The following is a 114,567-nucleotide window of genomic DNA, read 5'->3' as shown; positions in this document are numbered from 1 at the left end:
TTCTGGTCCGGTGCCTGAAGAACGGTCACCGCGGTGATCCTGCCCCTGGAGAGCGTGGTGGCGACCTGCACGGTTCCGTACCGTGTGTCGACGGGATCTCCGGTGAAGGTGCCCGTAGCCGTGGCCGAACCCGGCGAGGTGCCCGGGGGAGTGTGGGGGGAGGACGAAGCCGAGGGCGTTCGCGGCGCGCCGCCGTGAAGCTGCCGTAGGGACCCTCGGCCCACACCCGGGTACCGGGCGCCAGACGGGCGAGCGCGGCACTGTGTCCGCCGGCCGCCTTCACCGTGATACGCAGATGGCGAGGGTGCGCGGGGGCGGAGAGGGAGTCCCCGAAGAGCTCCGGCCGGAGGTCTTCGGCCGCTTCGTCCGCGCCGATCACGCCCGTTCCCGGGCCACGGGCAGCACCGGCCTCGGTCTTGCCATCGTGCAGGCCGTGATCACCGCCCACCACGGAACTGTCACCGTCGCCGGCGGGCCCGGGCGGACCACCTTCCAGGTGTCGCTCCCCGGCCGGCACCGTCCGGCCCGGTAAAGGTGATCGCGGCAGCTCTCCCACCACCGTGGGCCGGCCTGTACGTCACTCCTGCCCATGGGGCCGGTCGGTCCGCCTTCGGGACCTGCGGCCCCTGCACCGGACGCCACTGCCGTCCCCATGCTGGAACCGGATCCGGACGGATCCGGATTCAGGAGGTGGACCAATGTCCCGCAACGTCACCGTGGGCCTCGACGGCTCCCCGGAGAGCCGTGCCGCCGCCGAATGGGCGGCCCGTGAAGGGAAGCTGCGCGGCTTGCCGGTCAAGCTGCTGCAGGTCTGGGAGCCCCTCCCGGTGCCGATGGCTCAGGCCCCGCTCCTCGGAGCCGAGACCCAGGCGCGTTGGCGCGAGCCGGACGAGACGGGAGCGCCCCTGGCCGCGGACTGGGGCGGGATCTCGCAGGAGGAGGTCGCGGGACTCCGGCTGCGCCACCCCGGAGTGGACGTGACCCTGGAACAGGTGAGCGGCACACCCACCGAGGTGCTGACGGCCGCGGGGAAGGATGCCGAACTGCTGGTCCTCGGGTCCCGCGGGCTCGGCGGACTCGGAGGGTTCCTCCTCGGATCCGTGGGCCAGGCCGTGACCGCGCGCACCGAGGTGCCTGTGATCATGGTCCGGGCCGGGGAGCAGGCCGCCGAGGAGCACGAGACGGACCCGGTAGGCATCCCGTCCGCCGCGACCCCGTACCGACCCGTCGTCCTGGGCCTGGACACCTACGGCCCCGACGACGCGGTGATCACCTTCGCCTTCGAGGAGGCCGCCCGGCGAGCCACCACCCTGCATGTCGTGCACGGCTGGAGCCTGCCCGGCTACTACGCGTACGCGCTGTCCACGGATCCCGAGCTCGGTCCCCAACTGCAGCGGCAGGACACCGCTGCCCTGACCGAGGCACTGCGGCCCTGGCGCACGAAGTACCCGGCTGTCGAGACCGTCGAGGAGTCCTGCCTCGGCAGCCCCGCCCGCCACCTCGTGGACGCGGCACGGAAGGCGTCCCTGATCGTGGTGGGCCGCCGGATCCGCCGCAGCCCGATCGGCTCGCACATCGGTCCCGTCACACACGCCGTCCTGCACCATTCCACCGCTCCCGTCGCCGTCGTCGCGCACGGCTGACCCACCCTCACGGGGAGAACACCTGATGTGAGTCACAGACCCGCCGCGTGATCGGGAACGTAGATCTGCAGATCGCGCGGCGGGCGTACGTAACCCGCCGACGACGGCCGCACCGGCAGACGCAGTACCGGTGGTGGCACCTCGTGGTAGGGGACGGAGCCGAGCAGGTGGGCGATCATGTTCAGCCGGGCCCGGCGCTTGTCGTCGCTCTCCACGATGTACCACGGCGCCTCGGAGACGTCGGTGTGCACCAGCATCTCGTCCTTGGCCCGGGAGTAGGCCTCCCAGCGGCTGATCGACTCCAGGTCCATCGGTGAGAGTTTCCAGCGCCGCAGAGGATCCTCCAGCCGGCGCCGGAAACGCTCCTGCTGCTCGGTGTCGCTCACCGAGAACCAGTACTTGCGCAGCAGGACGCCGTCCTCGACCAGCATCCGCTCGAAGATCGGGCACTGACGGAGGAAGAGCTGGTGCTCCTCCTTCGTGCAGAAGCCCATCACGTGCTCGACCCCCGCCCGGTTGTACCAGGAACGGTCGAAGAGCACGATCTCACCGGCGGCCGGCAGGTGCTCGACGTACCGCTGGAAGTACCACTGGGTGCGCTCGCGCTCGGTCGGCCTGGGCAGCGCGGCGATGCGGGCCACACGAGGGTTGAGGTGCTCCGCGACCCGCTTGATGGTGCCGCCCTTGCCCGCGGCGTCCCGCCCCTCGAAGACCACGACCAGTCGGGCACCCTCCGCACGCACCCACTCCTGCAGCTTCACCAACTCGGTCTGCAGCCGCAGCAGTTCCCTCTCGTACGGTTTGCGTGGCAGCGTCGCCGTCTTCTTGTCGGTCATGCCGCCTCCCGGCTCGATGACGTACACGGGCGGGCCGACCGGTCAGGGCCGGTGCGGTTCGGCCGCCAGCGTATGGGCCACGGTCGTCGCCCATACGGTGATCTGCTCGAAGTCGCGGAAGTCGCCGCCTTTCCCGGATTCCACGATCATCCGGGCCATGCGTCCCCTGACATCTCCCTCCAGGCGCCCGCCGAACGTGATGTGTCCGCGTGCCGCGATCCGGTGCGAGACGCGCCGGACGCCGGGCGGCGGCGGGATCTCGCGCTCGGAGGCGGAGGCGTCCAGCGGTCCGCTGCTGAACAGCCACACGGGCAGCCGCGTGAGGGCCTTGCGATGACGGCGTGCGAAGCGGCGTGCGTCGCGCTGCCAGCGGCCCGCGTACAGTCCGCCGCCGAGCACGACCGCGTCGTAGGAGCCGAGTTCATCCACCTCGGCCGCCGGGCGCACCCGGACCGTCAGCCCTTCCTTGGTGAGCACCTCGCCGATGTGCTCGGCGATCTGCGCCGTCGAGCCGTTCTTCGACCCGTAGGCGACGAGAACTGTTCCTGTCATGATCGATGCACCTCCTCACCTTCCGCGCAGCCAGTCGTCGGCCACGCCGTGCATGGAGTTTTCGTCCTGCCGGAGCCGGGAGTCGTCGAAGCGGTAGGTCAGCTGGTCGACGACGGCGACCACACCGTCCGTGGCACGGCACATGTGTACGACCATGGCGACCGCGCTGCGGCGGTCCAGCTGCCCTGTGAGGGTCACCACGCCCTGGTGGACGTCCACACCGATCGCGTCGGGCGACAGCCACAGCGCCTTCACCAGCGCCTCGTCGACGACGGCCGCACGGATCTCCGTGTCGGGGCGCAGGAACACCTGGAGCACGTCGCGCCGGGTGACGATGCCGACCAGCCGCTCCTCCTCGTCCACGACGGGCAGCCGTTCCACGCGCCGGTGCGCCATGACACGGGCCGCCTCGACGACGGTTCCGTCGCTGCGGATCGTGACGGCGGGTTCGGACATCAGCTGTCCGGCGGTCCGGGCCCGTGCTTTGGTCCGGCGTGCACGCACGCCAGGCGTCAACTTCCGCCAGTCGAAGCGGCGTTCGGGCTTCAGCGGGTCGGGCGTCTGTGCCTGCCGGGCCATGAGGTCCGTCTCGGAGATCACCCCGATCACCTTTCCGTCGTCGCCGACCACCGGCAGACCGCTGATCCGGTGTTCCGCGAGGAGCCGGGCCACTTCCTTGAACGGCGTGCCGTACGTGGCGCGTACGACCTCGCTCGTCATCACCGAGCCGACCTTGCTGTGCTTCATGGTCTGCCGCCTTTCTCAGGAGTGCGCGGTCGCGCGCCGGCTCAGCGGAGCCTGCGCAGGTAGGGATCGTGGGCCCGGCGCGGCAACAGCCGGATCCGGGCGTCGAGCGCGGTCACCAGGTCGGGCCGCGCGAGGACCGGGTTGAGGTCGGCCTCCGCCAGCTGGGGCAGGTCGCCGGCCATCCGGGACAGGCGCAGCAGCAGCTGTTCCACCTTTTCCAGGTCGACCGGGCCGGTGCCGTCGCGCCCGAACAGCAGGGGCGCGCAGCGCGGTGCGGTGACGAGGTCGTGCACGTCGAGGTCGGTGAGCGGGGCCAGCCGTGCCGCGTGGTCGTCCAGTACGTCGGTCGCGGTGCCACCGAGGCCGAACAGCACCAGCGGCCCGAACACCTCGTCCTGGACCACTCCGGCGAACAGCTCGATGCCGCGCGGCGCGAGCGGCTGCACCACCGCACCGGCCAGCATGGGACTGAATCGGACGTGGAAGTCCTGGTAGGCGGCGCGCACTTGCGCATCGCCGCGCAGGTCGAGATGGACGGCGTGCTGGACGGTCTTGTGCACGAGCCCCGGCCAGTGCGCCTTGAGGACGACGAGCCCGTCCGGTCCCTTGAGCCGGTCGGCGGCCAGTACGGCCTCGTCCTCGGACTCCGCCCAGGCCCACGGCGACTGGGGTATGCCGTAGCAGCCGAGGAGTTCGGCGCAGGCGCGCGGGTCCAGCCAGCCGCCGTCCGGGTTGTCCGCGAGGAAGGCGGCGACGACCTGATGGGCGCGTTGTGTGTCGATGCCGTCGAGTGCGGGAACGGTGCCGGGCGGCCGGGCCAGCCAGCGGGCGCGCTCCGCGGCATGGGCGAGGGCGCGTGCGGCGGCCTGCGGGTCGGCGTACGCGGGCACGTGGCCGGTGTCGGAGGGCAGCAGCCGTACGGTCGTCTCCTGGTCGAGGAGGACCGCGGCGACCGTTCGGGAGCGGCGGTCCGGGGCGTGGGTCAGGGACCGCACGAGGTCGTCGCCGGTCGCCGTGGCGACCGCGGTCGGCACCAGTGCCACCAGGACCGCGTCGACGCCGTCATGATCGGCGAGCCGGTCCACACAGGAACGCAGCTGCTCCTCCGTGACGGCGGCGCCGGCGTCGACGGGATTGCCGGCGGTGGCGCCCCGCGGCAGGATGCCGAGCAGGTCGTCGATCAGAGCCGGGGACAGCGGCGGCAGGCTCAGGCCGGCCTCCGCGCACGCGTCGGCGGCGAGCACTCCGGCGCCGCCCGCGTTCGTGACCACCACGACCCGGCTGCCCGTGGGCAGCGGCTGCGAGTGCAGGAGGGCCGCCGTTTCCAGCAGTTCGGGGACAGTACGGGTGGCGGTGATCCCGGCCTGCGTGAACAGTGCGCGCCGGGTCATCGTCGTGGTGGCGGCACCCGCGGTGTGGGAGGCGGCGGCGCGCCGTCCGGCCTCGGTCCGGCCCGCGTCGACGGTCAGGATCGGCAGGCGCCTGGTGACGCGGCGCGCGGTACGGGAGAAGGCACGCGGATTACCGAAGGACTCCAAATGCAGCAGCGCCAGATCGGTGCGCCCGTCCGACTCCCACCACTGCAACAGGTCGTTGCCGCTGACGTCGTACTTGTCGCCGAGCGAGACGAAGTCGGACACCCCGATGCCGAGCCGTTCCAGCCCGCTCAGCAGAGCGATGCCGACTCCGCCGGACTGCACCGCGACTCCGGCGGTGCCCGGCTGCGGGTGCGTGGCGGCGAAGGTGGCGTCGAGGCGCACCGTCTCCTCCGTACTGGCGAGACCGAGGCAGTTGGGGCCGACGAGCCGCATGCCGTGGTGCCGGCCGGCGGCGAGGAGCGCCTCGGCCTGGTCGGCGTCGAGCCCGGCGGAAACCACCAGTAGTGCCCGCACACCGAACTTTCCGCACTCCTCGGCGGCAGCGGGCACGTCCGGGGCCGGCACGGCGATCACTGCGAGGTCCGGCACCAGCGGCAACGCGCCGACGGACGGATACGCGTGCACGCCCAGGACCACGGAGGCCGTCGGATTGACCGCGAGGAGCCGGCCCGTGAAACCTCCGGTGCTCAGGTTGTGCAACACGGCCCGGCCCACCGAACCCGGTTTGCGGCCCGCTCCGACGACCACCACCGACTTCGGGCGCAGCAGCGGCGTCAGGCTGGCCACGTCCGCGGTCTGTCCGCGTCCCTCGACGCGCACCCGGTAGTGCTCCGTGTCGGCGAGGGGGATCAGGCAGCGGATCTCCGGTCCTGAGAACTGCCGCACGGTTCGCAGCCCCAGGTCGGTGAACACCTTGAGCATCTCGCGGTTCTCGGCGAGCGCGTCGGCGGAGAACGACGTGACTCCCTGGGCGCGCGCGGCGGACACCAGGTGTTCCAGCAGCAGCGTGCCGACCCCGCGATGGTGCCAGGCGTCGCCCACGGCGAGCGCCATGTCGGCGCTGCCGGCACGTTCCTCTCCCTCGACCTGGTACTCGGCGATCCCGATGACCTGACCGTCGTACTCGGCGACGAAGGCGCGGTAGCCGGCGTCCGTCGAGTTGCCGACCCGCGCGGCGGCCTGCTCGGCGGAGCGACGGCTGACGGAGAAGAACCGAAGCCGCAGGTTCTCGTCAGACATGTCGGAGTACAGGCGCAGCACGGCGTCGTGGTCGTCGGACCCGGCGGCCCGTACGCACACGGTCGTACCGTCGGTGAGCAGGGCGTGCATGCGGTCGCCGGATGCGGGGACGGTGGTCATCGCGTGCCTCTCGTCGGTCGGTCGGACATTCTCAGAGTCCACCTCGACGGACCGTGGGCCGATGGGTCGGTCGGGCACGAAGGAGGGCCGGACGGTCCCGGGTCCCGGGACCCGGGCTGTCACGGCAGCGGCTCGCCCAGCTCCGTCTCCACGGCGTCCGCCATCGCCCGCAGCACATCGAGCGTGCGCCGCGCCTCCGCCTCGTCGACCTCCGTGATCGCGAAGCCGACGTGCACGATGACGTACGTTCCGACAGCCGCGCCGGGCGTGTAGTCGAGACAGACCTCGCGTCGTACGCCGCCGGAGTCGACGGTGGCCATCTGCAGCCCCGCGTCGTCGTGGGCCTCCAGAACGCGGCCCGGAATACCGAGGCACATGCCCCTCACCTCTCCCTCGAGAGCCGGGCGGCGGCAATCGCGGCCTGGCCGTAGCTGATGCCGCCGTCGCCGACCGGGACCTCGCCGCCGACCAGTACCTTCAGCCCCTGTGCGCGCAGGCGCCGCCGCACCTGGGTCAGCAGCCGGCGGTTGACGAAGCAGCCGCCGCCCAGGCACACGATGCGCGGCGCCCCCTCCTTGACGGCCCGCCCTGCCATCTCTGCGGTGACGAGGGCGAGCGTGAGGTGGAAGGCCGCCGCCAGAGTGGCGACGCACTCGCCGTTCGCCTGCCGGGCCAGCAGGTCGGCGAGGGTCGGCGCGGAGTCGTACACCCACAGGCCGTTCGACCGCACCACACGGTGCGCGAGCGGCACGGCCTGCACGGTGCCCGCCGCGGCCTCCAGGCGCACGGCCGCCTCACCCTCGTACCGCACGGTGTCCACCAGCCCGAGCAACGAGGCGACCGTGTCGAACAGGCGTCCCGCGCTGGACGCGCGCGGACAGTTCACGCCCCGGGCGACCATGGTGCGTACGGCAGCCACCTCGGCCGGATCTAGCCGGTCGGTGAAGGGCCGCGTGAGCCACGGGTAGGGCCGCGGAGATCCCAGTGGTTCGCCGCCCAGCAGGTGACCGAGAGCGGTCCGTGAAGGATGGCGTACGGCCGAGTCACCGCCGGGCAGGGGAGCGGTGGCGAACCTGCCCACGCGCCGGTAGCCGCTCAGGTCGGCGACGAGGAACTCGCCGCCCCACAGAGTGCCGTCGTCACCGAGGCCCAGCCCGTCGTAGGCGATCCCGAGGAACCTGCCACGGACTCCGTGCTCGGCGGCGACGGCCGCCACGTGGGCGTGGTGGTGCTGCACGGCGATGCGGCGCAGCGGCTGCGCCTGGGCCCACCGCGTGGACAGATAACCGGGGTGCAAGTCGTGTGCGACGGCCACCGGTTCGATGCCGAGGAGCCGTCCGAGGTCGTCGTACGACTGGCGGAACGCGTCGTACGTCGCCACATCCGCCAGGACGCCCGTATGCGCCGCGAGATGGGCCCGGCCGTCGGCGGCGAGCGTGAAGGTGTGCTTGAGCTGGGCGCCGGCGCCCACGATCGGTGGTGCCACGGTCACGGGCAGGGGAGCGGGGGCGAGCCCACGCGCCCGGCGGATCGTGATCCGTGTCCGGCCGGTGATCTGCACCACCGAGTCGTCGTAGCGTGCCCGGACCGGCCGGTCGTGCGCGAGGAAGCCGTCGGCCACGGCGGCGAGCGCGGTGCGGGCCTCGGCGTCGTCGACGATGAGGGGCTCGTCGCCGAGGTTGCCGCTGGTGACCACCAGGGGCGGGGCCGGCTCGTCGAGAAGAAGGCGGTGCAGGCCGGTGGCGGGCAGGAAGAGCCCGAGACGTGGCACGCCGGCACAGACCGCCGGTGCGATGCCGTGCTGTCGGCGCGGCGACAGGAGCACGATCGGACGGGCCGGCGAGATCAGCGCGGCGCGCTCGGTACCGCTGACACCGGCCAGCCGTGTCGCGGCCCCGACGTCCCGCACCATGACCGCGAACGGCTTCGCCGGGCGGTCCTTGCGGCGCCGCAGTTCGGCGACGGCCGCGGAGTCGCGGGCGTCGCACACCAGTTGATAGCCGCCGAGCCCTTTCAGCGCGACGATGCCGCCGTCGGCGATCGTCCTGACCGCCGCCCGTAGTGCGTCCTCGCCGTGCAGATCGTCCCAGGCGAGCTGCGGCCCGCAGGCGGGGCAGGCGACGGGTTCGGCGTGGAAGCGGCGGTTGCCCGGGTCGCCGTACTCGGCCGCGCACGCCGCGCAGAGCGGGAAGCGCCGCATGGTGGTGCGGACGCGGTCGTAGGGCAGGTCCTCGATGATGGTGGCGCGGGGACCGCAGTCGGTGCAGTTGATGAACGGGTAGCGGTACCGGCGGTCGGCGCAGTCGTACAGCTCCGCGAGACAGGCGTCGCAGATGCCCGCGTCCGGAGGTATCTCGCACGACGCTGTTCCGGCGTGACCGGGCGAACTGCCGCGCACCTGGAAACCCTTGCCAGGACTGCCCTGCCCGGCCAGCAGATCGACCCGCCGGACGCGGGCCAGGGCGGGGGCGTGCGTACTGAGACGGGTGGCGAACTCCCCGATGACACCCGGTTCTCCCACCACCTCGCCCTCCACATGCCCGTCGATGTTGGCGACCCAGCCGTCCAGGCCGAGGGCCTCGGCGGTGCGGTACACGAAGGGACGGAAGCCGACGCCCTGCACGGTCCCGTGCACCTCGAAGCGCCGCACGCTCATCGCTCGCCCCCGGACGGCGTCTGCGAGTACCGGACGAGTTCCGCCTCGACCGAGTCGGCCAGTGGCCCCACGGCGGCCGCGACGGCGGGGGAGCGACCGGCGCCCATGGAGTCGTCGGCACCTTCCACCGCGTAGACGACGAGCCGTCCGGGCAACCGCCCCAGGACGCGGGCGAGTTCGCAGGCCTCTCCCAGCCCGGGCCGTGGGAGCTGGTCGTTCGCGACCGGTCCAGGCGCTGGGCGTCGAGCGCGATGCGGTGGACCCGGCCCGGGGTGCCGGGGTGAGCGTGGGCCGCGTCCACGACCACGGCGAGATCGGCACCCTCCCACAGCCCGATCAGCCGTGCCGGGTCGCCGTCGCAGGTGGCCAGCACGGTGCCGGGAGGCAGCGGGACGTTCTCGGCCCGCTCACGCACCCGGGCCAGGACCGCCCAGCCCACGCCGTCGTCCCCCCGGAAGTCGTTGCCGACACCGATGACGGCTATCCGCGGGCGTGTCCTCATGCCCTCACCGTGCGCCCGGCCGGGTGCCGGCCCCCAGGGCCGAACGGCCCTTTACCGGGGCCCGGTGCGCCTCTGGAAGGGACAGAGTGTGCCCCTGGAAGGGAACAGGAGAGGACAGTAGGAGGACAGGAGGAGGACAGGACAGGTATCCGGGTCAGCCGGTCAGCCGGCTCGCTGGTTCCACTGCGGGCTGACCAGCTCCCACTCCCGATCCCACTGGTCGAAGCGCCGCTGGTCCAGGTGCCCCCGTGCGAGGGCGCCGGCGCCGAAGGCGATGCCGGCCAGGGCAAGCACGGCGAGGACACCCAGGAAACCAGCCTCGACGGCGCCTTCGGAGGCGCTCGCCGGCTCGGGGGTGAGTGCGCCGCGGTCGTCCTGCCAGAGCGTGGTCGTCGACCCGGCCCGCACGCCTGCGCTCACGAGCGCCCGCCCGGTCCGGACGGTGCTGTCGGGGATCGTCCAGCGGACCTTGGCCGACGCCCGGTATGAGTCCGATTCCGAGGTCGTGCTCCGCGGAACGTCGAAGAGCACGACAGCCGTGACGGCGTGCCGTTCGGTGCGCTCCTGTGCGAACGCCTGGTCGGCAGCGCTCGCCGTCACCAGGCCGGCGAGCGTTCCCCCGACAAGAACGACCGTCCACACCACAAGCATGACCCAGCCCTCGACTACATCGTCGTGGCGTCGCAGCGGATTGCTCCGCCACCGCCACAGCCGCGTGCTCGCCCCCATACCCGTACCCGTACCCGTACTTTCGCGCATCGTCGACACCTCCTCGTCCGTCCGCGTGCCCCTTCGACGGTTGCAGCGCGGAGCAGCGAACGGCAGGGGCCTATGAGACGGAGTCCGAGGGCCGACCGGGCCCGCCTTGGCCGTGGGAGAGGGGCCCATCGGCCCCCGCGTCCCAGGAGACGCCGTTCTCCGGAACGTCACGGTCGGCCGTTTTCGGTGGGCCGACCGGCCCAAGCGGATTCCCGCGCTCTCGAACAAGCTGGACCTGTGGGGCGCGGTCCCGGCGTCATGCCGGCCCCGGCTCCGCCCATCGGGGCGGTCCACGGGACAGGCCCCCGCTGCGAAGCGAGAAGGTGAGCAGCACATGAAGGGCTATGTTTTCCACGGACCCGGACAGGCCGCCTGGGAGCAGGTGCCGGATCCGGTCATCAAGGAAGCCACCGATGCGATCGTGCGCGTCGACGCCGTCACCATCTGCGGCACCGACCTGCACATCCTCAAGGGCGACGTGCCCGAGGTCCGCCCCGGCACGATCCTGGGGCACGAGGCGGTCGGCGAGATCGTCGAGGTCGGCGGTGACGTGCGCACCGTGCGGCCGGGGGACCGGGTCCTGGTCTCCTGCATCAGCGCCTGCGGGCGGTGTCGTTTCTGCCGGGAGAGCATGTATGGCCAGTGCCGCGGCGGCGGGGGCTGGATCCTGGGCCACCTGATCGACGGCACCCAGGCCGAATACGTCCGCGTCCCGTACGCCGACCTCTCCGTGCACCCGTTGCCCGGCACGGTCACCAGCAAGGACGCCGTGCTGCTGGCCGACATCTTCCCGACCTCCTACGAGGTGGGCGTGCTGAACGGCCGGGTCCGTCCCGGAGACACCGTCGCCGTCGTCGGGGCGGGCCCCATCGGACTGGCGGCCATAGCCACCGCTCAGCTGTTCGCGCCCGAACGGATCGTCGCCGTGGACGTGGCCGGCACTCGGCTGGAGGCCGCCCGGAAGCTCGGCGCCGACGCCGTGGTCAACGCCCGGGAGGCACCCGAACAGATGATCGCCGACCTGACCGATGGGCTGGGCGCGGACGTCGTCATAGAGGCGGTCGGCGTGCCTGAGACCTTCGAACTCTGCACTCGTATGGTGCGGCCCGGCGGTCACGTCGCCAACGTGGGCGTGCACGGGAAACCCGCGACCCTGCACCTGGAAGACCTCTGGATCAAGAACGTGACCATCACCACGGGCCTGGTGGACACCCACTCCACCCCCACCCTGCTGCGGATGGCGGCAGCGGGCCGGCTGCCCACCTCACAGCTGATCACCCACACCTTCCCCCTCGATGGAATGCAGGAGGCGTACGACGTCTTCGGCAACGCCGCTGAGACAGGCGCGCTCAAGGTCGTGCTCGGAGGGTGGGGGAAAGGAGCATAGGAACAATTCCAGGGGCGCACATGGCCGCATCGGCGCGGTGGCCGACAGCGGCTCGCGCAACTGTTCGGCGCCATCGAGCACTTCATCCGCTCGGTCCACGGTACGCGCTACCGATCGCGGGCGTAATCTGACCGCAGGCCGCAGGCCGCAGGCCGCAGGGTGCATAGCGGTGCTCGGTGCTTGCTCCGGATTGCTGTCCTGTCGGTCCCGCGTCCGGCCGAGGCTTGGAGGCGTCGCTCGTGCCCGTGACAGTGACAACGACCAGCATGTACCGGGCACCTCAGCCGCCGTCTCCTGACCCAGACCGGACCGGTCGATGAACGAGGCGGACTCCGTGTTCGTCGACGTGACCAATGCCGCTCTGCCCGGAGCGCCGGCTCCGGAGGGGCCGAGCCGGGCCGCAGGCGGCTCGATCATGGATCCGGTCGCCGACGGGATCGAGGTCGCGCCGTTCACTCGCGCGGGTCTACGAGCACGGCTGCTGCCGTTCGTTGTGGTGTCCGTGGTGGCGATGGTGAGTGTGCTGCTGCCGAGTGGCGGGCTGGCGTCGTGGCACCACATGGGCGTCGCCGCGGTGCTGCTCACGGTCGTGGTCCTCGCCGCGTTCGCGGTGCCGTGGGCCCGACTGCCGGTCTGGGTGGCTGTGGCAATACCGCTGCTCTACGCGGCCTCCATGCTGGAGCTGGTCCTCTCCTCGGGAACGGCCTCCGGCGTGGGCACCGTGCTGCTGCTCCCGCTGGTGTGGTCGGTGCTGTTTCACCACCGATGGGAATCGGTGTGCGTCCTGGTGACGATCGTGCTGGCGGAAGTGATCATCTCAGTGGTGCAGTCGGCGCCGCCTACGACTCTGGCACGCCGCGTGGTGCTCTGGACCGCGCTCGGCGCCGTGATTCTGCTCGCCGCCCACGGCCTGCGCGAACGGATCCGCCGTGCCCACGAACACACCACCGCCCTGCAGAACCAGCTCCACCAGATGACCGACCGGGACCGGATCGCCGCGCGACTCACCGACACCGTGATCCGTCAGCTTTTCGCCGCAGGCCTGGACCTGCACGGCGCCGCCTCGTGTGTGACCGACGAGGCGGCCCGCCGTCGCCTGCTCAACGGAGTCGCCGAACTCGACCGGGCCATCGCTCAACTGCGGATCACCGTCTACGACCTGCGCCCCGACGACAGCAGGTCGCAATCCGCCGGGGAGCCAAGCAGCACCACCGCAGGAGATCAGCTTTCACCTCGACGCTCCGGCCCGACGTGACGTACTCGTGCCCGTACCGGCGGCGAGCTCGGCCAGGAACGACCCACCCGGTATTTACAGGAGCCGGAGAGCGCGTCACAGTCACAACGGAGTCCCAGGGCTCCGCCGACTTGCCCGATCGGTCCGGGAGGGGCGCGCGACCTGCTCGCACGCTCCAGGTAGGGACGGCCGGTGACCCACCGGCCGTCCCTACCTGGAGTGCCCTCGCGCTACGTGTTCGCCGCTTTCACTGCGCCACATCTCTCCGTAAGCCGCTCGAAAGATTGCACTCGACGTCGACGACACCCTCGACCGCGCGCACCAGACGGGCCGCGACGGGTACCAGCGAGGTGTCGCGGATCCGTCCGGTCAGAGTCACCACGCCGTCCAGAACCTCGATGTCTATGGGTTCGATCGGCGCGGGAAAGAGGCTCCACACGGCCTCCGCACGGACTTCCGCGGCGATGTCCTCGTCCGTGCGCAGAAAGACCTTCAGCAGATCTGCTCGGCTGACCACGCCGTCGAGCATGCCCTCGTCGTTGACGACGGGCAGCCGCTTGACCTTGCGCTGTGCCATGATGCGGGCGGCCTGCGCCAGAGTGGCGTCGGCGTGGACGGTGACGGCCGGCGTGCTCATCAGCTCCTCGGCGGTCAGACCTCCCGCCTTGGCCAGGTCGGAGAGGCGACGCAGCTGGGTGTACCGGTCCGGGTCGCTGTCCCGGAACTCCTCCTTGGGCAGCAGGTCGGCCTCGGAGACGACGCCGATGACGCGCCCCTCGCCCTCCAGTACGGGAAGGGCGCTGACCTTCCACTGCTGCATGAGTTGGACGATGTCCTTGAAGGGGGCGTCGCGGCCCACGGCCACGACGGTGTGCGTCATGACATCACTGACGATGTGCGGGCTGACAGGCATGGTGTCTCCTGCCTTTCTCCTGGGATCTCGGATGCCGCCGACGGTCAGGTCGGGTGGTCGGTCCGGGTGACCGGCCGGCTCTCTCAGATGTTTCTGCTCCCGCTGCCGTACGGGGCGTAGAGGTCGAGCAGCCGGATCCGGGCGGCGTGCAGCCGGTGGGCGACCACGCGGCCGACCCATGCCGCGACCGCGCGACCGAACTCCGGATCGTCGGCGCACATCGCCCGTACGGCGCTCGCGTCGAACTCGTAGGCGCGCACCGGAGTGGTGGTCTCGGCGCCGAGTTGCCACGTAAAGGGAGCGAAATGCCAGGACCAGCCGACCAGTTCGCCGTGGCCCAGCGACTCGATGACGGCGGCGCGCCGTCCGGGAACGTGCAGGTCGAGAGCGACGGACCCGGTCCGGACGATCCAGAACCGGTCGGCACGCCGACCCTCCTCGAACAGGCGAGCACCCACCTCGAAGGATACTTCGCGGGCTGTTCGCATCAGCCGCTCGCGGTGTTCGACCGGGAGGCCCGCGGCCAGGGTGAGGTTGGTCATGGTTCCGGTTCCTTTCATACATGCGGCCACGGTCGGCCGACGCGTGGTGGAGCGGCACCGTCGTCGCCGGCCTGCGCCGATGCGGGGCCGGGACTCCGGTGGCCGTGTGCACGGTTCTGCCGACGGCTTGGGTCGAGCGCCGTCCGCTGATTCCAGACTGGGCCCGCCGGAGTGCGGAGGCGACAGGCCGCTCGACCCCATCTGGGGCTCTTCGGCCCAACGCGGGTCGCTGTACGGCCCACGTCGGTCGGCCGACGCATCGCTGTCCCGGCCGAGGACCCCGGCCACCGGCGCAGGCCGCGAGTTCAGCCGTAGTACGCGGTGCGCATGATCTCCCGCATGTCGTCCAGCATGGGCATGCGAGGGTTGGCAGGGGCGCACTGGTCCTCGTAGGCGTTGAGCGCCTGCTGGGGGAGGGCCTCCAGGAAGGTCTTCTCGTCGATGCCCAGTGACTGGAACGACGGCTCGATGCCGATCGCGTCCCGCAGGCGCTCCACGGCGACGGCGAGGGATTCCACGCCCTCGTCCGGACTGGCGGCGGACAGGCCGAGGGTGCGGGCGATGTCCTGGAAGCGTTCCGGGGCTCGGTAGCTCTCGTACTTGGGCCAGCCGGTGAGCTTGGTCGGGACGGCGCCGTTGTAGCGGATGACGTGCGGCAGCAGGACGGCGTTGGTGCGGCCGTGAGCGACGTGGAAGGTGGCGCCGAGGGTGTGCGACATGGCGTGGACGATGCCGAGGAAGGCGTTGCCGAACGCCATGCCGGCGATGGTGCCGGCGTTGTGCATCTTCTCCCGCGCCTCGGGCGACCCGGCGCGGTCGTTGACGGCCGCCTCGAGATGATCGAAGACCAGCCGGATGGCGTGCAGGGCGAGGCCGTCGGTGAAGTCGTTGGCGTAGACGGACACATACGACTCGATGGCGTGGGTCAGTGCGTCGAAGCCGCTGTCGGCGGCCAGGGCCGGAGGCAGAGCGGTGGTCAGGAGAGGATCGATGATGGCCACGCTGGGGGTGAGCGCGTAGTCGGCCAGCGGGTACTTCTTGCCGGTGGCCGGGTCCGAGATGACGGCGAAGGGGGTGACCTCGGCGCCGGTGCCGGAGGTGGTGGGCACACACACCAGGCGGGCGAGTTTCCCCAGGGTCGGGAACCGGAAAGCCCGCTTGCGGATGTCGGAGAACTTCTGCCGCATGTCCGCGAAGTCGATCTCGTTGCCCAGCGCGTGCTGCTCGTACAACAGCCACATGACCTTCGCCGCGTCCATGGGGGAGCCGCCGCCGAGCGCGATGATCGTGTCGGGGCGGAAGTCCCGCATGAGGCGGGCGCCGCGCTGCACCGAGTCGATGCTGGGCTCGGGTTCGACGTTGTCGATGATCTGCAGGGTGACTGAGTCACGGCGCTGCTGCAGGACACGGGTGATCCGGTCGACGAAGCCGAGCCGGGTCATGGTCGCGTCGGTGACGATGGTGACGCGGTGCACGTCCGGCATCGAGGTCAGATAGCGAATGGCCTGCGGCTCGAAGTAGATCTTCGGCGGAACCTTGAACCACTGCAGGTTGTTGCGGCGGGTGGAGACCCGTTTGACGTTGAGCAGCTGCGCGGCGGAGACGTTGTTCGACACGGACGTGCTGCCCCAGGAGCCGCAGCCGAGGGTCAGCGACGGCAGCAGGCCGTTGTAGATGCCGCCGATGGCGCCTTGCGACGAGGGGGCGTTGACGATGATCCGTACGGTCTTCATGCGCATGCCGTACGCCTCCGCCAAGGCGGGATCCTCGGTGTGGATGACGGCGCTGTGGCCCTGGCCGTGGAAGGCGACCATGTCGGCTGCCAGGTCGAAGCCGTGGCGCTCGTCCTTCGCCCGCAGCACGGCCAGGACGGGGCACAGCTTCTCCCGGGTCAACGGCTCGTCCGGGCCGACCCGTTCGACACGCACCAGGATGACCGAGGTGTCCTCCGGTACGGAGAACCCGGCGTGCTCGGCGATCCACACCGGGCTCTGGCCGACAGCCGCGGCGTTGACCTTGGGTTCGCAGCCGGCGTTCGAGCCGCCGGCGGAGGGGAACAGGAACGTCTCCAGCTTCGCCTTCTCCTGCGGGGTGGCCAGGTGGGCGTGCAGGGTACGGAACTCGGCGAGTGCCGCGTCGTGGATCTCGGTGTCGAGGATGACGGCCTGCTCGGAGGCGCAGATCATGCCGTTGTCGAACGCCTTCGACAGCACCAGGTCGTTGACGGCCCGGCGCAGCTTCGCGCTCCTGTGCACGTAGGCGGGGACGTTGCCCGCGCCGACGCCCAGGGCGGGCTTGCCCGCCGAGTAGGCGGCCTTCACCATGGAGTTGCCGCCGGTGGCGAGGATCAGCGAGACGCCCGGGTGCCGCATCAGCGTGCTGGTCGCCTCGACCGACGGCGCCTCGATCCACTGGACGCAGTGCTCCGGCGCGCCGGCTGCGACGGCCGCGTCGCGTACGATCCGGGCCGCCTCGGCGCTGCACCGCTGCGCGGAGGGGTGGAAGGCGAACACGACCGGATTACGGGTCTTCAGCGCCATCAGCGCTTTGAAGATCGTGGTGGAGGTCGGGTTGGTGACGGGTGTGACGGCGCAGACGACGCCCACCGGCTCCGCGATCTCGACCATGTCCTCGATGTCGTCGCGGGCTATGACACCGACGGTCTTCATGGGGCCCATGCTGTGCGTGACGTGCTCGCACGCGAACATGTTCTTGGCCGCCTTGTCCTCGAAGACGCCCCGCCCGGTCTCCTCGACGGCCAGAAGGGCCAGCGCGGTGTGCTGGTCCAGGGCGGCGACCGAGGCCTTCTTCACGATGTGGTCGACCTGCTCCTGGGTGAGGGACTCGTAGTCGGCGAGTGCCTTGAGGCCGGCCGTGACCAGCCGGTCCACAGCGACCGTGGTGTCGGAGGGGGCCTCGGCGCCGACCGTGGCTTCGGTGCCGGAGTCGTGTCGGGTCATGAGGGGTGCCTCCGGAGTCGGGTTCGCCGTGGGAACGCGGCGGTGGGCAGCCGTGCGTGTACGGCGGCGTAGGGACGGGAGCGGCGCCTGGGGCGGCACCGCTCCTTGCCTCCAACTGTCCTGGGGGCCACGCTCCTGCCGTAGGCGCCGAAGGTCCTCTTCCAAGGCCGTCCGGCCCGGACCGGTAGGGCCTGTCAGCCCGCGCCACCACGGGATGCGCCCGCGCCACCAGGGGATGCGGGTGTCCTTCAGAGGAGTCACAGGGCCCCGGGCTCCCCGGTAGCGGCGCTCGGCGAGCAGTCGTCGAAGCGGAACGTCAGACCGTTCACCACGCCGACGACACCCTCCAGCCGCCACGCCGCGTGGACGGCCTCCGGGACCTGACTGCGCAGGTTCACGCGGCCGTCGAGGGTGACGACACCGGCGCGGACGGAGACGAGGACGGCTTCGTCCCGCAGCCCCAGGGAGCCGACGACGATCTCCTCGGTCACCTGGCGGCGGATGTCGGCGTCGGTACGCAGGAAGACCCGCAGGAGATCACGGCGGGTGGCGATACCGATGAGACGGTCCTCCTCGTCGACCACGGGCAGCCGCTCGACGCCACGGCGTTCCATCAGCCGGGCCGCGTCCGGGACGGTCTGTTCCGGGTGCACGGTGATCGCCGGACTCGTCATCAGGTCCGCCGCCGTGACGGCGCGGGCCGAGCAGTGGTCGGCCCGAGATGCCTGGGTGCGTATCAGATCCGTGCCGGAGACCACGCCGAGCACCTTGTCGTCCCCGTCGACCACCGGCAGTCCGCTGATCCGGTGCACGTCGAGCAGCCGGACGACCTCCTTGAAGGGCGTCGTCCGGCGGACCTGCACGACGTCCTCGGTCATCACTTCGGCGACGGTGTGGGATGTCATGGTGCTCTCTCCTTCACGGACACGGCGTAAGGGGTGTGTGGCCGGACCGGTCCGCTCTCCCTGCCGGACCGGTCGCGGCACGCCCCTACTGCTCCGGACCGCCACGCCACGGGGGTGGCGGGGCCGTCCTGCGGCTCACGGCGCCGCGGTGGGCGACGCGTTCGGTGTTCTCGCGCAGCCGGTCGTGCAACCGGTCGGCGAGTTCCCGGGCGCTCGCCTCCCGGGCGTGGACGACGACCAAGTCGCTCCCGATCCGGATCTCGGCGCCCGCGGACCAGGGCAGCCCGACGTGGTGGGCCGCGTCCCTGACGACGCGCACCTCGCCCCTGGCGGGCGGGAGACCGGGACGGCCCACAACGGCCACGACCTTCTCCCTGAGGTAGGCGAGGGACTCCTCGTCCACGTCGCCCTCGGCCCGCACCCGGACGGTGGCGGTGGTGTCGCGGCCGTCGATTTCGTTGGCAGTCATGTGTTCCACTCCTTGCGATTGTTCCGGCAGCGCCTCAAGACTGCTGCCTGCCTCGGCGTTGCCCACAGGGCCGTCCGGCCCTGTGGGCAACGGCAAGGGACCCCGGTTATCTGCTGTCACTCACGTCGGCCCCGTCGAGCGCCGCCCGCCCGGCCTCCAGGCGGGCCACCGGCACCCGGAACGGCGAGCAGGAGACGTAGTCCAGGCCGGCGGTGTGGAAGAAGTGCACGGAGTCGGGATCGCCCCCGTGCTCCCCGCACACGCCGATCTTCAGCTCCGGCCGGGCGGCACGGCCCTCGGCCACGGCGATCTCGACCAGCCGGCCGACACCGGCCAGGTCGAGCGTCTCGAACGGGGAGACGGGGAACACGCCCTGGTCGAGGTAGGCGGAGAAGAACTCCGCCTCGACGTCGTCGCGTGAGAAACCCCAGGTGGTCTGGGTCAGGTCGTTGGTGCCGAAGGAGAAGAACTCGGCCTCCTCGGCGATCCGCCCCGCCGTCAGCGCGGCCCTGGGAAGTTCGATCATCGTCCCGACGGGGCAGCTGACGGGGACGCCGGCCTTCTCGGAGACGTCGGCCAGTACCCGCTGAACCTCCTCTCGGACGATCCGCAGTTCGCGGACGTCCCCCACGAGCGGAACCATGATCTCCGCCCGCGGAGTGCCCCCTGCCCGCAGGCGTTCGGCGACGGCTTCACCGATCGCCCGGACCTGCATGGCGACCAGGCCCGGAATCACCAGTCCGAGGCGTACGCCGCGCAGGCCGAGCATCGGGTTCTCCTCGTGCATGCGGGTCACCGCGGTCAACAACTCGACCTCGTGCGCCGACGGCAGGTCCCCGTGCGCCTCGGCGGTGGCTATCCGCACCGCCAGCTCCGTACGGTCGGGGAGGAACTCGTGCAGCGGGGGGTCCAGGAGGCGGATGGTGACCGGCAGGCCGTCCATGGCTTCGAGAATGCCGATGAAGTCCTCCCGCTGGAGCGGCAGGAGAGCATCGAGCGTCCGATCGCGCTCGGCGTCCGTGCGGGCGAGGATCATCTCCTCCACCAGCTTGCGACGCGCGCCGAGGAACATGTGCTCCGTGCGGCACAGTCCGATGCCCTGCGCCCCGAAGCGACGTGCCCGAGCGGCGTCCTCGGGGGTGTCGGCGTTGGCCCGCACCTCCAGGCGCCGGACCGCGTCGGCCCGGGCCAGGGCGCGAGCCACCGCGTCGACCACATCGTCCTCGTCCGCGTCCCGGTGGCCGTCCTCCAGGAACCGGATGACTGCCGAGTCCACGAGCGGCACCGATCCAAGGAACACCGCGCCGGCCGAGCCGTCGACGGAGAGGACCGTGCCCTCCTCGACGACGGTGCCGTCAGGGGCTGTGAAGCGGCGGGCCGCGGTGTCCACGGTGAGTTCCTCGGCGCCGCACACGCACACCTTGCCCATGCCGCGGGCGACGACGGCCGCGTGACTCGTCTTGCCACCACGGCTGGTGAGCACCGCCTGGGCGGCGATCATGCCGGGCAGGTCGTCGGGGGTGGTCTCCTGGCGGACGAGGACGACCCGCTCGCCGGCCGCGGCACGCCGCACGGCCTCGGCGGAGTCGAAGACCGCCACGCCGACGGCGGCACCGGGCGAGGCCGGGATACCGTGGGCGAGCGCGGTGCCGGTCGCGGAGGCGTCGAACCGCGGGAACATCAACCGCGCCAGACCTTCCCCGCTCACCCGGGCGAGGCCCTCGTCCGGTGTGATGAGCTCCTCGTCGGCGAGCGCCGTGGCGATGGCGAAAGCCGCCTCGGCGGTGCGCTTGCCGACCCGGGTCTGGAGCATCCACAAGGTGCCGCGTTCGATGGTGAACTCGATGTCGCACAGGTCGCGGTAGTGCCGCTCCAGGGTCCGCATGTGCGTGCGCAGTTGTGCGTACGATGTGGCGTCCAACCGCTCCAGCTCGGACAGGGGCACGGTGTTGCGGATGCCGGCGACGACGTCCTCGCCCTGTGCGTTGGGCAGGTAGTCGCCGTACAGTCCGAGGTGCCCGGTGGCCGGATCGCGGGTGAAGGCGACACCGCTGCCGGAGTCCGGCCCGAGGTTGCCGAACACCATGCACTGCACGTTGACGGCGGTGCCCAGGTCGTCGGGGATGTGTTCGCGCCGCCGGTACAGACGGGCGCGTTCACCGTTCCAGGACTCGAAGACGGCCAGGACCGCCCGGCTCAACTGCTCGGCGGGGGACTGCGGGAAGTACTCGCCGGTCTCCAGACGGATCAGGTTCTTGTACGTCTCCACGAGGCGGGCGAGGTCGTCGGCCTCCAGGTGCACGTCGTCGGGAACGCCGCGCTCCTCCTTGAGCTGGGCGATGGCCTGCTCGAAGCGGGAGGAGTCGACACCCATGACCGTGCTGCCGAACATCTGCAGGAGGCGGCGGTAGGAGTCCCAGGCGAAGCGCTCACTGCCGGAGACCTTGGCCAGGCCCACTACGGACTCGTCGTTCAGGCCGATGTCGAGGATCGTCTCCATCATGCCGGGCATGGAGAACCTCGCGCCGGAGCGGACGGACAGCAGCAGCGGGTCGTCCGGGCCGCCCAGCAGCCGGCCCGCCGCGGTCTCGACCGCCGACAGGTGCTCGGAGATCTCAGCCGACATGCCGGCGGGCTCGCCGCCGGAGACCAGGTAGGCCCGGCAGGCCTCCGTGGTGATGGTGAACCCGGGGGGCACCGGCAGACCGAGCCGGGTCATCTCGGCCAGGTTCGAGCCCTTGCCGCCGAGCAGGTCGGCCATGTCACGGCCGCCCTCCGTGAAGTCGTACACGTAACGAGCCATGACAGTGCGCTCCTCAGCTTGGGGCGTGGTGATCCCAGCGTCGGGCCGCGGGCTGCCCGCGGCGAGGTGCCGGCAGTCCCGGTTCCTGGGCCGGTAGGCCCCCGCGCGGATGCTCCGCCACTCCACCGCGCCCAACCTCTGGGCCCAAGGGGCCCGAACGAGGGCCGTACGACCCTTGGCCGTCCGTCACCACCGGAGGAGCCTGAAGCCGACAGCAGGTCCGCAGATCCGCAGGTTCGGGAGGATGCGTCATGCTTCGCAACATCGCAGTGGGCGTCGACGGAACGCCCGCGAGTCTCGCAGCCGCGCACTGGGCAGCCGAGGAGGCGGAGCGCCGGGAAACCGGGCTCAGCATCGTGCACGCCTGGCGCGGTCATCCCCGCCCCGGGCCGAACATCCCCCTCGGCCGCACCGAGCGCGAATGGGCCGAACAGACCCTGTTGGAGGCCGTCGGCAGTGTCCGCGCGGCCCATCCCGGTCTCCGGATCGACGAGCACCTCGTCTGTGAGGCGACGGTCGCCGCCCTGGTCGCGCCCGCTCTGAAGGCGGACGTCCTGGTTCTCGGCTCCCTCGGCCTGGGCGCCCTGGGGGGCTTCGTGACGGGGTCCGTGTCCCAGCGGGTGGTGGCCCGGTCCGAGCGGCCCGTGGTCCTGGTGCGGGCACGGCGGAGCGCGGCCGACGAACACCTGCCGGCTGTGGACGGCGTCGCACCTGAGGAGATTCCCCGGACGCCCTACCGCGCCGTCGTGCTCGGACTGGACGTGGGGCATCCATGCGACGAACTGATCGCGTTCGCGTTCGACGCCGCCCGGCGGCGCGAAACCGGCCTGCGAGTGGTCCACACCTTCACGATGCCGTCCCGACCCGTGTCCGATCCGTCAGAGACCGCGGGACCCGTCGCCTCGCCACCTCCGGCGCCCGGACCGGAGACACAGGCGGCCGAGGAACGAGCGGTGGCCGCGGCGCTGCGCCCCTGGCGGGACAAGTACCCGACCGTGTCCGTGACCGAGGCGGTGACCGAAGGCCGGGCCGCGCCCGCACTGGTGCACGCCACGAAGGACGCCGGACTCCTCGTGGTGGGCCGCCGCACGAGCGGGAACCGACCCGGCGCCCACACGGGTCCGGTCACGCACGCCGTGCTGCATCACGTCGGCTGTCCCGTCGTCGTGGTGCCGCACGACTGAGCGGCGCAGCCGCGCCCGCGCAGGTCGATCACCCGGGGACGCCGACCGCGGGCACCCGGGAAGGCAGGCTGTGACTGCCGCCCTGGCGCGGCGGACTCTCCTTCGGCTGAGCGTCCGCCGCGGCCCCGCCTTCGTGCTTAGCGGGAGAACACCTGGCACGGAACGCAGCGGGACCGAAGGTCCCGGCGGACGGGGGCTGGACGGGACCCGCGCATGCACTGTCCGGCACTCCCCGCGATCACCCCGGCCGACGAGCATCGACTGTGAGACGAAGGCCCATCGAGAGGACCTGTGATGACCGCGACGGTGACTGTCGGCCCCCGTACCGCCAATGCCTGGCGGCGGTACGCCGGAAGCGGATGGCGTGAGCGCATCGACGTGCGCGACTTCATCCAGGCCAACTACACGCCCTGCGAGGACGACGCGTCGTTCCTGTCGGGTCCCACCGACCGCACACGCGCGGTCTGGCACAAGGTCAGCGCGCTCTTCCCCGAAGAACGCCGCAAGGGCGTCCTCGATGTCGACACCGCCACCCCCTCCACGATCACCTCGCACGCACCCGGGTACATCGACCGTGAACGCGAGCTGATCGTCGGCCTGCAGACCGACGCCCCGCTCAAGCGCGCGATCATGCCGAACGGCGGTCTGCGCATGGTGGAGAACAGCCTGAAGGCGTACGGCTACGAGGCCGACCCCTTCGTGACGAAGGTCTTCGGGACCTACCGCAAGACCCACAACGACGGCGTCTTCGACGCCTACACCCCCGTGATGAGGGCCGCCCGCAAGGCCGGGATCATCACCGGGCTGCCCGACGCCTACGGCCGCGGACGGATTATCGGTGACTACCGGCGCGTCGCCCTGTACGGCACCACACGGCTGATCGAGGCAAAGCGGGCCGAACGAGCCCTGCTGGACGCCCAACCGTCCTCCTCGGACGTCATCCGCGACCGTGAGGAACTCGCCGAACAACTCAGGGCGTTGAGCGAACTGGCCCTGATGGCGGCGACGTACGGCTGTGACGTCTCCCGGCCCGCGGCCACCGCGCGTGAGGCCGTGCAGTGGCTCTACCTGGGCTACCTGGCCGCGGTGAAGGAGCAGAACGGGGCGGCCATGTCACTCGGCCGCACGTCGACCTTCCTGGACGTCTACCTCCAGCGGGACCTGGAAGAGGGAACCCTCGACGAGTCCCGTGCCCAGGAGCTGATCGACGACTTCGTGATCAAACTGCGGATCGTACGGTTCCTGCGGACCCCCGAGTACGACGCGCTGTTCTCCGGCGACCCGACCTGGGTGACGGAGTCCATCGGCGGCGTCGGAGACGACGGACGCCCTCTGGTCACCCGTACGTCCTTCCGCTTCCTGCAGACCCTGTACAACCTCGGCCCCGCCCCCGAGCCCAACCTGACCGTGCTGTGGTCGCCCCGACTGCCCTTCGGCTTCCGCATGTTCTGCGCCCAGGTGTCCATCGACACCAGCGCCGTCCAGTACGAGTCGGACGACCTGATGCGACCGTGCACCGGCGACGACACGGCGATCGCCTGCTGTGTCTCCGCGATGGCGGTCGGCAAGCAGATGCAGTTCTTCGGCGCCCGCGTCAACCTCGCCAAGGCGCTGCTGTACGCGATCAACGGCGGCCGGGACGAGATGAACGGCGAGCAGATCGCACCCGCGACGCCCGCACTGACCGGCGAGTACCTGGAGTACGAGCAGCTGTCGGCGGCGTACGACCGCATGCTGGACTGGCTGGCGGGCACGTACGTCAACACGCTCAACGTCATCCACTTCATGCACGACAAGTACGCCTACGAACGCATCGAGATGGCCCTGCACGACCACCCCGTGCACCGCTTCATGGCCTGCGGCATCGCCGGCCTGTCCGTCGCCGCCGACAGCCTCTCGGCCGTCAAGCATGCCCGCGTCAAGGTGATCCGGGACGCGACCGGGCTGGCCGTCGACTACGAGGTGGAAGGCGAGTTCCCGGCGTACGGCAACAACGACGACCGCGCGGACGCACTCGCCGTCGGTCTGGTGGAGTCGTTCATGGCCAAGGTGCGCGAGCACGCGACCTACCGGAACGCCGAGCACACGCAGTCGGTGCTGACCATCACCTCGAACGTCGTCTACGGCAAGCACACCGGCAACACCCCCGACGGCCGCCGCGCCGGAGAGCCCTTCGCGCCCGGCGCCAACCCCATGAACGGCCGCGACCGCCACGGGGTGGCCGCCTCCGCGCTGTCGGTGGCCAAGCTGCCCTACGAGCAGGCCCGCGACGGCATCTCCCTGACCACGACCATCACCCCGGAAGGGCTCGGCCACGTCCCCGAGGAGCGCGCGGGCCATCTGGTCGGCATCCTCGACGCCTACACGTCGGCGGGCGGCTTCCACATGAACGTCAACGTGCTGGACCGGGCCACGCTGGAAGACGCCATGGAACACCCGGAGAAGTACCCCGAACTGACGATCCGGGTCTCCGGGTACGCCGTCAACTTCGTCCGCCTGACGCGCGAGCAGCAGCTCGACGTGATCAGCCGTACCTTCCACGGATCGCTGTGAACACCGCCACCGACCGCGTGACCGGCCGGATCCACTCCTGGGACCTGTCCACCGGCGTGGACGGCCCCGGGACCCGGTTCGTCCTCTTCGTCAGCGGCTGCCCGCTGCGCTGCCTGTACTGCGCCAACCCCGACACCTGGCACATGCGCGACGGGCGGCCGGCCACGGTCGACGAGGTGATGGAGGAGATCGACAAGTACCGGGCGTTCATCACGACGGCCGGCGGCGGAGTCACCCTCACCGGCGGCGAGCCCCTGCTCCAACCCGCCTTCACCGCCGCTGTGCTGCGCCGCTGCAAGGAGGCCGGTCTGCACACCGCACTCGACACCTCCGGCTTCCTCGGCGCCCGTGCCACCGACGAACTCCTCGCCGACACCGACCTGGTGCTGCTGGACATCAAGTCCTTCGACATCGCCACGTATCGCAAGCTGACCGGCGGCGAACTCGTCCCCACCCTCAATTTCGCCACACGCCTGGACCGGCTCGGCTCACGCATGTGGATCCGCTACGTCCTGGTGCCGGGCTGGACCGACGATCCCGAGGCCGTCGACGGGCTCGCCCGCTTCCTGTCGGGTCTCGCGGGCGTGGAACGGATCGACGTCCTGCCGTTCCACAAGCTCGGTGCCGCCAAGTACGACGCCCTGAACATCCCCTTCCCACTGCAGGACACCCCGGTTCCCGACGCGGCACTGGTCGACCGCGTCCGCGACCAGTTCCGAAGCCACGGTCTGGCGGCCCAGTGACCCGGGGGCGGTCTCCCCGGCCTCGACCACGAGGCCTCCGGGATCCACCACGGGACACCAGGCGCGTGATCCTTGGCCGAACGGCCCCCGCAATGAGGCCTGTTCGGCAGGGATCGAGGGACCTGGGAGCCCGCGGCGCGGAGCAGTCCCCGACGGCACAGTGGGTGGCGAGCCGGGTGGATCACCAGCCGGCTGGAGCACGAGGAGGCCGCGCCATGTTCGGGACCGCGTCGTCGCGACACGAGCTCCACCCGGTGGTGCCCCCTTCGCGCCAGGTCCCTGCCCATGTCCTGCGACGGGGGCCCGACAGGTCGCCGCTGGTGCGTCTGTACCGCCGTGTCCTGCCGGCCCGGGTCCGGCGGGTCGTGGTGACCGGTACGTCCGCCGGGGCGCGGAGCCGGGTGAAGCGGTGCCTCACCGCCGTACCCGGCCCACGGCACGTCCTGGGCATCGTGCGCGCGGCCCGTGCGGCTCGCCGGACGGCCCGTGCCGGCGCGGGGCAGGACCAGGCCGTCCGCCTGGTGCGTGACGTACCGAAGATCGTGACCGTACGGGACGACGTGTCGCCGCTGTGGGTTCGCAACGCCAACTCGGCTGCCGTGCGGGCGGCTTTGCGGAGCGCGGGCATCGACTACTTCTGCGTCCGCGGACGCAGCCACAGCGCCGCGGTGGTGGCCGTCGCCGCCGACGACAGGCAGGCGGCCCTGAACGCGCTGGAGGAGGCATGCCGTACCCGGCCCGGATACGTCTGCGCGACGGACCGTCAGTGGCGTACCCGGCCGGGTTTCCGGCACGCGACCTGGCGCCGGCTCGCGTCGGCCGACGTCATCCGGGTGACCTGGTACTACAGCGACCGGCGAGGGCTGTTGACACTGGGCCCGACGTACGGCTGCGACGTGGAGTTCTGGACGTCCGAGGCGGACCTGCTGGTTGCCCCGCGCCGGAACCGAAAGGCCGAGGAAGTGCCGCGTCACGGCACGGAGGTGCGCGCGTCCGACTCCTTCTTCACCTGGCTCGCACCCGCAGCCGCCCCTCTGCCCACCGTGCGCACCCGCGACGAGTTCGCCCACCCCGCTCCCGATGACATCAGGTTTCCGGTGGATGTCGTGTACACCTGGGTCGACGGCAGCGATCCCGAGTGGCTACGGAGCCGAGCGGCCTGCGCCGGGCCGGGGTACCACGAGGAGGCCGCGAACTCCGCCCGGTTCCTCGACCGCGACGAACTGCGTTACTCACTGCGCTCCCTGCGCCAGTACGCCCCCTGGGTGCGGACCATCTACCTGGTCACCGACGAACAGGTGCCCTCCTGGCTGGACACGAGCGTGCCCGGGCTGCGCGTGATCGGCCACAAGGAGATCTTCAGCGATCCGAGCCTGCTTCCGACGTTCAACTCCCAGGCGATCGAGAGCCAGCTCCACCACATCGACGGACTGTCGGAGCACTTCCTGTACTTCAACGACGACGTGTTGCTCGGGCGTCTCACCACGGCGCAGGACTTCTTCCTCGCCAACGGCCTGACCAAGTTCTTCCCCTCGACGGTGCTCATCCCGCCGGGTCCGCCGTGCGCGGGCGACGTGCCGGTCGCGGCTGCGGGCAAGAACAACCGCGCCCTCCTGGAAGCTGCTTTCGGCACGGTGATCAGCCACAAGATGAAGCACACCCCGCACGCGCTGCGACGCAGCGTGCTGTACGAGATCGAGGCGCGCTTCCCGCTGGAACACCGAGCCACCGCCGGCCACCGGCTGCGCAGCCCCGAGGACCTGTCGATCGTCTCGGCCCTGCACCACTACTACGCCTTCCTCACCGCGCGCGCCGTCCCCGGCCGGCTGCGCTACGCCTACCTCGACCTCTCCCATCCCGCGCTCACGGCCCGCCTGGACAGCCTGCTGGCCCGGCGCGACCGACATGTGTTCTGCCTCAACGACACGGTCTCCGGTGAGGAGGAGGCGGCTTCGCAACAGGCCGCTCTCAGCGGCTTCCTGGAGGCCTACTATCCGGTGCGCGGCCCTTATGAGCTCACCCCGTGAAGCAGCCTGACAGGCAGGGGAGGGCGGGAGGGTGAGAGTCGCGCCCGTCGGCGCGCGGGACCTGGCTTCTCCGGTCCCGCACACAGGCACGTGTGGTCGCCACCGACTTCTCTCAGGCCCCTCTCCGTCAGCCCGCGGTGACACGGGCGTTGACTCTCCGCATCCAGTCCCGGTCGGTGTGCCACATGGGGTGGTGCGGGGCCGCGTTGGAGGTCAGGACGACGCCGTGGAAGCCGGACGTGAGGCGCCGAGCAGCGCGGCGAGGGCTTCGGCCACGGTCTCGGCGCGGTGCCAGGTGTCGGTGTCGGCGAAGCTGGGGGACTGCTGGTACTCCCACGAGGACACGATGACCTCGCAGTCGTGGCGGGCCGCTGCCTCGAACAGCTCGACGAGCCGTCGGCGGCCGACCTCGCTTTCGACCTCGCGGACGTGATCGGGTTCAACGAGTACTTCGGCTACCGGCGGTACGACACGCCGCCGAGACCGGACACTGCTGGCGCAACCCCATATGGCGGGGCGCCGACGGTGCGTTCACCGAGTGGTGACCACCGTTAGGCCGACCCCGAACCCCGCGCACAAGGAAAGCTTGCTCCCATGAACCTGGTGAACCTGGTGGAATCGCTTCGAGCCCACCGCCTGTTGGCGATCGTCCGCGGCAAGGATCCCGCCGCGGCCCTGCGTACCGTACGCACCCTTGCCGAGGAGGGCATCGCGGCCGTCGAGGTCTCGCTGACCAGCGCCGACGCCCTGACCGTGATCAGGCAGGCGCGCGCCGAACTGGGCCCCGACGCACTCCTCGGCGCCGGCACCGTGCGCTCGGCCGTGGACGCGGCCCGCGCCGTGGACGCCGGCGCGTCCTACCTCGTCACCCCGGCACTGGTCGACGGACTGGAGGCCTTCGGCATCCCCGTACTCATGGGCGCCCTGACACCGACCGAGATCGAAGCCGCCCTCGCGCGGGGCGCCGACGCGATCAAACTCTTCCCCGGCTCGCTCGGCGGCCCCGGCTATCTGCGGGCCCTGCGCGACCCCTTCCCCGAGGTGCCCTTCGTGCCCGTCGGCGGTGTGGACGCACAGGCCGCCCGCGACTACCTGGACCGGGGTGCCATCGCCGTCGGCGTCGGCTCCCCCCTCGTGGGGGACGCGGCCGACGGCGGCGACCTGGACCGGCTCCGCGCCCGCGCGGCCGCGTTCCGCAGGGTGGCCGCAGGGGAGACGCCGTGACGACACCCGATCACCAGGCCCCGCCCGAAGTGGTGACCTTCGGCGAGACGATGGCGGCGCTGCGCGCCCATGCCGCCCTGCGGCTCGGCGGCAGCCTCGGCCTGTCCGTGGCGGGAGCCGAGTCCAACGTCGCGATCGGTCTCGCCCGGCTCGGGCACCGGGTGCGCTGGGCCGGCCGGGTCGGCGCGGACGAACTCGGCGCGCTGGTACTGCGCACCCTGCGGGCCGAGGGCATCGACACCGCCCACGCGGTCACCGACGACACCGGCCGTCCCACGGGACTGCTGCTGACGGAGCCCCGCCTGGGCACACTCACGCGCGTCAGTTACTACCGTGCCGATTCAGCCGGTTCGGCCCTCTCACCGGCCGACGTACTGCCCGCGCTGGATCCGGGACCCCGCATCCTGCATCTGACCGGCATCACACCGGCGCTCAGCGCCTCGGCGGCCGAGACCGCCCTGGCCGCCGTCACGGCCGCCCGCGACGCCGGCATCACCGTGTGCCTCGACGTCAACTACCGCTCCCGGCTGTGGACTTCGGACCGCGCCCGCACAGCGCTGCGGCCACTGCTGGCCCGCACCGACCTGCTCATCGCCTCGGAGGACGAGCTGCCGCTGGTGCTGGAACGGCCCGGGGCTGGCGAATCCGAGGGTGTGCACAGCGTTCTGGCCGCCGGCGTCACCGAGGTGGTCATCAAGCGGGGTGCCCGCGGAGCGACCACGTTCACCGCCGAGGGCGCGACCGACTGCGCGGCACGACAGGTCGACGCGGTCGATCTGGTCGGCGCGGGCGACGCGTTCGTGGCCGGATACCTGTCCGGACACCTCCACGGCGCGGACATCCCCGCCCGGCTGCACCGGGCCGTCACCACCGCGGCGTTCGCCGTCGCCACCCGGGGCGACTGGGAGGGCCTTCCTACGCAGGACGAACTCGGCCTGTTCGACCAGCCCGAGGGCACGACCATTCGCTGACCAGGAGGACTGATCATGGCATCCACGTCAGTACCGGCGGCGGTCGTCGTCGACGGCGCGTACGAACTCACGACGACACCGACCCGTCGGCTCCGCGTCAACTGGCGCGGACGACATGCCGTTGGGTGCCGTCGCACCGGTCGGCGACCGGCCGGGCACATGGATCGCCGCCGCGGGCACCGGCATCGCGCTGCTCACCGCCGACGGCACACTCGAATGGCTGGACCGGCCCGAGGACCGTACCCCGGTCCCCAGCCAGCCGGATGAACGACGCCGTCGCCGACCCCGCCGGCCGCTTCTGGGCGGGCAGCATGGCCTACGACGGCACCCACGGCGCGGGCTCGCTCTACCGGACCGACCCCGACGGCACGGTCGTACGCGTCCTCATCACTGTTCGAGGCCGACTACCTCACCGTCGAACGCGCGGAAATCTGTGTTTGCCGGAGTAGACATTGCCTCTGGGGCGTGGTTATAGTTTTCTCGTAGCCCAGAGAGACAGCAGGGCCTGGCAGACACGAACTGCCGGGCAGAGCAGTATCCGCAGGTGCAGTTCGCAGGACGGTGCGGTGGCGGAGTTCCGAAGCCAGAGCGGTTGCAGGACGGCGACGGGACTGGCGACCGGACCGGGTGGCCCGCAGTGATCAGGGGCCGCCGTGGCAGTACCCGTAAGTGCAGTTCGCGGTACCCAGCAGTGGAGTCAGTGAGCAGCACCTCGGTGAAGGCGTCGGCTGCGGACGCGCGCACCGGGAGGTTCGGCAGTGGGGTTCCAAGCCAGAGCAGACGCAGGACGGGCGACGGGGCTGGCTGCCGAAGAGCGGTGCCGTCACAGGCCGCTGAGCAGTTCGCATCACCAGCAGTACGCAGTTCCCACTTGTAAGCAGTTGATCCCAGAGGGAAGAACGGAGGAGCCGAGCGCCATCAGGATCGCCCGGGCCGACATCTTGAACCCGGGTACCGCAGGACATCGATAGTGAGGTGGTCTCCGGTCAAGCAACCGCGATCCCAGCACCCCCGACAGCATCACGGTCGGGGCTGCGGAAACAGAAGGCCGGCGCAGTAACAGGGCCGGCAGATGGTGTAGCAGTTCCTTCGGGGCCTTGGTGCCATTGGCACCAAGGCCCCTCCACGCGTTCCACAGAGAGGTGCAGATGACAGCAGACGACTCGTTCGGCCGTATCGACGACGAGGACTACCCCGCCTACACGATGGGCCGGGCCGCCGAACTCCTCGGCACCACCCAGGGCTTCCTCCGCGCCATCGGCGAAGCACGCCTGATCACCCCGCTCCGCTCCGAGGGCGGACACCGCCGCTACTCCCGCTACCAGCTGCGCATCGCGGCCCGCGCGCGGGAACTCGTCGACCACGGGACCCCCGTCGAGGCCGCCTGCCGCATCATCGTCCTCGAAGACCAGCTCGAAGAAGCCCAGCGCATCAACGCCGAACACCACCGCACCGCCCAATCGGCGGACCCGACGGCCCCGGCCTGAAACGGCTATGCCCTGGGCTCCCATGAGCTTAGCGGTTGCCGCCCACGCATGCTGCCCGGAACGTAGGCGTTCCGGGCAACTTCGTCCTGTGTGGACACCAAGCGGCTACCGTCGCGTCGGCTGCGGGACGTCGCCGCGGCATGCCGGATCACCGAACGCATCGCCCTGGCCATCGTGACCGACTTTGAACAAACCGCCCACCTGCATCAGGAACGGATCGGGCGACGCAATCAGTACACCCTCCACCTGGACGAATAGTTCCGGCACCCAGCGGAAGCCGACATGCACGTCCGCGCCCCAGTGCGGCGGTCACCGCCCACTCCCACGACAGTGGCAGCGGGGCTCTCACCGAGGCACGGGGCCGGTCAGGGGTGACTGGGGGCCGAATGGGCCAAGCCGCCACCGACACAGGGCTGTTCAGCCCCGGTGGGTACCGGTTCCGGGTCCGCCCGGATCCGTATCGCGGTCGGCGCGGGCCCGAACGTCCCCCCTGGAAAGGGACGTTCGGCGGACAGACGGTTACCGGCGGCCCCTGCCCCGCACGTCGGCTCGGGACGAGCATCGTCCGTGGAGCCGCCGCCGTACGCACCGTGAGCCGCAGGACCGGGCACGCACCTGGTCGCCGGTGGCCCCTTCTCACCGGAGTGGACGAGCACGGCACAGAGGACAGACAGAGCACAGGAGGGAATCAGACCATGGGTCTCCATGATGTGGTCGTAGGAGTGGACGGTTCGGTCATCGCCGTAAGGGCCCTCGACCGGGCCGCCGAAGACGCGGTGCGGCGCGACACGGTACTGCGCGTCGTGTACGCCGTGTCCGATCCCGACGAGGCCGGACCGGTCCTGGAGTCGGCCGCCGCACGGGTGCGCGCACGGCACCCGGGTCTGCGGGTCGTGACCAAGGCCGTCCGGGGCGGCGTCGTACAGGCGCTCACCCGTGAGAGCCAGGACGCGGCTCTGACCGTGGTGGGGACCCGGGGCCTCAACAGCATCGCAGGCCTGATGTTCGGGTCGGTGAGTCTGCGGCTGGCCGTGCACGCGCGCGGTCCGCTGCTGGTCGTACGCGACGACCACCCGTGCGACCGCGGTGGCCCGGCACCCGGGCACAGCCGAGAACTCGGCGACACTCGCCCGGTGTTGCTCGGAGTCGAGAGCGACGCCGACACCGACGCGGCCGGTTACGCGTTCCAGGAAGCGGAGCGACGTGGTGTACGGCTGGACGTTCTGCACGCCTCGACCCATCGGCACACCACTCCCGAGCTGCCGTCGCTGGTTCCGGCCACGAGTCCAGGACAGAAACGTCAGATCCGCGACGAACGGGCTGAGGAAGCCGTATCCCGCTTCGCCCTCGCCCGGTTGGAGGAGCAGCACCCCGAAGTCGCGGTGAACGCGCGCACGGTACACACCGCCCCGACGCAGGCTCTGTTGGAGGCCACGCGGGACGCCTCGGTGGTCGTGCTCGGCGCGCATCGGCGTACCACAGGGTTCGGTCCTCATCTGGGCCAGGTCGCGCACACGTTGCTGCACGGCTCGCACTGCCCTGTCCTGCTGGTGCCGATCGTCACGTGAGCGACTCGTTTTGTGAGCGAGGGCGCCGCGTCGCACAGGGACTCGGAGGAAGTGCCGTTCGGACCATCGGCAGGGCCCTGCAGCCCCGTGGTGGGCGTCACGACGGCCCGGAGCGGTGGAGCGAGGCGATCGGGTACGGGCACTGTCACCACCGGGACCGGCGCGTGCCGCAGGCAGGTGCGGTCCACCGAGCCGAGCGTCGGCGGCTCGTACTCCTGCCCGTGTGCCCTGCGCCCGAGAGCAAGCAACCGGGCGCCCCGCGCCTGCTGGAGCAGTACTCGCTCAGGCCGCCCTTCGAGCAGTAAGGCGCGTACGGAATCTCCGGTCCGTGGACCGAAGACCTCTCGTACCGCCGAGGCGAGAACACCGGCGGCCTGCTCGCGCTGCTCCGCGATGGTGGGACGGGCGGAGGCCGGGGCGTAGGGAGCGAAGAGATCCGCGGTCGGCTCCCACGCGTGTACGGCGACGACCTGTGTGTGCAGACAGCGTGCCTGCTCCGCGGCCCAGCGCAGGGCGGACACGGCCGCCTCGGAGCCGTCGACGCCCACCACGATGCCGTTGTCGTCGGTCGGTTGGGTCATGGCTGCCTCCCAAGGGTGCTGCTCCTGCGCTCACAGTGCTCCTCTGAGGGCAGGTGATGCGCGGACCGGGTGGCACCCGGCTCAGGACGGACGCCCTCTTGCGTGACCCGCCTGGTGCAGTGCCGCCGGCCGGCTCACCAGTGTGACCGCCCTCCGAGGTTCGTCCCGCGCTCGGTCAGGTGGAACGGCGGCCACATGTCGCTGAGAGGCCAACAGCGCGATGGGCACAGGCCAGGGCCGAACGTCCCTCCCCCGGGGCCGGATCGCCCCTGGGGCCGATCAGCAGCACATGTCACGGTGAGGGTGTGCTCCCGTACGGCACGACTCCACAACTCGACGAAAGGCGGTGGGGACGATGGAGCTGCCCCTGGTCGTGGGTGTCGACGGATCAGAAGCGAGCCTTCTGGCAGTCGACTGGGCGGTGGACGAGGCAGCCAGGCACGGTCTGCCGCTGAGGCTGGTGTACGCCTCCCTGTGGGACCGCTACGAAGGTGATCTCCCGTCCGCGACCGGTGATCGTGAGCGGGGACGGAGGCCGGAGGACGACATCGTCGATTCCGCCGCCGCGCGGGCCCGACTGCGCAAGCCCGAGGTGAAGATCTTTACAGAGGTGGTCCCCGAGGAGCCGGAGGCCGTACTGGTGCGTGAGGGGCGCAACGCCTCCGCCCTGGTGACGGGGTCGCGCGGCCGGGGAGAGCTGACAGGCCTGCTCCTCGGTTCGGTCGGTCTTGCCGTGGCGGCCCGCGCCCACTGCCCGGTGACAGTGGTCCGTGGCGACAGGACCAGCCTGGACGGCACGCACGAGCGCATCCTGCTGGGCGCGGGCCTCGCCAAGACCTCTGGCGAGGCGGTGCGGTTCGCCTTCCGCGAGGCCGAGGCGCGCTCGTGCACCCTTGATGTCGTACGCGCCTGGCGCTGCCCGGCGCACGAACCGGCCGATCACCACCTTCTGGCCGAGGACCCCGCGCACCAGCACGAGCGGCAGGCGTCCGGCCAACTCGACGAGCTGCTCCGCGAGGCGATCGCAGAGCATCCCGGCGTCCGGGTACGCCGTAACACCGTGGAGGGAGCGGCCCGAAAGGTGCTCCTGCAACGGTCGGCCGCCGCTGACCTCGTGATCATCGGAGCACAGCGCCGCCACGGCCACCTGGGCCTCCAGCTCGGCCGCGTGGCGCACACCTTGCTGCATCACGCGGACTGCCCGGTGACCGTCGTACCGCAGCGGGCATGAGCGTCCACCGGTCCGTGGCCTCCCCGGACGCGCTCGCCCCGGCGCTGCGCGACGTGCGCGCCGTCGTCTTCGACACCGACGGAGTGATCACCGACTCGGCGCGTGTGCACGCTGCGGCCTGGCAGCAGGCGTTCGACGCGTTCCTGCGCGAGCACCCGCCTGCCGATCCCGCCATGCGGCGGCCCTTCGACCCTCAGGACGACTACCTGCGGCACGTGGACGGCAAGTCCCGGCTCGACGGCGCCGCGGCCTTCTTGGCCTCGCGAGGTGTCGAGGCGTCCCAGGAATCGGTGCGAGCCGTCGCCGAGGACAAGGAACTCCTGTTCACCCGGCGGCTCAGCGAGCACGGCATCGACGCGTATCCGGGAACGGTGGCGCTGGTACGTGCCCTGCGCCGGGCCGGAGTGGCCCGGGCGGCGGCTTCCGCGTCCCGTCACGCGGGGGAACTCCTCGCCCACGCGGGAGTGCTCGACCTGTTCGACGTACTCGTGGACGGTGGCGAGGCGGCCCGGCTGCGTCTGCCGGGCAAGCCGCGGCCCGACCTCTTCCTGGAGGCCGCCCGCCGGCTCGGCGTCCCCGCCGGCCGCGCCGCCGTCGTGGAGGACGCGCTGGCGGGTGTCGAGGCCGGCCGCGCCGGCGGCTTCGCCCTCGTCGTCGGCGTGGACCGCACAGGCGGTGACGACACGAGGGAGAGACTGCTGCGGCACGGCGCCGACATCGTTGTGCGTGATCTCGGAGAACTGCTCGGCGAGCGGCGAGGAGCACAGAAGTGACGGGCTGGAGCTGGGAGTACGAAGGATACGATCCGGCGGAGGAGCGGCTGAGGGAGTCGCTGTGCACGCTGGGAAACGGCTACTTCGCCACCCGGGGGGCGCTTCCGGAGTGTGCCGCGGACGAGGTGCACTACCCCGGCACGTACGTCGCGGGCTGCTACAACCGGCTCACCTCGGAGGTGGCGGGCCGTCAGGTCGACAACGAGGACATGGCGAACGTCCCCAACTGGCTGCCACTGCGCTACCGCGTCGATGACGGGCCGTGGCTGACCCCCGACACCGCGACAGTGCTCGACCACCGGCTGGACCTGCACCTGTCCTCGGGACTGCTGGAGCGCCGGACGCGCTACGACCTCGGTGCGGAACGGTCTCTGACGATCCGTCAGCAGAGGCTGGTGCACATGGCCGACCCCCATCTGGCCGCGCTGCGGACCGAGTTCACCGCCGAGGGTTTCACCGGCACGATCGAGATCGAGGCGGCGCTCGACGGGGGCGTCACCAACTCCGGTGTCCCGCGCTACCGGGATCTGGACGGCCGGCACCTCGCCCACGTGCACACCGGTACCGCCGATCCCCGGACCGTGTGGCTGCGCTGTTGCACCCGCACCTCCGACATCCGGATCGGAATGGCCTCCCGGCTGACCGCCGACGCGGCGGCCACGATCCGGCACGAACCTCCGCGTGCCGTCCAGTCCGTGGTCCTGGACCTCGTCCCGGGCCGGGGCGTCACCGTCGACAAGACCGTGGCCCTGCACACCTCGCGCGACCCGGCGATCAGCGATCCCGTGTACGCCGCGATCGACCGGGTCGGCCGGGCACCCGGCTTCGACGAACTGCTGGAGACCCACCTCACGGCCTGGGACCAGCTCTGGCGCCGGGCCGAACTCGACGTGCCGGGGGAGTCGGGCCGGATTCTGCGGCTGCACCTGTTCCACGTCCTGCAGACCCTCTCTCCGCACACCGCCGACCTCGACGTCGGCGTGCCCGCCCGAGGACTGCACGGCGAGGCGTACCGCGGACACGTCTTCTGGGACGAACTGTTCGTCCTGCCCTACCTCAACCTGCACTTCCCCGAGGTCTCCCGGGCCCTGCTGCGCTACCGCCACCGGCGCCTGGAGCAGGCGTGCACCGCCGCCCGGGCCGTGGGCCGCAAAGGTGCCCTGTATCCCTGGCAGAGCGGCAGCGACGGACGCGAGGAGACCCAGCAGCTGCACCTCAACCCGCGCTCGGGCCGCTGGCTGCCCGACCACTCCCATCTCCAGCACCACGTGGGTTCGGCGATCGCCTACAACGTGTGGCAGTACTGCGAGGCCAGCGGGGACACCGAGTTCCTGCACACCAAGGGGGCCGAGATGCTGCTGCAGATCGCCCGCTTCTGGGCGGACTCGGCCGTCTACGACGAGAGCCTCGGCAGGCACCGCATCAAGGGCGTGGTCGGCCCCGACGAATACCACGAGGCGTATCCCGGCGCGACCGCCCCCGGGCTCGACGACAACGCGTACACGAACGTCACAGCGGCCTGGGTACTCACCCGCACGCTGGAACTGCTGGACGCCCTGCCCGAGCCACGCCGGCGCGAACTCGTCGAACGCACGGGACTGGACGGCGGCGAACTCGAACTGTGGGAGGACGTCTCCCGCACCCTGTACGTGCCCTTCCACGACGGGGTCATCAGTCAGTTCGAGGGCTACGGCGACCTCGCCGAACTCGACTGGGACGGCTACCGGAAACGGTACGGCGACATCCGCCGCCTGGATCGCATCCTGGAGGCCGAGGGCGACACCGTCAACCGCTACCAGGCATCGAAGCAGGCCGACGTGCTGATGCTCGGTTACCTGTTCGCCCCCGCCGAACTACGCAGCATTTTCGGCCGGTTGGGGGTCCGGCTCGACGACGAGACCTGGACCCGCACCGTCGACCACTACATGCACCGCACCAGCCACGGCTCCACCCTCAGCGGCCTGGTCCACGGCTGGGTACTGGCGCGGGCCAGGCGCGCCGAGGCCTGGAAGTTCTGCCAGGAGGCCCTGCAGGGCGATATCGCCGACATCCAGGGCGGCACCACCGGGGAAGGGATCCACCTCGGTGCCATGGCCGGCACGCTCGACCTGGTCCAGCGGGGACTGACCGGCCTGGAGACCCGCAACGGGGCCCTGTGGCTCGACCCCGTACCCCTGCCGGAACTGTCGTCCTACGGCTTCGCGCTGCGCTATCAGGGCCACTGGGGAGTACGGCTGCGGTTGCGGCGCGGGGAGCTGGAGATCGCCGTACCGTCCTCCGACGCCCTGCCGATCGACGTACGGCTGCCTGGCCGGGCGGTCTGCCTGCAACCCGGGGAGACGGCCCGTCTGGTCCTTCCGGACTGAGAACCTCCTTCCGGACTGAGAACCGCGGCGAGCTGCACGACGGCAACGGCGGGGAGTTCGCCGCACTGCCGAAGGGAGTTCGCGCAGTCGCCGAACTCGCCGCCAACTGCTCCGTTCATGGCGCCAGCGAGAAGTAGCCCTCCTCTTCCTGTGTGAAGTGCAGACGTAGGACGGTGTACAGCCCGTAGAGGCAGGCGCGCAGGTCGTCGAGCTGCGCGGGGGTCACGCCACCGCCGGGGCGGGGCCGTTGGGCCGGTCGGCCCCGGATCAGGACCTGCGGCACCTGCCTCCGCGCAGCCCGCTTCGGGAGGCTGGAACCCGAACACCGACGAGGAGGCAGAACCATGGTCCGCACCGTTGTCGCAGGTATCGACGGATCGTCCGAGAGCCTGGCCGCGGCCGAGTGGGCAGCCCGCGAGGCGAAGCTGCGCGGCCTGCCGCTGAAGCTCGTCCACGTGTGGGAACCCGTTCCGGAGCCGACGGCCCAGGTGCCGTCGCGGGGCACCGAGACATCCCAGGACCGGAGCGACCAGGGCGAGACGGGGGCACTCCCGGCGGAAGGCTGGCGGAGAACTGCGCGTCAGGTGGTCGAGGGAGTGCGGCTCCGCCAACCCGGGCTGGACGTGACGGTGCAACAACTGAGTGGACGGCCCGCCGAAGCTCTGACCAAGGTGGCCGAGGACGCCGAGCTGCTGGCCCTGGGGTCCCGAGGGCTGAGCGGGCTCGGCGGGTTCGTCATGGGCTCGGTCGGTCTGTCCGTCGTGGCTCACGTTCAGCGGCCTGTGGTCCTTGTCCGCGCCGGGAAGCAGGCCGTCGACAAACACGAACCGGGCGAGATCGGCATCCCGCCGGCCGCGACACGGTACCGGCCTGTCGTCCTCGGCATCGATGTCGGGGACACGGACGACGCCGTCCTCGCCTTCGCCTTCAGAGAGGCTGGCCGCCGAGCGACGGCCCTGCGAGTTGTGCACGGATGGAATCTGCCGCCGTACTACGTGTACGGGGCCTCCGCCGACCTGGAGCTGCGTGACAAGATCGTTCAGCAGCAGAGCGCCGCTCTCGCAGAAATTCTGCGCCCCTGGCAGCAGGGATACCCGACGGTCGAGGTCGTCGGAGAGTCCCGTTTCGGAAGCCCTGCCAACCACTTGGTGGACGCCTCGGACCATGCCTCCCTGATCGTCGTGGGTCGTCGCGTCCGCCGCAGTCCGATCGGCGCGCACATCGGCCCTGTCACGCACGCCGTCCTGCACCATTCCACGGCGCCCGTCGCCGTCGTCGCGCACAGCTGACGTGCTTGCACCGAGGAGAACGGACCAGGAAGGCAGCGGCCGTACGGGTTTCCCCCTGGGCGCGGGGTGGTGACGACGGCATCGAAGCGCCCACCGACTGCAGGTATCGAAGCGTCCACCGACTGTAGGTAAGGACGGCTCCGGTTGCTGCCGGGCCAGGCCAGTAGGCGTCGCTGGGGGTAGCCGGCATGCCGTCCCTGCACGACCGAGCACCCGTCTGGGGCAGCAGCTCTTCGAGACCTACGACCTGGACGGACTCGAAGTCACCGACGAGGTCTTCACCTCACCCGCCTCCCTCGTCTTCGACCAGGCGGAGAACCGCCTGCACACCATCAAGGCCGTACTCGTCGCCACTTTGGAGGACTGAAGCCATGCGTATCGTCGTCGCCCTCGGCGGCAACGCCCTGCTGCACCGGGGCGAACACCCCGACGCCGCCGTGCAACAGGTCAACATCGACCGGGCCGTCACCGCGCTCGCCGCGCTCGCTCACGACAACGAGCTCGTCATCACCCACGGCAACGGTCCCCAGATCGGCCTGCTCGCCGTGGAGAGCGCCGCCGATCCGGCCTTGACCTCCCCGTACCCGCTGGACGTCCTGGGGGCGCAGACCCAGGGCATGATCGGGTCGCTGCTCGCCCGGGCCCTGCGCGCGGCCCTTCCCGGACGACAGGTAGCCGCACTGATCACCCACACCGTGGTCCGCGCGAACGACCCCGCCTTCGAGCGACCCACCAAGTTCGTCGGCCAGGTGTACCCGCGGGACGTGGCACACAGGCTCGCTCGCAAGCGCGGATGGCACATCGCCAAGGACACCACCGGGTGGCGCCGCGTGGTGCCGTCCCCGACACCCGAGGCCATCGTGGAGACCGACACCGTCCACGCGCTGCTCGGCAACGGCGCGCTGGTCGTCTGCGCCGGCGGCGGAGGAGTTCCGGTCACGGCCGACCACGACACCGGCGAGCTCACAGGAGCCGAAGCCGTCATCGACAAGGACCTCACAGCCGCCCTGCTGGCCGAGGAGCTGAAGGCCGACTTCCTGCTCATCCTCACCGACGTCCCGAACGTGTACGCCGACTTCGGTACCCCGCGCCAGCAGCCCGTGCTGGACGTGACCCCCGCGGAGCTGCGCGACAGCGACTTCCCCGAGGGCTCGATGAAGCCCAAGGCCGAGGCTGCCGCCCAGTTCGTCGAACGGACGGGGGGACTGGCCGCCATCGGTGCCCTCGACGCCGCGTACGCCATCGTCCACGGAAGTTCGGGGACCCTCGTACGACCCGAACTCGCCGTCGGATAGCGGCCCGACCACCGTAAACCGGTGTGCCCGGACGCCGAGGACCGTCGGCTGCCGGGCCGGGACCAGTGGCCCCTGCTGTCACGGCTGCGCGCGGCGAAGACTTGAAGGAGCCCGAACGAGCCCGAACCTGAACGAGCCCGAACGAGCCCGAAGGAGGTTTCTCCCATGTCCCGCACCATCACCATCGGACTGGACGGTTCGTCGGCGAGCCTGGCCGCCGCCGACTGGGCCGCCCGCGAAGCACAGCTCCGTGACCTGCCTCTGCGGCTGGTGAACGCCTGGGAATGGCAGCCTCCCGCCTACGCGTCGGCGGCCGGGCTCAGTGCGCCGGTATCACCGAGCGACCTCCAGCGCGCGTGGGCGCAGCGCCTGCTGAGTGAGGTACGAACGCGCATCGCCGGTCGGCATCCCGGTCTGACGATCGACGCCGACGAGATCCCGGATCTGCCCGTCCCAGCGCTGTTGAAGGCCGGCGAAGACGCCGAGTTGCTGGTACTCGGATCCCGTGGCCTGAGCAGGGTGACCGGGTTCCTGGTCGGCTCCATCTCCCTCGCCGTACTGGCCGGCAGCGAGCGGCCCGTGGTCCTCGTGCGGTCTGCCGGGCACAGCGAGGAGGACCAGCTGCCGGAGCACCCGGCAAGCGAACTCCCGGTACCGATGGCCCATCGCGATGTCGTTCTCGGCCTTGACCTGCACAAGCCCAACGGCACTGTGATCAGGTTCGCCTTCGACGCGGCTTCCAGGGCCGCGGCACGGCTGCGGGTCGTCCACGGATGGACGCTGCCGCCCTACTACTACGGCGGTGCACTCATGCCCGAGCTGAACGACGGCATGGCCGCGCAGGTACGTCGCGAACTGTCCGACGTGCTGCGGCCGTGGCAGGAGAAGTACCCCGTCGTGGAGGTGATCCCGCAGGCCACGGTCGGTGGCGCGGGTGGTCACCTGGTCGACGCCTCCCGCGACGCGGCGCTGGTGGTCGTGGGCCGGCAGGCCCGTCGGGCAGCAGTCGGCACTCATATCGGACCGGTGGTCCAGGCGCTGCTGCACCACGCCGCGGCTCCGGTCGCGGTGATCCCGCACGACTGACTGGGACGACCGGGCCCGACTCCCCTGGTCCGCGACCGTACGTGGATGCGCTGAACGCGCCGACGCGGCAAACCCGCCGAAGGGCCCGCCCCACCGGTCCGCCGAACAGGACCGGTCGGCCGATGCCCGGGGACCAGCGGCCCCTGCCTCGACAAGCAGCTGAACGAGACGCTTGAAGCAGACCACAGAACACAGGAGGTGGGCTTCATGCCCGGCAAGATCATCGTAGGACTGGACGGCTCGCTCGAGAGCCGGGCCGCTGCCGAGTGGGCCGCCCGCGAGGCGACACTGCGCGATGTGGCGGTGAAGCTGGTTCACGTGTGGGAGCCGGTGCCGGAGCCGATAGCCCAAGCACCGCTGCTGGGCGCCGAAACGCACCAGCACTGGACCGAACGAGTGCCCCGCGAGGCTGCCGAGGGCCTGAGGCTGCGCCACCCGGACGTCGAGGTGACGACCGAACAGCGCACAGGTGCTCCGGCCGACGCCCTTGCCGACGCAGCCGCCGACGGGGAGCTGCTGGTGCTCGGCTCCCGCGCCCTGAGCGGCCTCGGGGGTTTCCTGGTCGGGTCCGTCGGCCAGTCCCTGGTCGCCCGTACCGAGGTGCCCGTGATCCTCGTACGGGCAGGCGAACAGGCCGCCGACGAGCACGTCAAGGACCATGCAGGCATTCCGTCCGCAGCCACCGCCTTCCGGCCTGTCGTCCTGGGCCTGGACACCGACAGCCCCGACGACGAGGTGATCGCCTTCGCCTTCGAGGAGGCGACGCGCCGCGACACAGGGCTGACAGTCGTTCATGGCTGGGACCTGCCGTTCTCCTACGTGTACGGCCTCGCCGCCGGTGTCGACCTCCGCGAGGACGCCGCCCGTGCGCAGGCCGCCGTACTGGCCGAGGCACTCCTGGTCTGGCGGGAGAAGTACCCGGACGTCGAGGTGTCCGAGGTGTCCCGGCTCGGCAGCCCCGCCAACCACCTCGTCGACGCCTCCCACGCCGCCTCACTCGTGGTCGTCGGCCGACGCGTGCGCCGCAGCCCGTTCGGCGTGCACATCGGATCCGTCACCCACGCGGTCCTGCACCACGCCACCGCACCCGTCGCCGTCGTCGCCCACGCCTGACACGGCCGACCGCACAGCACGAGGAGAAACACCATGAAGGCAGCAGTCGTACGGAAGTTCGGCGCCCCCCTGGTCATCGAGGAGCGGCCCGACCCCGAGCCCGGCCCCGGTCAGGTCCGCATCCGAGTCGAGGCGTCCGGGCTGTGCCACACCGACATCCACGCCGCGCACGGCGACTGGCCCGTGAAGCCGACCCCGCCGTTCGTCCCGGGCCACGAGGGCGTCGGTCTCGTAGAGAAGCTCGGAGACGGCGTCACCCACCTCTCCGTCGGACAGCGGGTGGCCGTGCCATGGCTGGGCAGCGCGTGCGGACGGTGCGAGCACTGCCTGTCCGGCTGGGAGACGCTGTGCGAGAGCCAGGTCAACACCGGCTACGGCTGCGACGGCGGGTACGCCGAGAAGATGCTCGCCCGGGCCGACTTCGCCCAGGTGGTGCCCGATGACGTGAGCGCCTTCGACGCAGCCCCGCTGACCTGCGCTGGCGTCACCACGTACAAGGCCCTCAAGGTCGCGAACGTCCGGCCCGCCCAGCTCGTCGCCATCTCCGGAGTCGGCGGACTCGGTCACATGGCCGTGCAGTACGCGAAGATCGCCGGAGCCACCGTCGCGGCCATCGACATCACCGACGACAAGCTGGCACTCGCCCGGGAACTCGGCGCCGACATCGTCATCGACGCTCGCACCCAGGACGTCGGCGCCGAGCTGAAGCGGCACGGGGGAGCACACGCGGCCCTCGCCCTCGCCGTGAACCCGGCCGCCTTCCAGACGGTCAACTCCGGCCTCAGGCGCGGCGGGAAGCTCGTCATGGTGGCCCTGCCCGCGCACGGCACCCTCCAGCTCCCCATTTTCGACACCGTGCTCAACGCCACCTCGGTGATCGGCTCCATCGTCGGTACCCGGCAGGACCTCGCCGAAGTGTTCCGGTTGCACGCTGCAGGCCGCACGAAGGTCATCTACGAGACCCGGCCGCTCGCGGCGGTCAACGTGTGCATCGACGAAATCCTGCGCGGTCAGGTAAAGGCTCGAATCGTCTTCGACCTCGGCACAGGCACGTGATGAGGGTACGACCAAGGCAGACCGGGGCGAGGGCCTGTCCATAGCCTGTGGGCAAGCCTCGGTGAACGCGGAGCGAACTTTGCCGTAAAGGGTAAAATTGACCTGAAGGTGAGAACTGGTTGTTCGGGGTGCGCAATGCCAGAGCGCCTTGGCCCGCTCGGCAGGGTTTCCTCTCCCAGGGGTATCGCGGCTGTCCCTCAGCGGGGTCCAATGGTGAGAGTCAAGCCCTTCGCACCCGCACCGGTCAGAAGAGGCACACAATGGATCCATGGCTGATCTGGTTGTTCATCGCAGCTGTGCTGGCTGTGGCGGAGATCGTCACTCTTACCGCTGCGCTTGGACTGCTGAGTGCGGCTGCGTTGGTCACGGCGGGGTCTGCTGCGGTTGGGCTGCCGCTGCCCTTCCAGTTCTTGGTGTTCACCGTCGTCGCGACAGTCACCGTGGTATTCGTGCGCCCCGTTGCGCTGCGGCATGTACTCGGGCCCCAGGTGGCGCGGTTCGGCATAGACGCGCTGGTCGGCCGGGCTGCCTATGTCGTGTCGGAGGTGACGGGCCGGGATGGCAGGGTCCGTATCGACGGCGAGGAATGGACGGCCCGCGCCTATGACGAGACGCTGGTGATTCCTGCTGGAACGACTGTCGACGTCATGGAGATCAGTGGCGCCACCGCGATCGTCTACCCCCGGGACTGAAACCATGGAAACCTCGGCGTTCTTGATTGCCGGCCTGATCGTCGCGCTGATCGCGGTTTTCACCGTGGTGCGGGCGGTCCGTATCGTCCCGCAAGCACGCGCTCGTAATGTCGAGCGGCTCGGCCGCTTCCAGCGGACATTGAATCCCGGTCTCAGTCTCGTCATTCCATACATTGACCGCGTTCATCCGGTGATCGACCTGCGGGAACAGGTTGTGTCCTTCAAACCGCAGCCGGTCATCACCGAGGACAACCTGGTTGTCGAGATCGATACCGTTCTGTATTTCCAGGTCACTGACCCGCGAGCGGCTTTCTACGAGATCGCGAATTTCCTTCAGGCGGTCGAGCAGCTCACCGTCACCACGCTGCGCAACGTCGTGGGATCCATGGACCTTGAAATGACCCTCACCTCACGGGACACCATCAACAGCCAGCTCCGTGGCGTGCTGGACGAGGCCACCGGTAAGTGGGGGCTGAGGGTCAACCGGGTGGAGATCAAGGCCATCGACCCTCCGCAGTCCATCAAGGACGCGATGCAGAAGCAGATGCGAGCCGAGCGGGACAAGCGGGCCGCGGTTCTCGGGGCCGAGGGGCAACGCCAATCGCAGATCCTCACCGCCGAAGGCGACAAGCAGGCAGCTGTCCTGCGCGCGGAGGGCAACCGTACCGCTGCCATCCTCCAGGCCGAGGGCCAGTCCCGGGCCATCGACGAGGTCTTCCAGGCCATACATCGCAACGATCCCGACCCCAAGCTGCTCGCCTACCAGTACCTCCAGACGCTGCCCCAACTCGCGCAGGGCCCGGGCAACAACTTCTGGGTGATCCCCAGCGAGATCACCTCCGCACTCCAGGACGTGTCCCGAGCCTTCACCGAGGTGCTGCCCCAGTCGCCGGCCACCCGCGAGCGGCCCTCGGACGACATGGCTGCCCAGGCCGCCAACGACACGGCTCAGGCCGCAGAAGCCGCTGCCGAGGCACTCGCCGACGCAGCCAAGGCCGACCGGATCACCCCCGATGTCTTCCCGTCACACCCAGCTCGCTGACGGCGCCCGGCCGGGCCGTGTGCCCGACAACTGGGCCCGGCGGGCTGTGGCACCACGAGTTTGACGGGCGGTGCCGGGGTGGGCGCGCATCATCTCAGCGATTCCCGGGACCAGGGGCCGGGTGCGCGGCGTGGCGGGCTGTGGGGTCGGCCATGAGGTGGCGGGGGTCGGCGGCGCGGGTGATGGCCGACTCGACGGCGGCGACACGGTCGGCGAGCAGGCCGAGGGCGGCGACAGCCTTGGCGAGCGCAGCGAGATGGGGGTCCCCCGGCCGAAGGCTGGGGGAGGGCCGCCGTCGGTGCAGCCGAGGGCCTGCATGCGAAGGTACGTGGCTTTCAACTCGGCCCAGCGTGCGGCCTGTTCGGTGCCCAGGTGCCGCGGAGCTCGGCCAGCTTGAGCAGATTCGCCTCGGCTCCGGTGGTGAGGGCCGCCGGGTCAGCAGGTCGACGTCGGCGCGGTCGCGGCCCGCGAGGGGAGCCAGGACCGCGTTCGCGGTCAGGGCGTTCTCGATGAAACTGACCGCGAAGGCGTCCTCCTTGCCGGTCAGGACATCACCGAGGTTCCAGATGTCGGCGCGGTTGGCGAGCATGTCCGGGACGTGGAAGCGGCTGCCGGACCCGGTGTAGGGGGTGCCGGCCATGCAGACCGCGAAGCGCTTGCCCCGCAGGTCGTAGGTGCGGGGCTCGCCGTCCCGTACGCCCTCGATGCGGCGCGGCGCGTCGCACAGCGGGATGAACTTCTGCAGCAGCTCGGGGGAGGTGTGCTGGATGTCGTCGAGGTGGAGAAGGGTGTTGTTGCCTGCCGCCAGCGCAAAGTTGATCTTCTCGATCTCCTGGCGGGCCGTGGCGTTCGGGGCCTCGGCCGGGTCGAGCGAGGTGACCGCGATCGGTCATACCTCTGGCTTTGCCGGCCGGTCAGGTTACGCCGTGCTGCCCATCTCCGCGGTGAAGACCTCGGGGTCGCTGTCGAATCCCCGGACCATCTTGTGAAACTCCCATGCGGTAGAGGCGTCCCGGGTGAATTCCGCGACCGTTGTGGCGGTGGATCCGGAGACCTGCGCGAAGTCGTCCTTGAGGAGTTCCTGGTAGCCCTCGGCGACGAGCACTCCGGCGTTCGACAGGTGACCGAAGGTTTTGGGGCCGCTGTTCTGGTGGATTGCCACTCCCACGACCACCCGTGCGAAGGAGGGGGCGAGGCGATCGAGCTCCAGGGTCATCACTTCGACGTAGCCGAAGCCCTGACCGGTCTGGCTGTGCCGGCTCATGTTGATGGTGCCGTCCGGTGAGCGGCTGTCGAAGTGGACGATGTACACCGGCCTCCCGTACGGGGCGTCCGCCGAGTAGGTCGCGGCGATGATGTCGAGATGGTGGGGTGGCTGGTCCCAGGGACTTGGGTCCCACTTGAGCCGTACCTCGGCCTTCCGCACGCCCTGGTTGCCGCTGCTGCTCACCGGATTGCTGCCTCTCGCGTATCAAGTCGTCACAGGATGATCCCCGCATGGTCAAGTATGGCTCTCGGGCATCCTGTTGAAGCCTGGGTCGGCGGCTCGCGTATGGGTTCGTCGTGTGCACATGCCTTGGCCGGCGCACGGAGTTGAAGCGTATGGCGACCTGCGGGGCGGCACACGACTTGGATCGCCTGCAGTGCCTCGCCTCGTCGGCGGCCCATGACCGGGGCTGCAACTGGCGCCGTGTCGCTCAGCACCGCTGGGCGTGAGCAGCTGGCTGCTTGGCCGCGTATGCGAGAGTGCGAGTTCGTCCAACGCCACCCGTGCCATGAGAAACCCCCAGGTCAGGTCCTGGGGCTTCGGTCATGGAAGGCGACTCCTCGACGGTGTTGTTGCCCTTGGTGGTGACCGTCAGAGTTCGGCCGTCCGGGGCGAACTCGACCTCACCCGGCGAGGTGCCGAAGCGCGGACTATCCTCGTTGTCCAGGCCCAGGGAACGGTGGGACCCCTTCAGCGGCTTGAGCCCCTTGCTGGTGATCTTGGCAGCTATCCTGTCTGAAGGCGGTCAGCGGCGTGCCAGTTGCCGTTCTCCGGCCGTGCCGGACTGGTAGGCCAGCCCGTAGTGCTTGAAGATCGCTTCCTCCTGATCGGCGGGCAGGATGTCGTCCATGCCGATCGAAGGGGCCCGCGTCACCAATGCTTTGGCGTAGCTGACCTTGAGGTAGTCCGGTCCGGTGATCGCGTCGTCGAGGGGTACGAAGACCAGACGGTGCCGGGTGGGCAGTCCGGTCCGTACCGTGGCCATGGCCGGCTCATCGGTGGTGGTGTCCACATAGACCGCTTCAAGGACACCGATCTTGTGTGACTCGGCGTCGATGACATCGCGGTCGCGCCATTCCCGGACGTCGGCTGTGTGAATCATGACTTCTCCTTACCTGGAGGAGACCTGTCCGGCCGCCGCGTGTTGCACTACTGGCTCTGTGCGTGAAAGTTGCGCAGCGTACGTCGTAGCGCCCGCTGCATCCGGTCCGGGAGCGGCTTGCCCTCCCAGGCGGTAACCATGGCCGCGGCCACCTCGGGAAGCTTGGTGTCGCTCTGCCGTGAGACTTTCACGAGCAGACCTCTGGCCGCCCCGCGAGTGCAGGGGGTCAGGACCATGACCATGCCGCGGGCCTGGTCGATGACCGCGCGGCCGGCCAGTGCCCGCCGCAGCTGATCGTTCTGGGCGCGCAGAGTCTCGATGTCCTCTCCCGTCGCCGGGTTCCCCCACGTGGCCTCCGCCCGCAGCTTCCACCAGTCCTCCTGGAGCACGGTTGTGCGTTGCATGGCGTACCTCTCACCTTGCTGAATGGATCCGGCCTGGCGGTAGCGTTCGCGCAACCCTCCTGGTTGTCGAACCACTTCACGGTCACCCTGCGGCGTTCACGGTTCCGAGGGTTCTCCCGTTCCCAACACGCCCGGTTCTGGCAGCCAGGGACCAGAACGGATGAAGGAAACCGAGGCCGAACAGGGGAACGATCAGGATCAGAACGAACTCAGTGAGCCTCACCGGGAGCTGGACACAGCATCAATACCGGGGGCTGGGGTTTCACTCAACAGCGTAGTCCCGAATGAAGGTTGTGGATACCGTTCCAGGTCAGCGCACCCAGCGAGGCATCGATGGCTGCTTGATGGCAAGGCAACTGCTCCATGCTGGCCGGGTGATGCCGTGATGCCGAGATGGCAGCATGTCGCGATCCGCGCCGTTGTTGTTGCCGCGCACGGACGGTCGGCTCAGCGCGGCCGTTCACCGGCCGGCCCGTCGCCGCCGCCCGTGCTCATGCTGTCGGGCTCGGGCTCGGGCTGGATGACGCCGTGTTCGTCCAGGAGCGGGCGGATCCGGATCGGCTCGGTGGTGTCCGGATCGGAGGGGCGGGGTGGCTCAGGGCCGTCGGGGCCGGTGCGCAGCATGCGTTCGACGCGGCAGATGCGGTAGGTGTCGCCCTGGACCGTCACCTCGTTCACGTGCGGTGTGGATTCCAGGTGTTCGGCGGCGCGTGCGTAGGCGTCGCGGGCCGCGCTGTCCAGGTCGTACATGTCGGCCCAGATCCCGGACAGGCCGCTGTGGAGGACGCGGCGAGCGTCGTGCGGGGTCGGCTGGAGGCGGCTGGTCGGGGTCCAGCCGGTCCCGGTGCGCTTGATGACGCCGAATCCGACCGGGAGCAGGACGAGTTCAGGGTGGTCGCGGACCGCCTGCCGGGATTCGGCACGCATGGCGGGCGGGACGTGCTTGCCCTCGTAGGTGAAGCCCCGGAGGGCTTGGCGGTTGCCTTCGGCCATGATGCCGGGAGACGCCGCGGGATCGCCCATCAGGGCATCGAGGGGGTGGCCGATGTCGGGCAGGGGCCGGGCGCGGCCGGGTTGGTGGCGCCAGGAGCGGTCGGCGGGTTCGGGGTCGGTGGGGCGGGGCGGCTCCGGGCCCTCGGTCAGGCCGCAGCGTGCGTACTCGTCACCGCGTACGACGCGGTAGCGGGTGCCGAGGACGGTGAGTTCGTCGATCCGCTCGCTCTCCAGGAGGTGCACGGCCGCGAGGAGTTCGCGGCGCTCGGCGATGGTGCCGGCCTCGTCCTTCGCCTGGAACCACAACAGCGAGTTGAGGGCGTCCCGGGCCTCTTGCGGGGTGCCGTCGGTGGCCTCGGACACCAGCCGCCAGCGGGCATCGGGTTCCGGGCCGAGCGCGGCCACACCGAACACCGGGCCGCGCGGCCACACATAGGGGTAACGGGTTGAGGCGTCGAGTGCGTCAACCTCGCGGACCAGGGCCACCGGGTCGTCCCGGCGCAGGAGTTCGGCCGCGGCCCGGTCCAGTTGTCGCTTCCAGTCATCACTCACGTACGCATTGTTACCGCGGATGGCGTCCGGTGTCAGAGGGTTCACGAACATCACCCCCCACTCCCCGCGCCCGCACGCTCCTCTGCGGCGCGGGCCCGGTACGCTACCCGGCCGAGTGGCTGACTTCCCCGTCAGGGGCTCGGGGCGCGAGGTCGGCCAGCAGGTCGGCCAGGACTGTCTCCTCCTCTACGCGCACGCCGAGTTCGGTCAGGGCGGGTGCCAGGTCCGGGTCCCATGGTGCTGTGGTGGGGGTGCCGTCGAGGGGTGCGGTCGCGGGCGTGTTGGCGGCCGCGGTGCGGTAGTCGACGGTGGTGTAGCGCCAGGGCTGCCAGGGGACGCGGTCGAGGAGCGTGGTGGCGATGCGCAGGCCGCCCCAGTCGAAGTCGCCGTGGTAGTGGAGGGAGGATCCGTTGTCGTGGAGCCGGCCGAGCAGGGTGAGGGCGGCGGCGGAGGGCTGGCCCTGGAGGCAGACCAGGGGCGGGCAGGCGCTGCCGTACGTGTCGGCGGCGGTGGCCAGGACGGCCGGGTTCTCGCAGATGTACACGGCGGCGGGCGCTGTCCGTGGTGGCCGCAGGGTGAGTTGGCGCAGGGTCACCACGGCGGGCTCTCCCTCCTCGGCCAGGTGGTCGAGGGCGGGAGTGCCGCGCAGGTTCAGGGTGAGGACGGTGGAGGAGAGGGCGTCCTTGAGGACGCCGGCCGAGGCCCAGGCCGCACGTCTCCACTCGGCACCGGTGCCGTCGGGGCAGCCGGTCAGGGCACGGATGCCGGACAGGACGAGGGTTGCGTGCGGGGTGCCGTCGTCGAGGGCGTGGGCGCGGCCCAGTGTCCTGGTCGCGAAGACGGGCAGGGGCGTCGGGGGGTGCGCGGGGAGTGCGCGGAGGGCCTGCGCCGTTTCGGCGAGCAGGGTGCGGGCGGCGTCCGGGGTGCGCGCGAGGCGGCGTACCAGACCGTCCTTGCGCAACTGTGCCGCCCAGCGGGCCAGCTCGGGCTGCTGTCGGCTCAGGGTGTCGAGTGGCGCGTAGGCGGCGTCCCAGGCACGGGTCTCCTGCCGTCGTGTCTCGCTGAGCGGGGTGACCGTGCCGGTGAGCTCGGTTACGGCGGTGGCCAGGCCCGCGGGGCTGATCGCGGAGCGCCGCAGCACGGTGTCCACCGCTTCCAGACGCACGGTCAGCGAGTGTCCGGAGCGTGGGGGGCGGCCCAGGAGGCGTTCGGCCGCGGCCCGTTGCGCGTCGGTGGGAGCGGACAGGGAGACGGGGCCGGTGAGGGGCTTCTCGCGTTCCATACGGAGGCGGATCCGCTCGACGAGCCAGCCGAGTTCGGGGTCGCCGAGCAGGCGCCGAAGCCGGTCGTGGTCGATGCCGTGGTCGATGTCGTGGTCGATGGGGCCGTCGTGCTCCGGCACGGGGGTCACTGCCACAGCGCGTCCCGCCCGAAGTCGAGGTTGGTGCCGGTGCCGGATACCGGGGTGCCGGAGGGAACGGCGTCCGGGCCGGTCGGCGCGAGGCTCTCCGGATCGGCGGCCCGGCTCCGCCGGGTGCCGTCCCACTCCCAGCGGGTGACCAGGACCGCGGGGATCTCGTCGACGCGGGAGAGCTGGGCGATGGCGATGCCGGGGACCTGCGGATAGCAGGCCCATTCGCGTTCGCTGGTCATCACGACGTCCAGGTCGAAGGCGTGCAGCAGACCCAGGCACTTGGCTCGGGAGTCGTCGTCCACACCGGCGAACGCCTCGTCCAGGGTGATCAGTCGTGGCGCGTGCTCGGCGGACGCGCTCGCGTAGTGCGAGGAGGCCGCGGCGAACAGCGGGACCGACATGGCAAGGACGCGCTCGCCGCCGGAGGCCGGTCCGGTGGCCGGTACCCATGTGCCGTGCTGATGACGTTCGACGCCGAACTCGTGCCAGGCGCGGTAGTCCAGAGCGGCCGTGAGCAGTTCCAGCCAGCTGCCGGTGTCGTCCTCGCTCTGGCGGCGGGCGATCTGTTCCTGGAGGAATTCGCCGACCGCCGCGCGGTCCTCGGGGGTCCAGGCGTCGGCGGACTGGCGCAACCGCTCCCGTGCCGGGGCCAGCCCCGCCGGAGCCTTGCGCGAGGCCCGCCACACCAGGCGCAGTCTCATACCGGTGGAGGTGGGGCGTTCCTTCAGTTCGGCGTTCATGTCCCGTACCTGGCGCTCGGCCGTCGCGATCAGTTCCTGCAGGGTGCCGGCGACTTCGGTCAGCAGGTGGGTTTCCAGGATCTCGCGTTCGTGCGCGGACAGGATGCGGGCCAGTTCCTCGACCTCGGTGGCGAGCGCCTGGGCGAGTTCCGGGACGGCCCGCTCGCGGCCCTGGTAGACGATGTCGACGACCATGCAGTCCTCGGCGGGGCGCAGGGAGGCGGTGTGTCCGTGCCGGGAGAGCGAGTCCTGTAGTTTCTTGTGCTCCTCGCTCAGCTGTTTCTGTACGCGTTCCCAGGCGCTGTCGGAGTCGTCGGTGGAGGCCAGTTCGGCCTCGGCGCCGCGAGCCAGGACGATCGCCGGGGTCGCCGACCACGGCCCGTCGTCCAGCGGGGGCACGTCTGCCTCGGGCAGGGCGACGGCCAGCAGGCCGGTCGACGCGAAGCGCTGCAGGGCGGCGATGGCGTCGGTGCGGGCCGTGGACCTCTCGGCGACGTCCTTCTCCAGCTGGTTGATGGTGCCCTTGGCCTCGTAGGCACGCTCGTTCGCCCGGTTGTGGTCCTCGGTCGCCGCTTGCGTCCGGCGCTCGCGATCGGCCAGGTCACGGGCGGTCTCGGTCAGCCGCCGCTCCAGTTCGGCGACGGCGGTGCCGACGGTGGAGCGCAGGGTGGTGTGCCGTTCGGCCGCGGCGGCAGCCAGATGCGCCGCCTTTTCGGTGCGCAGCGCCAGTTCGGCCACCCGGGCGTCGGCTTCTTCGGCCTCGCCGCGCAGTTCGCCGGCCGAGCGGGTAGCGTCCGCCCGCTCGCGCAGGGCGGGCCACAGGTCCGCGAGGACGAGGTCGTACGCGTGCAGGGCATCACGCACGCCGGCGAGCCCCGGCCGGTCGGCGGGCAGGTTAACGGCGGCCGCCGTGTCGGTGAGTTCGGTTTCGGTCTCGGCCTGCGTGCGGGCCGCCTCGGTGAGTTCGGTGGCGCGCTCGTCCACACGCTGCCGGGCCCGATGAGCCGTGTCCGCGGCGGCGGCCGTCCGCTCGTGCGCCTGGCGCAACACGACATCGTCGGGAACGCCGGCCAGGTCGCCGTCCAGGGCGGCGCGGCGCCGCGTCACCGTCTCGCGCTCCCCCCGCAGCGCCGTCGACTCGCCCTGGAGAGAGCCGAGTTCGTCGCGCAGTGCGGTGATGCGGGCCCGGCGGGCCTCCTCGCGGGCGCCCTCGCCGACGTACGCGGCACTCTGCTTGGACCAGCTGCCGGTCAGTGCGCCGACCCGGAAGCGACCCTCCGTATCCATCCAGGTGTCGCCGTTCACGCCGAGCCCGATGGTCCCGAGCAGCCGGCGCACCGTCTCCTCGCCCACGGCCGCCGCCCGCGCGTCGCCGTGGTCGACGGCGGGGCGCAGGGCGTCGGCGAGGGTGGCCCCCGGCAGCGGGGTCTGCGACGAGAGCAGTACGTCGTGCCCGTACTCGTCGGCGTGCGTCGCTGTGCCGTCCGGGCGCACCCACGCGTCCAGGAGACCCGATGCCTCCAACGCCGCCTCCAGACCGGCTCGTTGCGCGTCGGTGAGGTGCTCGTGGAAGTCGACGAGGCGCCAGAGCGGTGCCCCGATGGAATGTTCGCGTACGCCCGGGGTCCGGGTGTACGGCGCGGCGGGACCTCGCTGACCGCCCGCCTCCAGTTCGGACAGCTCCCGCTCGGTCTCGGTGCGCCGCGCCTCAAGTCCGGTCAGGCGCTGCCCGAGAGCGGCCCACTGGTCGGCCAGGCGTGCGTCCTGTGCGCGATGTGCCCCGGCCGCGTACGCACGGGCCGGGTAGGGGCCGTCGAGATGGGTCACCCAGTCCTGCAGACCGTCCAGCAGGCCCGCGGGGTCGGGCAGCGCCAACTCGGTGCAGTGGTCGAGATGTTCACGTACGGAGTCCAGCAGAGCCCGACCGGCGGCGGCCGCCGCCTCACCCGCCTGCGCCTGGCGTTGTGCGGCGCCGGCGGCCTCGGCTTCGGCCTCGTCCAGGCCTCGCTGGGCCACACGCCGTTCGGCCGCCGCCGCCTCGGCCCGCGTGGCCAGCTGCTCCAGGTGATCGACGGCGCGCCGCCCGCGCTCCACCGACTGGGCCGCCGTGCGCCGCAGTGCGGCCTCCGGGCCGCCCTCGATGTCCGCCACCCCGTCGAGCCGGGCGGCCGAGGCCGCCTCCCGTTCCCGTACGAGGATGTCCGCGAGCTGCTTCTCGGCGCTCGCCAGACGGTTCTGGGCCGAGTGGAGTCTTCCCAGGGTCTTGGTGTGCGCGTGCGCGGCCCGCTCCCGGTCCTGCCCGGCGAGGGTGAGGTCGCCCGCCGTGCGCCCGGCGTCCTTCGCGGCCTGTTCGAGCTCCCGCGCGCTGCGCATCTCGGGCCCTTCGCGCAGTGCCGCGTCCTGCGCCTTGAGCCGGGTCGCCGCCTCCTTGAGCTCCGCGACCCGTGAGGCCGCCGCCTCACGGTCGGCCTCGGCCTGCTCGCGCTGCGCCTGGGCCTGTGCGAGGTCGCGGTGCGACTGCTCGTAGCGGGCGTGCTCCCGGCGCGGCAGCCGGGCCCGGCGGCGGGTGGCGATGCGGGCGTAGCGCCGGTAGTGGTCCAGGAAGGCGGATGCGGCCCGTTCCGCCTCGGTGGCCGCCCGCAGCTCGTCCTGTTCCTCGTCCAGAGACCGGAACGCCTCGGCCACGTCGGCGATCACCGCCTGGTCCATCGGGGGCAGTGCCTCGGTCAGGGCCCGCGACAGGGCGGCCTCGCTGGGACGCTTGGACAGCTGGGGCTGGCGCAGCTGGATCAGCAGGTCGACCAGAGCCGCGTACCGCCGCTCGCCGAGCTCGAACAGTGCCTCGTCGACCGCCCTGCGGTAGACCTTCGCCTGGTCGTACACCATGCCGCGGCCGGCGACCGCCTCCGCGAGCCGGTCCCGGGACAGCGCGGTGCCGGTCGCGTCCAGGAGGCTCAGTTCCGGTCCGACGCGCTGGTCGGTGACGGCGTACCAGTGGCGGGCGATGCCGCGCCCGGCGACCGCCTTCAGGCCGCAGACGAGGGTACGGAAGTGAGCCTGTCCGCTCTCCTCGTCGAGACGGCCGAACTCGATCCACGTGTAGCCGAGCCGCTCGGGGTGCGGGTGCTCCCCTCCGAGAAGGAGATTCCACTCCATTCGCTTGCCCGGGTCCGCGTCGGGCTCGACCCGGCGGGCGGACAGGTCGCCGTCGAGCAGGAACGGCAGGGTCAGGGCCAGGACCTTGGACTTTCCGGTGCCGTTGTTGCCTCGCAGCAGGAGTCTGCCGTCCCGGAACCAGAACTCCTCCACGTCGTAGTAGAAGAGGTCGACCAGACCGATGCGCAGCGGGCGCCACCGCCCGGGGGCGGGGACGGGCAGACCGGCGGACAGGGTTGCGGTGGTGGGGGCGGCCTGGCTGGTCAACGCGTACGCGCCTTTCGCTGAGCGGGCAGTGGCGCCTTCGCGCCCGTGCGGGCACCCGGTTCGAGTACGACCGTCTCACCGACCGCGTACCGGGCAAGACCCGGGCGAGCCTCCACCTGGTCGGTGGTGCGGGTGAGGAGGCCGAGCGCGGTCAGCTTGGCCAGCGCCTGCTCCACGAGCTGCGGTTCCGCGCCCGGCTGCTTGGCGGTCTTCGACCAGTACCCGGCATGTTCGGCGGCCAGTTCGCGTACGCGCCGCTCCAGGTCCGAGGCCGTGACCGGACCGGCCGCAGTCGCGATGTGCTCGGCGAGCAGCAGGGTGATGTGCCCGTGGGTGCCCTGCTCCGGCATCCGGACGTCGGTCAGGTCGTCCTGCGGGTCGACCATGGCGATGCCCTCGGCGCGCACCTCGGCGACCAGGCCGGTCAGCTGGGTGATCTGCGCGGTGATGAAGCCGCGCTGCCGGGTCAGATAGACCAGTTCGGCATCGCTCAACTCCTCGTAGTAGAGCACCGGATCGTCGAGCAGGCGCCGGTACAGCATCCAGCGGATGGCCCTGAACCGCAGGTCGTCACTGTCCAGGGCGGACTCGGCTACCAGTTCGGCCAGCCGGCTCTCGAAGTCCTGCGCGGTGACCGTGGAGGGGCCCTTGCGGGTGGCGAGCAGCCCCGCCAGGACGCGGCGCTCCACGTCGTACAGGACGTCGCCGCTCCCGCTCACGTACGCCTCCTCGTCCCCGGCCACCCGCCGCAGCACCCCGAGGCGCAGCAGCAGCCGCACCACCGCCGCGAGATCGAGGCGCTCGTCGCGCCGCTCCAGGGTGAACCGCACCGCCGCCGCGACCAGTTGCGGATCGGCCGCGTCCAGGACCACCTGTTCGGCGAGGCGGCCGAGCGCGATCTGCGACTCGCCGCGCTCCAGGGCCGCCAGCGCCAGGCACAGCAGGACATAGCGGCGGCGGGTGAAGGGGGCACGGGCGCCGGTGACCTCCCGCGCCGGATGCGTGGCGTCAGCGAGGGTGCCCGGGGTCTTGCGCAGCCGGGCCGCCTCCGCGTCCACCCGCAGGGACCAGCCGGTGTTGCGGTCGAACCAGTCACGCAGTTCGGTGGCGTGCTGGCGTACGAGGCGGAACTCGTCGGCGTACGACCCGTGCGCGAGCAGCAGTGGTTCCTTGAGCAGGGCTCGCGCGGCCTTTTGCAGGTCCGCGGCGCGGCGGCCGTCGAGCACCTCGGCCAGGGGTGTCGTCATCGGTCCTCCTGCGGTGGGGCGTCGGCCTTCGGTATGTCGGCCTCAGGTACAGGGGCTTCGCGGGTGAGGTCGGTGATCTCGATGAGGTGGTCGGGGCCGTGGAACACGCCCCCGGGAGTGTGGACTTCGGCCGTGGTGCCGTCTGCGAGCGCGGTGAGCCTGATCTCCATCGAGCCGTCGTTGCTGGTCGCCGTGGTCGAGGTGGTGCCGGGCCGCCAGGTGGCCAAGGCGTCCCCGAGGAGCTGCAGGAACAGCCGGAAGGCGAGCGGGTCGAGTTCACCCAGGCCGGACAGGCGTGTGACCCCGGGTGTCTCCAGGCGGGCGCGGGCCGCGGTGATCTCCGTGGTCTGCTTGGCGGCGATCTCTTCGAGCAGCCGGCGTTCCTCGGAACGGCCTTGGACCTTGCGCGGTTTGCCGCGCCGCTCGTAGCTCCCGGTGCGGCGCAGTTGCGGACTGATGCGCAGCGGCTCGGCCTCGGCCCATGGTGTGGACGCCGGCACCGGACGGGTGGTCCGCTCGGCGAGGGTGTCGGCGTCGACGGTGAGATGGCGGGCTGGATGCAGACCGAACGCGGTACGCCACAGCCGGTGCCGCGCGGCGTCGTCCGGCGCCTCGGCGAACCAGCGGGCCAGCGTACGGAAGTCCGCCGACCGGTCGGAGCGCCCGGCCCGGCGCTCGTTCAACTGGCGTACGACTGCGAGCAGTTGGGGAATCGCTCCCAGTGCCCGACCGCGCAGCAGACGGGCCTGCGACTCGCGTTCGTCCCCGGACACGAACCAGGCCGCGAGCCCCGACCAGCGCGCCAGCCACCGCGCGTACGCCCGCGCCTCGGCGCTCTCGGCCACGTCCGGAGCCGCGTCGGCCGCCTCCCGGACCGCGGCCAGCCGCAGCAACCCATGGACCTGGCCCTGCCCCTCCAGCTCCCGGATCAACAGAGCGATCCGGCCGCTCAGCGTGATCAGATCCTGGATGAACCGCTCCAGATACCGGATCAGCTGGTCCTTGTACGCGAGGAACGCCTCGACCTCGACGCCGTGCAGGTCGATGGTGCGCTGCAGCGACCCCATGAAAGCCCGCGCGTTCTCGGCGAGTGCCTCGAACCGGCTCGTCAGGGAGGACAGCGCCAGATGGGCCTTGGCCGCGTCGGGTTCCTCCTCGGCCGCGATCACCAGCAGGGCGCGCAGCTGGGTGACGATGTCGTGCAGCGCCACCGCCTGCAGCGCGCCGCGCCGCCCCAGCGCCTCGTCGTACCCGGCCAGCGCTTCCTCGGCGGCCTCACCCGCCCGCGTGAGCTGGTAGATGAACCGCTTGCGGTAGAAGTCCTCGACCGCTGTGACCCGTGCGGTGTCCGGATCAGCCCGTAGGTTTCCCCACTCGACGAGGGAGTCCAGGGCCTTGACGACGGAGTCCGCCTCCGCCGGTCGGCGCTGCGGGGGCAGCGCCGCGTACACGTCTTCGGGACGCAGGTGCACAGCGAACCGTTCCTTGGCCGCCAGGAACGCACCCATGACGAGCCGGTACAGATCGGCGTTGGGCACCGTCAGGTGCGCGAACGGCGTGTAGTCGGGGCGGTCGGCGCGTGCCTCGCGGGAAGGATCGCGGGAAGGGTCAGTCGTCATCGCCCCGCCATTGTCCCTGACCCGTTCATCCCTCGGGGACCTGTGGCTGAAGCCTCACGCAGCGCAGCCGCCCTCGCCTTCGCCCTCATGACCGTGAGTAAGGTGTGGGAGCGTGAGCGAGTACCAGTACTACGAGTTCCTGGCCGTCGACCGGCCGCTGACCCAGGACGAGCAGGCGCAGGTGCGGGCACTGTCGACGCGTGCGGAGATCACCTCGACACGGTTCGTCAACGAGTACCACTTCGGGGACTTCCACGGGAACACCACGAAGATGGTGGAACAGTTCTACGACGCGCACCTCTACTTCGCGAACTGGGGCTCGCGCCGTCTGCTGCTGCGGCTGCCCACCGCGGCCCTGGCCAGGAAGGCGGTCGAACCGTACGCGTTGGAGGAGTCCCTCACCGTCCATGCCAAGGGAGGCTTCACCCTGGTCGACTTCTGTCCGGACGCCGCCGAGGACGGCGGGGCGGAGTACGAGGACTGGGACGCCATGGAGTCCTGGACGCTGGGGGGCTTCGCGCAGCTGCGCGTCGATCTCGCCGCCGGGGACCTGCGGCCGCTGTATCTGGCGTGGCTGGCGGGCCTGCGGGTGTGGGAGCTGGCCGAGGACGACGAGGAGGAGTACGTCCGCGCAGTGGAGCCGCCGGTGCCGGCCGGACTTGGTGAGTTGACAGGGCCTCAGCGGATGCTCGCCGACTTTCTGCGGGTGGACGAAGACCTGCTGGCCGTCGCAGCCGAGGCCTCCGCCTCCCTCACGGCTGCCACCCCGGCCGACCAGGGCAAGGCGCTGGCGGCGTTCATCGCCGCCCTGCCCGTCGCGCAGAAGGAGGCCCTGCTGGTGGAGGTCGCCCTCGGCGGAGCGGCTCATGTGGGGCCACAACTGATGAGACGGTTCCGCGCCGCTCACACTCGCGCCGACGACACCACCGCCCATGCACGCCGCAACGCCGCCGAGCTGCTCGACGCCGCTCACCGGCACCGCACCGGACGGATCGAACGCGAACGGCGGGTCCGTGCGGCGGCACAGCGGGAGCGGCGTCTGGCAGCCGAGGAGCAGCGTGCCGCGCACCTGGACAAGGTCGCCACCGCCCCCGGGCCGCTCTGGGAAGAGATCGACAACCTGATCGGGCAGAAGAAACCCGCCGCCTACGACCGGGCTGTCGCCCTTCTCACCGACCTCCGGGACGCAGCGGCCCGTACTCCCGAGGCGTCGGCCGACTACCACCGCCGAACCAGCGCGCTGCGCGAGGCCCACCGGGCCAAACCGGCGCTCATGGGCCGTTTGGACAAGATCGGTATTCCCCACCCCTGATGCGGGTGCGCGCCGGGGCGGATGCGGCGAGCCGCCCGGCGCGGGCCGGGGGTCAGTTCACCACGGGCCGCCTCGGCTTCGCACCGCGGCCGACCCCCAGTCGTGCCACGTGGCCGCGGCGCGCCAGGACCGGGGTCTTACCCCGGTTCGAACGGACCAGGCCGGCTGCTGTCCTGTGGGCAGTCGAGAGGAGGTCCGATGACATCGATCGCCGAGGTGACACGGGCCAACGGCCGTCCGGCGAAGGTCACGCACCTGGTCTGCTCCCACTCGCGCGCCGACCACGCGGGCGCCTCGTCGACCTTCGGCAAGGACGTCGTGCGCATCGGCCACGCCGAATGCCGACGCCTGCTGCTGCGCGAGCCTCGATGAACCTGGACCCCGCGTCCTACTTCGACAAGTACGGCCCAGGGCAACTCCTGGGCGATCTTCAAGACCTACCTCGACGCGGTGGCGGCGCAGGCCGCCGCACCGGTGGCCGCGAAGTACACAGGCGTGCTCGCAGCTGCGGACGTGTTCACCCTCGATCACGCGGCGACGTTGGTCGAGTCCTTCCGCATCGACGCAGGGCTGCTCGGTCCGTTCGGCACCCGCCCCTAATCCGCCGATTCTCCGACTCTGCAGAAAGGCCGAACGGCCATGACCAGTCCCAGTTCCCGCTGAACCCGCCCGCGGGCGACGACGCCGAACGCGTCGCACCACTGCGCCGCGACCACCGCGACACGCGCGCCACCGCGCAGCGTGAGCGTCCACACCGGCACTACTGCGTGCCGTCCGCCGACAGGCGCTCCGGCAGCCCGAGCCGCGGGAACTGGTCGTCGTGGAACGTGACGATCTCGCTGATCGCCCCGCCGGTGACGCGCAGGACGTCGATCGTCAGAGGCAGGTACACGCCCTCCTGCTCCCGCCAGAGGTAGAAGGCGACGGCGGGTTGCCGGTTCACGGAGGTGAGGACGGCACGCAGGCCCTTCATGCCCTCGAAGCCGCTCTCGACCCAGTCGTTCACCACCGCGTCGCGGCCGACGTACAGGCCCGGCGTGGGAGGCATCGAGCAGCGGACGTCGTCCCGCAGCAGTGTGGCGAGCTCGTCGACGTCCGTGGCCACGCTGGCGTCGGTGAAGCGGCGCACCAGCTCGCGCGTCCCGGCGTCGTGTTCGCCGCCGGTCCAGTCCTGCCGCTCGGCGGGCAGGTGCTCCCGCATCCCGGCGCGGGCCCGCTGCAGAGCGCTGTTCACGGAGTTGACGGAGTCCCCGAGGAGTTCCGCGACGTCCTTCGCCGGCCAGCCGAGCACGTCCCGCAGGATCAGCACGGCCCGCGGGCGCGGCGCGAGGTGCTGGACCGCGACCAGATACGCCAACTCGATCGTCTCCCGCGCGACGGCGACGGTCTCCGGCTCGTCCGTGTCGCCGGCGGGCAGCTCGTCGAGCAGCTGGTCCGGGTAGGGCTGCAGCCACAGCACCTCGCCGCCGGTCGCAGGCTCCGGGCGGCACTTGGCGAGCAGGTCCAGGCAGGCGTTGGTGGCGATCCGGTACAGCCAGGCCCGGAACGTCGACCGCCCCTCGAAGGTCTCCCGCCGCCGCCAGGCACGGAGGAACGTTTCCTGCACGGTGTCCTCGGCGTCCTCGAACGACCCGAGCATCCGGTAGCAGTGCACGTGCAGCTCCCGCCGGTGCCGCTCCGCCAGCCCTGAGAACGCCGGCTCGTCGACCTCGCCCAGCCCGCTCACGCCCAGCTCCTCCAGCCGTGTGCCCGCACTCATCACGTCATCCCTCCGCCGCGTCGTGTCCCGTCGTAGGTATGACGGGTACGGGCGCGAAAACTCATCACCGGGGTGGCGGCGGAGATCCGCCCCCACGGGTTCGGCCTGGCCCTGACCGATTGCTGTCGTCTTCTGTGACGGCCCCGAACGCCAGGTCGTCACGGACTGATCGTCTGAGCGCCGATCGACCTGTTTCGGATGACGCGGCCGGCCGCACAAACGCCGCCTCGAGGGAAGTTGGCCGGCGATACGGTCGATGCCGACGCCCTTGTCGTACAGGGTGTCGGCATCGGCGTGAAAGAGCGGCGGCGGGAGCGGGACGTGCTCCAGACTGTGGAGCACGCGCTGTGTTTCCGGTTCAGCCCCCTGTCATGGCTGCGGCAGCCGGCGACATCGACCCGTAGCTGGGCGCAGGCGGGCGATGTGGGTCAGCTCGTGCCAGGACAGGTCGGTGTGGGCCGACGGTTCCGCTCGACGCGAGTGTGCGCTGGTGATCCCTGGTCAGCGGCGGCCGGTGGTCAGGGTGACGAGGAACTGGCCGCCGCCCGGCTCGATGTCGGCGGTCACCGGCAGCCCCGGTACCAGTCGGGAGAACCGGTCCACCAGCCAATCCGCCGCCTCTTCGGCGTCCCGCCTGGTCGGACAACGCCCCACCATCTCGCGGCCCCCCTTGCGCTCCAGCCTCCCGGCAACGGTGATCAGCGGCGCGGGTTCGACCACGTACAGGCGGTCAGGCCAGGCGATGACCACCTTGACCGCGCCCTTGCGGGTGTTGCATCCGCGGTGCGCGAGCCGCTCGGCGACCTTGGCCTTCCGGTCGGCAGTCCGGCTGTCGACGCTGGGCCCCCGCGGGTCGTTCACCGACTCGTCGGGGTCGACCGCTTCGTCACACACCCAGCACCGCCAGCCGTCGCGCTCGGCCACATCATCAAGGAGACTCATCCGAGCAAACTAGCCTGCCCGGCCGCCACCCGCGCACCAGGGTTCCGCACAGTCATAGCACCGGCCACGTGCACGCCGTACGCGAGCACCGGCGCAGTATCGATCTGGTCCACCATCGGCTCTTCGGCAATGACCTGATCGGGTTCACCGGGACGTGTCCGGGGCTCGGCCACGCCGCGACCGACCGGAGGCGCCCTCATCGACGATGCCGGTCAACGGCAGGCTGATGTCGTCGGGGCGGCCGGTCTCGGCGGGCGGACTCCGGCCTCGTCTCGCAGCCCGTCGACTCGACGCCGAGCGGCGAACCCGTGTCGATCTGGTCTCGCTGGATACATCGGGAGCAGCCGCTCAATTCGACTACGGGCGCGCCTACCACCCCTGACGCACCGCCGGGCTCGCTTCTCAGGAGGAGCCGGACCAGAAGTGGCCGCCCCACAGATACCGGCGCACATGCGCGTCGTACTCCTGGCGGAGCCTGCGGGAACAGGATCGAACCGATTCGGGAGGCGACGTGACGGCCGCCGTTCAGCGGTAGTTCTACGCTTCAACCGAACGCTGATCATGACGGCGTGGGGGAAGCGGTCTGTCACGCCTCACGTCGGCTGGGTGTAAGGATGAACCAGATGGCCGAAGTGGTCCACGATGTCGGTACGTGCGTGGTGGTTATAGAGAGCATTCCCCTGGTCCTGGGCGGACTGCGTTCCGCGCTCGAAGGTGACGGGATCAGTGTGGTCGCAGGGACCCACGATCCGCAGGCCGGCGTGCGGGCAGTCCGGGAGGAGAAGCCCGACGTGGTCCTCGTCGACCTCGACCTGCCGGGCCGCGCGGGAATCGGATTGCTTCAGCAACTGCGCCGACAGAACCCGGCGCTGCGGCTGGTCGCCATGGTTTCCCCGGACCGCGACGACGACAAGCTGCTGCTGACGACGCTGATAGCGGGGGCCACGGGCTACCTGCTCAAAAGTACGGAGACGGCAGACCTGCTGCGCACTGTGCGTGCTGTGCAGCGGGGGTACGTAACGCTGGGCCCGCGATCCGGCAGCGAGCTCTTCGCCCTCCTGCGACGCATGGCGGAAGCGGACGAAACGCTCCCGTTCCCGGCGCTGACGAACCGGGAACGAGAAGTGCTGCGGTTGGTCTCCCTCGGCTACGGGAACCGCCGAATAGCGCAGGATCTGTTCATATCGGAGAAAACCGTACGCAACTATGTTTCTGCCATCCTGCCGAAAATCAACGTCTCGAATCGGCTGGAGGCCATTGTGTCCGCACGACTGACCGGCCTGGAATCGGCTTATCCAGGAGCGGGCTCCGTAAGTACGCGCTGAACCGGGAGGGGTAACTCGGAGGGTCACATGTCCTGGGTGATCAGGCCGGAGGCCACCAGCAGGCGCAAGCTGTCGCCGACCTGCCGGCCAACCTCCTCGGAGCCGGCCGGGAGGCCCGCTGCTCGGGCGTAGGCCGTGTGCATCGAGCCGAGGTCACGTCCGTCGCACAGGGAGTAGACAGTCCACGAGCGCGCGTTCAGCCAGTGCATCCGGGCCGACTGCGCTGGGCTGACGACGAGTTGCCCAAGGGCGGGCAGGGCGCATGCGTCCACCGGCGTGATCCGCTGGAAGGCGCCTTCTGGGGAAACCTCCTGTGGTTGCCCCGGTTCCGCCTCCGCCTGCCGAGTCGTCGTTGCGGCCCTGTCGTGGGGCCCCGGTGCGTCCTCGTCCACGAGACGGAGGGCGGTGAGGAGCCAGCGGGCGAATCGGTGCCCGTTCTCGGTGAGCGCCTGCTCCGGCAGCGACAGCACACACTCGGCGAGGTAGCGGGCCCTTTCCGCACTGGTGCGGTACTGCCCGTCCCGGGCGGCGGGAGTGCCCGGGCTGGGCTCGTCGAGGTCCTCGGGCGGCGGGGGCGCGCCGAACCTCTCCCGGACCGCTTCGCCCGCCGCGGCGGCCGCGGCCTGGAAGACCAGCAGGTGCACGTAGAAGTGCAGGGCGACGAACACGCGGATGACCGTCCACGAACCGATGCGCCACGGGATCGGTACACGCTCGGTGGCATTTCTGACCACGGAGCCCGCACGGAGCGCGTCAAAGAGCTTGAGGTGGGCGCCCTCGTGCAGCAGGCTCTCGGCGGCGAGCCACGGAGACGCGCAGCGGTCGGGCGACAGCAGCACCGTCGAGGGCAGGGGGTCGCCCCCCGACATGGACTGAAGCGGTCCCTCTTCGCTTTCCCGCTTGGTGAAACCCACTACGGTGACATGTCCGAGCACACCGGCTCCCGCGGCAGGCAGCAGCGTCGCGAGCAGTTCCGCGCCGTCTCGCAGGACAGCACGTTCTCCGTCCGTCGGATCGACAGGGCCTGCCGCTTGGCTGTCACCAAGTGCGCTGCGGTACAACTCCATGAGGCGACCGGCCAGCATCTCCTGCGAGTCGCCGTGCGGCGCGGGCTCGCTCAGCACCCAGGCGTCCCCGAGACCGGGCCAGGCAGGCCGGTGCGGACGGATGAGGGCTTCGCACGGCCCCATGGCGTACGAGGTGTCTGCCGCCGGGGTGGTCGCGGGGCCGGTCACGTAGCCGCGTATGTAGGCGCCGAACGAACTGTGTTCGAGCCGGCCGTTGTCCAACTGTGCGAGGTCGACCTCGAAACAGTTGCGCAGCACCGGGTCGTACAACAGCGGGCGGAGACGTTCGTCGGGTGCGGCGGCCGTCTCCCGCAACACGTCCGCTGCCTCGCCGTCATGCCGCGCCAGCATGGTCAGACCCAGCCGGAACCGGGCGAGATTGCGCTCGCCGATGGCGGCCGAGTCGCCGAACTGCCGGTCGGCACAGAGCATGGCATCGGCCTGGGCCACCCGGTCGGCGACCGGCTCAGCGGCGACCGGCTCAGCGGCGGAAGGTGAAGCGGAAAGTGAGGAGGACAACGACGAACCGTCCTTCGGAGCGGGGCGGGGCGGAGCGAGGGGGAGCGGGGCGGAGCGAGGGGGAGCGAGCCGAGATGGCGGGGGCGTGAACGTGAAAAGACCGGCACCGGGCCCTCTTACGGGTCCGATGCCGACCAAACGTGCCGCACGTCAGGCGGCGCGGACCGCCTGGTACGACGGGAGCCAGGCGCGCTCTTCCGGCGCGTCGACGGCTACCAGCGCGGAGTCGTCGTCGAGGTATGTCTGCGGAGCCAGATCGGGGGTTTCGATGAGGTCTACCAACATGTTGTGAGTCCCTTCGGTCATTTATGGACAGAGCGGGCCCGGGAGGGGGATCAGACCCCGCCCGGAACATCATCTTCTGGCACTCCACGTCCCACACCGAGGGGAACGTTGTCCTGAATGCTGTCCCGCTCCCCGGTGGAAAAGCTGATGGGCCAAGCGACTTGGCCGTCGGCCGCCTCGTCGGTCACGGTCCCGTTGCCCGGGAACGCCTGGTGACCTTCCGCCACGAGCCCGCCCGGTCCACCACAGGCCCGCCCGGTCGACCCGGGGAGACGATTATGACGCACAGTCAGTGTACGTGTGCACGTTGTGGACTTGAGTGGTTCTTACCGTCCAGCGGGGTAGGTCGGCCCTGGAAGGCCGTACGAACGCGCCTGCAGGCAGCCGCACATGACAACAGGCATCGCCGAAGCAACGGACGACGGCGAGTGGAGTGGGCCGGAAGTAGGCCGGAAGGGTGTCCGCACCACCATGGCCTGGTTTCGGCCGCGGGTTTCGTACACGCGGACGCAGATCGTGCTCGTCTCCCTCGCCCGGCACCGAGGTGTTGTGTGCGCGAAGTGCGCAGGTGGCCCTGCCGTCGCCCCGCGCCATCCGACCCGTCCTCCTTCCCTCGGCCGTCGTTCCGACGTGAATTCCCACCGCTATGCTCGCCGGTGTTCGAGTGATACATGGGGCCGGTGGCGAGGAAGCCGTCGGGAGGGGCGTGAGGCGGGCGTGATGTCCGGCAGTGATGATCAGCAGGCGGCGGCGTACGCGGCACGAGGTACGGGGCGTCTGATCGCCGGTCGGTACCAGCTGGGCGAGCAGCTCGGCAGGGGCGGCATGGGTACGGTCTGGCGGGCCCACGACCAGCTGCTCGCACGGGATGTCGCGGCCAAGGAGCTGCACGTCTTCACCCAGGGCGACGAGGACCACCGCGTGTGGCTGCGCCGTGCTGTGCGGGAGGCACGGGTGGTGGCCCGGGTGCCGCACCCGCACGTGGTCGGAGTCCACGACCTGGTCGAGTACGAGGACCGGCTCTGGATCGTCATGGAACTGATCGACGGACCCTCGCTGGCCCAACTCATCAGCCAGGCCGGACCGTTGGAGCCGACGCGGGTGGCTGCGCTCGGGGCGCAACTGCTCGGCGCGCTGGACGCTGTACACGCCGTCGGAGCCCTGCACCGAGACGTCAAACCGGCCAACATCCTGCTGCGCCGCGACGGCAGCGCGGTCCTGACGGACTTCGGCATCGCTGTCCTCGACGACGGTGAGGCGTTCACCAACTCCGGTGAGTTCGCCGGCTCCGTCGAGTACATGGCGCCCGAACGCATCAACGGCGGTGAGGTGGGGCCGGCTTCGGATCTGTGGTCGCTGGCCGCGACACTCGTCACCGCCGCCACGGGGTCGTCGCCGTTCCGCCGTCCTGCGCACGCGGCCACCCTGCACGCCGTGGCGTACGAACAACCGAACCTGCCGGCGCGGTTGGGCCCCCTGCTTCCGGCCGTCGAGGCGCTGCTGCGAAAGGCGCCCGAGGAACGACCCTCCATCCCCGACGCGACGACCGCGTTGCGGCACGCCGCCGAGGGCATCGCGGCGGACCCGAGGTCGCTGCCGTCGCCCACCGTCCGTGTCACTGTCCCGGCCGCCGTCTCCCTCGCGGACACCGACACCCGGACGAGTCAGCACCTCCCGTGGGCGGACCGGGCCGCGCCCACCTCGCGGTATGACGCCGAGACCGCGTCCGCGTTGATGCGAAGAGACACGAGACGGCGTGACAAGCGGGTCCTCGCGTGGGTGGTCTCCGGGGTCGCGCTGCTCTTCGCGGGGACCGGTCTCGGCCTCTTCATCGCCGGGGCCCCGCCCTTCGAGCGAGCTGCCCAGGCCGATGCGGCGGACGGCAAGGACCGGGGGACCGAGAGCGGAAGCGGTACGGGGAGCGAGGCCGACCAGCCGTCCGGGTCCCCTCTGCCGCCGATGCCCGCCGTCAACGACTCGGTGGTCCATGCCACCGAGGGCTGGCAGCGGGTGACCGAGACCCTCATCGAGGCCGGCGACACGGTCACTGTCCGTTTCACGTCGGGGCAGTGGACCGCGTCCCCCGACATGCCGCTGACCGGGCCCGACGGCTACGACGCCGAGACCGACAGACGGCTGGACTTCGCCGCGCCGGACTGCAAGGTCAATCCGTCCGCCCCCTTCGGAGCGCTCCTCGGACGTTTCACCGAGGGCGGTGAGGGCGAGGAAAGCCGCATCATGGGCAAGGAATGGATATTTGAGGCGGCCGCCGGAGGCACGCTCGAACTGCGCATCAACGACGTCGACGGCAATTGCGTCAACGACAACTCGGGTGACCTCTCCGTGTCGGTCTCCGTCGTGAAGAAGACCTGAGGAGGCACGCGAAGGCTCAGGAGGACATGTGAAGACCTGAGAGGGCCTTGAGAGCGAAACAAGGGGATCTGCATGAACGGCACTTCGGCTGCCTTCCGACTCGTACCGGGCACGTCCGACTCACCGGTGATCCTGCATGTGCCGCACTCCTCCCGAACCGTCCCGACGGATGTGCGTGACGGCATCGTGCTCGACGACGCAGAGCTGACACGGGAGTTGGACCACATCACCGACTCGCACACCGCTCGGATCGTCGCAGTGGCCGCCGCCGGCTGCGCCGCCCGTCGCGCCGACGGGTCCGCAGCGTCACCCTGGCGGTTCGTCAACCAGCTGTCCCGACTCGTCGTCGACCCCGAGCGCTTCCCGGACGAACGGGAGGAGATGCGGGCCGTCGGCATGGGAGCCGTCTACACACGCACCACGCACGGCGAGGTGCTCCGACCGGACGACCCCCTGAGCGCAGCGGCCGAACAGCCGCTCCTGGAGCGTTACTTCCATCCGTACGCCGCCGCCATGACCGATGCCGTGACGCAGCGGCTGGCAGCCGTCGGACAGGCCGTGATCATCGATGTGCACTCCTACCCGAGCGAGCGGCTGCCGTACGAACTCCACGGCGACGGCCCCCGGCCACCCGTCTGCCTCGGAACCGACTCCTTCCACACCCCGCCCGACCTGCTGGCCCACGCCGAGAAGGCCTTCGCAGGCTTCGGCGGTACGGGCGTCAACAGCCCCTTCGCCGGAACGTACGTCCCGCTGAAGTACTACGGCAACGACCGGCGGGTCAGCGCCCTGATGATCGAGATCCGACGGGACGTCTACATGACGGAGCCGGGCGGACCGGCGGGGCCCGGCCTCGACCGGGTGGCGGCAGCCCTGGCGGAACTCGTCGACGCGGCGACCGGCGAGCACGAGGCCTGAGCCTCGCCCCGCACGAGTGCGCGCCCGCCACCATCGTCCGGGCCCGCCCCAGGCAGCGCCGGGAGAGGGAAACCCGGGCGCGAAAAACCCGATGCCCCGCCCCCATCCCCTTCCCTACACTCATCCCACACAGCACGCCGCACACCATCGCGGCGCGCCCCGTGACCATTGACCCGTGACCACTGAGGGGAGCCCGGCCATGCGGTACCGCACCGCTGTCGTCGTTCCCTTGTCGCGGTACGAGGTGATCCTCGTGTCTCCGTGGACCCGGTGCAGGCTGCGCGGCCCGCACCGGATGCCCGTGACGAACGTCTGAGCAGGACCCCAGGGTCACGTATGACCTCGTACGGGAATCGCGCCGACCCCATCTGGATCAGTAGTCAGTGATCAGTGATCAGTGACCACCGAATAGTTCTGGAAGGCCTTGGGCCGTGCGTACCGAACTTCAACTCCACCTTCATGACAGCCGCTCCGCGCATCTCGCCGACCCGCTGAGTGCTGTCCGTAATCTCGGCATCCTCGCCCACGTCGACGCGGGCAAGACCACCGTCACCGAGCGGATCCTGTACGTCACCGGGACCACGCACAAGCGGGGTGAGGTCCATGACGGTACGACCGTCACCGACTTCGACTCCCAGGAGCGCGATCGGGGGATCACCATCTTCGCCGCGGCCGTCAGCTGCGCCTGGGACGGGCATCGGATCAACCTGATCGACACCCCGGGGCACGTCGACTTCTCCGACGAGGTCGTACGTTCGCTGCGCGTGCTCGACGGTGCGGTCGCGGTGTTCGACGCCGTCGCCGGGGTCGAACCGCAGAGCGAGTCGGTGTGGCGGCAGGCCGACCGGTTCGGGGTGCCCCGGATCGCCTTCGTCAACAAACTGGACCGGGCCGGGGCGGACCTCGACTCGGCGGTCGCGTCGATCCGGGAGCGGTTGCATCCGGCGCCGCTGGTCGTGCAGTTGCCCATCGGCTCGGAGGACGGGTTCCGCGGAGTCGTCGACCTGGTGCGTATGCGGGCGTTGGTCTGGGCCGACGGGCACGATGGATGCGGCGGGGGAGCGGCAGGGGGCGAGGAGGGGGCAGAGGAGGGACCCGTGCCCGAGGTGCTGCGTGAAGAGGCGGAGCGGCGGCGGCGCGTGCTGGAAGAGGCCGTCGCGGAACTCCATCCCGGGGCCCTGGAGGAGTTCTGCGCCCGGTCCACCCTCTCCGCGCGGACCCTCGCCGGCGCGCTGCGCGACCTGACCCGTACCGGGGACGGCGTGGTCGTGCTGTGCGGCTCGGCCTACCGCAACCGGGGGATCGAGCCGCTGCTGGACGCCGTGGTGGCGTACCTGCCCTCGCCGTTGGACGTGCCCGCCGTACGCGGCACGCTGGACGGCGCGGAGCAGGAGCGGGCCGCCGACCCGGACGCGCCCTTCGCGGCACTGGCGTTCAAGGTGAACGCGACCGCCACCGGGCGGCTGACGTATCTGCGGGTGTACTCGGGAACGATCCGGAAGGGAGAGACCGTGTGGGACGCGAGCGCGGCGCGCACCGAGCGGATCGGCCGGATCCTGCGGGTCCAGGCCGACCGGCACGCCCAGTTGGACCGGGCGGTGGCCGGGGACATCGTCGCGGTGGTCGGACTGAAATCCGCCCGCGCGGGGTCGACCCTGTGCGCACCCGGGGCTCCGCTGGTCCTCGAACCTCCGGCCACGGCCGAACCCGTGGTCTCGGTCGCGGTCGAGGCCCGTACGAGCACGGACACGGACCGTCTGGTGGCGGCGTTGGCACGGCTCGTCGAGGAGGACCCGTCGCTGGTCGTCCGGACCGACGACGAGACCGGCCAGACGGTGCTGTCCGGCATGGGCGAACTGCATCTGGAGGTGGCTGTGGAGAAGATCCGCCGCTCCCAGGGGCTGGACGTTCGGGTCGGCCGACCGAAGGTGGCGTACCGGGAGACGGTCGTACGCGGAGTCGCCGGACTGGTCTACCGGCACGTCAAACAGGACGGTGGGGCGGGGCAGTACGCCCATGTCGTCATCGACGTGGAACCGCTGGAATCGTTTGAACCGCTGGAGCCGACCGCCGGCGAGGGCACTGACCGTGAGCACGGGGGCCGCGCGACCGGGTTCGAGTTCCGGTCGGTTGTCGTGGGCGGTCGGGTGCCGCAGGAGTACGTGCGGGCCGTGGAGGCGGGTTGCCGGGACGCGCTGGGTGAAGGGCCGCTGGGCGGTCACCCGGTGACCGGGCTGCGTGTTGTCCTGCGGGATGGGGCGACCCATGCGAAGGACTCCTCGGAGATGGCGTTCCGGACGGCCGGACGGTTCGCCCTCCGCGAGGCGTTGCGGGCGAGCACGATGGCACTGCTGGAGCCGGTGGTCGAGGTCACGGTCACCGCTCCCGACGAGGCCGTGGGCGGGGTCCTCGGTGACCTGGCGGCACGGCGCGGCCGTGTCACCGGCTCGACCACGCGAGCGGGTGCGGCCATCGTCACCGCCACCGTGCCGCTGGCCGAACTGTTCGGCTACGCGACGCGGTTGCGGAGCCGCACGCAGGGCCGGGGCGTTTTCACCGCCCGGCCCATCGGGTACGCCCCGGCGCCGGGGTCGGGTCCGGGTCCGGGGCCGAGGTCGGGGCGCGACGGGACACCGTCCCGGTAGGGCGGACGGGAACCGCCTGGTGGTGCGGTTGGGCACCGCCAGGCGGTCCGGATGGAGCGGCCCCGTGGTTCGAAGGCCGAGCGCTGACAGGACGAAGGAAACGTTCAAGAGGCAGGCTTCCACCGGCGCTTGAGTGACCGATGGCACTGCCGTGCCTGCTCGTCGGCACAGACCGGGCGCCACCCGTTCACAGCTGTGACAGGATTCGCCCCGTTTCTGTACGCCTTCCTGCGCGGCTCTCCGTGGGGGCTTCCTGTGAGGCTCGGCGTTGGGCCCGTGCGATCGCAAAGCTGTGGCTAGACTCGCGCCCCATGCGTAACTCCGGGCCCGCCAGCCAGTGGCAGCAGACTTCCCCCAGTACATCGGCCATCCACGCCAGGGGTCGGAGAAGAACGGTCCGGGACGCGGTGCCCCGCAGTTGCCGGACATCTCTCAACGTGATGGTCAAGCGCGCCACTCGCCGGGCCCCACACATATCGGGAGAGAAGGGGGACGAACTTCTGTGAGGGCTCGGCACAAACAGTCCCGCGACCCGCGAGGGCACTGGCTGCTACTGATACTCGTCCTGCCCGCCATGTTCGCGGCCCTCCTCTTCGAGGGCTGGACCAACCACGAGGTCGACGCCGCGGACACCCGGTCCGCCTGCACCACACCGGCACCCGACGCCGTCACCCGTGGCGGCCCCGTCATCGGCATCAACCGCAACGGCGTACAGACCGCCTCGATGCCCGCCCGCACCGTCGCGCTCACCTTCGACGGCGGCCCCGACCCCGTCTGGACGCCACGCCTCCTCGACCTGCTGAAACAGCACCGGGCCCGTGCGACCTTCTTCCTGCTGGGTTCCCAGGCGGCCCGCCACCCCGACCTCGTGCGGCGGATCCGTGACGAGGGCCACGAGATCGGCTCCAACACCTACACCGGAGCTGTCCTGGGCGAGACGTCCTCGCTCCGCTTCTCCGCCGAACTGGACCTGGCGCAGAACGTGTTCGCGGGCAGTTCGGGCCTGCGCACCAACCTGTTGCGGATGCCGCAGACTACCTCGCCCGACACCCTGTGCGGCCCGGAGTGGGCGGCGGCACGGCGTGCCGCCGCCCAGGGCTATGTGCTGGTCGCCGCCGACAAGGCGTCCCGCAAGCCGGCGCAGGGCCTGGTCCGCCAGTTCAGCCAGACGGCCACCGCCTACCGGGAGACGGAGAAGCTGCTCCGGAACCAGGGCGTCGACCGCTTCACCACCGTCTCGGCGGGGCTCCGGCTGACTCCGTACGCACCGGTGTCGGCCGTCGAGCGATGGCGCGGCACCGCCCTGATCTGGGCCACCACCCTGGGGCGCGCGTTCTCCAGCGCGATGACCTGGACGCTCGGCATCGCGGGTGCTCTCGGTGTGCTGCGTCTGGTGTTCCTCGTCCTCTTCGCCCGCGCCCACGTGCGCAGGCTCGAACGCTCCCGCCCCGGGGCGCCCTGGCTGCGGGAGGTGACGGAACCGGTCACCGTGCTCGTGCCCGCCTACAACGAAGAGGCCGGAATCGAGTCGACCGTCCGCTCGCTGCTCGCCTCCGACTACCCTGAGCTGCAGATCGTCGTGATCGACGACGGCTCGACGGACCGAACGGCGGAGCTCGCCGAAGGCGTCGGTGACCCGCGGGTGCTGGTGATCCGCAAACCCAACGGAGGCAAGGCCGAAGCCCTCAACACCGGTCTGGGGCACGCCAGTCACGAGATCCTGGTCATGGTGGACGCCGACACCGTCTTCGAACCGGACGCCATCCACCACCTCGTACAGCCACTCGCGCACCCGGCTGTCGGCGCGGTCAGCGGCAACACCAAGGTCGGCAACCGACGGGGCCTGCTCGCCAAGTGGCAGCACCTGGAGTACTGCTTCGGCTTCAACCTCGACCGCCGGATGTTCGAGGTGCTGGAGTGCATGACCACCGTTCCCGGGGCCATCGGGGCCTTCCGCCGGGACGCCCTGGTGGGGGTCGGCGGAGTCAGCGACGACACCCTCGCCGAGGACACCGACCTCACGATGGCCCTGTGGCGGGCGGGCTGGCGCGTCCTCTACGAGGAGTCGGCCGTCGCCTGGACCGAAGTACCCACCTCGCTGCGCCAGTTGTGGCGTCAGCGCTACCGCTGGTGCTACGGCACGATCCAGTCCATGTGGAAGCACCGCGGTGCCGTCCTGGAGGTGGGCGTCGCCGGACGCTTCGGCCGGCGCGGACTCACCTACCTCGCCATCTTCCAGGTGGCCCTCCCGCTGCTCGCACCGGTCATCGACGTGTTCGCCCTGTACGGCGTGCTGTTCCTCGATCCGCTCAGTTCGGCCGCGGTGTGGTTCGGCTTCATGGGCGTTCAACTGCTCTGCGCGGGATACGCGTTGAAGCTCGACGGAGAGCGCATACGGACCCTGTGGTGGATGCCGTTCCAGCTGATCGTCTACCGGCAGCTGATGTATCTGGTCGTCATCCAGTCCGTGGTCGCCGTGCTGCTCGGTAGCCGGCTGAAGTGGCACCGCATGAAGCGTTCCGGCACCGCCGCTGAACAGATCGGTGACCCGGCCCCGTATAAGAGCGTGCCCACGAGTTGACCCCGTGACGGGGTGACCCCATGCGCTGAAAAGCTGTGCTGAGGGAATGTGCTGAAGGACTGGACAGGCCGATGAACGACGGGACCGACCACCTGGCGGGCCACGACCGGAGAACGGGTGTGGCGGAGCCGCCGCGCGTCGACGGTTCGTGGTCGGGGCGCGGGAAGGGTGCCCCGCCCTCGACGCGTACGGCACCGCTGCCCGGTATGCCCTCGCCCGCCACACCGGGCCGTACGGGCGACGGGAGCCGGCCCCACCGGAGCGCGAGCGGCGGCAGGTCCCCGAAACCCCGCGCCACCCGGCGCCGCAAGGCGGTACGGCTGACGGTCCTGCTGCTTGCCGCGCTGGTCGCCTCCTCCGTCGCCACCTACGTGTGGGCCGACACCAAGCTGGACCAGGAGGTCGACCTCGGAGCGCTGTCGGACCGCCCGACGGGCGGCAAGGGCACCAACTACCTGATCGTGGGCTCCGACAGCCGTGCCGGTCTGTCCGAGCAGGCCAGGAAGGACCTGCGCACCGGTTCGGCCGAGGGCCGCCGCACCGACTCGATGATCCTGCTGCACACCGGCGCGAACGGCACCACCATGCTGAGCCTGCCCCGCGACTCCTTCGTGACCATCCCGCCGTACGTCGACCCCGATACCGGCAGGAGCTACCGCGCCGAGGCCGACAAGCTCAACGCCGCGTTCTCCCTCGGCGGCCCCGACCTGCTCGTACGGGCGGTGGAGCGCAACACCGGGCTGCACGTCGACCACTACGCGGAGATCGGCTTCGCGGGCTTCGTCGGTGTGGTGGACGCGGTCGGCGGCGTGGACATGTGCCTTGAGCGGGACGTCAAGGACGACAGTTCGGGCGCCGACCTGCGAAAGGGCTGCCAGACCCTCGACGGCACCGAGGCGCTGGCCTTCGTGCGCCAGCGTAAGCAGGAGGCCCAGGGCGACCTGGGCCGTACCCGGAACCAGCAGAAGTTCCTGACCGCCCTCGCCAAGAAGGCGGTCACCGCCGGGACGCTCCTCAACCCGGCCAAGTCCTTCCCGACCCTCAGCGCGGGCCTGGACACCCTCGTGGTCGACAAGGACACGGGCCTACGGGACCTGATGACGCTGTTCGAAGCGATGCAGGGCGTCACGGCGGGCGGCGGCCGGCAGATCAACGTGCCGGTCTCCGACCCCGGTTTCGCCACCTCCAAGGGCAGCGCCGTGAAGTGGGACGACCGCCGGGCACAGGCACTCTTCGCGGAGCTGAGGAACGACCAGCCGGTGACAGCCGGCCGGTGACGACCAACCGGTGACGCTCCAGCCGGTGACGCTTCCGGCAGGAGAAGTGACCGCGTCCGGTGCGGGGGGTGTCCCGGACACGGATACGGGTTGCCCCGGATACGAGTACAGGATGTGCCCGGATACGGAATGTGCCCGGCTACGGGGTGTGCCCGGCTATGGGGTGTGTCAGACCGGCTGTGCGGAGGAGTGCCGTGCCGGGACAAGGGCCGGAGCCGGGGCCCCGGGGGTGTGCGGGTATGCGGCCGGCCGGTTCTGGAAGGAGAGGATCTTCGGGTTCAGGACGACGCCGTCGCGGATCTCGATGGCGTTCTTGATCGTCTCGTCGCTGTCCCAGGACGCGGGGCCGCTCATGACCTTGCGCAGGTACGGCAGGAGCGCCTCGCTGATCTCCCAGGTGGCCGAGTTCCACAGGTGGGACGGGCTGTGGTCCACCCCGTAGTAGTGGCAGCCGGGGCCCACCGTGGGCATCGGGTCCTCGAAGGTGGTCGGCCGGGCCCATTCGAAGCCCATGCCCTCGTCGCAGGACACGTCGACGAAGAAGGTCCCCGGCCGGAACCGGGCGAGTTGCTCGTTGGTGACGAAGGTCAGCGGCGCGTCGGTGTCCTGCCGGATGCAGTTGACAATGATGTCGAACCCGGCCAGATGCTCCGCGAGCGGCACGGGTCCGAGCCCCGTGAGCGCCTCCAGGCGGGACGGGTCGTCATCCCGCTCGGCGAAGTGCCCCATGACGACCGACGGCATCGGCGAGGCCACCGCCGCCGCGGCACGCTGGGTGAACACCGTGACGTCGGAGACCCCCATGGCGCCCAGGCCCGTGACGGCCCCGCGCGCCGTGGCGCCGAAGCTGAGGACCGCCGCGCGCATCCGGCGACCGTAACTGCCGGTCAGTCCGCCGAGCTGCAGGGCGTGCAGCACCGAGCAGTAGCCGGCGAGCTCGTTGTTCTTGTGGAACACATGGACGCTGAAAGCGCCCGTGGAGGTCCAGTGATTCATGGCCTCCCAGGCGATGAGGGTGAGCCGCCGGTCGATGCCGAGCTGCGTCATTCCCTCGTCCTGCACACAGTGCGGCCAGCCCCACAGCACCTGGCCCTCACGCAGCTGGGCGACGTCCTCGTGCATCGGCTTGGGCAGCATCATCACATCGCACTCGGCGAGGAGCTGCTCGCGGGAGCGCAGTCCGCCCACCAGCGACCGCAGCGCGTCGTCGCCGACGCCGAACCGCTCGCCGTAGCCCTCTTCGAGGAAGATCCTCGCGCGTACGTCGGGATCGATCCGGTCGAGGTGACCGGGGTGCAACGGCAGCCGGAACTCGTTTTCCTTGAGGGAGGAGGCGAGTACTCCGAGACTCATCAAACTCATGCGCGTCCTTCTATTTCGTTGTCGTCATGCGTGGTGTGACCGCCGGGACCGCCCGGATCAGGAAGCCTTGTCCCGGTGCCTGCGGAGCCGCTCGTCCAGCGCGAGGGGTGTCCCGCCGAGACCGTTGACCGACCCGCAGGCCATGCGCGCACAGGTTCCGTGGCAGGCGAGCAGCTGTCCGCCGTCATGCTGGGAGACCACCACCGCCTCGGGATCGGGCGAGTTCCGGTAGTCGGTGCCGCACATGAGGCACGCCAGTCCGGAGAGCATCTCGGCGGTCGGTTCGGGGCGGCCGCGGCGGTGGCCGGAGATCGCGTCCTGTGAATACATGTGTCCCGCATCCTCTGTCGTCGGGTCGGGCCGTGCGCGAGGCTCCGGAATGTCCGGGAGACATCCGGAGAGCCGGGAGATCCGCTATCGGCGGACGCGGAGGGGGCTGTGGGAGACGCCGGGACGGTACGAGCCAGAAGGCATCGCGCGGCTCATTTCCGGCCGGATTCGATGTACGTCGGCCATTGCCGTTCTCCGAGTGCGACGCCGAAACGGATGACGGCATACGAGGTGCGCCCGGTGACGCTACGGTACTCCCCTCCTCGACCGGCGCCGACCGGACGTCATCCGGCGCCGGTCGCCGCGCAGCGGGCCGGGGCCGCACTCGGGGTCCCTTTCCACCCGACCGGGAATGATTCCGGCACACCGGACGTTGTAGGGGGTGAGGTTGTAGTTGAAGGAGATTGAACATGGCTCAAGGAACAGTGAAGTGGTTCAACGCGGAGAAGGGTTTCGGCTTCATCGCCCCTGATGAGGGCGGCGCCGACATCTTCGTTCACCACTCGGCGATCGACACCGACGGATTCCGCTCCCTGGAGGAGAACCAGAAGGTGGAGTTCACCGCCAGCCAGGGCCCCAAGGGAATGCAGGCGGACCAGGTCCGCCCGCTCTGACGAGCGCCCTCACCAGGACAGGACCCTTCCGAGGCAGGCCCGTGCGCGGGCCTGCCTCGGGGTGTTTCAGGCGGTCGGCGGGGCCGTCCGTCACGGCGTGCCGCGCGGCACCACCAGTCCGCAGTCGTACGCCAGGATGACGGCCTGCACCCTGTCGCGGAGCCCGTACTTCTCCAGGATGTGCGCGATGTGCGTCTTGACCGTCGTCTCTCCCACTCCCAGTTCGAGTGCGATCTCGGCGTTGGAGAGTCCACGGGTCAGGGCGCGCAGGACGTCGAGTTCGCGGCCGGTGAGCGCGCCGAGACGGGCCGGCACGTCCGGGGTCGAGGGCGCGCCGAGACGGGCGAAGCGGTCGAGCAGGCGGTGGGTGACACGGGGCGAGAGCACGGCGTCACCGGCGGCCACGGTGCGGATGGCGCCGACGAGCGAGTCGGCGGGGCCGTCCTTGACCAGGAAGCCGCTGGCCCCCGCGCGCAGGGCGTCCACCACGTGTGCGTCCAGGTCGAAGGTGGTCAGGATGATGACCCGGCTCGGTGACCCCGTCTCCGCGATGCGGCGCGTGGCCTCGACGCCGTCCATGTTCGGCATGCGGATGTCCATCAGGACGATGTCCGGGCACAGGGATCGGGTGCTCTCGACGGCACTGACGCCGTCCGGCGCCTCGCCGACGACCGTGATGTCCTGTTCGGCTTCCAGGATGAGCCGGAATCCCGTCCGGATCATGGGCTGGTCATCGACCAGCAGGACGCGGATGGCGCGCATACGGAGAGTGCCCTTCGTGCCGGGTGTCGGCGTGCCTGGAAATGGTGTGCCTGGAATCGTCGGGCCACGTGTCGTCGTGCGGTGAGTCGTCGTGCGGGGAACCGAGCCGCGCGGGCAGCGGCACGACCGCGTGGACGCAGTAGCCGCCGCCCTGCCGGGCGCCGGTGTACAGGGAGCCGCCCACGGCACCGATGCGTTCCCGCATGCCGAGCAGTCCGTGACCGGGGCCGTCGGACGGCGCGGGCGGCCGCGGGGCCGCCCCGTCGCCCGGCCGGGGGCCGTCGTCGCAGATCCGGATGATGAGCCTTCGGTGCTCCGGTTCCCAGGCGAGGGTGAGATCGGTGTGGGTGTGGCCGGCGTGCTTGAGCGTGTTGGTGAGGGCCTCCTGCACGACGCGGTAGACGGTCAGGTGTGAGCCGGCCGGCAGCTCCGCGGGTGTCCCGGTCGTCGTGAAGTCGATGGCGAGGCCCGCCGCGCGTACCGAGTCCAGCAGTGCCGGAATGGCATCGCTGGTGGGCTGCGGCGGCTCCTTGTTCGGATCGGTGTCCGCCTCGTCCTCCGCGCGCAGGACGTCGAGGAGCCTGCGCAGTTCGGTGACGGTCGCCCGGCCCGTCTCCTCGATGGTGCCGTGCAGTTCGTGGGCCTTCCTGCCGTCGCGGTCCTGGACCCGGTCGGCGGCGATCGTCTGGACGACCATGAGGCTGACGTTGTGCGCGACGATGTCGTGCAGCTCGCGGGCGATCCGGGCCCGCTCCTCCATGACGGCGGTACGCGCGTTGGCCTCCTGGGCGCGTTCGAGTGCCGCGGCGCGTTCGAGTGCCTGGTCGCGGATGGCGGCGCGCGCTCTGGTGAGTCGGCCGAGCGCCCACGCCGCGACCAGCAGCACGGCCTCCGCGAGCAGTGTGGCGACCCGGTGCCCGGCCGGGGCGAGGACCGCCTCGGTGACGGACGCGGCCGGGATGAGGACGGCTACGACCAGGGTGGCCGTCCTGGGCGCGCCCCGCCGGGCGGTGAGGAACACGGCCGTGGCCACGCCCAGGTAGGCGGGCCCGACGGAGGTGCCGTCGGGCCCGGACAGCTGCGGGACGTAGCGCTGCGCCTGGAGCGCGGCCACCGCCACCGCCGTCACCAGCAGGGCCGGCAGGGGGAACCGCCGGTGGACGGCCAGCGGTAGTGCGGACAGCAGGACGAGTACGACGAACAGGGCGTCCGGAGCACGCAGGTCGGGCCCGCCGGGCGGCATCGTCGCGGCCATGGCGAAGGACCCGGCGGTGAAGAGCAGGGCCAGACCCGTGTCGGCGACGGCCGGGGGCAGGCGCCGTCCCGCGAACGAGTCCATCAAGTCCATGGACCCAACGGTAGACGGATCGCCGAGGACGCCGATCTCACCTGGGGTGGAAAGAACCCGGCCGTCTCCTCCGTGAAGGCATCCTCCGCAGGGAGGAGAGGAGAGGAGAGGCGGAGAGGAGCGGGGAAGGGGACTCGGACACCTGGTGATCATCCTCTGCCGGTTCCCGGCAGGGTGTGTCAGTGGGTGACGCGCACGCCGTCGAGGGCGATGGACAGGACCCGGCCGCGCTCCTCGTCCCGGTCCAGCACGTGCGCCGTGTCTCCGGCGTACCCCGTGCTTCCGGCGACCAGGACCTGTCGATTCCGGGCCAGGAGACCGTCGCTCCCGGCGTACGTGGCTGACGCGACCGGGGACCGATGGCCGGAACGGCCGTCACCGAAGCCCTCACGGGGGCCGGGGCGGCGGCCGTATCCGTGTCCGCCTCCGTGTCAGGGGCGGCAGGCCGTCACTGCTCCTCGACGGCCTGCCGGCTCTCCGAGCCGGACGTGTCCCGGACCTCGCCGGCCGCCGTCAAACTCCCCAATATGGCGAGCAGTTCGGCGTCCCGGCTGCCCGGTGCGGCCTGGAACACCTTCAGGATCAGGCCGTCCGTGCCGACGATGCCCAGCTTGCTGGCCTGCAGCTCGAAGTCGCCGACCTTCGGATGACGCAGCCGCAGGACACGTGAGTGCTTGGGCTGCACGTCGTGCCGGCCCCACAGATACCGGAAGCGCTCGCTGCGTACGGACAGCTCACCCACGAGTTCCACCAGGCGGGGATCGTCGACGTCGGGCCCGACATTGGCCCGCAGGGCGGCGACCCCCGCCTCCGTCAGCTCGTCCCAGTCCCGCCGCAGCTCCCGTTCGGTCTCGTCGAGGAGGACGGCCCGCATGATGTTGCTGCCGGGAGCGTGGTTCGGGGACAGGGCGATGGCCAGCGCGTTGGCGGCCAGCACGTCGGTGAACTTGTTCTCGACGTAGGCGGGATTGTTCGGCCATCCCTCCATGAGCTGAAGGATGTCGGGCGGCACGGACTCGGGCTTCCGCCCGGCCCGTCCGCGGCCCGTGGCAGAGGCCGTCCTGCGGCCCCGGGAGGGCCGGGGCTGGGCCAGGCCGATCAGATGGGTCGTGGCGTTGGCGTCCAGATTGAGGACGTCGGCCAGGGCTTCGAGGACCTGGAGCGACGGGTTGCGGTCGCGGCCCTGCTCCAGGCGCAGGTAGTAGTCGGCGCTGATGCCGGAGAGCATCGCGACCTCCTCGCGGCGCAGGCCGGGTACGCGCCGCAGGCCGCCGCCGCGGATCCCGGCGTCCTCGGGCCGGACCAGGGCCCGGCGGGCGCGCAGGAACTCTCCGAGGGCGTTCGTGCCGTTCATGTCTCCACCCTAGTTCCGTCCCGGCCACGGTGACTGTCCCTGTCACTACCAGGAACAGCGGGGTACTGCCGTCCGCGTTCGGCCCGGCGCAGAGTCGAAGAGCAAGCACCCGAGAAGCACAGCGAGAGGCATCACCATGACGGACGTGACCGGCACGGTCTCCGGCGGCACCCTCACCCTGGCCGACGGCCTGACCCTCACGCGCATGGGGTACGGAGCCATGCAACTGGCGGGCCCCAACGTGTTCGGGCCGCCCAAGGACCGGAACGAAGCTCTCGCGGTGCTGCGGGAGGCCGTCGAGCGGGGCATCACACACATCGACACCAGCGACTTCTACGGGCCGGTCGTGGTCAACGAGATCATCAAGGAGGCCCTGTACCCCTACCCCGCGGACCTGCGCATCGTGACCAAGGTCGGCGCCCGCCGTGGCGACGACGGTTCCTGGAACCTCGTCCGGGACCCCGAGGACCTCAAGGCCCAGGTCCGGGAGAACCTCCAGCACCTCGGCCTGGACGCGCTCGACGTGGTGAACCTGCGCCTCGGCACCGTCGACGGCATCAGCGAGGAGTCGCTGAGCGAGCCGTTCGGCGCCCTGGCCGAGCTGCGGAAGGAGGGCCTGATCCGCCATCTCGGAGTCAGTTCCGTCTCCGACGCCCAGCTGACCGAGGCACAGGCCATCGCCCCTGTCGTCACCGTGCAGAACCTCTACAACCTGGCCAACCGCCAGGACGACGCCCTGGTCGAGCGGTGCGCGGCGGAGGGGATCGCCTTCGCGCCGTTCTTCCCGCTCGGCGGTTTCAGTCCGCTGCAGTCGCAGATCCTGACCGACGTCGCCGGCCGTCTGGACGCCTCGCCCCAGCAGGTCGCTCTGGCCTGGCTGCTGCAGCGTTCGTCGACGATCGTTCTCATCCCGGGTACGTCTTCGCGGGCGCACCTGCGCGAGAACATCGCCGCCGCGGATCTCGTCCTGCCGGACGAGGAGATCGCGGAACTGAACAAGATCGCTTGAGGGATCCCCACCTGAGGGGGGCGGGGGGAACTGCGCGCTCAGACACACACAACCCGCAGTCGACGTAGTACGTCGGCTGCGGGTCCGTGGGGGTTGGTCGCGCGGTTCCCCCCGCCCCTCAGGGGGCGCCCACGGTCGCCGTCTCGCGGAGGCGGTCCGGCTCGGCCCGTGCGAGCTCGCGCCCGGCGGAGCCCTTCGTCCGGTACAGCCAGCCGATGTCACGGCCGAACGACCACGTCAGCAGGGCCAGAGCCAGGGCGACGACCCCGAACGTCAGGGCGTACGGGAGGATCCCCGAGCCCGCGAGCAGCAGCAGGACGCCCTGGAGGGCGGCCACCGTTTTGCGGGCGGTGCTCGGCGGGAGGGCGTTGTTCAGCCAGGGCAGGAACCTGGCGGCTGCCACGAAGGCGTAGCGCATGGTGCCGATGACGAGGGCCCAGGGGCCCACCGAGGCGGCGACGTACACGCTGAGCACCAGGATGAGGAACGCGTCGACCTCCATGTCGAAGCGGGCGCCCAGTGCCGTGGAGGAACCGGTGCGGCGGGCGACCTTGCCGTCGACCGCGTCGAGGATCAGGGCGACCGCGGTGAGCGCGACCAGGACCGTGACCGGCGGCGGGCTCTGGAAGGAGTCCGCGACCAGGGCGGTCACACCTCCGACGAGAGTGGCCCGGCCCAGCGTCACGCGGTTGGCGATACCGAAGGAGCGGGGCCGCGAGCGGTGCAGGGCGCGCGAGAGCACGGCCCACGTCGCGATGCCGAACGCCAGCCCCGTGAGCCAGCCCGCAGGGCCCAGGCCGATCGCCGTGCCGAGCACGGTCAACAGCAGTAGCTGCACGCCCGCTCCCACGGCCGTCTCCTGCTGCAAGAGCCTCGTGTCGTACGTGTTGTTCAGGGCCACCGCACATCCTCCGGCCAGGTGACAGAGTCGATCATTGCCGCGTACCTTGTGCGCGGCTTCGCAAAGGTCGGTACGTGGCTCGCCGTCCAATCGTTCAGCCCGGCCGCTCAGCCGATACACATGAACTACTCAGGAGGATGCCGAATGGACCGCTCCGCCCGCGCCTTCTGGCTCCGCTCTCCCGGCCGTGGCGAACTCCGGGACACCCCCCTGCCCGAACCCGCCGAGGGCGAGGTTCTGGTGCGCACACTCTTCTCAGGAGTGAGTCGCGGAACGGAGACGCTCGTCTTCCGCGGCGGCGTCCCGGAGAGCCAGTACGCCGCCATGCGGGCGCCCTTCCAGGAAGGCGACTTTCCCGGTCCCGTCAAGTACGGGTACCTGAACGTCGGAACCGTGGAGGAGGGGCCCGCCGAACTCGTCGGGCGGACCGTCTTCTGCCTCTATCCGCACCAGAGCCGGTACGTCGTGCCCGCCAGCGCCGTCACGCCCGTACCCGAGAACGTGCCCGCCTCGCGTGCCGTGCTCGCCGGCACCGTGGAGACCGCCGTCAACGCCCTCTGGGACGCGGCGCCCCTGATCGGTGACCGGATCTCCGTGGTCGGCGCGGGCATGGTCGGCGCGAGCGTCGCCGCGCTCCTCGCTCGGTATCCCGCCGCGAACGTCCAGCTCGTCGACGCCGACCCGGCACGCGCGGACCTCGCACGGGCCCTGGGCATCGACTTCGCACTGCCGGCGGACGCCGCAGGAGAGCGTGACCTCGTCGTCCACGCGAGCGCCACCGAGGCCGGGCTCTCCCGCGCGCTCGAACTCCTCGCCCCGGAGGGAACCGTCCTCGAACTGAGCTGGTACGGCGACCGGAAGGTCAGCCTGCCGCTCGGCGAGGCGTTCCACTCCCGCCGGCTCGTCATCCGCAGCAGCCAGGTCGGAACCGTCTCACCGGCCAGGAGTTCCCGCCGCACGTACGCCGACCGGCTCGCGCTCTCGCTCGAACTCCTCGCCGATCCCGCCTTCGACGCCCTGATCACGGGCGAATGCGCCTTCGAGGACCTGCCCGGGACGATGGCCGGGCTCACCACGGGGGAGACGACGGCGATGTGCCATTTGGTGAGGTACGACGCCGACACGGCCCGGGACTGATAGACCGGGACCCGGGGCCGGGGTGAAATGTCGGGGTCGAGTGGACGGGACCCCGGGTCGGGGGGAAATGTCGGGGTCGATGCCTCGGGATCAAGGGATTCGGCACATCCGGGTCTCGGGTCCCCTCTGCCACTCCGCTCCTCGATACCAAGCAACTCCGCCCGGAAAACGGTCACGTATGCACACCGAGTAGCCAAATCCAAACACTGGTACCCAAGTTCGCACCATGCGCCCACCTGGCAACCCTGCCGCGAGAAACGCGTCCGAAACTCCGACCCGTACCCCCTGAACACGGAGAACGGACCGGCCGTACTACACGGCACGCCCCGGCAGAGGGGTCAGACGCACCGCACCTGGAGGGTCGTCCGTTGTTCAGCATCACCGTCCGCGATCACCTGATGATCGCCCACAGCTTCCGCGGAGAGGTCTTCGGACCCGCGCAGCGCCTGCACGGAGCGACGTTCCTCGTGGACGCCACGTTCCGGCGCGCCGAGCTGGACGACGACAACATCGTCGTCGACATCGGACTGGCCACCAGGGAACTCGGGGAGGTGGTGGCCGAGATGAACTACCGCAACCTCGACAACGAGCCGGTGTTCGCCGACACCAACACCTCGACGGAGTTCCTGGCGAAGGTCGTCGCCGACCGCCTCGCAGAACGCGTGGAAAAGGGAGCGATGGGCGAGGGCGCCCGCGGCCTGGCCGGCATCACGGTCACCCTGCACGAGTCGCACATCGCCTGGGCGAGTTACGAGCGTGCCCTGTGAACCACAACGCCGACATCATCCCCATGTCCCTGCGCGCCATGCACTTCGTGATGCCCGGCGGAGTGAACGACCCGACCATGCCGAGCGGCGGAAACGTCTACGACGCCCGGGTCAGCTTCGACCTCCCCGGCTTCGGCTGGCAGGTCCACAAGCACGCCATCGACGGCAGCTGGCCCCAGCCCGCAGCCGCCGCCCGCGACGAGCTGGCCCGCACGCTCGCGGAGCTGGCCGACGGCACCGTCGTACTCCTCGACGGACTGGTCGCCTGCGCGGTCCCCGAGGTCGTCATTCCGGAGGCCGAACGGCTGCGTCTGGTCGTCCTCGTGCACCTGCCGCTCGGCGACGAGATCGGGCTCACGCCCGAGCTGGCGGCGGACCTGGACGCCCGGGAGCGCCACACGCTGCGCGCAGTGCCGGCTGTCGTGGCCACCAGCCAATGGGCGGCCCGCAGACTCGTCGCGCACCACGGGCTCGCGCCCGACCGCGTCCATGTCGCCGCCCCCGGCGCCGACATCGCGCCCCTCGCCCCCGGCACCGACGGCGTCTCGCGGCTGTTGTGCGTCGCCTCGGTCACCCCGCGCAAGGGGCAGCACCGGCTCGTCGAGGCCCTCGCCACCGTCACCGACCTGCCCTGGAGCTGCGTCCTCGTCGGCGGTCTCAACCACGACCCCGAGTACGTGGCCGAACTGCGGGTCCTGATCGACCGGTACGGCCTCGGTGACCGGCTGGAGCTCGCCGGACCCCGGTCCGGCGCCGCACTCGACGCGAGCTACGCCTCGGCCGACCTGATGGTCCTCACCTCGTACGCCGAGACGTACGGCATGGCCGTCACCGAGGCGCTCGCCCGTGGAATTCCCGTGCTGGCCACGGACGTCGGCGGACTCCCCGAGGCCGTGGGGCGCGCGCCCGACGGCGGGGTGCCCGGCCTGCTCGTCCCGCCGGAGAACCCCGCGGCTCTCGCCGCGGAACTGCGCGGCTGGTTCGGCGAGGCAGACGTGCGCAGGCGTCTCAAGGCCGCCGCGCGTGCCCGCAGGGCGTCCCTCGGCGGCTGGGCCGCCACGGCCCAGAGTCTGTCGGGTGTCATGGGGCGATTGAAGAGCGAGGCAAGGAGGGGGGCGGCATGAACGGCATAAGCAGTACGAGCACGACGCCGACAGGGATTCCGGGGGCCGGCACGACGACCGCGGCGGTACCGGGCGGGGCGGGTATGACGACCGCGCCGGTACCGGGTGAGGAGACGGCGGCCGGTTCCGGGGCCGCGGAGCGCGGACGGGACACAGGAACGATTCGGCTCGGCGACCGCACCCGCGGCGAGGCCACCGACGACACCACCCGCTACGCCCCCGAGTGGCTGCAGCTGAGGGAGGACGTCGACGCCTCGGCCCGCTCGTCCGAGCTGCTCGATCCGCTGCGGATCCGGCTCGCGAACCTGCCGCGGCGGGCCAACGGGTTCGTCATCCACGACCTCGGCTGCGGCACCGGCTCCATGGGGCGCTGGCTCGCGCCCCGGCTCGACGGGCCGCAGCACTGGGTGCTGCACGACCGGGACCCGTATCTGCTGCACTTCGCCGCCGTCGGGTCGCCCCGTTCGGCAGCCGACGGCAGCCGGGTCACGGTGGAGACGCAGCGCGGCGACGTCGGCCGGCTGACCGCCGACGCCCTGGCCGGCGCCTCGCTGGTGACGGCCTCCGCGCTGCTGGACGTCCTCAACGCCGACGAGATCGAGGCACTGGCCGCGGCCTGCGCCGGAGCCGGCTGCCCCGCCCTCCTCACCCTCTCGGTGGTGGGACGGGTCGAATTCACCCCGGCCCACCCGCTGGACGCCGAGATCGCCGACGCGTTCAACAACCACCAGCGGCGCGGGGACCTGCTCGGCCCCGAGTCGGTCAGCGCGGCCTGCGACGCCTTCTCCCGGCACGGCGCGACAGTGCGGGTGCACCCCAGCGCGTGGCGGCTCGGCCCCGCCGAGTCCGCGCTGACCGCGGAGTGGCTGCGCGGCTGGGTCGGCGCGGCCGTCGAACAGCGCCCCGAACTGGCCGACCGGGCGGACGCCTACCTCCGGGAGCGCCTCGCGGCGTGCGAGGCGGGGGAGCTGAGCGCGGTGGTTCACCACAGCGACCTGCTCGCGCTGGCCCGCCCGGGCGGGGGAGTGTGATGAGCGCGGGAGCCGTGGCGGAGGACGAGCGGTCACTGGCCGCCCTGGACGCCCTGGACGAGGAGTTGTCGGCGGCGGTCCGGGACAGCGACACGAACGACACGGACGAGAACGACACGGACGAGACGGAGACGGCGGAGCGGCCGGACGCCGACGCGGGTCCCGGCGCTCCCGCCCTGCGCTCGCACGGCGGCGAGACGTCTGCCGTGCACCAGGACGGCCCCGGCACACCTGCCGTGCTTCCGCGCGGCGGCCGGACCCGCGTCATGGGCCGTGTCCGCGCCCGCCTCGACTCCCGCATCCTGCGCACCCACTTCGGCACGATCGCCGGTGTCGTCATTCTCACCGTGCTGACCTGGCGCCTGGGCACCGGTGTCTTCCTGGACGGCCTGCGCCGGATCGACGGGGTCACGCTCCTCGCGGCGCTCGGCATCGGCCTGCTCACCACGGTGTTCAGTGCCTGGCGCTGGTGCGTGGTCGCCCGTGGCATGCGGCTCAGGCTGCCGCTGGGCCCGGCCGTCGCGGACTACTACCGCGCGCTGTTCCTCAACGCGGCGCTGCCGGGCGGCGTACTCGGCGATGTCCACCGGGCGGTACGGCACGGGCAGAGTGCCGGCGACGTCGGCCGCGGCGTGCGCGCCGTCGTCTTCGAACGGGTCGCGGGCCAGGCGGTCCTGGCCGTGGTAGGGGTGGCCGTACTGCTCACCCAGCCCTCGCCGGTCCTGACCGAGACCCGGCACCTCGTCGTGCTGCTGGCCGCCGTCTCACTGTGCGGGGTCGTCACCGTGGGCGCCGTCCGCGGCAGGGGCAGGGCGGCGCCCACCTCCCGCCGCTCCCGGGCCGTGCGTGCCACGCTCACCGAGGCCCGCGGGGCGCTGCTGGCACGCGGAAGCTGGCCGGGCGTGGTGATCTCGTCCGTCGTGGTCCTCGCGGGGCACGTCCTGATGTTCGTCCTCGCGGCCCGGGTGGCCGGATCGGCCGCCCCCGTTGCCGAACTGGTACCTCTGGCGCTGCTGGCCCTGATCGCCATGGGGCTGCCGCTGAACGTCGGCGGCTGGGGGCCCAGGGAGGGCGTCACCGCCTGGGCGTTCGGCGCCGCGGGCCTGGGCGCGACCCAGGGTCTGACCGTCGCCGTCGTCTACGGCGTGCTCAGCTTCGCCGCGAGCCTGCCCGGAGTCGCCGTTCTCGTGGGGCGCTGGTACGGGGGACTGCGCAGCCCGCGCCGGGCCGGCGCGGACGGCGACGGGCCCAGGGACGGCAACGGGGACAGGGACAGGAACGGAGACGCTCAGCGCGGATCTGCGACCGGCGGGACGCCGGACTCCGATGTCAGCAGGGAGAAGTACGCTCCGAAGGAGTCGGCGAGCGAGGCCAGAAGTTCCTTCCCCTTCCCCGCGGACGCCCTCGAAGGGCGCCCGATGACACCGGACCTGGTATAGGCCGACATGCCGAGGGAGAGCATCTGCCGACGGTCGTCGGCGACGAAGTCGGAGGTCTCGTAACCAGGCTTGAGGAATTCCGGATTGGTGTGCAGCAGAATGGAGGTCTCAATTTCCCCCGCATGCATATCAGTGAGCAGCGAGGTCTCCACCCCGGCCGCCTCCCGCGCCGCTTCCCAGTCCTCGACCGCCGGGAACAGAGCCATTCGCGCACCGGCGGCGGAGGATTCCTGAACGACATTGCCCAGCACGTAATTTCCGCCATGACCATTGATCAGAACGAGGGTCTCGACGCCCGACCGACGCAGCGAATCGGCTATGTCCCGCACCACCGCATGGAGTGTCACGGAGGAAATGCTCACCGTTCCCGGCCAGGCCGCGTGTTCGTGCGAGCAGGAGATCGTCACCGGAGGAAGGAGATGAACGGGGAATGCGGCAGCGACCTCCCGGGCGATCGCACACGCGACCAGCGTGTCGGTCGACAGCGGAAGATAAGGGCCGTGCTGCTCGAAGCTGCCCACGGGGAGTACGGCGACCTGCCGGGCGACACCGGCGCCTCGTGCCCGTACATCCTCCGTGGTGTCAGCCGGCAACGGCCCTGACACTGTGAGTCGTATTTCCGAACCGCCCGAATTGACCATATTCTCGCGACCTTTCGTCTCTGCTTAGGAACCAGGATCATGACAGAAATAGATGGCGTACTCGCCGGGAAAGCCCGGTCCTCAGGTGCCGAGCGGGTCGTGACTGCCCCGCTTCCCACTGTGTACGGTGATTTCCAGGCCGTCGGCTACCTGGACCGTACCCGCGGAGACGAACAAGTGGCTCTCGTCCACGGTGACATCCGGGAGGAGGGAATGCTCACCCGGCTCCACTCCGAGTGCCTGACCGGCGACGCGTTCGGGTCCCGGCACTGCGAGTGCGGCCCACAACTCTCCAACGCGCTGCGGGAGATAGCGGCGGAGGGCCGCGGCATCCTGATCTACCTCCGGGGGCACGAGGGCCGGGGCATCGGTCTGCTGGCCAAGCTGAAGGCGATGAAGCTCCAGGCCGAGGGTCTCGACACGGTCGAGGCGAACCTCGCGCTCGGACTGCCCGTGGACGCCCGCGACTACAGCGTGGGCGCGGACATCCTGCACGACCTCGGCGTCCGCTCGGTGCGACTGCTGTCCAACAACCCGCGCAAGCGGGAGGCGTTGGTCCGCAACGGCATCAGGGTCGACGCGCAGGTACCGCTGTTGATCCCGCCCTGTGACGACAACATCACCTACCTCCGGACCAAGCGCGAGCGCCTGGACCACGACCTGCCCCACCTGGACGCCGTGGTGGGCCACCGCGTCTGACCCGACCCGACCCTGCCCGTCCCTTGCCCGACCCCGCCTCGCCCGCAGCCGCTCCGCGCGCCGCAGACCTCCCCCGCGGCGCGCGGCGGCCGGGAGTTTCACCCGGTCCGCGGACACCGGGGCCGTCGCCAAGTCCGGCAGTATCGATCCGGCAGTATCGATCCGGGCAACGCGGCCGCCGGGCCGCCGATCATGCACGCCGCGATCAGCGCGATCAGTGCCCTCGACCCGGTCACCGGCCGGCTCGCCAGAGGCTGCGTGCCGCCGAACTCGGCGCCCCCGTCAAGGCCGTGCGCTCGGCACAGAAAGCTGTAGCCGGACTGCCCGTGGTCGTGGCCCACACCCACACCCACGTAGCACGCAGCACCACGTCCGTCGTACGGCCGAACTCGCCCGCCCAGAAGCCGACTTCACGCCGCGGACCGGAAGTGGTGTCCGACACCACCCTGCGCACACGCCCGACCACGGTCGGGAAGCGGTGGGGCGGCTCCCGATGTCGCCGTGCGGGCTGTAAGGCATGAGATGTACGACACACCCGCGGTGAGAGCCGGGAGTCAGCTCCTCGGAAAACAGACCGCCGCCGATTGTCCACCCGGCCGGGCGGTGAACCGGTTCGAGTGGCTCCCGTTCCGCCAACGCGGGTCGGCCGCGACCGGATTCACCTCCTTCTCCGGAGCGCTCCGGTCCCCTCTAGGCATGTCCCTGGCGAGAGGCCGAACGCGGTACGAGGGAGGCGCCCGCCGAGTGAAATCCATGGTCACGGCCGCGTGTGTGCGAAGTCCCGCGTTCCTGTGCGCGCAGGGAACCGCCCGGCCCGGGCACCCGGCGGGCGCGCGAGACGTTCGACGCGCACGGGTGTGCGCGCGTGCGCTGAACCGCGGCTCGGCTCCGGATCCGTAGGTTCAGGACGCGCGTCACGCATGGTGCGTGGCTGCCTTGGGTACGCAGGATCGGCCCAGCTCGAACGAGTCACGAGTGATACCGCTTCTGTGACTACGCAGCGTGAGGCAACCATTCTCCAGTTCGATTCGTATATCTCCGTGGAAGCCCTGTGGGCCCGCCGGGTACCGTGATGCCGGAGCGTCACGATCCGCTTGGGCGGGTCCGCACCGAGCAAGGAGAACCGATGCGACCGTTCGCGCTCAACTACGCCCGTCCGGCCCAGCAGTTGGAGGTCAGCGTTCCGTACGCTTACGACTCCAGACTGCAGTTGAACGTACTCCCGGACGGGCGGCTCGCCGCTCATGACTACGCCGTGTTGCGGGAGCTGGGGTCCACGACCTCCACCGCGGGCTCAAAGACCCACTTCGACGACTGAATCCGGACCCCTGACGATGACGGTTCTGATCCTGACGTGCGAACAGGATGTGACCGCGGACATGGTGCTGGCGGAACTGGACGGGCACGGCGTCCCGGTCGTCCGCCTCGACCCCGCGGACCTGCCCGGCCCGGTGGCCCTGTCCGGCGAGTACGTGCGCGGCGGCTTTCGCGGGCATCTGTCCGCCGGCGGCCGGCTGGTGAGCATGAGCGGGCTGCGGTCCGTCTGGGTCCGCAGGCCCGGCGCGCCCGCGAGCAACACCGCGGAGCCCTCCGACTGGCTGACCGAGGAGTCCGCGCAGGCGCTCTTCGGCATGCTGCGCTCCACCGACGCGCGCTGGATGAACCACCCCGACGCGGCCCGCCGGGCCCGCCACAAGCCCTGGCAGCTCCACCTGGCCCAGCGCAGCAGGCTGCCGGTACCCGCGACTTTGATCACCACGTTCCCGCAGGCCGCCCGCGACTTCGCCATCCGCTTTCCGGACCTGGTGGTCAAGCCCGTCTCGGGCGCGCACCCGCAGGAACCGCCCAGGGCGGTGCCCACCAGCCGGGTCGCACCCGGCACCGACTTCGCGGCCGTCGCCTTCGGCCCGACCCTGCTCCAGCGCCGGGTGGCCAAGCGGGCCGACATCAGGCTGACCTGCGTCGGTGACCGGATCTTCGCCGCCCGTAAGGCGGTCGCACCGGACGCCGACCCCGACGAGGTGGACGTACGCTTCGCCACCTCCGACGCGCCGTGGCGCGCGGTGGACACGCCGTCGTCCGTCGCCGCCGGGGTGCGTGTCTATCTCCAGGAGGCCGGACTGGCCTTCGGCGCCTTCGACTTCGCGGAGGACGACGACGGAATGTGGTGGTTCCTGGAGTGCAACCAGTCCGGCCAGTTCGGATTCGTACAGATCGAGTCGGGCCAGCCCATAGCGGCCGCCGTGGCCGACTGGCTGGCCGCCCCGGGCGCGGCCGACGCACCGTCCGACGGCAGCAGGGCGTGGGCCATGGAAGGCCACTGACGAGCCGCCAGGGGTGATCAGGTGAGCCGTACGGACAGGCCGCGCGCCGTGAAGACGGGCTCGGCGCGGAATCCGTCCACCGTGATGTCGGCGAACCGGCCCTGCAGCGTCCGTGTCTCGATCACCGGAAGGATCGTGCCCCTCCGCGGGCGGTGCGAGCCGTCGACGTGGTCGAGGTGTACGACGAGCCTGGTGTCCCGGCCGAGCAGCACACGACGGTTCACCTTCAACGCCGGTTCGCGGTCGCCCGCGAGCGTCACCTCCAGCGTCGTACCGGACGCCTGGGTGTACGCGCCCCGCACCCGAAGCGGTGAAGTCGCCCGCAGCGTCCCGCCCTTCACGCGTACGTCGGCGCGGCCCAGGGCGTTGGCCGAACCGGTCGCGAGGACGCCCTGCTCCAGTGTGGTGCCGCCGGAGTACTCGTTGGCGCCGGTGAGTGACAGCGTGCCGCTGCCGCGCTTGACGAGCGCGCCCCGGCCGCCGATGTCGTTGCGCCAGGTGTCGGCGGCGCCGAAGCCCCCGGCGGCGGCGTCCAGCGTGACGTGCACGTCGCCGTCGAAGGCCCCGTACCCGTCGGCGGCGGCGAAGAGGTTCAGCCGCCCCCACTTCTCGAAGCCGTCCAGCAGCACGTAGCCGGCGGGCAGCGCGGTCGTCCGCAGCACCTCGCGCCGCTGGGCCGCGGAGAGGTAGGGCAGGCGCGTCTCCAGCAGGACCTCGGCGCCCTTGGGCACGCTCATGCGGTCGTGCGCGGGCCGCTTGGGCAGTACATACGTCAACCGGGGCTCGACCGACGCCCAGTTGACGGCGCGGTCGGCGTACGGATCCGTGTCCGGGCCCGCCGAGTGCGCGTAGGCGTAGAGGGTGTCCGCGGTCGTGCCGGTCCGTTCCTGGAAGTAGGCGGCGGCCTGGGCGCGGGCCGCGGCCTTCAGGCCGGCGTTCGCCGGATCGGTGAGCGCCGCCGCCGCGAGAGCCGTGGCGAGGACACGGCCGCCCACCACGTCGACGGTGGAGTGCATGCCCGACACGATCCGGGTGTGGGCGAGTTCGGAAGCGCGGGCCATCAGCTCCTGGAACCGCTCGGGGACCGCGTACGCCATGGCGAGTGCCGCGAGGCAGAAGGCGTTCGTGTGGCCGCTGGTGAAGCCCCCGTCGTCGGCCGGGTCGGTGCCGCGCTGCCTCAGTAGCTGGGGGACGACCACGACGTCGGACTCGTAGACGGGGAAGCCCAGTTCGTCGGTCCTGCCCGTGCCGACGATTTCGTTGCTCTCGTTCATGCGCCACGGGCGGGGGTACTGGTAGCCGAGCTTGGACGGGTTGCTCGACGCGAACGGGCCGCGGACCGTGTCGACCAGCTCGGCGACCTTGCCGAGGTCCGAGGTGTGGGAGCCGGCGCCCAGTGCGGAGCCCGCGGGCGCGTCGGCCGGGAGCGTGTCGTTGATCCGGTCCGCCGGAACGCCGTCCGGTGCCGAGGTGATGCCGGTGACGGCCTTCGCCCCGTTCCGGTACAGGTCGGCGAGCGGGCCCAGGCCGGCGATCACCGCGTAACTCTGGTGCTGACGGTCCTGGACGAACGCCGTCCGGGCCTCGGCCTCCGTGCGGAGGCGGGTGACGCGTGCGCAGTACCGCATGTTGGCGCGCAGGATCTCGGGCATCAGCGGGGTGCCGGTGTCCCAGGTCGCGCCCGTCTTCCAGATGCGCGCGAAGCCGTCGAGGATGTGCATGGCCGCGTTGGTCTCGGAGGTCAGGTTGCCGACGACGTTGGTGGCGTACGAGTCCACGAAGGCGACGGACGTGTTCACGGCGGCAGCCGTCCCCGTCGATGCCGCCGCCGATATCGACGCCGACGTCGATGCCGATGCGGGGGTCGGCCACGCCACAACCGCGGGACCCGCTATCAGTCCGGCCGAGACACCGGCCGAACCGCGCAGGAACACGCGCCGGTCGATACCGGAACCGCTACGAGGAGGACGGGGACGGGGGTGCGCACCGGGCATGGAAATGCCTCTCCTTCTGATCCTGCTGGAGTCGTGACGGGGACAGACGACGGGACAGACGGTGGGAGGGATGACGGGACAGGCTGCACGAGGGGGACGGGAGAGACGACCGGACCGGGCCGGAGCGGCACAAGGCGCTGAACGCACACGAATGGTGCCGTCCGGCCCACGCCTTGTGCCGTCCGGCCGCGCCGCCTCACAGCAGAGCCCGGGCCAGTGCCACGGCTCCCTCGACCGGTGGAACCCGCAGCGGCCGCGGCCGTGCCGCCGGCAACGTCTCGGCGAGCGCGGCGGTGAACGCCTCGTACAGCACCGGTCGGCCGAGCACCGCGCCACCCGCCACCACCACGTCGTCCACGGGGACCCCGCGTCGGGCGAGTCGTACGACGAGCGACGCCAGAGCCCGGCCGCCCTCGGCGATCACTCCAAGGGCGAGCGACGAGCCGTCCTCGGCCGCCGCGAACACATTGGGGGCATGGCGTCCCCACTCCGCGGAGACATCGGTAGCGCTCTCCAACGCCGCGCCCAGGGCCGGTACTTCGGGCACTCCGAACGCGGCGGTCAGCCGGTCCGCGAGGGCGTCCGGCGGCTCGCCGCGGTCGTGCGCCGCCCAGAGAGCCCGCGCCGCCTCGCGTACGAGACCGGCCGACCCGCCCTCGTCGCCCAGTACCGCGCCCCAGCCGCCGACCTGGATCCCGGTGCCGTCGGCCAGCAGGCCCACCGCGACCGAACCGGTACCGGCAACCAGACCCACGCCCTTGTCCAGACCCGCCGCGGGTACGAGGAGTTCGGCGTCGCCGACGACACGGCAGGGCACGTGACGGCCGGGCGTCTGGACGAGCGCGTGGAGAGCGGAGCGGATCTCCTCGCACTGGCGAGGTGTCTCGCAGGCGTGGCCGCCGACGGCCACCGCGGCGGGGCGGGTGCCCCGGGGCAGCGCGTCGTCGATCAGCGCGGCCAGCCAGGCGGCGGCCGCCGCGGGATCGTGCGGCCGCCAACCCGTGCTCGTCCGCACGTGATCGGCGACCATCGTGACGTGATCGGCGACCGGCGTGCCCGGCCCGGAGCCGGTGGTCGCCCGGGAGCCGGTGTCCGCCCCGGAGTCGGGGCGGACACCGGCTTCCGCGCGCAGATGCGTCTTGGTGCCGCCCACGTCGATACCGACGGCGACGGGCATGGAGTCCGGCACGGATCCTCTTTCGTCGGTGCGCCGTACGCCATGGGCGGTGCGCGCGTGGGAAGCGAACGCCGGGCCGGGCGGAGCCTGCGAATGGTGGTTAGGGAAGCCCCGGGACGGGCTTCGGGAGGGTGCGGCAGGCGAGTACCGCACGAGTTCGTTAGGAAGTTAACTAACGAAGTAGGGTGCGTCAAGGGTTGTGGAACCCATGCCGTACAACGGTTGCCACAGACGGCGAACGGCGAACCACCGGGGGGCTTCTGATGGATCTCCGCGACGCCGCGACGCCGCGAAGATCCAACGGAAACGCCCTGGCCGCTGCGGCATGACCTGAGGGAGAGCATGAACCTGAGCGAGAGTGCCCGAGCGGTGTTCGCCGTACTGGCCGCGTCGGGCACCGCCACCCGCCCGCAGCTGGCGGCCGGCGCGGGTCTGTCCAAGCCGACCGTCTCCACGGCCGTGGCCGAGCTGGAGACCGCCGAGCTCGCCGCCTGCTCCGGCACGGCGTCCGGCGGCACCGGCCGGTCCGCCGCCGTCTACGGACTCGGCCCCGCCGCGGGCGCCGTACTCGCCGTCGATCTCGGCCCCACCCACACACAGGTGCGCGGCTGCGCCCTGGACGGCACCCTGCTCGCCCGGGGCACCGGACCCCGCGCGGACTCCGCCGACACGGTGCGCGGGGTCCTCGACGCCCTGCCCGCCGGAGCCCCGCTGCGTGCCGTCGTCGTCGCTGTCGGAGACGTCACGCAGCGGGACAGGGAAGGCACCGGCGTGCGACCCGCGACCGCCAAGGCGGGCCCCGTCTTCGACGCCATGACCGTCGCGTTGCCGCCGGGTGTTCCCGTCCACGTGGAGAACAACGTCAACTGCGCCGCGCTCGCCGAACTGCAGGAAGGCGCCGCCCGCGGCCGCGACTCGTTCGGCTATCTGCGGATAGGCGTGGGCATCGGTCTCGGCATCGTCATAGGAGGCCATGTGCTGCGTGGAGCGAACGGCGCCGCGGGTGAGCTGGCCCGGCTGCCCTACCCCTGGGACGACGGCCGCGAACCGCGCCGGGAGGCCGTGGAGGAGCGCATGGGCTCCGGCTCGCTCCTGCGCAGGGCCGAAGAAGCCTGGCAGGGCGCCGACGGCCCTCGCCCCAGCACTCCCGAGCGGCTCTTCGTCCTCGCCGAGGAGGGGCACGCCACGGCCCGTGCCGTGGTCGGCCACCATGCGGCGGACGTGGGCCGGCTCGCCGCCGCCGTGGTCGCGGTGCTGGACCCGGGGCTGATCGTGCTGGGCGGCGCCGTCGGCGCGTTTCCGCAGCTCCTGCCCGGTGTACGGGCCGAACTGGCGCGGCTGAGCTGGCCCACCGAGGTGGTCAGCAGCATGGTCGGTGACAGCGGCACCGTGGCGGGTGCGAGCCGCCTTGCCGTGGCCCATGGAATCGAAACCGTGACCGGTGGTGTGCGAGTCAGGCATTGACGGGTCAGCCGCAGGTCTGCCAATGTCCGGACAAGCGCTTTCCATGGCCGGCGGGACCCGGCCCCGGGTGAGGCGTCCCGCCGTACGCGACGTACGGCAGCCGTACGAGGGCGCGCTCGTGCGGCTGCGGCTCAAGGCCGGGGATCCCCACCCTCAAGAGCGATGCGGCCGGGCGAGGCCGCACGCCGGAAGGCATCACCCCAGGGAAAAGACCCGAGCCGCTCGACGGCCAGGGGATCCGTCACGCACCTCCAGGAGGACCCGGTGGGTCACCAGATCTCGCGCAGAACCCTGTTCCGCTCCGCGAGCGGCATCGCAGTCGCCGGCGCACTCGGCACCTCACTGAGCGCCTGCAGCTCAGGCACCGGCGCCGGCAGCACCAGCAGCGACCTGACCATGATTTGGTGGGGCAGCGACGACCGGCACGCGGCCTACAAGAAGGTGCTGGCCGCCTTCCAGAAGAAGAACCCGAAGATCAAGATCCGGCCGACCTACTCCGGGTACGACGGGTACTTCGACAAGTTCAACACCAACATCGCCGGTGGCAGCGCCCCCGACCTGCTGCAGATGGACACCGCGCTGGTCGCGCAGTACGCCCGCAAAGGCGTCCTCGCCCCGATCGACTCCTACGTCGGCAAGAGCCTGGACCTCACCGGCTTCGCCAAGACGCTCCTGGCCGCCGGCACCGTCGACGGCAAGCTCTACGGCGTCCCGTCCGGCATCGGGGTTAACCAGCTCACAGTCAACCGCACCGGCCTGGAGAAGCTCGGCCTGAAGCTGCCCGACCGCGAATGGACCTGGGCGGACCTGAAGAAGATCTCAAGGGACGTCCACAAGAAGAGCGGCGGCGAGATCTACGGCGTCGACGACGGCGGCGGCTCCACCCTCCAGTGCTTCGAGGTCTTCGCCCGCGAGAAGGGCCAGACCTTCTTCACCGCGGACGGCAAGAAGCTCGGCTTCACCGCCGACACCCTCCAGGAGTGGTGGGAGTACTGGGCCGACATGCGCAAGGTCAATGCCTCCCCGCCGCCGGCGATCACCTCCGCCGCGCACAACGACCTCACCAAGAACGCGGTCGTCATCGGCAAGGCCCTCTTCACCTTCGACTCCGGTGTCTACGGCGCGGGCGGCTCCATCACCGACGCGCAGCTGGACTTCCTGCCCACCCCACAGGGCGACTTCTCCGGCGCCCGCGAGGGCAACTTCGTCAACGGCGGTGTGCTGCTGAGCGCCACGAAGGCCAGCAAGAAGATCGCCGACTCGGTGAAGATCATGTCGTACTTCGCCCAGGACGCGACGGCCATCAAGACCATGCAGCTGCTGCGCGGTATTCCGCCGACGGAGAAGGCCCGCGACCTGATCGCCTCGGGCCTGACCGAGACGGACAAGCTGAACATGGAGAACGCCGACTACATCGCGCAGCGGGTCGGCAAGGCGACCGACGCGCTCGCGGCGCCCGCGCCTCCGCCGCAGGGGGCCGACCAGGTCTGGGATCTGCTGTTCCAGTCGAACCTGGCGGTGGCCTTCGGCAAGAAGTCGATCAAAGCGCAGCTCGGGGAGTTCTTCGATCAGTCGGCCGGAATTCTGGGGGACTGAAGCTCTGCTTCGGCCGCTTCGGGTGGGGTGTCGTCGGGACCTGCGGGCCGGTGGGGGCTTGTCGCGCAGTTCCCCGCGCCCCTAAAAGGCGCCGTTGCCCGCGCCGCTGAAGGGTGCTGGTGCCCGCGCCCCCAAAGGGCGCCGGTGTCGCACCGGACTTCGGAGGACGCGCTCAGCCTCCGCCGCACATCAGCACGATGCGAGAGGGTCAGGGAGAGATGAGTATGACCGCCGCGAAGAGCGACGAGGTCGTGAAGGAGCAGGCTGCTCCTTCCACCCCGTCCGACCAGCGGGAGCGTGACCGTATGCGCCGCCGCCTCGCCAGACGGCGGGGCGGGGGCTGGTGGCCGTACGCCTTCCTGGCTCCCTGGTTCATCGGCCTGTTCGGGCTGACGATCTACCCGATGCTGGACTCGCTGTACCTGTCCTTCACCGACTTCGACCTGCTGACGCCGGCGCAGTGGGTCGGGCTGGACAACTACGACAAGATGTTCACCGAGGACCCGGTCTTCTGGGACTCGGTGCACGCCACGCTCCTGTACGTCGTCGTCTCGGTGCCGCTGAAGCTGGCACTCGCCCTCGGCGTGGCGATGCTGCTCAACCGGGATCTGCGGGGCATCGGCCTGTACCGGGCCGCGTTCTACCTGCCGTCCCTGCTCGGCGGGGCGGTGGCCGTCGCCATCGTGTGGCGGCAGGTCTTCGGCGGCGACGGCCTGTTCAACGACTTCCTCGCCTGGTTCGGCATCGAGGGCCAGGACTGGATCTCCAGCCCCGACACCGCGCTCTACACGCTGATTCTGCTGGCCGTCTGGCAGTTCGGCACCCCGATGGTCATCTTCCTCGCCGGGCTGAAGCAACTGCCGAAGGACGTGTACGAGGCGGCCGCGATCGACGGCGTCACGCCCGTCACCCGGTTCTTCAGGATCACCCTGCCGCTGCTGACACCGATCGTCTTCTTCAACGTGGTCCTGCAGATCATCGACGCGTTCAAGACGTTCACCCCCGCCTTCGTCATCAGCAACGGCTCCGGCGGACCCCTCAACTCGACCATGCTGTACTCCCTCTACCTGTACAAGAAGGGCTTCACCGACCTCGAGATGGGATACGCATCGGCGCTCGCCTGGGTGCTGTTCCTCGTCATCGCAGGCTTCACGGCGGTCAACTTCATCGCCAGCCGCTACTGGGTCCACTACGACGACTGACGCCTGACTGACGTCCGAGCGAGGAGTCCTCCATCCCCATGTCCGCCATCACCCCGGCCCGCGCCACGAAGTCGCCGCTGAACAGGCTGCGCTCCGCCACCGGCTCCCGCCGTATCTTCATCCACACCGTGCTCCTCGGCGTGGCGATCGTCATGCTGTACCCGCTGCTGTGGATGCTGAGCAGTTCACTGAAGCCGGACACCGAGATCTTCACCCAGCCGGGGCTCATCCCGAGCTCGCTGCGGCCGGAGAACTACTCCGAGGGGTGGAGCGGCTCCGGCAACTCCTTCTCCCTCTACATCACCAACTCGCTGATCGTCACGATCGGTGCGGTGATCGGAAACGTCATCTCCTGCTCGCTGGCCGCCTTCGCCTTCGCGCGCTTCGAGTTCCGCGGCAAGAAGATCTGGTTCGGCCTGATGCTCGGCACACTGATGCTGCCCACGCAGGCCGTCCTGATCCCGCAGTACACGATCTTCTACAACCTGACCTGGATCAACACGTTCCTGCCGCTGATCGTGCCGAAGTTCCTCGCGGTGGACGCCTTCTTCATCTTCCTGATGGTCCAGTTCATCCGCTCCATCCCGCGCGAACTGGACCAGGCGGCCATGATGGACGGCGCCAATCCCTTCCAGATCTACTGGAAGATCATCCTGCCGCTGATGAAGCCGGCGCTGATCACCACCACGATCTTCACCTTCATCTGGACGTACGACGACTTCCTGCACCAGCTCGTCTACCTCCAGCAGAACGACAAGTTCACCGTCCCACTCGGCCTGACCCTGTTCCTGGACCAGACGAGTGGCTCCTCGTACGGCCCGATGCTCGCCATGTCGACGCTCGCCCTCCTGCCCACGCTCATCTGCTTCCTCATCTTCCAGAAGAGGCTCGTGGAAGGCCTGGCCACCTCCGGTATGAAGGGCTAGTACGTGTACCTCTTCCACCAGCGCGGCCCGCTGCACGGCCTCGCGGACGACCCGGCCGCGTACGACGCCGTACTGGCCGGTGTCACAGAGACGGCCCTGGCCCGGCTCACCCCCGAGGGCAACCTGGAGAACCCGGCCGCAGGCGACGACATCGGCGACACCTCGCTCGGTATCACGTCCCTGCTCGCGCTCGCCTGGCACCGCACCAAGGACCCGCGCCTGCCGGAGGCGGTACGGCGCAGCCTCGCCTTTCACCTGGGCGCGCGCGTCTTCACCGAGGACAACCCCGGCTACCCGAACCTGACAGCACGCGACTCCGGGCTCCCGTACGCCCGTTACGTGCTGGAGGCGGGCGCGCATCCCGTAGGCGACTGGCCGAGCACGGTGTGGGCGCTGCTCCAGGCCGTCAACGTCCTCGACGCGTCGGACGGGCTCGTCGACGAGGAGCAGTACCGCGAACTCCTGGGCGTGGCGGGCGGATACTGGCGCTGGCTGACCGAGGCCACGGTGTTCAACCCGCAGGACGCCGCGAACCAGGCCATCGGCTGTGTCGTCGGCGGGCTGATGCTCGCCCGTCATCTCCCGCCCGAGGAGGGCGGGCCGGTCCGGCTGCGGGCCCTGCGCCTGTACCTCGACGAGATCCGGGACCGGCGTGTACGGGACCGGGGCGCGCCGCTGCCTCCGGAGCACGGCGGCGCGTACGACAACAACTACGGGCCGATCTCCCTGTCCTTCCTCGCCCAGGCCCACCGGGTCAGCGGCGAGGAGGTCTTCGCCGAGGACGGCGACACGCTCGCCCGTTACATCGACGCGCGGGTCTGCGGGAGCGGCTTCGACATCGGTGGCCCGCGCTACAGCGAGCAGCACTCCGCCTTCGAATCCGTGCTCGGGCTGCGGTACTTCGGCCGCCGTATCGGCGCGGACATCGGGCGCTACGCCGGGGACGCGCGCTGGAGCAGGCACGCGGTCGGGGCCGACGGCGGCGTCGACGGGCACTTCGCGTTCATGCTGGTCTGGCAGATCCAGGACACCGCCGGCTGGCACCGCACCCCGAGCACGGCGCCCGCCTGCTACCAACTGCGGTCCGGCACGGTCACGGTGTCGTTCGACGACCGGATGACGCCCTCGGTGATCGAGGCCGGCGGTACGGCGCTCATCGCGGCCGCCGTCAACCGCCAGCACGGTTTCGGGCCCGTCACGGACGGCTTCCTCCTGTGCCGCCCGATGGGCGCGGTACGGGTGGCGGACCACCGCGTCGGGGGGCTCGCGGCCAAGCTGGTGACCAAGCCCGTCGTCGGCCGGGACCATGTGCTGCGGCAGGTGCGGTCGTTGTACGTCACGGACGGCACGCGGCTGTGGATGACCGTGATCGTCGAACGGCTCGACGGGGAGCGGTACCTGCTCGCGGGGATGCCGTACGTCACCGCGGACGGCGACCGGTTCCGGCGGGTGGGCGACTCTCCGCTCGTCGCGGCGGTCGGTGAGCTGCGGCTGACCCACCCTCGGCCGGACAGTCCGGACTCCTTCGACGCGCGGAGCGAACTCACGCAGCAGCAGGCCGCGTTCGAGCTGGCTGCCGATCCGCGCGGGTACGGGGACCCGGACGCCGGGTGGCGGCACGTTCGGACGACGACCGCCCTGGAGGTGGGGCCCGCGCCGGGTGCGCCGGAGGGCCTCGACGTGTTCGCCGTGCGGTACGGGTCTGTGGCGGCCGAGCCGTTGGACGTGGTCTGCGAGCGGGGGGAGGAGGGGCTGGTGGTGCGTGCGGGCGCCTTCACTGCGGTGCTCGGTGAGGCGGACTCGCGCGGGGAGCCGCGGCTCACGCTGGTCTCCGTGGGCTGACGCTGCCCGCTGCCCGCTGCCCGGGGCTCGGATGGCCGGAGGGGGTTTCGCCCCCGCCGCCCCTTCCCATTCCCGTCACTCAGGGGCTCCGCCCCCGAACCCCCGGATCGGCCTGAACGGCCTCGTCCTCAAACGCCGGACGGGCTGAAGGAGCGGGCGGCTCAGGCCGGTATTTTCGCCCGGTCCGCGGTGGAATCCTGGGGCACCCGTTCGCCCAGCCGTTCCGTCGGCACCGTGTGTGTCTCGCGTGCCGTGAGTGCGGCGATCACCGGCGGGACGCACAGGGCGGCCGTGAACAGGGCCACGGACAGCCAGTCGTCTCCGTCCGGACCCGCGATCTGCGCGGCGAAGGTCACCGCGAAGCCGGCGACCGCGAAGCCGATCTGCGTGCCGATGGCCATGCCCGACAGCCGGACCCGGGTGGAGAACATCTCGCCGTAGAAGGACGGCCAGACGCCGTTCGCGGCGCTGTAGACGACTCCGAAGGTGACGATACCGAGGACCAGGACCAGCGGGTACGAGCCCGTGGAGATCGCCCACAGGTAGAGGAACATCAGTACGCCGCTGCCCGCGGCGCCGATCAGGAAGACCGGGCGGCGGCCGATGCGGTCGGACAGGGTGGCCCACAGGGGGATCGCGCCGAGCGCGACGAGGTTGGCGAGCGCGCCCACCCACAGCATGGACGTGCGGTCCATCCCGACCGAGTCGCTGGTCGCGTACGCCAGTGCCCACACCGTGAAGATCGTGCTGACCGAGGCGACGAGGGAGGCCGCGACCACCCGCAGGACATCCGCCCAGTGCTCGCGCATCAGCACGGCCAGGGGCATCTTCGCGACGCCCTCGGTGGCGGCCTGCTGGGTGAAGGTCGGCGTCTCCTGGAGGGTGCGGCGGATGACGTAGCCGGCGACGGCGACCGCGATGCTCATCCAGAACGGGACACGCCAGCCCCAGGAGAGGAGTTGGTCCTCGGGCAGGGCGGCGACCGGGATGAACACCAGGGTGGCGAGGAGCTGGCCGCCCTGGGTGCCGCTGAGCGTGAAACTGGTGAAGAAACCGCGTTTGTCCGGCGGCGCGTGTTCGAGTGACATGGAGTTGGCGCTGGCCTGCTCGCCCGCGGCCGAGATGCCCTGCAGGACGCGGCACAGGACCAGCAGTACGGGCGCCAGTGTGCCGACCTGGTCGCGCGTCGGGAGACAGCCGATGAGGAACGTCGAGAGGCCCATCAGGATCAGCGTGAAGACCATGATCTTCTTGCGGCCGACCTTGTCGCCGAAGTGCCCGAGGAACAGCGCCCCGACCGGGCGGGCCGCGTACGCGACACCGAACGTGGCCAGCGAGAGCAGGGTCGCGGTGGCCGGGTCCGACTCGTCGAAGAAGACGTCGGGGAAGATCAGCGCGGCCGCGCTGCCGTAGATGAAGAAGTCGTAGTACTCCAGCGCGCTGCCGATCCAGGCGGCCGTCGCGGCCTTCCTGGGCTGGCCGGGTGGCGCGTCGAGGGGTGCTGCGGGGACGGACACGGCGGTGCTCCTTCGGGGGGAACTCCAACGTAGGCGGAGTGAGCGGCGTGAGGGGAGTGAGCAGAGGGGCGGGGCGTGCGGAGGGGAGAAGCGCCGGATCCCTGGGGGTGATGGGACGGCCGCGCCGGGTGCTACCCGGCTAATTAACCCACTGGATAGTTAGTAGTGGCTTGGCTACGGATGTTGCGCGCACGTTTCCCGGGTGTCAAGGGGTCGTACGGGAAGAATCCCGCGTCGCCGGGTGCCCGGTCGGGGGTTCGGACGCGGGCTCCGAGAGCTCCGCGCTCAGCGCACCGCGCGGTCCGCCGTCAGATAGGCGATGACCATGTCGCCGAGCATGCTCCGGTAGTGCTCGCGCTGGGCGGGGTCGACCAGGTCGCGGCCGAACAGGGCGCCGAAGGTGTGCCGGTTGGCGACCCGGAAGAAGCAGAACGAGCTGATCATCGCGTGCAGGTCCACGGCGTCGACGTCGGCTGTGAACAGGCCCGACTCGCGCCCCGACTCCAGGATGCGGCGGATCACGTCCAGAGCGGGCGAGCCGATCTTGCCGAGCTTCGCGGAAGCGGCGATGTGCCCGGCCCCGTGGATGTTCTCGATGGTGACCAGCCGGATGAAGTCCGGGTGCTCCTCATGGTGGTCGAAGGTCAGCTCCGCCAGCCGCCGGATGGCCGCGACCGGGTCCAGGTGTTCGACGTCGAGCCCTCGCTCGGCCTCGCGGATGACGCCGTACGCCCGCTCCAGCACGGCGGTGAACAGCTGTTCCTTGCCGCCGAAGTAGTAATAGATCATCCGCTTCGTGGTCCGGGTGCGGGCGGCGATCTCGTCGACCCGTGCGCCGTCGTAGCCGGCCCGGGCGAATTCCCCCGTCGCGACGTCGAGGATCTCGGCCCTCGTGCGGGCGGCGTCGCGGGTGCGCCCGTTCGGCCTTGCCGGTTCTTCGACGCTGGTCATCGGGTTCCTTCGGGCGAGGGGCCAGTGCCCGCGATTGTAGAAGCAGGCGCCGACGCGCGGTTCGGGCGCGTCCGGACGTGCGGCGCCCGCTGTCCGACGGGCCTTCCCGTGACCGCGGGATGCTGGTATAGCTAACGTACTAGTTCGTACATTAGTGAGCCGCTCAGGAGGTCCGCCGTGGTCGCCGTGGTCAAGGACTCGTATCTCGTCGGACTGATCGGCGCGGGCATCGGGCCGTCGCTCAGCCCCGTCCTGCACGAGCGGGAGGCCGACCGGCAGGGTCTGCGCTATCTGTACCGACGCATCGACATCGACGAGCTGGGCGTCGCGCCGGACGCGGTCGGGGAGCTGGTGCGCGCCGCCCGGGACCTGGGTTTCGACGGGCTGAACATCACCCACCCGTGCAAGCAGCTCGTCATCGAGCACCTCGACGCGCTGGCCCCGCAGGCCGAGGCGCTCGGTGCGGTGAACACCGTCGTCTTCGACGACGGTCGCGCGGTCGGACACAACACGGATGTCACCGGGTTCGCGGCGTCCTTCGCGCGCGGGCTGCCCGACGCTCCGCTGGAGCGGGTGGTGCAGTGGGGCGCCGGGGGCGCGGGGGCGGCCGTCGCGCACGCCATGCTCACGCTCGGCGCCGGGCATCTCACCGTCGTGGACGCGCTGCCGGACCGGGCGGCCGAACTGGCCGCAGGGCTGAACCGGCACTTCGGGCCGGGGCGCGCGGTCGCGGCCGCGCCGGACGACCGGCTGCCCGCGTTGCTCGGCGGCGCGGACGGGGTCGTGCACGCCACGCCCACGGGGATGGCCGCGCATCCTGGGCTGCCGTTCGCGGCAGATTCGCTGCGTCCCGGGTTGTGGGTGGCCGAGGTGGTCTATCGGCCGTTGGAGACCGAGCTGGTGCGTGCGGCCCGGGAAGCGGGGTGTGCGGTGCTCGACGGCGGGGGGATGGCTGTGTTCCAGGCCGCGGACGCGTTTCGGCTCTTCACGGGAAGGGAGCCGGACAGTGTGCGGATGCTGGCGGACATCGAGGAGCTGGCGGGTGCCGCCGGTGCCGCCCCCGTACCGAGCTGAGGGCGTCCACGCGGCGGAGCCGCAGAGTGGCACAGCCCGCGCCCCTGAAAAAAAGTGGAAGCGGAGGAGTAGCAACGTGCGTACGTCCATTGCCACCGTGTCTCTCAGTGGGGCCCTTACCGAGAAGCTCACCGCTGCCGCTCGGGCGGGGTTCGACGGCGTGGAGATCTTCGAGAACGATCTGCTGGCGAGTCCCCTCGGCCCGGAGGAGATCCGCGCCCGCTGCGCCGATCTCGGGCTGAGCATCGACCTCTATCAGCCGATGCGTGACATCGAGGCCGTGCCGGGGGACGAGTTCGAGCGCAACCTGCGCCGGGCCGAGCACAAGTTCCGGCTCATGGAGCGGCTCGGCGCGGACACCGTCCTCGTATGCTCCAGCGTCTCGCCGCTCGCCGTCGACGACGACGCCCTCGCCGCCTTCCACCTGCGCCGTCTCGCCGAGCTGGCCGACGGCTTCGGTATCCGCGTCGCCTACGAGGCGCTGGCATGGGGCCGGCACGTCAGCACGTACGACCATGCCTGGCGCATCATCGAGGCCGCCGACCACCCGGCGCTCGGCACCTGTCTGGACAGCTTCCACATCCTCGCCCGGAGCTCCGACCCCAAGGACCTCGAAGGAATCGCGCACATCCCCGGCGACAAGATCTTCTTCCTTCAGCTGGCCGACGCCCCGCTGATGGCGATGGACGTACTGCAGTGGAGCCGTCACTACCGCTGCTTCCCTGGGCAGGGCGGATTCGACGTCGCAGGGCTCGTCGGGCAGGTGGTCCGGGCAGGCTACCGGGGGCCGCTCTCCCTCGAAGTCTTCAACGACGTCTTCCGGCAGGCCGAGGCCGGACCGACCGCCGTCGACGCGCTGCGTTCGCTCCTGGTCCTCCAGGAGAGTGCCGGCCTCACCGAACCGCCCGCCCCCGTCGTGCCGACCGGTATCGCCTTCGCCGAACTGGTCACCCCCGACGTCGAACCGGTCTCGGAGCTCCTCGAAGCGCTCGGCTTCGCCCGGACCGCCCGGCACCGCAGCAAGCCGGTCGACCTGTGGCAGCAGGGTGAAGCCCGAGTGCTGCTCAACACGGGTCCGGGTGCCCGCCGCGACGGTACGCAACTCGCCGCCGTCGGGCTGGAGTCGCCGGACCCGGAGGGCGCCGCCCGGCGTGCCGAGTCGCTGCTCGCGCCCGTGCTGCCGCGTCGCCGCGCCCCGCAGGACGTGACCCTGGACGCCGTCGCCGCACCCGACGGCACGGAACTCTTCTTCTGCGCCACCGACCGGCCCGGACTGCCCAGCTGGACCAGCGACTTCGCGGCCGTCGAGCACACGGCGCCGGCCGCGGGCGGTGTGCACCGCATCGACCACCTGGCTCTCACCCAGCCCTGGCACCAGTTCGACGAGGCCGCGCTCTTCCACCGCAGTGTCCTCGGACTCGGCGCCCAGGAGAGCGTGGACGTCGCCGACCCGTACGGGCTCCTGCGCAGCCGTGCCGTGACCAACGCCGACGGCAGCGTCCGTATCGCCCTCGGTGTGGGCCCTGCCCCGAGCGCCGACGAGGGCGGCCGGGCCCAGCACATCGCGCTCGCCACCGACGACCTGGTGACGGCCGCCCGCCGCTTCCGTGCCGCGGGCGGCCGGCTGCTGGAGATCCCCGCCAACTACTACGACGACCTCGCGGCCAGGTACGAGTTCGCCGACGGCGAGCTGGCGACCCTGCGCGAACTCGGCATCCTCTACGACCGGGACGCGGACGGCGCCTTCCGCCACTGTTATACGGAGACGATCGGCCGGGTCTTCTTCGAACTGGTCCAGCGCGACGCCGGCTACCGCGGTTACGGCGCGCAGAACGCCCCGGTGCGGCTGGCGGCGCAACACGTACGGAGGCCGCTGCGCTGAGCCGGCGTTCGGGCTGTCGGGCTGTCGGGTTGTCCGGCTGTCCGAAATCCTGGCTGACGCCGTGCTCCGAACCTCGTGAGACTGGCACCCGCGCCCAGTGACGGGGCGCGAACCGGGCACGAGAACGCACCACCACGTGAGCAACCGAGCGCAGAGGCGGAACACCATGCCGAACGGAGCGCAGAGCCTGGTCGAAGGTCTCGTGGACGCCGGCGTCGACGTGTGCTTCGCCAACCCCGGCACCTCCGAGATGCACTTCGTGGCCGCCCTGGACGATGTGCCACGCATGCGGGGTGTGCTCTGCCTCTTCGAAGGCGTGGCCACGGGCGCGGCCGACGGCTACGGACGCATGACGGGCAAACCGGCCTCGACACTGCTGCACCTGGGCCCCGGACTCGCCAACGGCCTGGCCAACCTGCACAACGCCTGCCGCGCCGGCACCCCCGTCGTGAACGTCGTCGGTGACCACGCCCTGCACCACAAACGGCTCGACGCGCCGCTGGAGTCCGACATCGGTTCCCTCGCGCGCACCGTCTCCGGGTGGACCCGGCGCACGTATCGCGCCACCGACCTCGCCGCCGACGCGGCCGAGGCCGTCACCGCCGCTTACGGGCCGCCCGGCTCGGTGGCGACCCTGCTGGTGCCTGCCGACGTGTCCTGGTCGGAGGTGGGCAAAGCCGGTCAGGCACCGGTCCGGACCGGGCCGCGCCCCGGAGCCGTGTCCTCGGCGGCGATCGAGGAGGCGGCTGTGGCGCTGCGCTCCGCCGAGCCCGCCGCCCTGCTTCTCGGCGGCGCGGCGGCCAACGGCCGTGGCCTGCGCGCGGCCGCCCGGATCGCCGCCGCGACCGGCGCCCGGCTGCTGTGCGAGACCTTCCCGGCCCGCCTGGAACGCGGCGCCGGACTGCCCCCGGTCGAGCGGCTCGCTTACCGGGAGTCCGACGCAGCCGCCCAACTGGCGGGCACACGCCTGCTGTTGCTGGCCGGGGCGACGGAACCGGTGACGTTCTTCGCGTATCCGGGGCAGAACGGCCGGATCATTCCGGACGGCTGCGAGGTGCTGTCGGCGGCCACGGGCACCGAGGACGCGACGGCCGCACTGGAGGCGCTCGCGGACCTCATGAAGAGCGCCGTGACCCCCATACCGCAGGCGCCGCTGCGGCCGGGGCCGCCCACCGGAGCCCTGACTGCCGAGAGCGCCGCCGCGGCGATCGGCGCGCTGCTCCCGCAAGACGCGATCGTCGTCGACGAGGCGAACACCTCGGGCATCTGGCTGCCCGCCGCGACGGCCGGCGCCCCGCCCCACGACTGGCTCACCCTCACCGGCGGCGCCATCGGACAGGGACTGCCCGTGGCCGTCGGAGCCGCGCTCGCGGAACCCGGCAGGCCCGTGCTCGCACTGGAGGCGGACGGCAGCGCCATGTACACGATCCAGGCACTGTGGACCATGGCCCGCGAGCAACTCGACGTGACCACCGTGCTGTTCGACAACCGCCGGTACTCGATCCTCGATCTGGAACTGCGGTCCGTCGGCGCGGCCGCCCCGGGCCCCGGCGCCACCGCACTCCTGGACCTGTCCCGGCCCGACCTGGACTTCGTGGCCCTGGCCCGCGGCATGGGCGTACCCGCCGAACGGGCCATCACCGCCGAGGAGTTCACCGACCTGCTGGGCCGCGCCCTGTCCGAGCCCGGCCCCAGCCTCGTCGACTGCGCCGTACCGCCGCTGTTCTGAGAACCGGTCAGCCGTCCCAGACGCCGGCGTGCTCGCGGTGCGCCGGCGTCAGCCCGTTCACGAAGAAGCGGTCGTAGTACTCGTCCTCCACGTGGTGCGCCTGCAGCCGAGTCGAGGTACGCCGGGAAGTCGCGCATCCCCTCGGCGACGTCCAGGCGGTGGTCCAGGACCCGGACCTTGGCCTCCCGGGCCCTGGCGACCAGCGTCCGGGCGTCGAAGGGCTCGTGCGGGGCGGGCTCCAGCCTGCGCAGGTAGTACGTACCCGAGTCGTTGATCATGAAGAAGTGGGTGCCCTGCGCGTTGTCCGGGCTGCCCGCGGTGCGGCCCGCCATCGTGAGGTTGGGCTTGGCCATGATGGGCTTGTTGTCCCGCGGGTCCTCGAAGGGACGGTCGGGCATGGTCAGTCCGGTGGCGCCGGTCAGCGCGATCAGTACCGCCTCCTCCAGCTCCGACAGCGGCAGGGGAGGATGCGTGGAGCGGTGGCTCATGGACCCGGCCGGCACCGACGCACCCCGGCTGACCCGGTGGGTGCGCCGGCGCCAGAGCGTCTCCAGGAGAGGCCGCGCCAGGAGGTCGTCGAGCCCCGGGTGCCCGGAGCGGGGCTCAGCCTGTGTCACCGGAGCCTCCGTCGCCCGTCGGCCGGACGGTCCGCCACGGCGCGAAGGCGCTCGCGTCGCGCGGCAGCAGCGCGGCCAGCTCGGGGCAGTGCCGCAGGATGACGGAGTCCATGCCGCCCTTCTCGACCCAGTCGATGCCGAGCGGGGTGTAGATCTCGGGCCGGTAGTCGACGGTCAGGAAGCGGTCGCTCTGCAGACGCCGTGTCGCCATCAGGATGAAGATACGGAAGGCCGTGTCGCTGAAGCCGAAGCCCGCCGGCGGGTTCTCGGCGAACAGGCCCACCACCGTGTCGATCTCGTCGACCGAGCGGTACACCTCCTTGAGCCGGGCCAGCGACTCGGCGCTCTGCGTCAGCTCCTCGAAGGAGCGGATGCGCTGCTTGTGCAGGCCCGCGCGGAAGTCGTTGTAGCGCGGCACGCCACGCCGCCGGGTCCGTACGAGATCCACCACCGACAGGTCGATGATCTCGCCGTCCCGCTCGAACTTCTGCAGCGCACGCGGGTAGTTGTGCAGGGTGATCGCGCCGGGGTGGGCGATCCCGAACGAGTACAGCGCGTTCACCAGACCTGTCTTGCGGATCTGCGACTCGGCCGCGCCGCCCTGGATGTCCATGAAGCCGACCGTCTCCAGACGCTGCCCGAAGTGGTGCTCGCGCAGCTCGAAGTCGTCGGGGATCAGCGGATGCATGCGGTAGACCGTGACGAAGTCCTCGGTCAGCGAGTACGGCGCCGCGTGGTGGTCCGGCAGCGTCCGGGGGATGCCCTTGAGCGAGTGCGCCTCCAGCAGCCACAGACCCAGCTGGTTCAGCCAGTTCTTCGGCGGGCCCTGCCAGTTGGTCTTCAGCCCGATGTCGATCGCCTCCGTGGCGAGGATCGCGGGAGTCCACTCCACCGTGTGTATCTTCGCGATGAGCGCCGAGACCACCAGCCGGGCCGTGTGGTAGGTCCGCTCCTCGCTCATCGACGGGTACTCGGCGCGCAGCGCGTCGCAGACCGCGTTGTGCTCCCGCGCGAACAGGGTGTGCATCGCGCTGAGGCCCATCCACCAGCTCTCGTTGAACCCGGTGAGCGGAATCCCGTTCTGCCCGCCCGGCAGGTGCCCGCTCTCCAGCCGCAGTTTCGCGCCGCCGTCGGGCTCCCGCAGGAAGCGGGCGGTCGCCTCGTCGCCGCCGTACACCTCGGAACCGTCCCACCAGTGCGAGGCCATGTTCCCGAACAGGACCGGGGGCCGGTTGCCGGGCTGTTCGAGCCCCTCGTTCTCGGCGAACCGCATCACGTTCTCCGCCGACCCGCCCGGCGTGTTGAACCAGGGGTCGCTGCCCGGCGGCAGCGGCACCTCGACGGACGGACCGCCGGCCGGGTGGCGCCGGTGGCTGACCCAGTCGTGCACCTGGAACTGGATCCAGGCGGCCGCCAGCACGTTGAGCGAGGTCGCGGGCAGGAAGCTGTCACGTCGCAGGAGCTGACGGCTGACCGTGACGGGGTTGGGCGTGTCGAACTGGTCCGGCCGGTAGTCCGGTGCGAAGTTCCGGCCGAAGGCCGCGCCGACGGCACCCATCCTCGGCTCGGACAGATCGTTGTACGACCCGTCGTACGAGCGCTCGGTGCGCAGCCGCTCGTCGACCGGCTCCGGTACGGGCTGCGTCCTGGGCGGTGCCTCACGGACCTCGCTGTCGATCAGGTTCAGCCGGCGCAGCACCTTCCGCAGGAACACCAGGTTCAGCAGGCTCAGCTGCAACGGCAGCCGGTGCCAGGGCACATACCGGTTCAGCAGCGAGAAGGCGGCCCCGACGGGCCGGCCGAGGATCCGGTTGCGCGGCGGCTCCTCGGTGCTGAAGCGCAGCCCGGACCGATGAGCGCCGCTCGCCTGATAGGCGGCCTTGCGGGCCCGGTTGAGATTGCCCAGGGGGCGGAAGTCGTCCGTGGTGTACCAGGGGTTGAACACCAGGTCCTCGACCCGCCGGGCGGCCGCCCGCGCCTGTGCGTCGTCGAGGTCCTGGCCGGGCACGGTGAGCAGGGCCACCGCGATCGGCGGTGCGAGGCCGTCGTTCCACTCCACCGAGGTGTCCTCGACCGGGGTGCGCACCTCGTCCACGTACCGCTGGACGCACAGCTCGAAGGCGACGTCCGACGAGGCGAGGCGGCGGGCCATCTCATGGTGCAGGAAGTCGGGATCGCGCCGGTCCGGCGGGGGCATCCGAGGAGAGCCGGCGGCCGGGCGCAGCAGATACCGCACCGGTCCCGCCTCGCCCCAGAGCATCGCCCCGCGGCTCCAGTACGTCTGGGTGGCCAGGGAGTCGACGGCTCCCCGGGTGGCCGCCTGGACGTTGCGCCGCATCCGGTTCGCGGTTCCGAGACCCACCGCGAGAGGGAGCTTCACAAAGAGCCCGAACGCCTTCTGGAGCGGGCTCCGGGCACCCGCCATCGCCTTGGCGAAGGCCACGAACTCCCGCGCGTTGCGGGCGTGCGACACCGGATGGCTGGTGGCGAGCAGATCGTGACTCTCCTCGTCCGAGACCCGCACCCGCAGGGCCGCGCCCCGCAGGTCCGGGGCGCCGTCGCCCTGCCGGACACCGCTCGCGTTCGACAGGCGCAGCGTCACCGGATAGTCGGCGCCCGGCCGGGCGAAGCCGACGCGCAGGGCGGCGGGGAGATCGTCGTGGAAGCGCAGCCGCGCGTTCTCCACGCCCAGCGGGGCCTTGGCATGGATGGCACGGGCGATTCCGCCGCCTCCGGCCCGCCGGTTCCTGACCTGCACCTTCATGATTTCCCGGGCCAGCCGCTCGAATACCGGCCGTTCCGCCTCGGGGCTGCCGCCTTCGTATTGTTCGTATCGCTGATCGTGCTGCCCGGTCTCGGCCATCGGTCGTTTCCTTCGTACGAATGCATACGGATGCGTACGGGACAGGGGCCAGCACGCTACCGGCGGCCCGGGGCGCCCGCAGCGACGGTTCCCGCCGATGTACGGGGGCCGTGCGGCGTCCGCCGGTCGCCGGGTACGCGACGGATCGGCGCACGTCGGACGGCTGCCCGGACGTCTGCGTCGCTCGGCCGGCGCCCCGTGAGGACCCCGGCTCCACAGCAGCCACAGCAGGACGCGGCGGGGTTGGCCGGGGAGTGTCGACCGCGGGCCGGATGCGGCTGGGCGCGCAGTTCCCCGCGCCCCTGAAAGACGGGGCTGCGCCCCGGCCTTTCGTCTCCGGGCGCGGTGGCCGCCCCTGCTTACGGCAGGAAAGGGGCCGGCGGGAGACCGACGCACCGGACCCGGCCCGGGCCACTACGTCAACGCCCTCGCTCCACCAGGGGTGTTGAGCGAGTTCGGCGACGTACTGCAGCCCGGGCCGGGTGGGGTCACAGGCGCGGTCACTGGTGCTAAGGCTTGGCGTTCCACTCCGCGAGGACCGGGCGGCCGTGCTCGGTGGACAGCCTGCTCACCGTGGCCGTGTCCAGCCGGAACAGACGCCCGTCCGAAGCGGGCAGGCCCAGTCGGCGGGCGGTCAGGACGCGCAGGAAGTGGGAGTGGGCCACGATGACCACGTCACCCTCGTCGAGTGCCTTCGCCGCGTGGGCGAGCACACGGTCGGCGCGCTCGCCCACGTCGGCGGGTGACTCGCCGGGGTGCCCCTCGGGGCCGGGCGGCACCCCGTCGTTCCACAGGTACCAGTCGGGACGGGTGCGGTGGATGTCGACGGTGGCGACGCCTTCGTACGCCCCGTACTCCCACTCGTGCAGATCGGGGTCGACGACGGCTCCGGTCAGACCTGCCAGCTCCGCGGTCCGCCTCGCACGCTGGAGCGGACTGGTGAGCACGAGGACGCAGGACCGCCCGGCGAAGAGCGGGAGGAGGGACTTCGCCTGTTCCTCGCCGTGCGGGGTCAGGGGCAGATCCGTCCAGCTGGTGTGCTGTCCCGACCTGCTCCATTCGGTCTCGCCGTGCCGGACGAGAAGAAGATCACCCATGACTGCCGCTAAGCCTTCTCGACGGCGTGACCGCCGAACTGGTTGCGCAGTGCCGCGATCATCTTCATCTGCGGTGAGTCGTCCTGCCGGGACGCGAACCGGG

General features: G+C 70.9%; 92 protein-coding genes and 8 pseudogenes (1 of these 100 only partly in view). 55 read left to right on the top strand and 45 right to left on the bottom strand.

The window, feature by feature from the left end; genetic code table 11:
- Positions 1–188: pseudogene (locus tag AB0D14_RS31095) on the bottom strand (FMN-binding protein); its annotated part reaches 160 nt to the left of the window's first position; the annotation flags it as partial.
- Positions 170–325 (bottom strand): annotated as a pseudogene (locus AB0D14_RS31090) (ferric reductase); the annotation flags it as partial. The pseudogenes AB0D14_RS31095 and AB0D14_RS31090, both read right to left, overlap by 19 nt.
- Here AB0D14_RS31090 and AB0D14_RS31085 point away from each other — a divergent pair.
- Together AB0D14_RS31085 and AB0D14_RS31080 are read left to right on the top strand one after the other, a co-directional pair.
- Complete coding sequence (locus AB0D14_RS31085; protein ID WP_362785806.1) at positions 263–532, top strand: ATP-binding protein; 270 nt, start codon at positions 263–265, stop codon at positions 530–532. The pseudogene AB0D14_RS31090 and the gene AB0D14_RS31085 sit on opposite strands and share 63 nt — an antisense overlap.
- A gap of 166 nt (positions 533–698) precedes the next feature.
- Positions 699–1,643 carry a universal stress protein gene (locus AB0D14_RS31080; RefSeq protein WP_362785804.1) on the top strand — a complete coding sequence of 315 codons (945 nt, stop codon included), beginning with the start codon at positions 699–701 and terminating at the stop codon, positions 1,641–1,643.
- Between the two features lie 32 nt (positions 1,644–1,675).
- Here AB0D14_RS31080 and ppk2 read toward each other — a convergent pair whose 3' ends face one another.
- From ppk2 to AB0D14_RS31040, 8 genes and pseudogenes are all read right to left on the bottom strand, one after another.
- On the bottom strand, positions 1,676–2,479 hold the full coding sequence (gene ppk2, locus AB0D14_RS31075) for a polyphosphate kinase 2 (protein WP_362785802.1): 804 nt from the start codon (positions 2,477–2,479) through the stop codon (positions 1,676–1,678).
- A 42-nt stretch (positions 2,480–2,521) separates the two neighbouring features.
- Positions 2,522–3,031, bottom strand: coding sequence for a flavodoxin domain-containing protein (locus AB0D14_RS31070; RefSeq protein ID WP_362785800.1), 510 nt, complete (start codon positions 3,029–3,031; stop codon positions 2,522–2,524).
- A gap of 15 nt (positions 3,032–3,046) precedes the next feature.
- The gene (locus AB0D14_RS31065; RefSeq protein ID WP_362785798.1) at positions 3,047–3,778 is read right to left on the bottom strand and encodes a CBS domain-containing protein; all 732 of its coding nucleotides are present in this window, start codon (positions 3,776–3,778) and stop codon (positions 3,047–3,049) included.
- A gap of 41 nt (positions 3,779–3,819) precedes the next feature.
- A complete protein-coding gene (locus AB0D14_RS31060; protein WP_362785797.1) occupies positions 3,820–6,516 on the bottom strand; it encodes a bifunctional GNAT family N-acetyltransferase/acetate--CoA ligase family protein in 2,697 nt (898 codons plus the stop codon).
- 119 nt (positions 6,517–6,635) lie between these two features.
- Positions 6,636–6,893, bottom strand: a complete 258-nt coding sequence (locus tag AB0D14_RS31055; protein ID WP_362785795.1) for a HypC/HybG/HupF family hydrogenase formation chaperone — start codon at positions 6,891–6,893, stop codon at positions 6,636–6,638.
- Positions 6,894–6,898: 5 nt separating this feature from the next.
- Complete coding sequence (gene hypF, locus AB0D14_RS31050; protein ID WP_362785793.1) at positions 6,899–9,172, bottom strand: carbamoyltransferase HypF; 2,274 nt, start codon at positions 9,170–9,172, stop codon at positions 6,899–6,901.
- Positions 9,169–9,674, bottom strand: a pseudogene (locus AB0D14_RS31045) (hydrogenase maturation protease). The gene hypF and the pseudogene AB0D14_RS31045 overlap by 4 nt, the downstream one beginning before the upstream one ends.
- 162 nt (positions 9,675–9,836) lie before the next feature.
- Positions 9,837–10,433 (bottom strand): hypothetical protein, encoded by a 597-nt coding sequence (locus AB0D14_RS31040; RefSeq protein WP_362785791.1) that lies wholly within the window; start codon positions 10,431–10,433, stop codon positions 9,837–9,839.
- Positions 10,434–10,767: 334 nt separating this feature from the next.
- Between AB0D14_RS31040 and AB0D14_RS31035 the strand changes: the two genes are divergently transcribed.
- Both AB0D14_RS31035 and AB0D14_RS31030 read left to right on the top strand, forming a co-directional pair.
- Entirely contained in the window at positions 10,768–11,820 is a 1,053-nt protein-coding gene (locus AB0D14_RS31035; RefSeq protein ID WP_362785789.1) for a zinc-dependent alcohol dehydrogenase family protein, read from the top strand.
- Positions 11,821–12,136: 316 nt separating this feature from the next.
- On the top strand, positions 12,137–13,075 hold the full coding sequence (locus tag AB0D14_RS31030; protein WP_362785787.1) for a histidine kinase: 939 nt from the start codon (positions 12,137–12,139) through the stop codon (positions 13,073–13,075).
- A gap of 226 nt (positions 13,076–13,301) precedes the next feature.
- Here AB0D14_RS31030 and AB0D14_RS31025 read toward each other — a convergent pair whose 3' ends face one another.
- The 6 genes from AB0D14_RS31025 to ppdK form a co-directional block, all read right to left on the bottom strand.
- Positions 13,302–13,967 (bottom strand): CBS domain-containing protein, encoded by a 666-nt coding sequence (locus AB0D14_RS31025; RefSeq protein ID WP_362785786.1) that lies wholly within the window; start codon positions 13,965–13,967, stop codon positions 13,302–13,304.
- Positions 13,968–14,050: 83 nt separating this feature from the next.
- Complete coding sequence (locus AB0D14_RS31020) at positions 14,051–14,509, bottom strand: cyclic nucleotide-binding domain-containing protein (RefSeq protein WP_362785784.1); 459 nt, start codon at positions 14,507–14,509, stop codon at positions 14,051–14,053.
- A gap of 305 nt (positions 14,510–14,814) precedes the next feature.
- Positions 14,815–17,469, bottom strand: a complete 2,655-nt coding sequence (adhE, locus tag AB0D14_RS31015) for a bifunctional acetaldehyde-CoA/alcohol dehydrogenase (RefSeq protein ID WP_362785782.1) — start codon at positions 17,467–17,469, stop codon at positions 14,815–14,817.
- A gap of 257 nt (positions 17,470–17,726) precedes the next feature.
- Positions 17,727–18,374, bottom strand: a complete 648-nt coding sequence (locus AB0D14_RS31010) for a CBS domain-containing protein (RefSeq protein ID WP_362785780.1) — start codon at positions 18,372–18,374, stop codon at positions 17,727–17,729.
- A gap of 85 nt (positions 18,375–18,459) precedes the next feature.
- Positions 18,460–18,843: a hypothetical protein gene (locus AB0D14_RS31005; protein ID WP_362785779.1), complete on the bottom strand. Its 384-nt coding sequence runs from the start codon at positions 18,841–18,843 to the stop codon at positions 18,460–18,462.
- 106 nt (positions 18,844–18,949) lie between these two features.
- Positions 18,950–21,646, bottom strand: coding sequence for a pyruvate, phosphate dikinase (ppdK, locus tag AB0D14_RS31000; RefSeq protein WP_362785777.1), 2,697 nt, complete (start codon positions 21,644–21,646; stop codon positions 18,950–18,952).
- A 251-nt stretch (positions 21,647–21,897) separates the two neighbouring features.
- Here ppdK and AB0D14_RS30995 point away from each other — a divergent pair, with 251 nt between their 5' ends.
- The 4 genes from AB0D14_RS30995 to AB0D14_RS30980 all read left to right on the top strand — a co-directional run bounded on the left by AB0D14_RS30995 (position 21,898) and on the right by AB0D14_RS30980 (position 28,153).
- Positions 21,898–22,830, top strand: coding sequence for a universal stress protein (locus AB0D14_RS30995; protein ID WP_362785775.1), 933 nt, complete (start codon positions 21,898–21,900; stop codon positions 22,828–22,830).
- A 294-nt stretch (positions 22,831–23,124) separates the two neighbouring features.
- Positions 23,125–25,383 (top strand): formate C-acetyltransferase, encoded by a 2,259-nt coding sequence (pflB, locus tag AB0D14_RS30990; RefSeq protein ID WP_362785773.1) that lies wholly within the window; start codon positions 23,125–23,127, stop codon positions 25,381–25,383.
- A complete protein-coding gene (gene pflA, locus AB0D14_RS30985) occupies positions 25,380–26,126 on the top strand; it encodes a pyruvate formate-lyase-activating protein (protein ID WP_362785771.1) in 747 nt (248 codons plus the stop codon). Before pflB ends, pflA begins: the two co-directional genes overlap by 4 nt.
- A 215-nt stretch (positions 26,127–26,341) precedes the next feature.
- Positions 26,342–28,153: a stealth family protein gene (locus AB0D14_RS30980; protein ID WP_362785770.1), complete on the top strand. Its 1,812-nt coding sequence runs from the start codon at positions 26,342–26,344 to the stop codon at positions 28,151–28,153.
- A gap of 213 nt (positions 28,154–28,366) precedes the next feature.
- On the opposite strand, the gene AB0D14_RS30975 is transcribed toward AB0D14_RS30980, so the two are convergent.
- Positions 28,367–28,498, bottom strand: coding sequence for a hypothetical protein (locus AB0D14_RS30975; RefSeq protein WP_362785768.1), 132 nt, complete (start codon positions 28,496–28,498; stop codon positions 28,367–28,369).
- A 15-nt stretch (positions 28,499–28,513) separates the two neighbouring features.
- On the opposite strand from AB0D14_RS30975, the gene AB0D14_RS30970 reads away from it, so the two are divergent.
- The 7 genes and pseudogenes from AB0D14_RS30970 (at position 28,514) to AB0D14_RS30940 (ending at position 33,403) form a co-directional block, all read left to right on the top strand.
- On the top strand, positions 28,514–28,708 hold the full coding sequence (locus tag AB0D14_RS30970; RefSeq protein ID WP_362785766.1) for a hypothetical protein: 195 nt from the start codon (positions 28,514–28,516) through the stop codon (positions 28,706–28,708).
- 48 nt (positions 28,709–28,756) lie between these two features.
- On the top strand, positions 28,757–29,377 hold the full coding sequence (locus AB0D14_RS30965) for a bifunctional 4-hydroxy-2-oxoglutarate aldolase/2-dehydro-3-deoxy-phosphogluconate aldolase (protein WP_362785819.1): 621 nt from the start codon (positions 28,757–28,759) through the stop codon (positions 29,375–29,377).
- Positions 29,374–30,348 carry a sugar kinase gene (locus tag AB0D14_RS30960; RefSeq protein ID WP_362785765.1) on the top strand — a complete coding sequence of 325 codons (975 nt, stop codon included), beginning with the start codon at positions 29,374–29,376 and terminating at the stop codon, positions 30,346–30,348. Before AB0D14_RS30965 ends, AB0D14_RS30960 begins: the two co-directional genes overlap by 4 nt.
- Positions 30,349–30,449: 101 nt before the next feature.
- Positions 30,450–30,734, top strand: a pseudogene (locus AB0D14_RS30955) (SMP-30/gluconolactonase/LRE family protein); the annotation flags it as partial.
- A 762-nt stretch (positions 30,735–31,496) separates the two neighbouring features.
- Positions 31,497–31,835 carry a MerR family transcriptional regulator gene (locus AB0D14_RS30950; protein WP_362785763.1) on the top strand — a complete coding sequence of 113 codons (339 nt, stop codon included), beginning with the start codon at positions 31,497–31,499 and terminating at the stop codon, positions 31,833–31,835.
- Between the two features lie 90 nt (positions 31,836–31,925).
- Positions 31,926–32,093: a hypothetical protein gene (locus tag AB0D14_RS30945; protein ID WP_362785761.1), complete on the top strand. Its 168-nt coding sequence runs from the start codon at positions 31,926–31,928 to the stop codon at positions 32,091–32,093.
- A gap of 437 nt (positions 32,094–32,530) precedes the next feature.
- Positions 32,531–33,403, top strand: a complete 873-nt coding sequence (locus AB0D14_RS30940) for a universal stress protein (protein ID WP_362785760.1) — start codon at positions 32,531–32,533, stop codon at positions 33,401–33,403.
- Here AB0D14_RS30940 and AB0D14_RS30935 read toward each other — a convergent pair.
- Positions 33,328–33,984 (bottom strand): universal stress protein, encoded by a 657-nt coding sequence (locus AB0D14_RS30935; protein ID WP_362785758.1) that lies wholly within the window; start codon positions 33,982–33,984, stop codon positions 33,328–33,330. The genes AB0D14_RS30940 and AB0D14_RS30935 overlap by 76 nt on opposite strands.
- Positions 33,985–34,339: 355 nt before the next feature.
- On the opposite strand from AB0D14_RS30935, the gene AB0D14_RS30930 reads away from it, so the two are divergent.
- From AB0D14_RS30930 to AB0D14_RS30880, 11 genes and pseudogenes are all read left to right on the top strand, one after another.
- Complete coding sequence (locus AB0D14_RS30930; RefSeq protein ID WP_362785757.1) at positions 34,340–35,215, top strand: universal stress protein; 876 nt, start codon at positions 34,340–34,342, stop codon at positions 35,213–35,215.
- Complete coding sequence (locus AB0D14_RS30925; RefSeq protein WP_362785756.1) at positions 35,212–35,988, top strand: beta-phosphoglucomutase family hydrolase; 777 nt, start codon at positions 35,212–35,214, stop codon at positions 35,986–35,988. Before AB0D14_RS30930 ends, AB0D14_RS30925 begins: the two co-directional genes overlap by 4 nt.
- Positions 35,985–38,354 carry a glycosyl hydrolase family 65 protein gene (locus AB0D14_RS30920; protein WP_362785755.1) on the top strand — a complete coding sequence of 790 codons (2,370 nt, stop codon included), beginning with the start codon at positions 35,985–35,987 and terminating at the stop codon, positions 38,352–38,354. Before AB0D14_RS30925 ends, AB0D14_RS30920 begins: the two co-directional genes overlap by 4 nt.
- Before the next feature lie 344 nt (positions 38,355–38,698).
- Positions 38,699–39,643 (top strand): universal stress protein, encoded by a 945-nt coding sequence (locus AB0D14_RS30915; RefSeq protein ID WP_362785752.1) that lies wholly within the window; start codon positions 38,699–38,701, stop codon positions 39,641–39,643.
- A gap of 211 nt (positions 39,644–39,854) precedes the next feature.
- Positions 39,855–40,010: pseudogene (locus AB0D14_RS30910) on the top strand (ornithine carbamoyltransferase subunit F); the annotation flags it as partial.
- Between the two features lie 4 nt (positions 40,011–40,014).
- The gene (locus AB0D14_RS30905; protein ID WP_362785749.1) at positions 40,015–40,938 is read left to right on the top strand and encodes a carbamate kinase; all 924 of its coding nucleotides are present in this window, start codon (positions 40,015–40,017) and stop codon (positions 40,936–40,938) included.
- A gap of 165 nt (positions 40,939–41,103) precedes the next feature.
- Positions 41,104–42,024, top strand: a complete 921-nt coding sequence (locus AB0D14_RS30900) for a universal stress protein (protein WP_362785746.1) — start codon at positions 41,104–41,106, stop codon at positions 42,022–42,024.
- A gap of 207 nt (positions 42,025–42,231) precedes the next feature.
- On the top strand, positions 42,232–43,137 hold the full coding sequence (locus AB0D14_RS30895) for a universal stress protein (RefSeq protein ID WP_362785743.1): 906 nt from the start codon (positions 42,232–42,234) through the stop codon (positions 43,135–43,137).
- 33 nt (positions 43,138–43,170) lie between these two features.
- Positions 43,171–44,193 carry a zinc-dependent alcohol dehydrogenase gene (locus tag AB0D14_RS30890; RefSeq protein WP_362785741.1) on the top strand — a complete coding sequence of 341 codons (1,023 nt, stop codon included), beginning with the start codon at positions 43,171–43,173 and terminating at the stop codon, positions 44,191–44,193.
- A 260-nt stretch (positions 44,194–44,453) separates the two neighbouring features.
- Positions 44,454–44,885 carry an NfeD family protein gene (locus AB0D14_RS30885; protein WP_362785739.1) on the top strand — a complete coding sequence of 144 codons (432 nt, stop codon included), beginning with the start codon at positions 44,454–44,456 and terminating at the stop codon, positions 44,883–44,885.
- Between the two features lie 4 nt (positions 44,886–44,889).
- A complete protein-coding gene (locus AB0D14_RS30880) occupies positions 44,890–45,927 on the top strand; it encodes an SPFH domain-containing protein (protein ID WP_362785736.1) in 1,038 nt (345 codons plus the stop codon).
- A gap of 94 nt (positions 45,928–46,021) precedes the next feature.
- On the opposite strand, the pseudogene AB0D14_RS30875 reads toward AB0D14_RS30880, so the two are convergent.
- The 9 genes and pseudogenes from AB0D14_RS30875 to AB0D14_RS30835 form a co-directional block, all read right to left on the bottom strand.
- Positions 46,022–46,810, bottom strand: a pseudogene (locus AB0D14_RS30875) (hypothetical protein); the annotation flags it as partial.
- A 36-nt stretch (positions 46,811–46,846) separates the two neighbouring features.
- Entirely contained in the window at positions 46,847–47,377 is a 531-nt protein-coding gene (locus AB0D14_RS30870) for a TerD family protein (protein ID WP_362785733.1), read from the bottom strand.
- Between the two features lie 562 nt (positions 47,378–47,939).
- The gene (locus tag AB0D14_RS30865) at positions 47,940–48,296 is read right to left on the bottom strand and encodes a PRC-barrel domain-containing protein (protein WP_362785730.1); all 357 of its coding nucleotides are present in this window, start codon (positions 48,294–48,296) and stop codon (positions 47,940–47,942) included.
- A gap of 47 nt (positions 48,297–48,343) precedes the next feature.
- Positions 48,344–48,700: an ANTAR domain-containing protein gene (locus AB0D14_RS30860; RefSeq protein ID WP_362785727.1), complete on the bottom strand. Its 357-nt coding sequence runs from the start codon at positions 48,698–48,700 to the stop codon at positions 48,344–48,346.
- A gap of 447 nt (positions 48,701–49,147) precedes the next feature.
- The gene (locus AB0D14_RS30855; protein ID WP_362785724.1) at positions 49,148–50,245 is read right to left on the bottom strand and encodes a DUF5954 family protein; all 1,098 of its coding nucleotides are present in this window, start codon (positions 50,243–50,245) and stop codon (positions 49,148–49,150) included.
- A gap of 103 nt (positions 50,246–50,348) precedes the next feature.
- The gene (locus AB0D14_RS30850; RefSeq protein WP_362785721.1) at positions 50,349–51,662 is read right to left on the bottom strand and encodes a TIGR02679 family protein; all 1,314 of its coding nucleotides are present in this window, start codon (positions 51,660–51,662) and stop codon (positions 50,349–50,351) included.
- Positions 51,653–55,822 (bottom strand): TIGR02680 family protein, encoded by a 4,170-nt coding sequence (locus AB0D14_RS30845; protein WP_362785718.1) that lies wholly within the window; start codon positions 55,820–55,822, stop codon positions 51,653–51,655. The genes AB0D14_RS30850 and AB0D14_RS30845 overlap by 10 nt, the downstream gene beginning before the upstream one ends.
- Positions 55,819–57,069, bottom strand: coding sequence for a TIGR02678 family protein (locus AB0D14_RS30840; RefSeq protein WP_362785715.1), 1,251 nt, complete (start codon positions 57,067–57,069; stop codon positions 55,819–55,821). The genes AB0D14_RS30845 and AB0D14_RS30840 overlap by 4 nt, the downstream gene beginning before the upstream one ends.
- Positions 57,066–58,688 (bottom strand): TIGR02677 family protein, encoded by a 1,623-nt coding sequence (locus AB0D14_RS30835; protein WP_362785712.1) that lies wholly within the window; start codon positions 58,686–58,688, stop codon positions 57,066–57,068. The genes AB0D14_RS30840 and AB0D14_RS30835 overlap by 4 nt, the downstream gene beginning before the upstream one ends.
- A gap of 112 nt (positions 58,689–58,800) precedes the next feature.
- Between AB0D14_RS30835 and AB0D14_RS30830 the strand changes: the two genes are divergently transcribed.
- The 3 genes from AB0D14_RS30830 to AB0D14_RS30820 all read left to right on the top strand — a co-directional run bounded on the left by AB0D14_RS30830 (position 58,801) and on the right by AB0D14_RS30820 (position 60,600).
- Complete coding sequence (locus AB0D14_RS30830) at positions 58,801–60,000, top strand: hypothetical protein (protein WP_362785709.1); 1,200 nt, start codon at positions 58,801–58,803, stop codon at positions 59,998–60,000.
- A 198-nt stretch (positions 60,001–60,198) separates the two neighbouring features.
- Complete coding sequence (locus AB0D14_RS30825; protein WP_362785707.1) at positions 60,199–60,372, top strand: hypothetical protein; 174 nt, start codon at positions 60,199–60,201, stop codon at positions 60,370–60,372.
- A gap of 78 nt (positions 60,373–60,450) precedes the next feature.
- Entirely contained in the window at positions 60,451–60,600 is a 150-nt protein-coding gene (locus tag AB0D14_RS30820; protein WP_362785705.1) for a hypothetical protein, read from the top strand.
- 160 nt (positions 60,601–60,760) lie between these two features.
- On the opposite strand, the gene AB0D14_RS30815 is transcribed toward AB0D14_RS30820, so the two are convergent.
- Together AB0D14_RS30815 and AB0D14_RS30810 are read right to left on the bottom strand one after the other, a co-directional pair.
- On the bottom strand, positions 60,761–61,759 hold the full coding sequence (locus tag AB0D14_RS30815; RefSeq protein WP_362785703.1) for an RNA polymerase subunit sigma-70: 999 nt from the start codon (positions 61,757–61,759) through the stop codon (positions 60,761–60,763).
- Positions 61,760–62,260: 501 nt separating this feature from the next.
- Positions 62,261–62,701 carry a hypothetical protein gene (locus AB0D14_RS30810; protein ID WP_362785701.1) on the bottom strand — a complete coding sequence of 147 codons (441 nt, stop codon included), beginning with the start codon at positions 62,699–62,701 and terminating at the stop codon, positions 62,261–62,263.
- Between the two features lie 623 nt (positions 62,702–63,324).
- Here AB0D14_RS30810 and AB0D14_RS30805 point away from each other — a divergent pair.
- Positions 63,325–64,026, top strand: coding sequence for a response regulator transcription factor (locus AB0D14_RS30805; RefSeq protein ID WP_362785698.1), 702 nt, complete (start codon positions 63,325–63,327; stop codon positions 64,024–64,026).
- A gap of 23 nt (positions 64,027–64,049) precedes the next feature.
- Here AB0D14_RS30805 and AB0D14_RS30800 read toward each other — a convergent pair whose 3' ends face one another.
- Positions 64,050–65,612 (bottom strand): HEXXH motif-containing putative peptide modification protein, encoded by a 1,563-nt coding sequence (locus tag AB0D14_RS30800; RefSeq protein WP_362785696.1) that lies wholly within the window; start codon positions 65,610–65,612, stop codon positions 64,050–64,052.
- 150 nt (positions 65,613–65,762) lie between these two features.
- The gene (locus AB0D14_RS30795) at positions 65,763–65,897 is read right to left on the bottom strand and encodes a hypothetical protein (protein WP_362785692.1); all 135 of its coding nucleotides are present in this window, start codon (positions 65,895–65,897) and stop codon (positions 65,763–65,765) included.
- 720 nt (positions 65,898–66,617) lie between these two features.
- Here AB0D14_RS30795 and AB0D14_RS30790 point away from each other — a divergent pair.
- The 6 genes from AB0D14_RS30790 (at position 66,618) to AB0D14_RS30765 (ending at position 75,691) form a co-directional block, all read left to right on the top strand.
- Positions 66,618–68,270, top strand: a complete 1,653-nt coding sequence (locus AB0D14_RS30790; RefSeq protein WP_362785689.1) for a serine/threonine-protein kinase — start codon at positions 66,618–66,620, stop codon at positions 68,268–68,270.
- Between the two features lie 72 nt (positions 68,271–68,342).
- Complete coding sequence (locus AB0D14_RS30785) at positions 68,343–69,188, top strand: N-formylglutamate amidohydrolase (protein ID WP_362785686.1); 846 nt, start codon at positions 68,343–68,345, stop codon at positions 69,186–69,188.
- Between the two features lie 175 nt (positions 69,189–69,363).
- Complete coding sequence (locus AB0D14_RS30780) at positions 69,364–69,504, top strand: hypothetical protein (RefSeq protein WP_362785684.1); 141 nt, start codon at positions 69,364–69,366, stop codon at positions 69,502–69,504.
- 175 nt (positions 69,505–69,679) lie between these two features.
- Entirely contained in the window at positions 69,680–71,833 is a 2,154-nt protein-coding gene (gene fusA / locus AB0D14_RS30775; RefSeq protein ID WP_362785818.1) for an elongation factor G, read from the top strand.
- 574 nt (positions 71,834–72,407) lie between these two features.
- Positions 72,408–74,414, top strand: coding sequence for a bifunctional polysaccharide deacetylase/glycosyltransferase family 2 protein (locus AB0D14_RS30770; protein ID WP_362785817.1), 2,007 nt, complete (start codon positions 72,408–72,410; stop codon positions 74,412–74,414).
- A gap of 71 nt (positions 74,415–74,485) precedes the next feature.
- Positions 74,486–75,691 carry an LCP family protein gene (locus AB0D14_RS30765; protein WP_362785681.1) on the top strand — a complete coding sequence of 402 codons (1,206 nt, stop codon included), beginning with the start codon at positions 74,486–74,488 and terminating at the stop codon, positions 75,689–75,691.
- A 168-nt stretch (positions 75,692–75,859) separates the two neighbouring features.
- Here AB0D14_RS30765 and AB0D14_RS30760 read toward each other — a convergent pair whose 3' ends face one another.
- Both AB0D14_RS30760 and AB0D14_RS30755 read right to left on the bottom strand, forming a co-directional pair.
- Positions 75,860–77,053: a N(5)-(carboxyethyl)ornithine synthase gene (locus tag AB0D14_RS30760; RefSeq protein WP_362785678.1), complete on the bottom strand. Its 1,194-nt coding sequence runs from the start codon at positions 77,051–77,053 to the stop codon at positions 75,860–75,862.
- 57 nt (positions 77,054–77,110) lie between these two features.
- Positions 77,111–77,383 (bottom strand): hypothetical protein, encoded by a 273-nt coding sequence (locus tag AB0D14_RS30755; protein ID WP_362785676.1) that lies wholly within the window; start codon positions 77,381–77,383, stop codon positions 77,111–77,113.
- Between the two features lie 410 nt (positions 77,384–77,793).
- Between AB0D14_RS30755 and AB0D14_RS30750 the strand changes: the two genes are divergently transcribed.
- Positions 77,794–77,997: a cold-shock protein gene (locus AB0D14_RS30750; RefSeq protein ID WP_362785673.1), complete on the top strand. Its 204-nt coding sequence runs from the start codon at positions 77,794–77,796 to the stop codon at positions 77,995–77,997.
- A gap of 90 nt (positions 77,998–78,087) precedes the next feature.
- Here AB0D14_RS30750 and AB0D14_RS30745 read toward each other — a convergent pair whose 3' ends face one another.
- Together AB0D14_RS30745 and AB0D14_RS30740 are read right to left on the bottom strand one after the other, a co-directional pair.
- Positions 78,088–78,759: a response regulator transcription factor gene (locus tag AB0D14_RS30745; protein WP_362785670.1), complete on the bottom strand. Its 672-nt coding sequence runs from the start codon at positions 78,757–78,759 to the stop codon at positions 78,088–78,090.
- Complete coding sequence (locus AB0D14_RS30740) at positions 78,728–80,107, bottom strand: histidine kinase (RefSeq protein ID WP_362785668.1); 1,380 nt, start codon at positions 80,105–80,107, stop codon at positions 78,728–78,730. The genes AB0D14_RS30745 and AB0D14_RS30740 overlap by 32 nt, the downstream gene beginning before the upstream one ends.
- Positions 80,108–80,289: 182 nt before the next feature.
- Here AB0D14_RS30740 and AB0D14_RS30735 point away from each other — a divergent pair, with 182 nt between their 5' ends.
- Positions 80,290–80,451: a hypothetical protein gene (locus AB0D14_RS30735; protein WP_362785665.1), complete on the top strand. Its 162-nt coding sequence runs from the start codon at positions 80,290–80,292 to the stop codon at positions 80,449–80,451.
- Between the two features lie 104 nt (positions 80,452–80,555).
- Here AB0D14_RS30735 and AB0D14_RS30730 read toward each other — a convergent pair whose 3' ends face one another.
- A complete protein-coding gene (locus AB0D14_RS30730) occupies positions 80,556–81,461 on the bottom strand; it encodes a helix-turn-helix transcriptional regulator (protein ID WP_362785663.1) in 906 nt (301 codons plus the stop codon).
- 136 nt (positions 81,462–81,597) lie between these two features.
- On the opposite strand from AB0D14_RS30730, the gene AB0D14_RS30725 reads away from it, so the two are divergent.
- Positions 81,598–82,470: an oxidoreductase gene (locus AB0D14_RS30725; RefSeq protein WP_362785660.1), complete on the top strand. Its 873-nt coding sequence runs from the start codon at positions 81,598–81,600 to the stop codon at positions 82,468–82,470.
- A 118-nt stretch (positions 82,471–82,588) separates the two neighbouring features.
- On the opposite strand, the gene AB0D14_RS30720 is transcribed toward AB0D14_RS30725, so the two are convergent.
- Positions 82,589–83,371, bottom strand: coding sequence for a CDP-alcohol phosphatidyltransferase family protein (locus AB0D14_RS30720; RefSeq protein WP_362785657.1), 783 nt, complete (start codon positions 83,369–83,371; stop codon positions 82,589–82,591).
- Between the two features lie 144 nt (positions 83,372–83,515).
- On the opposite strand from AB0D14_RS30720, the gene AB0D14_RS30715 reads away from it, so the two are divergent.
- From AB0D14_RS30715 to AB0D14_RS30695, 5 genes and pseudogenes are all read left to right on the top strand, one after another.
- Complete coding sequence (locus tag AB0D14_RS30715; protein ID WP_362785655.1) at positions 83,516–84,508, top strand: dehydrogenase; 993 nt, start codon at positions 83,516–83,518, stop codon at positions 84,506–84,508.
- Between the two features lie 368 nt (positions 84,509–84,876).
- Positions 84,877–85,275: a 6-carboxytetrahydropterin synthase gene (locus AB0D14_RS30710; RefSeq protein WP_362785652.1), complete on the top strand. Its 399-nt coding sequence runs from the start codon at positions 84,877–84,879 to the stop codon at positions 85,273–85,275.
- 23 nt (positions 85,276–85,298) lie between these two features.
- Positions 85,299–86,399, top strand: a complete 1,101-nt coding sequence (locus AB0D14_RS30705; RefSeq protein WP_362785815.1) for a glycosyltransferase family 4 protein — start codon at positions 85,299–85,301, stop codon at positions 86,397–86,399.
- A gap of 83 nt (positions 86,400–86,482) precedes the next feature.
- Complete coding sequence (locus tag AB0D14_RS30700) at positions 86,483–87,430, top strand: class I SAM-dependent methyltransferase (protein WP_362785813.1); 948 nt, start codon at positions 86,483–86,485, stop codon at positions 87,428–87,430.
- A pseudogene (locus tag AB0D14_RS30695) lies at positions 87,430–88,539 on the top strand (lysylphosphatidylglycerol synthase transmembrane domain-containing protein); the annotation flags it as partial. The gene AB0D14_RS30700 and the pseudogene AB0D14_RS30695, both read left to right, overlap by 1 nt.
- A gap of 179 nt (positions 88,540–88,718) precedes the next feature.
- On the opposite strand, the gene AB0D14_RS30690 reads toward AB0D14_RS30695, so the two are convergent.
- Positions 88,719–89,510 (bottom strand): creatininase family protein, encoded by a 792-nt coding sequence (locus AB0D14_RS30690; RefSeq protein ID WP_362785649.1) that lies wholly within the window; start codon positions 89,508–89,510, stop codon positions 88,719–88,721.
- A 39-nt stretch (positions 89,511–89,549) separates the two neighbouring features.
- Here AB0D14_RS30690 and ribA point away from each other — a divergent pair, with 39 nt between their 5' ends.
- The 3 genes from ribA (at position 89,550) to tgmB (ending at position 92,533) form a co-directional block, all read left to right on the top strand.
- Entirely contained in the window at positions 89,550–90,209 is a 660-nt protein-coding gene (gene ribA / locus AB0D14_RS30685; RefSeq protein WP_362785647.1) for a GTP cyclohydrolase II, read from the top strand.
- Positions 90,210–91,335: 1,126 nt separating this feature from the next.
- The gene (gene tgmA / locus AB0D14_RS30680) at positions 91,336–91,527 is read left to right on the top strand and encodes a putative ATP-grasp-modified RiPP (RefSeq protein ID WP_055514111.1); all 192 of its coding nucleotides are present in this window, start codon (positions 91,336–91,338) and stop codon (positions 91,525–91,527) included.
- Positions 91,528–91,543: 16 nt separating this feature from the next.
- On the top strand, positions 91,544–92,533 hold the full coding sequence (gene tgmB, locus AB0D14_RS30675; RefSeq protein WP_362785644.1) for an ATP-grasp ribosomal peptide maturase: 990 nt from the start codon (positions 91,544–91,546) through the stop codon (positions 92,531–92,533).
- Between the two features lie 17 nt (positions 92,534–92,550).
- Here the strand turns inward: tgmB and AB0D14_RS30670 are convergent, their stop codons facing one another.
- On the bottom strand, positions 92,551–94,527 hold the full coding sequence (locus AB0D14_RS30670; RefSeq protein WP_362785641.1) for a phosphatase PAP2 family protein: 1,977 nt from the start codon (positions 94,525–94,527) through the stop codon (positions 92,551–92,553).
- A gap of 196 nt (positions 94,528–94,723) precedes the next feature.
- Positions 94,724–95,716, bottom strand: a complete 993-nt coding sequence (locus AB0D14_RS30665; RefSeq protein WP_362785638.1) for a BadF/BadG/BcrA/BcrD ATPase family protein — start codon at positions 95,714–95,716, stop codon at positions 94,724–94,726.
- 330 nt (positions 95,717–96,046) lie between these two features.
- Between AB0D14_RS30665 and AB0D14_RS30660 the strand changes: the two genes are divergently transcribed.
- The 5 genes from AB0D14_RS30660 to AB0D14_RS30640 all read left to right on the top strand — a co-directional run bounded on the left by AB0D14_RS30660 (position 96,047) and on the right by AB0D14_RS30640 (position 102,734).
- Complete coding sequence (locus tag AB0D14_RS30660) at positions 96,047–97,168, top strand: ROK family transcriptional regulator (protein WP_362785635.1); 1,122 nt, start codon at positions 96,047–96,049, stop codon at positions 97,166–97,168.
- Positions 97,169–97,432: 264 nt separating this feature from the next.
- The gene (locus tag AB0D14_RS30655) at positions 97,433–98,764 is read left to right on the top strand and encodes an extracellular solute-binding protein (protein WP_362785632.1); all 1,332 of its coding nucleotides are present in this window, start codon (positions 97,433–97,435) and stop codon (positions 98,762–98,764) included.
- A gap of 224 nt (positions 98,765–98,988) precedes the next feature.
- A complete protein-coding gene (locus AB0D14_RS30650) occupies positions 98,989–99,966 on the top strand; it encodes a sugar ABC transporter permease (RefSeq protein ID WP_362785629.1) in 978 nt (325 codons plus the stop codon).
- Between the two features lie 38 nt (positions 99,967–100,004).
- A complete protein-coding gene (locus tag AB0D14_RS30645) occupies positions 100,005–100,892 on the top strand; it encodes a carbohydrate ABC transporter permease (protein ID WP_362785627.1) in 888 nt (295 codons plus the stop codon).
- Positions 100,893–100,895: 3 nt separating this feature from the next.
- Positions 100,896–102,734: a hypothetical protein gene (locus tag AB0D14_RS30640; RefSeq protein WP_362785624.1), complete on the top strand. Its 1,839-nt coding sequence runs from the start codon at positions 100,896–100,898 to the stop codon at positions 102,732–102,734.
- A gap of 161 nt (positions 102,735–102,895) precedes the next feature.
- On the opposite strand, the gene AB0D14_RS30635 is transcribed toward AB0D14_RS30640, so the two are convergent.
- The gene (locus tag AB0D14_RS30635; protein ID WP_362785621.1) at positions 102,896–104,251 is read right to left on the bottom strand and encodes an MFS transporter; all 1,356 of its coding nucleotides are present in this window, start codon (positions 104,249–104,251) and stop codon (positions 102,896–102,898) included.
- Positions 104,252–104,536: 285 nt separating this feature from the next.
- Complete coding sequence (locus AB0D14_RS30630) at positions 104,537–105,202, bottom strand: TetR family transcriptional regulator (protein ID WP_362785618.1); 666 nt, start codon at positions 105,200–105,202, stop codon at positions 104,537–104,539.
- Positions 105,203–105,388: 186 nt separating this feature from the next.
- Between AB0D14_RS30630 and AB0D14_RS30625 the strand changes: the two genes are divergently transcribed.
- The 3 genes from AB0D14_RS30625 to AB0D14_RS30615 all read left to right on the top strand — a co-directional run bounded on the left by AB0D14_RS30625 (position 105,389) and on the right by AB0D14_RS30615 (position 109,887).
- A complete protein-coding gene (locus AB0D14_RS30625) occupies positions 105,389–106,276 on the top strand; it encodes a shikimate dehydrogenase (RefSeq protein WP_362785811.1) in 888 nt (295 codons plus the stop codon).
- A gap of 76 nt (positions 106,277–106,352) precedes the next feature.
- On the top strand, positions 106,353–108,158 hold the full coding sequence (locus tag AB0D14_RS30620) for a TIM barrel protein (protein ID WP_362785615.1): 1,806 nt from the start codon (positions 106,353–106,355) through the stop codon (positions 108,156–108,158).
- Positions 108,159–108,324: 166 nt separating this feature from the next.
- Positions 108,325–109,887, top strand: coding sequence for an acetolactate synthase large subunit (locus tag AB0D14_RS30615; protein WP_362785613.1), 1,563 nt, complete (start codon positions 108,325–108,327; stop codon positions 109,885–109,887).
- A gap of 603 nt (positions 109,888–110,490) precedes the next feature.
- On the opposite strand, the gene AB0D14_RS30610 is transcribed toward AB0D14_RS30615, so the two are convergent.
- The 3 genes and pseudogenes from AB0D14_RS30610 to AB0D14_RS30600 all read right to left on the bottom strand — a co-directional run.
- The gene (locus AB0D14_RS30610; RefSeq protein ID WP_362785610.1) at positions 110,491–113,367 is read right to left on the bottom strand and encodes a peroxidase family protein; all 2,877 of its coding nucleotides are present in this window, start codon (positions 113,365–113,367) and stop codon (positions 110,491–110,493) included.
- A gap of 509 nt (positions 113,368–113,876) precedes the next feature.
- Positions 113,877–114,464, bottom strand: a complete 588-nt coding sequence (locus AB0D14_RS30605) for a histidine phosphatase family protein (RefSeq protein WP_362785608.1) — start codon at positions 114,462–114,464, stop codon at positions 113,877–113,879.
- A gap of 8 nt (positions 114,465–114,472) precedes the next feature.
- Positions 114,473–114,567: pseudogene (locus tag AB0D14_RS30600) on the bottom strand (6-phosphogluconate dehydrogenase); the annotation flags it as partial.

The sequence above is a fragment of the Streptomyces sp. NPDC048484 genome (genome assembly GCF_040651415.1).
In the GTDB taxonomy this organism is placed as follows: Bacteria; Actinomycetota; Actinomycetes; order Streptomycetales; family Streptomycetaceae; genus Streptomyces.
Note: the sequence above shows the minus strand (reverse complement) of the source record. Positions and strands in the feature narration are given on the sequence as shown.

What these genes read in the sequence shown, in the direction of transcription:
- AB0D14_RS31080 (WP_362785804.1), top strand. Translation starts at nt 699, where the DNA reads ATGTCCCGCAACGTCACCGTGGGCCTCGACGGCTCCCCGGAGAGCCGT.
- ppk2 (WP_362785802.1), bottom strand. Translation starts at nt 2,479, where the DNA reads ATGACCGACAAGAAGACGGCGACGCTGCCACGCAAACCGTACGAGAGG.
- AB0D14_RS31070 (WP_362785800.1), bottom strand. Translation starts at nt 3,031, where the DNA reads ATGACAGGAACAGTTCTCGTCGCCTACGGGTCGAAGAACGGCTCGACG.
- AB0D14_RS31065 (WP_362785798.1), bottom strand. Translation starts at nt 3,778, where the DNA reads ATGAAGCACAGCAAGGTCGGCTCGGTGATGACGAGCGAGGTCGTACGC.
- AB0D14_RS31060 (WP_362785797.1), bottom strand. Translation starts at nt 6,516, where the DNA reads ATGACCACCGTCCCCGCATCCGGCGACCGCATGCACGCCCTGCTCACC.
- AB0D14_RS31055 (WP_362785795.1), bottom strand. Translation starts at nt 6,893, where the DNA reads ATGTGCCTCGGTATTCCGGGCCGCGTTCTGGAGGCCCACGACGACGCG.
- hypF (WP_362785793.1), bottom strand. Translation starts at nt 9,172, where the DNA reads ATGAGCGTGCGGCGCTTCGAGGTGCACGGGACCGTGCAGGGCGTCGGC.
- AB0D14_RS31040 (WP_362785791.1), bottom strand. Translation starts at nt 10,433, where the DNA reads ATGCGCGAAAGTACGGGTACGGGTACGGGTATGGGGGCGAGCACGCGG.
- AB0D14_RS31035 (WP_362785789.1), top strand. Translation starts at nt 10,768, where the DNA reads ATGAAGGGCTATGTTTTCCACGGACCCGGACAGGCCGCCTGGGAGCAG.
- AB0D14_RS31030 (WP_362785787.1), top strand. Translation starts at nt 12,137, where the DNA reads ATGAACGAGGCGGACTCCGTGTTCGTCGACGTGACCAATGCCGCTCTG.
- AB0D14_RS31025 (WP_362785786.1), bottom strand. Translation starts at nt 13,967, where the DNA reads ATGCCTGTCAGCCCGCACATCGTCAGTGATGTCATGACGCACACCGTC.
- AB0D14_RS31020 (WP_362785784.1), bottom strand. Translation starts at nt 14,509, where the DNA reads ATGACCAACCTCACCCTGGCCGCGGGCCTCCCGGTCGAACACCGCGAG.
- adhE (WP_362785782.1), bottom strand. Translation starts at nt 17,469, where the DNA reads ATGACCCGACACGACTCCGGCACCGAAGCCACGGTCGGCGCCGAGGCC.
- AB0D14_RS31010 (WP_362785780.1), bottom strand. Translation starts at nt 18,374, where the DNA reads ATGACATCCCACACCGTCGCCGAAGTGATGACCGAGGACGTCGTGCAG.
- AB0D14_RS31005 (WP_362785779.1), bottom strand. Translation starts at nt 18,843, where the DNA reads ATGACTGCCAACGAAATCGACGGCCGCGACACCACCGCCACCGTCCGG.
- ppdK (WP_362785777.1), bottom strand. Translation starts at nt 21,646, where the DNA reads ATGGCTCGTTACGTGTACGACTTCACGGAGGGCGGCCGTGACATGGCC.
- AB0D14_RS30995 (WP_362785775.1), top strand. Translation starts at nt 21,898, where the DNA reads ATGCTTCGCAACATCGCAGTGGGCGTCGACGGAACGCCCGCGAGTCTC.
- pflB (WP_362785773.1), top strand. Translation starts at nt 23,125, where the DNA reads ATGACCGCGACGGTGACTGTCGGCCCCCGTACCGCCAATGCCTGGCGG.
- AB0D14_RS30980 (WP_362785770.1), top strand. Translation starts at nt 26,342, where the DNA reads ATGTTCGGGACCGCGTCGTCGCGACACGAGCTCCACCCGGTGGTGCCC.
- AB0D14_RS30950 (WP_362785763.1), top strand. Translation starts at nt 31,497, where the DNA reads ATGACAGCAGACGACTCGTTCGGCCGTATCGACGACGAGGACTACCCC.
- AB0D14_RS30940 (WP_362785760.1), top strand. Translation starts at nt 32,531, where the DNA reads ATGGGTCTCCATGATGTGGTCGTAGGAGTGGACGGTTCGGTCATCGCC.
- AB0D14_RS30935 (WP_362785758.1), bottom strand. Translation starts at nt 33,984, where the DNA reads ATGACCCAACCGACCGACGACAACGGCATCGTGGTGGGCGTCGACGGC.
- AB0D14_RS30930 (WP_362785757.1), top strand. Translation starts at nt 34,340, where the DNA reads ATGGAGCTGCCCCTGGTCGTGGGTGTCGACGGATCAGAAGCGAGCCTT.
- AB0D14_RS30925 (WP_362785756.1), top strand. Translation starts at nt 35,212, where the DNA reads ATGAGCGTCCACCGGTCCGTGGCCTCCCCGGACGCGCTCGCCCCGGCG.
- AB0D14_RS30915 (WP_362785752.1), top strand. Translation starts at nt 38,699, where the DNA reads ATGGTCCGCACCGTTGTCGCAGGTATCGACGGATCGTCCGAGAGCCTG.
- AB0D14_RS30905 (WP_362785749.1), top strand. Translation starts at nt 40,015, where the DNA reads ATGCGTATCGTCGTCGCCCTCGGCGGCAACGCCCTGCTGCACCGGGGC.
- AB0D14_RS30900 (WP_362785746.1), top strand. Translation starts at nt 41,104, where the DNA reads ATGTCCCGCACCATCACCATCGGACTGGACGGTTCGTCGGCGAGCCTG.
- AB0D14_RS30895 (WP_362785743.1), top strand. Translation starts at nt 42,232, where the DNA reads ATGCCCGGCAAGATCATCGTAGGACTGGACGGCTCGCTCGAGAGCCGG.
- AB0D14_RS30890 (WP_362785741.1), top strand. Translation starts at nt 43,171, where the DNA reads ATGAAGGCAGCAGTCGTACGGAAGTTCGGCGCCCCCCTGGTCATCGAG.
- AB0D14_RS30885 (WP_362785739.1), top strand. Translation starts at nt 44,454, where the DNA reads ATGGATCCATGGCTGATCTGGTTGTTCATCGCAGCTGTGCTGGCTGTG.
- AB0D14_RS30880 (WP_362785736.1), top strand. Translation starts at nt 44,890, where the DNA reads ATGGAAACCTCGGCGTTCTTGATTGCCGGCCTGATCGTCGCGCTGATC.
- AB0D14_RS30865 (WP_362785730.1), bottom strand. Translation starts at nt 48,296, where the DNA reads ATGATTCACACAGCCGACGTCCGGGAATGGCGCGACCGCGATGTCATC.
- AB0D14_RS30860 (WP_362785727.1), bottom strand. Translation starts at nt 48,700, where the DNA reads ATGCAACGCACAACCGTGCTCCAGGAGGACTGGTGGAAGCTGCGGGCG.
- AB0D14_RS30840 (WP_362785715.1), bottom strand. Translation starts at nt 57,069, where the DNA reads ATGACGACACCCCTGGCCGAGGTGCTCGACGGCCGCCGCGCCGCGGAC.
- AB0D14_RS30835 (WP_362785712.1), bottom strand. Translation starts at nt 58,688, where the DNA reads ATGACGACTGACCCTTCCCGCGATCCTTCCCGCGAGGCACGCGCCGAC.
- AB0D14_RS30825 (WP_362785707.1), top strand. Translation starts at nt 60,199, where the DNA reads ATGACATCGATCGCCGAGGTGACACGGGCCAACGGCCGTCCGGCGAAG.
- AB0D14_RS30815 (WP_362785703.1), bottom strand. Translation starts at nt 61,759, where the DNA reads ATGAGTGCGGGCACACGGCTGGAGGAGCTGGGCGTGAGCGGGCTGGGC.
- AB0D14_RS30810 (WP_362785701.1), bottom strand. Translation starts at nt 62,701, where the DNA reads ATGAGTCTCCTTGATGATGTGGCCGAGCGCGACGGCTGGCGGTGCTGG.
- AB0D14_RS30805 (WP_362785698.1), top strand. Translation starts at nt 63,325, where the DNA reads ATGGCCGAAGTGGTCCACGATGTCGGTACGTGCGTGGTGGTTATAGAG.
- AB0D14_RS30795 (WP_362785692.1), bottom strand. Translation starts at nt 65,897, where the DNA reads ATGTTGGTAGACCTCATCGAAACCCCCGATCTGGCTCCGCAGACATAC.
- AB0D14_RS30790 (WP_362785689.1), top strand. Translation starts at nt 66,618, where the DNA reads ATGTCCGGCAGTGATGATCAGCAGGCGGCGGCGTACGCGGCACGAGGT.
- AB0D14_RS30785 (WP_362785686.1), top strand. Translation starts at nt 68,343, where the DNA reads ATGAACGGCACTTCGGCTGCCTTCCGACTCGTACCGGGCACGTCCGAC.
- AB0D14_RS30770 (WP_362785817.1), top strand. Translation starts at nt 72,408, where the DNA reads ATGTTCGCGGCCCTCCTCTTCGAGGGCTGGACCAACCACGAGGTCGAC.
- AB0D14_RS30765 (WP_362785681.1), top strand. Translation starts at nt 74,486, where the DNA reads ATGAACGACGGGACCGACCACCTGGCGGGCCACGACCGGAGAACGGGT.
- AB0D14_RS30760 (WP_362785678.1), bottom strand. Translation starts at nt 77,053, where the DNA reads ATGAGTTTGATGAGTCTCGGAGTACTCGCCTCCTCCCTCAAGGAAAAC.
- AB0D14_RS30755 (WP_362785676.1), bottom strand. Translation starts at nt 77,383, where the DNA reads ATGTATTCACAGGACGCGATCTCCGGCCACCGCCGCGGCCGCCCCGAA.
- AB0D14_RS30750 (WP_362785673.1), top strand. Translation starts at nt 77,794, where the DNA reads ATGGCTCAAGGAACAGTGAAGTGGTTCAACGCGGAGAAGGGTTTCGGC.
- AB0D14_RS30745 (WP_362785670.1), bottom strand. Translation starts at nt 78,759, where the DNA reads ATGCGCGCCATCCGCGTCCTGCTGGTCGATGACCAGCCCATGATCCGG.
- AB0D14_RS30740 (WP_362785668.1), bottom strand. Translation starts at nt 80,107, where the DNA reads ATGGACTTGATGGACTCGTTCGCGGGACGGCGCCTGCCCCCGGCCGTC.
- AB0D14_RS30730 (WP_362785663.1), bottom strand. Translation starts at nt 81,461, where the DNA reads ATGAACGGCACGAACGCCCTCGGAGAGTTCCTGCGCGCCCGCCGGGCC.
- AB0D14_RS30725 (WP_362785660.1), top strand. Translation starts at nt 81,598, where the DNA reads ATGACGGACGTGACCGGCACGGTCTCCGGCGGCACCCTCACCCTGGCC.
- AB0D14_RS30715 (WP_362785655.1), top strand. Translation starts at nt 83,516, where the DNA reads ATGGACCGCTCCGCCCGCGCCTTCTGGCTCCGCTCTCCCGGCCGTGGC.
- AB0D14_RS30705 (WP_362785815.1), top strand. Translation starts at nt 85,299, where the DNA reads ATGTCCCTGCGCGCCATGCACTTCGTGATGCCCGGCGGAGTGAACGAC.
- AB0D14_RS30700 (WP_362785813.1), top strand. Translation starts at nt 86,483, where the DNA reads ATGACGACCGCGCCGGTACCGGGTGAGGAGACGGCGGCCGGTTCCGGG.
- AB0D14_RS30690 (WP_362785649.1), bottom strand. Translation starts at nt 89,510, where the DNA reads ATGGTCAATTCGGGCGGTTCGGAAATACGACTCACAGTGTCAGGGCCG.
- ribA (WP_362785647.1), top strand. Translation starts at nt 89,550, where the DNA reads ATGACAGAAATAGATGGCGTACTCGCCGGGAAAGCCCGGTCCTCAGGT.
- tgmA (WP_055514111.1), top strand. Translation starts at nt 91,336, where the DNA reads ATGCGACCGTTCGCGCTCAACTACGCCCGTCCGGCCCAGCAGTTGGAG.
- tgmB (WP_362785644.1), top strand. Translation starts at nt 91,544, where the DNA reads ATGACGGTTCTGATCCTGACGTGCGAACAGGATGTGACCGCGGACATG.
- AB0D14_RS30670 (WP_362785641.1), bottom strand. Translation starts at nt 94,527, where the DNA reads ATGCCCGGTGCGCACCCCCGTCCCCGTCCTCCTCGTAGCGGTTCCGGT.
- AB0D14_RS30660 (WP_362785635.1), top strand. Translation starts at nt 96,047, where the DNA reads ATGAACCTGAGCGAGAGTGCCCGAGCGGTGTTCGCCGTACTGGCCGCG.
- AB0D14_RS30650 (WP_362785629.1), top strand. Translation starts at nt 98,989, where the DNA reads ATGACCGCCGCGAAGAGCGACGAGGTCGTGAAGGAGCAGGCTGCTCCT.
- AB0D14_RS30645 (WP_362785627.1), top strand. Translation starts at nt 100,005, where the DNA reads ATGTCCGCCATCACCCCGGCCCGCGCCACGAAGTCGCCGCTGAACAGG.
- AB0D14_RS30630 (WP_362785618.1), bottom strand. Translation starts at nt 105,202, where the DNA reads ATGACCAGCGTCGAAGAACCGGCAAGGCCGAACGGGCGCACCCGCGAC.
- AB0D14_RS30615 (WP_362785613.1), top strand. Translation starts at nt 108,325, where the DNA reads ATGCCGAACGGAGCGCAGAGCCTGGTCGAAGGTCTCGTGGACGCCGGC.
- AB0D14_RS30610 (WP_362785610.1), bottom strand. Translation starts at nt 113,367, where the DNA reads ATGGCCGAGACCGGGCAGCACGATCAGCGATACGAACAATACGAAGGC.
- AB0D14_RS30605 (WP_362785608.1), bottom strand. Translation starts at nt 114,464, where the DNA reads ATGGGTGATCTTCTTCTCGTCCGGCACGGCGAGACCGAATGGAGCAGG.